We start from the raw sequence: 115,343 nt of genomic DNA, 5'->3' as shown, positions 1-115,343 counted from the left end.
CTACCAAAAAGACGTTTACTAGCTTTTTTGCAGATGACAAAGAACGCATTAATGAGTCGCTGGCAAAACCCAAGTCAGCGCTAAATATAAAAGAATAATAGAGAGTATCTTGCTATGAGTGAGAAAAAGTTAGCTATAAATGAGTATTTAAAGACCGACAGTGATTACCTGCGTGGCACCATTCAAGAAGGTTTGGATACCCTTGTCACCGGTGCTTTTAGTGAAGGCGACCAACAGCTAATTAAATTTCATGGCTTTTATCAGCAAGATGACCGCGATCAGCGTAACGAACGTAAAGAGCAAAAATTAGAGCCGCTTTATAGCTTTATGTTACGTGCACGTGTTGCGGGGGGCGTTTGTTCACCGCAGCAGTGGTTAGCGGTCGATGAGATAGCGTCTAACTTGACCAGCTCTAACAGTATCCGTCTCACTACGCGTCAGACGTTTCAATACCATGGTATTCCAAAGCGTAATTTGAAAACCATCATTCAAGATCTTGATCGAGAAGCATTAGATTCTATCGCTGCTTGTGGTGATGTGAACCGTAATGTGATGTGTAATCCCAATCCGGTGCAGTCTAAGTTACATCAACAAGCTTATGCTTACGCCAAGCAGTTGTCAGATAACATGCTGCCACACACCAAAGCTTACGCAGAGATCTGGTTGGACGATGAAAAGCTAGTGACAACCGAGGGTGAAGTGGTTGAGCCTGTTTACGGTAAAACGTATCTACCGCGTAAGTTTAAAATGGCAGTGGCAGTGCCACCAGATAACGACGTTGATGTGTACACCAATGACCTAGGGTTTATTGCAGTGGCCGAAGATGGCGATCTCGTTGGCTTTAATTTGGTTGCGGGTGGCGGTATGGGAACGACCCACGGTGAAGTGGCGACTTTCCCGCGTTTGGCCGATGACTTTGGTTATATTAAAGCGGAAGATACGCTTAAATTTGCCGAAGCGATAATGACGGTGCAACGTGATTGGGGTAACCGAGAAAATCGTAAGTTGTCGCGCCTTAAATACACCATTGTTAAGCATGGCTACGACACTTTTAAAGCCGAAGTCGAAAAGCGTACTGGCATTAAGTTTCAACCAAAGCGTGATGTTGTTATTGGTGACCGTGGCGACCGATATGGTTGGAAGCAGGGCGTTGATGACAACTGGCATTTAACCCTATTTATTGAAGGTGGCCGTGTTAAAGACTTGCCTGGTCAACCTCTGCAAACTGGGCTTAGAGAGATAGCGAAAATTCACCAAGGTGACTTCCGCATGACGTCTAATCAGAATATTATTATTGCTGGCGTGCCAGCAGCAGATAAAGACAAAGTCGAAGCGTTGGCAAGACAACACGGGTTAATGGGTAAGCTTATTACCGAAACGCGTGGCCGCTCTATTGCGTGTGTCGCGTTACCAACGTGTGCCCTAGCAATGGCTGAGGCTGAGCGATATTTTCCTAGTTTCTTAACCAAAGTTGAAGCGCTGCAAGATAAGCATGGCTTCTTAGATCAAGGCATTGTTATTCGCATGACAGGTTGCCCTAATGGTTGTGCTCGCCCATTTGCAGCAGAAATTGGCTTAGTCGGTAAAGCCCCAGGTCGTTACAACCTCTATCTTGGCGCGAGCTTCGAAGGCACACGACTTAATAAACTCTATCGTGAGAATATTCAGGAAGCTGAAATTCTTGCTGAACTTGATGACTTGTTTGCTCGTTATGTATCAGAGCGAGAAGCAGGTGAAACGTTTGGTAATTATACCGTTCGCAGCGGCGTAGTGGCCGCAGTGCTTGATGCTGCTAAGGATTTCCATGGCTGATCTACAGATTAAATCGGTTATCTCTAAAGAGGCGCTAGCCGCTTTGCTGACCGCGCCAAAAATTGAACAGCAGATTGAGCTTGAAATAGTGAACCGTTTTCTAGATGAGCTAACGCCTGAGCAGCGAGTACGTTGGGCGCTGGAATATCTGCCGGGTAATGCTGCATTATCGTCGAGCTTTGGTATTCAAGCGGCGGTGATGTTGCATATGCTGAGCGCTGAAAAGTCCGATATTCCGGTCATTTTGACTGATACTGGTTACTTATTTACCCAAACGTATCAGTTTATTGATGAATTGACTGAACGGTTGAAGCTCAACCTTAAAGTATATGCTTCGCCGCTAAGTGCTGCTTGGCAAGAAGCCAAGTTTGGTTTTCTTTGGTTGCAAGGCATTGATGGGTTAGATCGCTATAACCAAATCAATAAAGTGGAGCCGATGCAGCGAGCATTGAAGGAGCTTGAAGTGGGAACCTGGTTTGCCGGACTTAGACGTTCGCAATCGAGTACTCGCGAAGCGCTACAAGTGCTAGCGATTCATGGTAAGCGTTATAAAGTGCTGCCGATTATTGAATGGGACAATAAACAGGTACATGAATACTTAACCGCTTTTGACCTGCCTTACCACCCGTTATGGGACCAAGGTTATGTTTCCGTTGGTGATACTCACTCAAGTAAACCGCTTGAAGTGGGAATGACCGAAGAGGAGACCCGATTCAACGGTATTAAACGTGAATGTGGCTTACATTACGATATATAACCCCTAGGCGCGTATGTCGATATTTAGCAGCGCGCCAATGTTCATTTAAGGGGGGCGAAGGGAGAGGTTAAACGCTATTTTTAGCTCTATTTATAAATATTTAATAATATAAATATTAATGCTTTAGGTTATCTTTTACTGCGTTGGATAATAAATTGTACATTTTTATTAACAAGGTTATGCACAGCGGTTTTTTTTAGACTATAGTTCAACGTTCCCGTAGATGGTTTTAGGTAACTGTTCTGTATCAAGCCTATTTAGGCTTAGCAATATTTAGTCTTCCAATGGCTTAGTTTGTAGTTGAGATATTTGTTAATTCTCCTATAAATGAAGCTTCGCTAAATACTGCAGACAGAGCCGTCAGTAACCAAACAAACCAAGCTCAGTTTCGCTCACCATTAGGTGGCTTTATTGAGTGCTTAGGTTGACTTGCTAGCGCCTGTTTATCCAAGCAAACAGCCCCCAGGTAGTCTGTTTAGGCTGCCTGGGGTTTATCACTTATTTTGTGCTGTTAATGTCTCTTTTAATGTGTCCCCCCTTACTGCAAGGGCCTCATTTGCCCTGCCGACTTACCTCCTTCCCTCTATCTCCCCTTTAGTCATTGGGCTATTTATCAGTAAAAAGGTCGTAATAGGGCTATCGATGCTTGCCAAATGTCTCGATATTAAATCAATCGTTTAAGTTGCCTGCTCTGCGTTAGTGATATTGAAAAAAGGGAGCAAGCATTATCGCAATCACAGCCTTGTTCAGCGCCGATCTTACAGGAACTCTGAAACAAGCATGTTGAAGTGGCTTGGGTATATAACTCAGTCAATAATGATGTAATATACCCCGCGAAGTTATTAATATAATGAGTAAGTTATTGCTTGCTAGGCTTAGCTTGCAGTGACAGAGTTAAAACAAAAGCGTCAATGACTGGATTGATGGAATTATTAAATGGAGTTTTTAAATGAATAAGATGCTAGTTGCTGCCTTAGTGGCGGTTGGTGCTGGTGGGTATTGGTACAGTCAGCAAGATGCTGAAGTATCGGCGAGTGATAACGCTGTAATGGCTTATATTCCGGCTGATACGCCTATATTTTCTGGACAGTTGCAGCCATTTCCGATCAAGTCATATATCGATTCTCTTTCTGATGCCTACAAGCAATCAGGTGCAAACTCGCTGGGCGAGTGGGAAACGGAAGAAGATCCACGTGCGCAGTTTTTTCTCAGTCTAACGAAGTCGTATTTAGCTGCAATGAAAGATGGTGATACTTTCATTAGTACATTTGGTCTTGCTGAAAATATCCGTAGTTACTTTTATACCCTAGGCGTAATGCCTGTACTTAAGATTGAAGTGGCCAACGAAGATGCGATTTGGACATTGCTGGATAAAGCAGAAGCCGAGAGTGGCTTAACGCATGTGCCCGCTCAATTAAAAGGGGTTAATTACCGTAGCTATCCGCTGCTTGATGGCACTGAAGATGAACAGATAAATCTGGTTATAGCGGTACATGACTCAATGTTAACGATGACACTAGACGCCTCGTTTAGTGAGCCCGTATTACTGGAAACTGCACTGGCAGTTACGCCCGTTGAACGCTCGATTGTCGACGCTAAGATTATTGAAGATATCATTGCTAAACATGGTTTTACCAATGAAGGTATCAGTTATATTAATCATCAAGAGATAGTCAAAGCATTCACTAGCACTGATGGTAATCAACTGGCGCGTCAGCTAACTAAGTTATTTGCAATGGCTGAAGAAGACCCTTTTGCAGAGCTTAGATCGCCAGCGTGTGACCAAGAGTTGTCGGCAATAGCCGCAAATTGGCCGCGCACGGTTGCCGGTTATGATCAAATAGATATCACCAGTAGTGAAAGCTCACTGAGTTATAGAGTGGTTTTTGAAAGTAAGAACCAGATTATGCTCAATGCATATCAACAGATGCGCGGTTATATTCCTGCATATGTACAAGATATTGATAACAGCGTTGCGACTCTTGGGCTTGGCATAGATATTAACCAAATGGTGCCATCTTTACAGGCCATTTGGGACGAAATGTTAACGCCAGAGTATCAGTGTGGTCCATTGCAAGAGATGCAAGCGGAAATGAGTCAACAAAGCCCAGGTATGCTTGGCATGTTTACTGGAATGGCTAATGGAGTCAAAGGTGTCGGTGTGTCAGTGATTGACTATAAAATCAATGATGATATTGACTCTCCTGAACTCGAAAGCTTAGATGCCGTGATGACCTTGTCTGCCGAAAACCCAGAAATGTTGTTTAATATGGTTAAGCCATTTGCTCCAGAACTCGCTAATATTCAACTGCCGACAGATGGCAGTGCGATTATTTTGAACGATGTATTGCCCATGCCACCAGAGATGAAAGTCACCGCCAAGTTGGCAGTGAAGGGCAACCATTTGGTGTTGTTCTTCGGTGATAAGGGTGAAGCCGTTGCTAATACGCTGAGCTCTGAAGCTTTGGCCAGCAATGGTCTGCTGACAATGTCTGCAGACTATATGAAAATGTTTGCGCCCTTGCTTAAGTTTATTGAGCTCACTGGAGAGCCTATTCCAGAGGAGTTCAAGGCGATGAAAGATTATGACATGCGCGTTAAAGTTGAGCTTGATGTGGATGATAAAGGTATCGTTATTGATTCATCGGTGAATTCACGTGCGAGCAAGTAACCTTTAAAATAGCGTTTAACGCACTGATAAAACGCCAGTTTATAAAAACTGGCGTTTTTATTTCCATCTTAAAGATAATGTCGATTCAGGAGAATTAGTTTGATTATTGCAGGACTCTTTTTAAAAGCTAATGAGGTCAGAGTAGTGACTCTCACTGGTGAGCGTATAAGCCATAGTGTGATCGCGCCTAAAGTGACTAAATTTGCTTTGTTGAAAAACCCGACTCAAGCAGATGTGGTTGCATTTATAGCGCAGATTAATGGTCATGTTAGTGAGCATGCTATTGATAAGTTGGTGCTAAATAGACGTGCGACCACAGGGCAAGGTGCGGGAGGTGCGGGAACATTTTTGATGGAAGGGGCGATTCTGGCAACATGTGCTTGTGAGGTGGAGTTTATTCACCCCGCGACATTACGTGCGTCAGACAAGAAGCATAATGAGCTTAAAAACTGTCGTCCTAAGACGGTTGATTTGGGTAAGGCCTACGATTTAGCATTTGAATGTTTAAGCTAAAGCTTGCTGGTCACTTAAGGTGATCTATTTAGTTCTACGCACGTATTAGTGGTATAACAGTGAAAGGCGACACAGGGAAACTTAGGTGAAAACAATGATTAAAACAGTGATTAAGAAAACGTCAAAGATGCTTTTAGCTGCAGCGTTACTTTTACCATTGAGTGCAATGGCAACCGATTTGAAGGTGGGTGATACCGCACCAAACTTTAAGTTACAAGCCACAGATGGACACTTCTATCAGCTGAGTGATTATAAAGGTAAGCAAACGTTAGTATTGGCATGGTATCCAATGGCTAACACCCATGGTTGCACACTAGAATGTAAATCGTTGGTGCAAAAAGGACATCTTATTCGCGAGTACAAAGCGGTATACATGATGGCCAGCGTTGACGACCTTGAAGATAACCAAGCGTTTGCTAAAGAACAGAAAGCAGACTTTCCAATGTTAAGCGATCCGACCAAAGAAACCGCTAAAGCTTACGATGTGCTTAATTTTGTGCGCGTTGCCAGCCGGGTGACTTTTTATATCGGTGAAGATGGCAAAATCTTAAAAATTGATGATGATATCAATGCTGAAACTGCCGCTGAAGATATTGCTGCAACGTTAAAGGCACTTGAGATTGACAAGGTAGTTGAAGATGAGTCTGTTAGCGATGGCGAAACAGCTCAAGTAGAGTGATCTGCAAATAGCTAATACTGAATCAAAAAAGCCACAATACAAATAATGTATTGTGGCTTTTTTAGCGGTGCAAAATAGTGCTTAGTGACAGCAAAAGACAGTCGCCAATCTATTTGATGGTTTTAACCCCTTCAGGGGTACCGACTAACAGCACATCAGCGCCGCGCATGGCGAATAAACCATTAGTCACAACACCCACAATAGCGTTGATATTAGTTTCAAGCTCTTTTGGATTGATGATCTTCATATTGTAGACATCTAAGATAATGTTACCGTTATCAGTGACTACGCCTTCACGATAAACAGGATCGCCACCAAGCTTCACCAGCTGACGTGCTACGTATGAACGTGCCATTGGGATAACTTCAATAGGCAATGGGAATTCACCTAAGATATCAACTTGCTTAGTATTATCGACAATACAGATGAACTTTTCAGCCACTGCCGCAACAATCTTCTCGCGAGTCAATGCCGCACCACCGCCCTTAATCATGTCCATATGGGCGTTGATTTCATCGGCGCCGTCGACGTAAACGGAGAGTTCATCGACACTGTTTAGATCATATACTGGAATACCAAGTGCTTTCATTTTTTCAGTAGAGGCTTCAGAGCTTGATGTAGCGCCGTCGATCTCTGCTTTCATTGTCGCGAGTGCGTCAATAAAGTGATTCACGGTAGAGCCAGTGCCTACACCCACAATGCTATCTTTCTCTACATACTTAAGTGCTGCCCAAGCGGCGGCTTTTTTCATTTCATCTTGAGTCATAACGAAATCCTATTTAAAAGCAAAGGTTAAAAATATTGGCGATAGTATACGCTTTAAACTAAAGCGTGTCTGAAATTTGCTTTTAAAGTGACAAGCTGGCGATATCATGATTAGCTTGGCTCAACAGATAAAAATTAGATTAAAAAGCGCTTAGGCTAATTTACCGTTGGCAGGCAATGAGCATTGATAAGCACTCATCTACATCGGTTTTTCGTTCAGGTAACGCTATTAAAAGGAGTTTGTATGGCTGGGGCAAGTTTATTAACCTTATTAGATGATATCGCCACTATTTTGGATGATGTTGCCTTAATGAGTAAGGTGGCGGCGCGTAAAACTGCCGGGGTGCTCGGGGATGATTTAGCCTTAAATGCGCAGCAAGTCACTGGTGTTTCAGCGGATAGAGAGTTGCCAGTAGTATGGGCTGTAGCCGTAGGGTCTTTTAAAAATAAATGCATTTTGGTTCCTGCTGCAATGCTCATTAGCGCTTTTATTCCTTGGGCGGTAACCCCTTTATTGATGTTCGGTGGTTTGTTTTTATGCTTTGAAGGTTTTGAGAAAATTTACCATAGTTACCAAGTGAAGAAGCAGCCTAACGTCATCAATGAACAACCAGACGAAGTGATTGGCGATCTCAAAGCGTACGAAAAGAAAAAAGTGAAAGGCGCCATTAGGACTGATTTTGTGCTTTCTGCGGAGATTATCGCTATTACGCTTGGTATTGTTGCTGAAAAAGGCTTAATAACTCAGTTTTTCACCTTGAGTGTCATCGCGATTGTGATGACCATCGGTGTTTATGGGTTAGTTGCCGGTATTGTCAAAATTGATGATGCGGGCTTGTATTTAAGTCAACGCCAAGGAGAGAGCTTAGCGGCTCGAGTTAAACGCCGTTTAGGGCATATATTGCTGAGCTCTGCGCCTTATTTAATGAAAACCCTGTCCGTTGTCGGCACCATCGCCATGTTTATGGTCGGTGGCGGTATATTAACTCACGGGCTGCACTGGGTAAGCGATAAGATCAGCCACGTAGCGACCTGGGTTGAGGGTCTGTCTGTGGTCGGCCCAACGCTATCATTTATCACGCCGAGTATTTTAAATTCTATTTTTGGTGTGGTTGCAGGTGCCATCGCCGTTATGTTGCTGCAACTGGTCCTCAAATTGAAAAGCGATAAACCGGTTAATCATTAAAGACGGTTATTTAAGGAATGATCTTGTTGGAAACAAACATAGAGCAAGTCGCGCTAACGCCTTTTAAAGTAAAGGTCGCGAGTTTCAATCTGTTTAATTACGTTGAACCTCCACTGGCTTATTATGATTTTGAAAATATCTACACCAGTGAGCAATGGGTAAAGAAACAGCGCTGGTTGCATGATTTTTTGTCTGAGCAGCAACCCGACATTATTGGGTTTCAAGAGGTCTTTTCAGCATCTGCACTTGCAGAACAAGTTCGTGATGCTGGCTTAAGCCATTTTGCAGTAATGGACAAGCCTAGCGTTGTTGATGATTTTATCTGCCGCGACCCGGTTGTCGCAATCGCCTCTAAATTCGCTTTTGAAGAGGTAGTTTCGATTGAGGTCGATAAACCTTATGCTGAAGGGCTTGGACTCGAAAGTGAGTTTAACTACAGCCGTAAGCCACTGCGAGTGACTGTGGTGCTGCCTGATATCGGTCACTGCGACATTTACGTGGTACATTTTAAATCTAAACGGCCATCGGTGGATGAACTTCCCCCGCCTAAAACCGCTACTGAAGGTCAAGCAACTCAAACAAATCGAGCTAATCGAGCCAATTATGGCGAGTTACTGGGGCGTAATGTGTTGGGGCAGTGGGCGTCAAGTATCCAACGAGGTAGTGAAGCGGCATTACTGTTTCATAGCATGATGCAGCGTCGAGTAGAGACTCAGAATGCGATGATGTTAATGGGAGACTTTAATGACGACCTTAACAATCAGGTACTTTCCTTTTTAACCACCAAAGAGTTAAGGTTTGAGAAAGATGGCTTGGGTGAGCTTGCAAGTTACCCGCTAACCGATGCTTATCAGTTGTATTGCCAAAGTGTATCAGCCGCGATTGATAAGCAAACTCCTGACGAGGAAATGCCCCTCAGCCAAAGACAACCGACGCACTATTACGGTGCTCAAGGCAATGTGCTCGACTACATCTTACTGTCACAAGACTTCAATCCCGCTTTTCACACTAGCACTGCTGAGGTGAGCCATTACCATACTGAAGATCGTCATTTAATCAATCCTCAATATGATCGAGATAGCCACAGTACCGATCATGCTCCAGTGGTATGTACTCTCTGTTCACGTCGATAACCTATTATTATCAATTATATAGCGGTAACACCTTCGCTATCTCTTCTTTCTGAGTTTGCTGTTTGATTGAGTTCTACAGCAATGAAGACCTGTTTAAGAATCTCCTTAACAAATACTTTACCAAATTGTCACGTATGTGTAATAGTAGCGGTTTACCATCTCGACTCATTAGACCTCGTACCACTAAAATAGAATAATATTAAGGGAATAATAATAATGAAACGACCTTTTTCACGAAGAGATTTTTTAGCCATATCAGCCAAAGGCGTTGGCGCTGCCGTAGTTTCTTATGGCTTGATGGGCTGTAGTAGCGACGATGATGAATATGTGATCCCAGCAGAATTTTTACACGGTGTGGCCAGTGGCGATCCAAGCCACGATGCTGTCATTCTATGGAGCAGAGTGACGCCTCTGTCTGCGGGCGACATTAAGGTGACTTGGGAGGTCGCGACCGATAGTGCCTTTACTCAAGTGATCACTAACGGTGAAATGATCACCAATAGCGACAGAGACTACACCGTTAAAATTGATGCCATGGGGCTTGAAGCGGGAACTCAATATTACTATCGCTTCAAGGCTGGCAAAAATATGTCACCGCCAGGAATGGCTAAAACTTTGCCACAAGGTGCGTTAGCGCAAGCCAAGTTTGCGGTGCTTTCTTGTGCTAACTTCCCAGCGGGCTATTTCAACGTCTATGAGATGGCGTCGAGAATGGATGACTTAGATGCGGTTATTCATCTGGGGGATTATATTTATGAGTATGCGCGTGGTGAGTATGCCAGTGAGCGTGCTGCTGAATTTGGCCGCGAAGTGCTACCAGAAGGAGAGCTGTTTAGCTTATCGGACTACCGCATTCGCTATAGCCAATATCGCAGTGATTTGAGTTTGCAAAAGCTGCATGCCAAAACGGCCTTTATTACTGTTTGGGATGACCACGAAGTTGCCAATGATAGCTGGCGTGAAGGCGCAGAAAACCATAACGACAATGAAGGTGATTTTGATGCGCGTAAAGAAGGGGCCTTGCAAGCCTACTTTGAATGGTTGCCAATCCGCCCTTGGCGCGAAGGCAATCATGAAGAGATCTATCGCAGCTTTCAGTTTGGCGATCTCGTAGACTTACATATGCTCGACACTCGTCTATTAGGGCGAGATAAGCCGCTTGAATATCCGGACTATATGGATCCTGCTACCGGCGGACTCGACGGCGCACGTTTTATGGCTGATGTCACCGACACTAACCGCACGATGTTGGGACAAGAGCAGCAAACATGGTTGCAATCAACACTACTAACCTCAACGGCTAAATGGCAAGTGCTTGGGCAGCAAGTGTTAATGGGGCAGATGATGTTACCTGCTGCTATCGCCACGCAGCAATTGTCTATTCCAGAGTTTGGTCAACTGGCAGCGCTAGCAAAAATAGCCGCCAGAGCACAGGCAGGCGATCCAACCTTGTCTGCAGATGAACTTAAATATCTACAGTTTTATGGACACAAGTTGACGCCAGAGGCGATGGCGTTACTGCAACTACCCGCAATACCTTATAACCTAGATGCATGGGATGGCTATGCCTATGAGCGAGAGGTCATACTGGCGACGGCAAAATCGCTGGCTAAAAACCTCGTCGTGATTGCCGGTGATACTCATAATGCTTGGGCAAATGAACTTAAAGATGCAGCGGGCGATGCGGTCGGTGTTGAATTTGCAACAAGCTCAGTATCATCGCCAGGATTGGAGTATTACTTGGGTATTGATGCTAAGGATATTCCCGCGACTGAAGAGGCGATTATCGGTTTAGTTGATAACTTGAAGTATGCCAACTTAATGAATCGCGGCTTACTCACGCTAACCTTCACTCATGAAGAAGTACGTAGTGATTGGCGTTATGTCGATACCATTGTTAGTCGTGGTTTTGTTGAAGATACTGAGCGTAACCATTCTATGGTGACCAAAGCGGGGACACCAAGCTTAACAGCCGTATAGATCGGCTTTTAACAAGGTTAAACTCAACGGCTACCCATTGGTAGCCGTTTTTGTTTTTGTGTTCAAGCCACAAGTTTGCTGCATTTTTGCAGCATTAATCCTGATTTTAGTATAAAATTTGCCTCCAAAATCGGGTGGGTGCCTACACTTTAAACAGTTGAGCGGCGAGATCGCTAGCAAGGTGCTATTTCAGAGTTTGGAATAGTGATCATCAGCTGCATTTTGAGACCCAAAATAAGATAACTATACCAAGATGGGGACGGTCAGATGTCAGAGAAATGCTTTATTACGGCGCAAGAATTACTAGAAGATTCTTTTCGTTTAGCGGCACAAGTTTATGAAAGTGGATTTCGCCCGCAGTTTATTGTGGGTATTTGGCGTGGTGGCGCGCCAATCGGTATCGCCGTGCAAGAGTTTTTTGACTTTAAAAAAGTAGAAACTGACCATATTGCAGTGCGTACGTCCTCTTACTACGGAATTAACCAACAAAGTAAGCAGATTAAAGTACACGGTTTGCACTATATTGTTGAAAATGCCAATGCTGGCGACGGTCTGTTAATTGTTGACGACGTGTTTGATTCAGGCCGCAGTATCCATGCACTTAAAGAGAAGTTAAGTGAATTGATGCGTTTCAATATGCCTAAAGATGTGCGCATTGCTTGCCCATATTTCAAGCCTAAAAACACTACGGTGCCGTTAAAGCCTGACTACTATATTCATGAATCTGAAGAGTGGTTGGTTTTCCCTCATGAAGTTTCTGGCCTTTCAGCACAAGAGATTGCAGAAGGTAAAGGCGACTTAAAGAACATTAGAGAGTTGTTTATTTAAGCCTTTCACTAACTCACTTAATCAATTAAATATGATTAAGTGAGTCGATGTAACGTAAAAGCCACCGCGAAGGTGGCTTTTTTGTGATTCGAGATAATTGTTTCTTTACTATTATCGGCTCATTTTAGAGGTTATCAACAGGCACTTTTCCTCCTGTTGAATGGCTTCTTTTAGTGCCCGCAGGGTGCCGTCAGACAGCTGTTCACTGTTGCTCTGCAAGTGTTGTAATGCACTGACATTGCCATAGCTGCAATCCGTTGGGATTAAGTCTTTTGCGTAACTGCGCATAAATACTGGGCCTTTGTCTTGGTCCAACTGCGCCAGTGTGGTTAGTCGCTGCTCTGCAGTGACGGCGCTGAGAGACTTTTGTTCACTGGGATACAGGTTATCCATAATGGTACGTTGCTTGGAGAAGGGGAGATTGGTGTCTTGCTGAATGCGGGTTAACCACTGACGCTTTTTGAGTGCATCTGGGCGGGATACTTCAGCGGCAAGTGCTGATTTCTGGCCCGAATCACTGCTATCCAGTTCACGTTCCTTACGTAGCCAGTACATCGCACTCGGGTGGTCATAGCGGTTTAAATGGCTAATCATCATCCAACGAAGATCTTGATCCAAGGTTAAGCCTTTAATACTGGCTTTATTATTCAGCAAGGCATCAATGTTATTGAGCGCATCTTGGCTTCGTGCAAACGCGATATAATTGGCAAACCAACGTCGCTGAAAATCACGATTTTGACTATTTATCATCACCTTTCTAAGGCTCATTTGCTCAATAGCTCGGATAGCTTTTTGTGCATAACGTTGGTTTATTGGAGCCATCTTGTCGAGATAGATGCGCGTCTTAGATAAGCTTGAAAGCACCTGACCTACAATGGTGTAATCAATTTCCCCCGGTAAATTTACCAGTACTGTGCCGATATAATCGTTCAGTGAAAGGCTGCCATCTTCCACGCTATCCCACAAGCTTTGCCAAAGCATAGAGCGTAATAGTGGATCTTTTACTAAGCGTAAACTTTGTTTTGCGGTGTTGAATGATACTGGGTCTAAATTAACTTTTACAAAGCCCCAATCTTGATAATTGGGATAGACCAGATCAGGGCAATAAAGGCCCACAAGACTGGTGACATTGGTGGTGCTGCCACTATAAGTCACTGGCATACTGATATTGTGATGCAGTCGGTTACGGCCTTTAGTAAATAAGCCTATTTGAACGTGCTGCTCACGTAATGTCGGTAGCGCGTCGCTTGCAGCTGTCTGATTAAGACTAAACTGTGTGATGCGACCATTTTCACAACTAAAGCTGGCTTGGATACTGTTAACCCCGGCTTCATAAAGCCATTGCTGACTCCAAGTGGTGAGATTTTTATTGGCCGCCTTGCCTAAGCTTTTAATAAAATCATTTAGCTCAGCATTCTGATAACTGTATTGAGTGAGGTAATTTCGCACTCCAGTTTGAAAGGCTTTTTCACCCAATAGATGATTCAGTTGTTTGAGGGCTGAAGCGCCTTTCGAATAGGTAATTGCGTCGATATTATCAAAAGCATTTTGTGTGGTGGCGACGGGGACTTCAATAGGGTGAGTGCTAGCTTGGCTATCTAAATGATAAGCACTCTGTTTATTGTTGGCATAAAAGCTGCGCCAAGCATGGGTGAATTCAGTGGCTTCTGCGGTGGCAATAGTGCCCATAAAGGAGGCGAAACTTTCATTTAGCCACAAACCATTCCACCATTTCATGGTGACGAGATTACCAAACCACTGATGTGCCATCTCATGCATAATCACGCCTGCTAGACGTTGCTTTTGCGTTGCGGTCATTTCGGTATTAAACAGAAAACGACTTTCGCTGAAGGTAATTGCTGCGGCATTCTCCATCGCGCCATAGAGAAAGTCGGGCACCAGCACTTGGTCATACTTTTTAAACGGGTAGGGGATCCCAAAGTACTCATCAAAAAATGTAAGTCCCTGCTGAGTATAAGTAAACCAGTCTTGTGGTGTGACTTGGTCTACAACAGATTGCCGCGCAAATAAACGGAGCGGGTACTTGCCACTGTTATCTGTCCACTGATGATATGGGCCGGCATGCATTGAGAAGTTATAAGGGCTCAACTTAGGGGATTGAGGAAAGCGCCATTGGCGGGTATCGCCCTGTTCTGTTGTTGAAGATTCTCGCATCGCACTGATGACCGTCCACTCTTTTGGCGCGGTGACCGACAAAGTGTAGGTCGCTTTAAGATCTGGCTGGTCAAAGACGGCAAACATCTGTTGGGCTGCGGCGGGTTCAAAGTGGGAGTAAAGATAGACTTTGTCGTCAACCGGATCGACAAAGCGATGCAGCCCCTCGCCGTTGGTGCTATGCGCACGGGTGAATTGAACTTCAACGGTGTTGCGGCCACTGACTAACAATCCTGGATTAAGGGTTATATAACGGTTGTTATAGTTTGGATAAACCTTTTTGCCATTAATACTAAAGTGGCTAATGGTTGCTTGATTGAGATCGAGTGTGAGCGCTTTATTGGTATCACTGAGGTTAAAGTTAACGTTAGTGGTTGCAGAGAATGTCGTGCCCCCCGTTAAAGTAAAGTCCAAATCATAATGCACATCAGACACTCTAGCGGAGCGCTGTGCTGCAGATTGTTGACTAATGTAGGCAGAAGCATCTCGCGTCGATATTGGCTCTCGAGGCGTTGAATTACATGCAGCAAGTACAACAGATATTACAATAACGACAGCAGTATGAAGCAGGTTCAAAACAGCATCCTTTTAATAAGCGATTTAGTGCCAATAGCAACAAGCTGCATACGGTACCTTATTTCAGCGATACGCTGAAGTTAAAATCACCTTGTTGAGCCATTAAAAAAGCCAGCGAGATGCTGGCTTTATTCGGTTGTGCAGTGCTAACTAAGCATTACATGCCTAGGAAAGACTTAGACTTAACTTTGCGGATCTCTTTTTCATCAGACCATTCAATAAGGCCTGTTTCCAAATCCATTAAACGCATGGTCATCTTGTAGTAAACATCTTTAGTGCTGCCATCTTCTTTTACGATGCTAGATAGGTTGCCGTAAAGCATGTACTGCGCGCCAATTTGACGGCCAAAGCTAATGGCTGTTGATGGGTCAACCATACCTGAATTATTTTGATAATCTAGTTGCTTACGTACCGAGTCAACTTTAGTCATATCGATAAAGCGGAACTTGCCAGAGCGTAATAGTTTATTGCTAATGGAGTCAGTAACCGATTCCGTATCAATATGCTCAGAGGTTTTGTTCTTAATTTTATCAACAAACATAATCGGACGGTCGTTAGCGGTCATCGCAACAACAGGTGGGAAGGTCAACATGCTATCAACCATTTTAGCGGCAATAGCCTGTAGATCGGTTGAGCCAAAGTTTTCGTTGACGGTTTCCACTTCCGTGGCATCACCGTATTCAACTTTTGATTGGCACGCCGACAAGCCGATGACTGCCGCGAGAATAAAAATAACTTTTAAATGTTTCATAGTGAGTTCCATACAAGTGATTGCTAAATTATTATTGAATAAAAACGGGTGTAATTGCCAGTATCAATGACCCAAATGAGTGTGGTTCGGCCACTTTTTACCTCAATAGAGCTCGGTGCTGCATTATCGAGCTTAACGGAGTAGTTACCTGCCTTTATGTAAGTGCGGGCAATTTGTGCTTGTTCTGGCAAGGTTAGCCAGCTACGTCTGTCGGCTTGCTCGGTGACGACGTTAAATATTTGCATTGCAATTGAAGCATAATCCGTTTGATTGTTGCGTCGTTTGCTACTGCTTTCTACGCTTTGTGCCATCTCTGATTTTGCATAAACTCGTGCGGCTTGTCTTATCAGTGCGGCAGGTAAGTCTTCTTTTAGTGCTGTAATCGCTAATGCATCAATATTGGCAATAGGCGCTGCAACTAGAACGGTTCCCAGACCTTGTATACGACCCGCTCTTACCGTTTGCTTCGTTGGGAAGTAGGTGGCGAGTGAAGCGGTTTGCCAGTTACCATGTATCGTAAAAGGCACGGTTAGGCTTTTCTTTTCAGGTACAAAGCCACGCTCCAACATCACGATAACTTGTCCTTCTTCCTTTTTTTGCGATATGGCGTCGCCCCAGCGTTTTTTAAACTCGTCGTACTGTGGCATCGACAATTGCTTAGCGAGTCTGACTAAATCTTTTTGTAAGTATGGGTTGTTTGGCGATATTTGCGCTGCTTTACGGTAGTCGATATAAGCGTCATTAGGTTCACCTAAGATCTCATGCAACATACCAGTGGTGTAGTAGCTATAGGCATTTAAAAATGAGCTAGTGGTACTTCCCGCTGCTTTACCGAGTTTATTGACTTCGGCGTCTATGGTGCCATTAGCCATTGCTTGCACTGACTTGTTGGACTTTTGATAGCGTGCTTGCTCTGAACTTTGCAGCTCGTTACTGCGACGAACTTCCACTAATGCACCTTCAGCGTCACCACTGAATAGATAGTTAAGCGCTTGATACTGGTGGAGCATGACTCGCTCATAACCCGGACCTCGGTAGGGGATCACGTTGTCATTAATAAAGAGGCTGGTGGCGGTGGCTCCCGCATCGCTTAAGCTGAGCTTAGCCTTATCATCAAACACTCGATAAGCATTGGCCGCTTGTTGATAGAATGTTTTACTGCCTTCAAAATCGCCCGCTATTTGTGCCGAGCGTCCAGCTTCTTGTGCGTACAGTAAGCCATCGGCACTGGTCACTTCTGATTCCACAATCTTTGCCGCTTGCTGAGGCATTGCAGAATTGAGCTGCGCTTTTACGGGGGCTATCTGAGAAGGGTAGTTAATGAATACGCTGTTAAATGCACATCCACTTAGACTTAGCATCATGGTTGTCAGTAAGAATAAACGTCTCATGCTAACGTCTCGATATAGTGTGCTATTTGCATTGGCTTCCTTGTTTGCTCTGGAGAATGGACCGAGCACTAAAATGCAGTATAAATGATAAAATCAATCTGATAAGAGAATGTATATATATTTACAAAGTTTCATTTATAGCAGCGCACTTTTAACATATCGAATCTGAACGTAACATGAATGCATAACGACTATTACCGTTTAAATATAGCAAGAATTTAAGCTGTTAATCTAGTCGTTGTCGTTATCCATTTGTCACTAGAAGTGTGGCGGTGGTGTTTCGTCTGCTTGGGATGCCATATTACTCGGTTCAGCTGATTGTAATTTATTGAGTAATAAACGTAACTGCTCCTGCTGTATTGCAACCACATCATTTAGCTTGATGAGTTGTTGATTGAGCTCCTCGATGGTGCCGTCTTGGAATGCCAATTTCATCTCTAACTCTTCAATTCTGTGTTCTATATTATCCACGTTTACCTCTGATGGATGGGCAAATGCTCATTGCACTTACTGTTGATTATCGTTAGTTGAAGCAGAGTATACAACGGCTCCGTATATTTGGGGATAGTCGTATTAACAACTTGTCCAACATGTTAGGTGGATTGTCAGTAAACAGTAAGCGAAAAAGAAGTTAATAAGTGGTTTATTAACCAATGTCATCATTCAGCTTTGAACTTGCTCTATTCTGTGTTGTCTTTTAAGTGAATCTTTGTTCATACAAGTGCAATAGTCGTTCAGGCTAGTGACAGGCAATGTATGTAATATATTAATCTGTATTGGAAAAGTGGCTAAATCACGGTGACGTCGTTTTTATCTAATCAGATTGGAATAACCTATTTAACTAGTATAAAGTGGTTCGCTTAATAAAAGTAAAGGTTATAGTAACCACGTGTAGATGCTGAGGAAGCTTTAAATGAAATCTATTTATAAATATTCACTAGTGGCTTTGGCCGTTGTTGGTCTTAGTGCTTGTAATCAAGCACAAGAAGCAGTTGCTGCGCCGGTAGAATTGAAAACTGATGCGCAAAAAGAAGCCTACAGCGTTGGCGCGTCAATTGGTACTTATATGGCTGGCCATATCAAGGAACAAGAGGAACTAGGTTTAACTGTAGACAGGGACCTAGTCGTGACTGGTTTCAGCGAAGGCTTGAACAGCGAGCTAAAGCTAACGCAAGAAGAGATGCAAACAGTATTGCAAACCCTTGATGAAAAGCTAAATGAAAAGCGCCAAACACAAGCGGCAGCATTAGCAGAGAAAAGCTTGGCTAGCAGCACCGCATACCTTGAAACAAACAAAGCAAAAGAGGGTGTTGTAACGACCGAGTCTGGCTTACAGTACGAAGTATTAACCGAAGGTACTGGTGAGAAGCCTGTTGCTGCTGACACTGTTAAAGTTCATTATGTTGGTACATTAACTGATGGTACTGAGTTCGACAGCTCAGTAGCTCGTGGCGAGCCTGCAACGTTCCCATTGAACCGTGTTATTCCTGGTTGGACTGAAGGCGTACAGCTAATGTCTGTGGGTTCTAAGTTTAAGTTCGTTATCCCTTCAGAACTAGCTTATGGTGATCGCGATACAGCCACTATTCCTGCTAACTCTACTTTAGTATTTGAAGTTGAATTGTTGGATATCCAAAAAGCGGATGCACCTGCTGCAGAAGCAAGTGCTGCACACGCACACTAATCCCGAATAATATTGGGAACAAAAAAGGACGCTATGCGTCCTTTTTTAATATCTTCAATTTGATGTTATGGCTTTTTCTGCGGTGGAAATAGCGCTAATATTTTGCTGACAGTCGCGTTGGTCTCTTGCGCCTTTTCTTCGCCGCCATCATCAAAAGTAAATTTGTCACTGCCGCGCCAAATGAGTTTTTGTGTTTGTGGATCCAACACATCAATCTGTATGGTCTGGATTTTTGCGGTATCACTCCCCACGGGAACATCAACACTGGTGCCGATTGATGCGCCGCTAGAGCTACCCCATGAGCCTGCACCGAGTCCAATAGAAAAGCCTGAATCTTTGGGTTTATCATCGACTCTAAAACCATAAGTCACCAAAAAATCAGCAGCTTCATCCTGTTGGATAAATCCTTGAGCGATAAGCGCAGCTGCAATAGATTGCTGAATTCTTGCTGCACTGAGCGGATCGGTTGTTTGCGCTGGCTCTACTTGTGAAAATGTCTTTAGCGGAGAGAAGTTGTAATCAAGGTCGTAATCATTCTTTGGAGGGGAACTGCACCCGAGTAGGGAAAGTAGCGGTAGTGATAGCAAGCAAATTAATAAGGTTCGTTTTAGTGTATTCATTATTTAGCCTCTTTAATTTAAGGCGTTAAGCCCCATTATTCTTTTGGTTCACTCGCTGATATGAAGACAATAACTTCAATGAGCGTGCTCAACGTTACGCTAATTCAACGTCATTAAGTATGCTGTCTTCTGCTGTTTTGAATCGATAGCATAGTTAATGAAATTGGTATTACCTCTTACATAGTATATGTTTAGAGTATGGAGCAGTTAGAGTTTTTTGAGATCCCCAGCCCATGCATCGGTATTTGCCAAAGTGATGCGAGGGGATATTGCAAAGGGTGTTTACGTAATCGAGACGAACGTTTCAAGTGGCTCGAGTTTTCTGATGTGCAAAAATTTGATGTCATCAGGCTGTGTAAGCAGCGTAAACGCCGTCGTCAGCTTGCGATACTAAAAGCAAAGAAGGCGCAACTTATCGAAGAAAGAGCCACAGTCAATCCGAGTTTAGATTTTAAGGATCAAGCGCCAGACTCACTCGATGTGAGTGATTTTAAATTAGACTAAACGCGTTACCATTAACACTATTAAACGCTTTAGCAGCTCAATTATGGGTGATGCCAAGTTAAGGTGAATTGGGTAAAGCCGGGGTGACTTTTTAGCGATACATCCCCTTGATGACGCTCCATGATCCGCTTGATGATTGCCAAGCCTAAACCATGGCCTTTATTACCATTACAACGGGTATCACTGCGATAAAAGGGTTCGAAAATTTTCAGCTGGTCCTGCGCTAATATCCCTTCGCCATCATCCGTCACACTGAGACATATCTGTTTACCTTTACGGCTAATTTCGACAGTGATCTTTTCGACACCGAAACGTTGAGCGTTGGTGATTAAGTTCTGAAGTGCCCGTTCAATTAACGACGGATCGGCCTTCAGTTGTACTATCTGTTGAGGCTCAATTAACTCAATAGGGGTTGAGTGGTGCGACTGCAACCGTTTAATGGTTTGCTTTGTTAAGCTGTTTAAGTCGCAGAGTTCAAATTGTAGTCCTTCTCGTTGTGTCTCTAAACTGGCATAGGTCAACAGTTCTTGCAGCAAGTCTTCCATCTCTTTTATATCGAGTAACATCTCATCCAAAAATGCTTGGCGCCGCTGCTCATCAGACTCTGGCAAACAATATTGTGGGATCAATGCCAGGGCGAATTTGAGCCGAGCTAGTGGGGTTCTTATCTCATGAGAGACGGCATTTGAAAGGTGTTTTTGATTTTCGATGAGTGCACTAATGTGCGCCGCCATATCATTAAAGGTGGTGGCTAATGGCAACACTTGTGAGCGTTTAGCGAGTTTGATACGGGTATTCCACTTTGCTTGGCCAAACTCTTTTGTCGCGTTACGCAGTGTTTTTAAATCTTTAGAGAGTGGCCACACCCAAATGAGCGTGACAAACGCTAATGAGAGATAAAAGAAGACATTATAAAGGCCACGCAAGCTAGCATCAGGATCAAGTGCAATGGGGCCAGCCATTAAGATTTGTTCGCCTACAGCAACGAATTGAAGTTCATGATTGATATCATACGGCGTAGCGATAACTGCGTGGCTCTGTACCATCTGTTCTTCTGAGAACGCGACTTGGTCGGCATCGAGCAGTGCTAACGGAAAGTCAGGATTGCTGTTAATGCTGTTGAGCATCTCTTGTCGCTGCAGCGCGGGTAATTTTGTTAATACCTGCGCCAAAGCGATTAAAGGTGCATCGAGTGCACCCTCTTGATCGGCATTCTGTTTCCAAAAACTATCGAGTGTCCAACCTATACCGAGAAAGCCAAGGCTTAACAGTAAATATAAGCTTAAAAATAGACGCTTCATTTTAGACTAGCTTGAAGATTAGTTATTCCAGGCTTCTGGTGCGAATAGATATCCCTGTCCCCAAACTGTTTTAATTCTGAAAGGTGTTTCAATATTATCACCAAGTTTCTTTCTCAAGCGCGAAATACGCACATCAATTTTTCTATCTTTACCGTCAAAGTCGATATTCAGTAAATATTGATAAATATACTGGCGGCTCATGACTTGTCCTGCTTGAGAAGCAAGTAACCATAATAGTTCAAACTCATGGCTAGTAAGGTCAACTTCTATTTGACCCAGACGAATGGCTTGAGTGTGAGGATCGATACTTAACTTACCAAAGCTTAGACAATGAGACTCAACTTGTGGTGGCTTTGCTTGACGACGTAGTAAGTTATTAATTCTTGCAACGAGTAACGCTGGGTCGACAGGCTTAACTACGTAGTCATCAGCCCCTAGCTCTAAGCCTTTAATTTGATCTTCATTTGAGCTCAATGCGCTCATTAATAAGATCGGCCCGGCAAAATAATCAGGTAGCTTCTCACACAGCGTTAAACCGTCCATGCCTGGTAGCATAATGTCCAGCAAAATGATGTCAGGTTTATAGTTGATTAGTCGGGTTAATACGGTATCCCCGCGACGCTCCACTTCAACGTGCATTCCATGCGATTTTAAGTAGTCTACGATCAAGTTGGCCAGACGAATGTCATCTTCTACGAGTAGGACTCTATGCGTAGATTGAGAGTTGGTCATTAAAATAAACTCCATGGGTTGCGGTAACGACGCCTTACTTGAGGCGAAGAAGCTTGAGTAACTTTTAATTTTACACCCGCAAGAGTCTCGTGGGTATCTTTGTCTATCATGACAAACTGAATATCTTTGTCTGCACTGACATTGATCGCTAAAGAGTTAACGGCAGGTGAACTATTGCACCACTTCTTAAGTTCTTTGTAGTCAGATATGATGCATATTGAGCGATTTTTTAACAGCTCCCACGTCAGTACAACTTCAGTATTACAAGTTTCTTCATCTTCACTGGTAATACAAATGGTGGGGGATAAGCTCAGACTGGCAGTAAGAGGTTCAAGCTCTTCAGCGACAGCGTAGCCACTGAACGCCGAGTAAAAAAGGAACCACAACCATGATTTTTTTGCTATTGATAACACTGGCGTTAAAACCTATACGCTGCGCCTACAAAATAGGTAGTCGTATAATCTTTGTCGAGCAGAGGGCTATCAACAATTTCATCGGCAAGGTCGGTATAACGTGCTACCAGCAAAATATTCCAATTTTCAGTTAACACATATTGTCCTGTGAATTCGATACTTTGATTCAAAGCTGACTCCGCTTGGTACTTCTCGCTCCAATAGAGGCTCTCACTCGGTCTAATACCATAGTAATAATCAACGACTTGTTCGCTTTTCCAGTCTAACACAGCTGCGAACTCAAAATTCCAACTATCAAGTGGAATATTGTACAACCATTTTAACTGCGCTTCTGTTCCATTATGCACATTAAAAAGATCATGTGTAACAGAGGCTTTGACTATACCAATTCTAGTGTAAAGAAACGCTTCTACTCCGCCAAGATATGTAAAGTTTCTATTTTCGAGTTCATTAGTATCGATCTCTGGCTCTGCCTTGGTTCTCATGGTTGAGATACCTGCAGGCGTTGTCGCTCGCTCAACACTGCTACTTTTGAGAAGGAAAATATTAGAGGGATCCCAGCGATAGAAGAAAGCGCGGTCGGTACTAAACGTGCTCACTACGTTGACGGTATAATTTTCACCTTCAGTAATAGTGTAACCAATACTGCCGTTATCAAAAAACCAACTGTCACCATAGTAGGCAATGGTTGGTGCGGCATAGAGAGGGATATCATCAAAATCTTTAAGCGGGTTTGATTTAACGCCGTAACCGAGTGCAATACCTATATCCCAACGACCAACTTCAATACAGTCGGTGTCGTTGCTGCAAGCATCGTTATTACTAGCGTGCGCAGAAGTTGCAAAAAAGCTAATGCTTAGGATTAGCGCCAATAGATAATGCATAGATTGATATCGACTTATGATTACAAAATTAACAAAAGAGAATATAGAGTATCACTAATCGTTAATCGCATCATGGGGATGAGTGGATTTGTTGCAAAGTGATACAGGTCATAAAGTCATCAACAGGCTAGTCAGATTTGAGCTCCCGCTAAATCTGCAACGACTGACGCAGAATGGGATAAATTTGACGCATTCTAATTAGAGCACTGAATAAAAAGGGTTTATGAATGCAGTTATCGGTACATGCATAGAGCCTAGCTCGATTTTTTAGCTGAATTTAAAGACGTTAACCTCTTAGTGGAGGGATGTGCTTATTGATGTCTGCAACTTACGTTAGCATGAATTTTAAGAGCTTATTCAATTACCTAGACGTAGTTAATATTTTTGGCTGAACGATGTGGCAGCCTAGCATCGTCAAAACGGTACTAGGGCTCAACGATCGCTTTTAAACGTTATTCATCTTACTGCAGACAAATGCAATGGCCTCTTCATCTAGGCTACGTTTGGATAAGTAATTAACGGTGTTAGCTTGTTTGATTAAAAAGCCTTGTTCTGATTCAGAAATAGACACAACATCTTGCCAAAGAATACTTCCTTTGACATAAAACGAGTCATTAGAGATCCCTTGTTCGTCGATTGTTAGTGTCACTTCATTGCTGGCCGCTTTACTGACCATTTGACGCATAAGCCACCAAGGTTTTTTGTAACGTATGTTTAATGCTTCTAATACGCCGAGTACGATTAAAAACCACGAAGCATAAGCATTGATCCCAGTCAGCAGTAATACAATGCCAATAAGTATAAAGATGATGGCCTTTTTATGAGCGCGTATTGAGGTATCAATGACAACTGACTCATCAAAGCACTCGCTAAAGTGGCTTTTATCTAAAGTATATTGAGTGGTATAGCTGTATTCAGATTTCATTTGGGCTCATTAGTTTAATGCGAAGATAATGCTTAAGGCGCTAATTGGCTATTATACCCTTAAGTTTGCATTTAGTTGATTAACTCAGGCTTAATCAAGCTATATTGAAGCAAGGTTTGGCAATGATAAAGGGGTTAAAAGAGATTATGGCAACGATACCAACAGATTTTGTAAATTATAAATCAACACCATTGTTTGATAAAGACACTGTGCCAAAGATGTTTTTGCATCTGCATAACACTAAAGCAGGCGTGTATGGGCAAATTCATGTATTAAGTGGCACGCTGAAGTTTTATGGTTTTAAAGATAGGCGAGCAGAGGTGGAACAAGAGATTGTTATTGAGGTCGGCCAGACCGCTATTTCGCCACCGCAATATTGGCATAAAGTAGAGTTATTAACCGAAGAAACCCAATTTAGGGTCGATTTTTGGGCGCAAGCGGGCTCAGACATCGTTATTGAAAACCAAAGTGAAAGAGACGCCAGCTAGATCATCAAAGCGTCAATACAGGTTATTTATAATCGTAGGTGTTTGCGCTGATACGTTAGAGTAATTAGTGCTGCGTTGGCTTAATGGCAAGGATGTCACACTTTAATTGGTCAATGATCACCGATGAAGTGTGTCCTTTTAGGTCGTTAATAAAGCCATGATGTTCACCTGCGCCAATCACTAACAGATTTGCATTACACTTATGTGCAATTTCGGGAATAATATGGTCCGGCAGCCCTTGCTCAAGATGCAGATGATCATCTCGCAAATGATACTCTTTAGCCGAATCGATTAGGTGATCCCAGTGATGACTCCTTTGCTCCTCATCAGTAAATAAGCCATGATCTTTATTGACTGACATACTCCAGTTTTTCAGTTGATAACAGTTAAGCAGGTGGATGTCATTTTCCAGTAAGTCTGCTAGTTGCTGTGTATCATCTAACAAATGTTGATTAAGTTCTTTATGGGCAATCGTCGATCCCGCCGTTTCTAGCGCAGTTAAAATGTGCCCCTGTCGTTGCCAACATTTATTGCCAACAATTAAAATAGGCAAATTGCTTTCGCGTAACAGATGCGCTTCGCAACTGGGGATAAGTTCGTTGATAATGGTATTGTGGTGCTGATTATTCATAACCACTAAGTCATAATCACTGGCGTTTGTTTCATTGAGAATAGCCTGATGGTCTTTGACATTCTTGATCACTTTAACGTCTATTTCGACTCCCTGACGTTGGTATTTACTCATTAGTTTATTGACAAATAGCATTGGGTCCAGCGCATTGTTGGGGATCAAACCTAAGCGGCTGAGAAAGTTATTATAGGGTCTATCGACTTTCAATATGGTGACTTTCGCTTTAGTTTTACAGGCGAGCTGTAGGGCTTTATTTAGGGCGAATTGCGTAGCTGAATGATTGTCTATTAGCGCTAACGTATGGTGGTAAGAGATCATCTGAAGTACTCCGTTTTCTTTCACTCCATTTTGAACAACTGTAGACGAAAACCCCATGAACACACGGTTTTCTTCATAACGAATAGCGCTTAAAGTCCGTTTATACAGCGCAATTCAATATACTCAATATTAACTAACTGATTTGTTTCAAAAGCACCACGACTGCAATTACTAAATTCACATAATTTCAAGAATTAGCTGGCGTAAATTCTGCGGTTTCTCCTGTTAACAATGTTTAACATGACTTATTTTTAACGGTTCGTTAACCTAGTTGAACGTTGAGATAAACGCCAATTTTCACTGCTGTGTTAACGAAAAAAGCAATCGTTAATTACTCGCTAAAGGCAAAGGTATTGCCGCTAACTCGCTAAGGAGAGGCTATGTTTGTATTTGCTATGGAGTTGGTGTTTTGGGTGCTGTGGGATTATGTGTTGTCATTTGTATTTTGTCTCACCGGGGCATTACTGATCCGTATTTTTAGCTTTGGCAAAACCCGCTACCCTCTAACACCCGTTAGCTATTTTCACCGTCGCAAGTACAAAGAGAAAGACCCATTTAATATAACCTTTATCATTGGATTCTCTTTCTACCTGTTGTTTTTCATACTGGCTATTTGGCTGGGTTAGTGATGATTTTGAGGCATTTCTGTAGTCATTCAAAGTTAAAACAACTGTTTACATTTTATCCATTCAACAGTAGCTTAGCTAAAAATTGCTGCAAAGTTGCTAGATGATATGAAAATAAGAAAAACTATCCTTATCACGGGCGCGAGTTCAGGGCTTGGTCGTGGAATGGCATTAGAGTTTGCCAAGATGGGACGAGATCTAGCGCTGTGCGCACGGCGTATCGATAGGTTAGAAGCCCTAAAGTGTGAGCTTGAAGTGCTCAATCCTAATATCCGTGTCTCTATTAAATCTTTAGATGTAACCGAGCATCAACAAGTATTCGATGTGTTTGATGAATTTAATCAAGAGTTGGGCAGCATTGACCGGATCATTATTAATGCAGGTATGGGCAAAGGTGCCTCAATCGGTACTGGTCATTTTGAAGCTAACAAGCAAACGGCAGAGACTAATTTTATTGGTTTACTGGCACAAGCAGAAGCTGCGATGCAGATTTTTAGAAAGCAAAATGCGGGTCACTTAGTCACTATATCATCGGTTAGTGCAGTTCGAGGCTTCAGGCGAGCGATGACAGTGTATGCGGCCACAAAGGCGGCTGTGACCTCGTTGACCGAAGGGATCCGCATTGATGTGATGAACACCCCAATTAGTGTGAGTTGTATTCATCCTGGTTTTATTCGAAGTGAAATTAACGACCAGGTCGAAAAGGTCCCCTTTATCGTCGATACTGACGTTGGGTGCCGTGCAATGGTCAAAGCGATAGAGGCTGAAAAAGCCAATAGTTTTGTCCCTACATGGCCTTGGGCACTGTTGCATTGGGCACTGCGAGTAGTACCAGATTCGTGGGTCAGAAAAATGAGTTGATCACGTTCACGCAAGTCATCATTAAAGACGTACCACTAAATTTGCAGCACTAATGTGACTCGCCAGTGCGATGATTCACGGTTATAACGGTTAATCATTATAACGATCAATAACGGTTACGTTCACTGGGAATATCGCTAAGGTATTGAACAAACTCAACCTCGTAACCGTCTGGGTCAATGTAGTATACATTGCGTCGATAAGGGTCCTCTGCACCCGCTTTATCGACAGGATGGCCTATCGCCGCTAGGCGCGTTATTACAGCGTCTATATCATCGACGACAAAAGCAAAATGAGCCAAGCCGACTTGATGGCCACTCAGATCGCGATTATTGTCGACACCATCATCATTAAACGTCAGATATTGATAATCATCGCCAAAATGGATCCAGTTGCGATCAACCCCATGCCACTGACTCACCCCACCGCCACGTGTCTTCCAATGGGGAAAAATAGCTTGGTAAAAAGCCAGAGTGGTCGGGATGTCTTTTACCACCAAATTTAAGTGTTCTAAATGCATCATAATTTGCTCCTTGCAGCCTGTTTAGTGATTAAGTTTTTACATGCCATAACTGTACTCCTGTTGTTTAGGGTAGGGCATGGCTTCATGGTTAACACGAATTGTTGTTAATGCTTCACTGTATTGCAACAACATGTGTAAGCAGTAATTGATACGCTCACGTAAGTGCTGATCGCGCTCGCTCATGGGTTCTTCTTGGTTGAGCACCTCTTCAACCTGACGAATAATCAGATGGTCAGGTGTCGCCACCAGTTTATTGTTCTTTAATGCATTCATCCTCAACTCCGCAATCGGGTATGCACCGCTAATGCCACTCACCACCGACACTAATAACGCCGGTTTATGGGCTGTCTCTTGCTTATCACACATCAACAAGAAATTCTTAATGAGCGGTGAGGCCATACCGCCCCATTCTGGTGTTATTAAAACAAGTGCATCTGCGCGTTTAATTTGTTGAGAGATAAAAGGCCAGCGACTACCGTCAACATTTTTGCTCTCGGGCTCACCGTCCCAAAATGGCAACTGATACTGACAAAGCTCAATGTGTTTTACATTATGCGTCGGTAGCATTTGTTGCATTAAGTATTGGGCAACTTTTGCACTTTGCGAGTCCTTACGTTGGCTGCCGCTAACAATCACTAATTCCATTTAAGTAAACCTTTTTGTTTATTAATTTTTATGTAAAGTAATATCTTTACATAATAAAGTAAAGATAAAAGTTTACTTAAGTATGGATTCAGTAATAATGTGCCTTAAGCGTTATAGAGGTGTATACAGAATACCGCCTCTGAAACGAGCACCTTCAAGTAGAATGGGTATATATGAAAACCAGTGACAAAATATTGCAGATGTTAAAGACCCAAGGCGAGCTGACAGCCAAAGTCATCGCAACAGAACTTGAATTGACCACTATGGGCGTGCGTCAACATCTACAAAGTCTAGAACACAGTAGCGATGTGATTTTTGCAGATAGAAAAGCGACTCGTGGCAGACCGACTCGTTACTGGTCCCTGACGCCTAAAAGCAACAGCCACTTTTCAGATCGCCATGAAGAGCTCACGGTGCAATTAATTGATTCAGTGAAAACTATTTTTGGTGATCAAGGTTTAGAGCAGCTCATCGCCCATCGTGAAGAGGCGTCTTTTACGCTATATCAAGCGGCATTAACTGACGCGACAGATCTATCCGCCAAGTTAGCCGTACTGGCTAGATTGCGAACGGAAGAGGGTTATATGGCCAGCGTTGAAGTGAGTGATGATGTTTATTGGCTGCTTGAAAATCACTGTCCAATATGTGCAGCAGCTGCCTCATGCCTCAATTTTTGCCGCTCAGAACTGCAACTGTTTCAGTCGCTGCTAAAAGATGACGCCAGTGTTAGCCGTGAAGAGCATATTATTGAGGGGGCACGTCGCTGCGCTTATAAGATTGTCCCGGTTGACGGGTAGGGGGAAAAAGGTGGAATCTAAACGAGCACGCCTAGATCGATTTATTAGTGTAAAAACCTCCATTAATCGCAAACATGTTCGACTACTACTGGCTAAAGGATTAGTTGAAGTTGATGGTAAAGTCGCACGAGATATTGATCAAATCATCGATGAATTCTCTCATGTTTGTCTAGAGGGCGAAGTATTACAAGCCAACACACCAAGCTATGTGATGCTGCATAAACCGATAGGGGTGGTCAGTGCCACTGTTGACGATAAGCATAAAACGGTGATCGATCTACTGACTCAAAAAGATAAACATAGTCTGCATATTGTCGGCCGTTTAGATCTTAATACATCAGGATTACTGCTATTAACTAACGATGGTCGCTGGTCAAAGCGGTTAATGTCACCAGAGCATAAAGTGGCCAAACTGTATCGGGTGACACTAGAGAACCCACTTGATGTGTCCTACATTAACGCGTTTGCAGCGGGAATGTACTTTGAATTTGAAGATATTACTACCTTGCCAGCTAAGCTTGAAATTATTGATGAATATACTGCATTAGTGAGTCTGATGGAGGGGCGTTATCACCAAATAAAGCGTATGTTTGGCCGTTTTCGTAACCCCGTAGTGGGTCTACATCGAATATCCGTGGGCAACATTGTACTCGATTCCAATTTAGTGCCAGGACAGAGCCGATTATTAACCGCAGAAGAAGTATCTGAATAGCCTCAATAGCGCTTTTTGATAGTATGTTATTCAGTCGCTATCGAAATTCCACCGTCACATTGTTGCGGATCGGTATGATGTGTACCCTATATTTGATTATTATGTTGCAGCTATTAGCAATGATCACTATTTGAGATGCAAGAGTATGCTATATCTATAGCTAAGTATTCAAATAATGACTAAAAATAATGCTTAATGAATCACTGAAAAAGTTGTCTGAATTAGATGTTTTTTGTCTTATCGTGTTTAAGACTCTTTACGAGAATGGCCATGCGAACTCGACGGCAATTGAGTTACAAGTGTCTGCTCCAAAAATTAGCCGTTGCCTTACGTTGTTACGCACAACGTTCAATGACGAACTATTCTACCGTAGACTGCAGGGGCTAAAACCTACGCCCTTGGCTGAACTGTTATATGATCCTATTTGTGATTTTTATCATGCTGTGACGCATATTGAACAGGTCGCATTTGACGAAACTGAATCAGAACTTACTTCAACGCTAAACATTGCTGTTACCCAAGGCATTATGAGGAGTTTAGCGATAGCCATTAGCAGTCATGCCCAGCAAGAGGTTATTGGTAAGATCCGCCTGCAAAGTTGGGAAGCCAATTCTGCTGAATCTATTCATAATGGCGAGCTTGATTTTGGTATTGGATTTGATATTTCGCACACCACTGAACTTGAATACGAATTATTAGGCACACTTGAAAGTGTTTATTTAGCCGCTAAAGAACAACACCCTATCTGGCAAAACATTCCAAATATTACCTTAGAACATATTGCGATCCATCCATTTTTATACCTAGAAAGTAAAGGGTTTAATGACAAGATTGATCCGCTGGAAATGTATTGTCGTAATGCGCAAATAGAGCTTGAAAGTGTTGAAAAAGTCACGAGTCGTGAGGCATGGTTTTGTCATTTGATGACGATGGGAAGCTTAGCTTTCCTGCCTGCGGTAGAAGCTGATGAGTGTAATCACATTCCGTCTTTAAGAACCGAAGCTTTACCTCGTGAACAAGTCGCGCTGTTGCATGGCGATATGTTATCTCCAAAATACTATCTTATTGAAAAAGAACTTAAAAATAGAAGGTATACGCAAGAGAGAAGAACATTGGTCGTTGAGTTGGTACAGGGTTTACTCCAATCTAATTAATTTATTTCCCGCCTCTAATTTCAATTACTGGTATTACCAATTTCAGTAATTGAAATTCCATTAACTGAATCTTTAATTTTTAGTCACATCTTTGATACAAATTGGTGTCGAAATAGTCGGTTTCTTTTATATTTGATTTACTGCGTATGCAGCAAAATAATACCTATAAAGGGATAAGATGATGAGAACACATAAGAAGTCTTTATTGGCGATGGCATTGATAGCTGCCATCGGCTTGACTGGTTGTGGAGATGGTGATGATGGCCAAGACGGTGCACCAGGCGCACCGGGCACTCCTGGTACCCCAGGCACACCAGCAGGCATAACGGTTGATACCGTTAGTAGTGCCGCTGATTTCGTACTTACAGTAGCACCAGCAGATATCGTAGTCGTGGGTACTGACGCCTTCACTATTAAATTTACCGCAACAGGTAAAAACAGCAAAGGCGAAGCGGTTCCCTTTACTGGGCTAGAAAAAGTTGCGCTATATGTAATGAACCAGGCTGCTAACACCACTGATACTGGCGCACCGGTATTGTGGCAAAACAATGCACTGGCTAACGAGTTTGGCTCAAGTATGTATTGTACGCTAACGGGTAAAGCAACGGCTCGCGGTGGCGCAGAAGTAGATGCCTGTACTTTGGTTGAAGATGAAGCTAACCCTGGCACTTATACCGGAACGTGGGAGCATGATGGTAATGCGCCAGTCGTACTCGCCGAAGGCGATGCTAATAACCTATTCCGCGTTATGGTGCGTACCTATAATGTCTCTGATAGCTCAGGGGCCGGCATCTCTGACAAACTACTGTCTACGCCTGTCGATTTTATTCCTGCAACGGGTGAGCTCGCGGTATCAGTAAAAGATTCAGTCTCTAATGCCGCTTGTATCAAGTGTCATAGTAGCAAAGTTGGTTACGCCGTTACTGACATCCGTATTGATAATATCGGTGCTCACCACAACTATCAAAAAGTAGAAAATTGCGTTGCTTGTCATAATCCGGCTTATGCTGGTGGTGAAGCAGATCCAGAGAAAGGCTGGAATGCAAACTGGAATGCAATGATCCATACGTTACATAGTGGGCATAAGAGTTTTGTTCCATTAACAGGCGAAGCTGAAGAGGAGTTTGGTGAGATTGGCTTCCCGTCAGAGCTAAACGAATGTACCACTTGTCATGACAACGGTACTCAGTGGAACGACAATGTTTATGCTGAAGCTTGCGTGTCTTGTCATGCTGATATTGACTTCACCACCGGTGACGGTCACTTAGGTATTGTGCCAGAGAGTGATGCCGCCTGTTCAGGTTGTCATGGTTCAGGTAGCTTAAGTCCTATGCAAGCGCATAACGTTGGCGTTCGTGCAATGGCGACAGATTCAATTGAGATAGCCGTTTCGCAAGTCACCTATGCAGAAGATGTTGAAACCGTCGCGATTCCTGAGAGTGAAGGTTGGGATGGCGCAGTAATTCCAGCGCGTAATGAAATACAAGATAAAATCATAGTGACATTTGATGTGACTGTTAATGGTGTAGCCGTTGCCGATGGCTTCGAGTTTACTAAGTTTACTAAGTACGACGAAATGAAGACCGGTTGGGTAAATGCTGACGGTACTTATTACGGCAGTGCATCAGTCAATCTAAATGGTACCGTCGCAGCAGGTGGCAAGTTAGTTGTTACCCAAGTAGACAACTATGACCTCGATGGTAAGAGCATTGCGATTACTCCGCGTTTCTCAGTTTGTACTGACTCAAAAGGCATGTTAATTGAATGTCTAGATGCAAACGGTGAGGCACAATACGATGTTGGATATGTTGCAATTACTATGGCTCCAACGTATTGGAACCTTGCCAATGCTGATGGTAGCGGTGCAATAATTTCTCGCTTAAGTGACCCGCTACGTGTTACTGCCGATGAAGCCAAGTGTAATACTTGTCATACATCGCTAGGTATCGCTAAGCATTACGGTAATGAACGTTTTGACCAATGTGTTGGTTGTCATAATGATACTTGGGGCGGTTCTTATCACCCACAACCAGAGTACAAAACTGACGAAGTTGATGCCGACGGCCATCCAATCTTTAAAGCGATTGACGGTCTAAACTACAACACTCGCGACCTCTTTGCGGTAGCTCACCGTTTCCATAGTGGCTTATGGGACGACAACCGTGGTTTCCCTGCAATCCATCTTGATGCTGATATGGAAACTCAAGGTTACCCAGCGGTAGCAACTCAATGTGCAGCTTGTCATAAAGACGGTGTGAACTTGTTCGCTGCCGATGGTGGATTAGCATCAGGTAAGCGCGCGATTGCAGTTGATGGTGGTGCAACTCAGTTCATTAGCCCAACAGCTGAGGCGTGTCGTACTTGTCACGCTCACTCAGATGCTGCAGCGATGGCACATTTTAAGAGCAATGGTGCAATAGTCGATGGTGCTCCATCAGCTACAGCTAACCTCCCTGTTGAATCTTGTGCAACGTGTCACGCTGAAGGTAAGACTTATGGTATCGACAAGATGCATATGGGAGGTGCTCACTAACTTAAAATTATAAAAGTTTCACCTGCTATGGGATCCCTGCTTCTCATAGTCATTGAACCTCTTGGGAGCCTTCGGGCTCCCCTTTTTTTGCGATGATTTTGGGGTTTATTTTTTTGTTTAGCGTGTAATGACCCTGTTGGTTGGTTATTTTTAATAAAAATGAACCAATGTCCGAGTTTGTGACCGAGTGCAATTATTCAACAGTATCGCTTAGCCGTTTTAGCAATTGCTAAAGTGATAATGCTGAATAAGCGTGAGGAGCAGCAAGTAATGGCAGGAAGTGTGATCTTGATGCTGGTTGCGGATGGTGGTTATTACAATCTTTAGTTTTTTAGGTTAAGTGTTTGATAATAATATTTAATCGCTATTTTTTGAACCATTCTCTTATCGTGATTATCAACACCACTCATTTGCTTGCTGCGTGTGCTTTAACTAAAATCCGCGGCGCTAAGATTAACCATTGTTAATCTAGTGCGGTAGAGCGTAACCGCTACACATCTAATTGATCACTTCCTGTAGGGGAACTCAATGTCTACACAGCTTACAAATTCTTTGGCAAATCCTGCTCCACTTGGCTTAGTGGGCTTCGGTATGACCACCATTTTGCTTAATATTCACAACGCAGGCTTCTTTCCGATGGATTCAATGATCCTAGCGATGGGCATATTTTATGGCGGTATTGGGCAAGTACTCGTAGGCATGATGTGTTTCAAACGGGGTGACACCTTTGGTACCACGGCATTTACCTCTTATGGTTTGTTCTGGTTAACCTTGGTTGGGCTTATCGTGATGCCTAAAATGGGCTTCGCGGCGAGTCCAGCAGGATTTATGGGTTGGTACTTAGCGTTGTGGGGCACGTTCACTGGCTTTATGTTTATCGGTTCAATGCGTTACCCGCTGGCCAAACAGATTGTATTTGGTTCACTGACGATATTATTCTTCTTATTAGCAGCGCGTGACTTTACTGGCAACGCACTTATCGGCACGATTGCAGGCTTTGAAGGTATTTTCTGTGGTCTAAGCGCGATCTACTTTGGTATGGCTCAAGTGCTTAACGCAGAGTATAACCGCGTGATTTTACCAGTCGGTAAGGCCAGATTTTCAGCAAGCGTACAGACGGTTGTTGATGCAAAACCTGTTTTAAAAGCCGCATAACCGTTCGCGTTTTACGGCTGTAGATAACAAAAAAGCTGACAAGTATGTCAGCTTTTTTTCGTTATGAAACGGGGTTAGCGTTGTTGAAGCTTAAACAACCACTTACCGTAAAGATAAATACCAATGGCTGAAATAGACCCGATGGCGGCGATGATGTACCACGCCATGCCGATGTTATGGGTGTTATAAAGCAATGTCGTTAGCTGCTGCGCCGGCTCACCAGTATAAGTGACTAAGGTTGAAAATGCCTCGCCCAGAGGTATAGCACTAACATCACTGGCACTCATGCCACGATCTACCAATAACTCCCGCGAGAAGATCTCTTTCGAGGCATACATCTCATAGAGCTTAGGGCCAAAGAAACCTTCAAGCGTCCAACCAATGCCTTGCGGCAGCATCACAAAACCAAGATACATGGCTTTTTTGCCTTCAGGGGCAATGTTGCCCATAAACTCATTTTTCTTCGGGCTAATCATCATTTCGCCGAAGGAGAACATCGCGATAGCGAATACGATCATCCAAGCGGCATTGGTAGCACCAACGAGAACGAAGGCCAAAATACTCAGTAAACACCCGCCTAACATCGCCGAGGTGATCCGGTACTTTGCGGTTAACGCCGCCACTAAGAAGCAGGTGGTCATGATCATACCCGCGTTAAGGTTAAGCATGCCTTCAGGCATCACCTTAGTACCGGTATTATCTAGGCCAAGCCAGAACTGGAAAAACCCATTAGTGGTGCCTTCTGGACCAAATAGTGAGGTCACAATCACACTGGTATCGACCCATTCAGCAATGTGAATAGGTAATACATCAAACAAGGAGTTAAACAGGAACCAAAAGCCTGCAAACACTAACATGTAGTAGATTACGATTGGCTTTTTCAGCTCGTGTAGCGCATCACGCCACAGTGCTACTTGTTTAATTTCACCAGATTTAATCTTACGATTACGCTCTAAACGCTCCTCTTTACCAGGCTCTTTATAGGCGAGTAAAAATAGAAAGTTAAAAGAAATAATCGCGGCGCAGGCAAAGAATACATAGTCCCAAGAGAGTTGACGCATATGCACTGCAACTAACGGTCCTAAGAAACCACCGATATTAACGACTTGGTAGAAAATACCCCAAGCCATCGAGGTGTTCTGTCGCCCAGTGGAGAGCACGAGTGTGCCTTGAATACCGGGCTTAAATACCCCGGTTCCAGCGGCCAGGAGAATGGCGCCAAAAAGGAAACCATAGAAACTCGGGAAAAACGCCATCACCAAGTAGCCAGAGATCTTGATTAGCGTTGAAGCGAAGATCGTTTCTTTGTAACCAACACGGTCTGAAATGCCGCCAGTGAATACTGGAACGAAGGTCTGCATCATCGCCCAGATACCGATAATAATACCGTAGTCACTTAAGCTAATGCCTAGGCCGCCATTCGATACTGGTGCTTTAGCGTAAAGGCCTGCACTGGCTTTTACGCCGTAATAGGCAATACGCTCGACCAGTTCCATGCCGCCGACAATCCAAAATATATAACTTAAGCTGGCAATCGAGGCCCACATTCCCAGCTGTTTTACTTCCCGTAGGTCGTTATCTGCGTAAGCATCTTTTGACTCGCTCATAACTTTCCTTTAATTGTTTTAATTATTTATATTTATTATTGCTTTCGTATTTAAGAAGCATTTTTATGTTGGTTTTGGGTGAGATGAAGGTAATGTTCTTTGCCAAAACGCTGCAAGCTTGTGATTGCGGTAAACACTTTACCTAATTTGATGACAAACACCAATGCGTTAATGGAAGTTTGAGAATAACTCAGGGCTTTGGCATCAAGTTCAGACTGGGCTTGATTAAGAGGAGGTCACTATTCGAACGGTTTTGCGTGCAGGCTCAATAGTATTGGCACAAAACCTTGCTATGGAAAAGCGGTTTAATTGATGATGTAAGCAAATGCAGGCGCCATAATCACCATCGCAATACCGGTGAAAATCATGGTTAAACTGGCGATGACGCCTTCTTGTCTGCCTATCTCACTGGCTTTTGCTGCGCCGGCACCATGAGCGGAAGCCCCTAGCGCAACTCCCTTTGCCACGGAACTACGGATCTTAGCGACTTTAAACAAAGGTTCACAAATAAGCATTCCCATTACTCCCGTGATTAACACTAGCATCGCAGTGAGTTCAGGTACGCCGCCAAAGGAGGAGGTTGCAACAATGGCAAAAGGTGTTGAAACCGAACGCACCATTAGGCTATTAGATAATTCAGCGGGCATTGATGTGAAGTAGCCAACCAACCAAGAGGACCCAATACCGAGGAGCAGTCCAACTAACACGCCGACACTTAAGGTAATTGGGTATTGTTTTATCAATGCGCGTTCACGATAAATGGGCACTGCAAAGGCAATCGTTGCAGGGGCTAATAGTGCAGCTAGCCAATGGGTGTATTTAAAATAGTCCGCCAACGGGATGTTCAAGGTAATGACCACAAATAAGATGATAAGTGGTGCGATAACAATGGGCGCAAACCACACTTTTTTATGACGGCGATAGAGTGCTTTACTGCTGTAGTAACCGAATAGCGTTAGCACAAAACAGAAGACTCCCCAGAGTGATGGAGTCACTGGTTGCCCCCTTGGCTTAATAGCACCTTTAATCTATGCTTTCGTTCGAACTTAAACAATCGGTCAACCGTAAAGGCAGTGCCGAGCAATACGATGGTGCTAGCCACTAGCATGGAGCTGATTAATACCATCCCAAAATGTTCAAGTAACGCTTGATACTTGATCACCGCGACGACTGGAGGGATAAAAAACAGCAGCAGATCACCTATCAACCAAGCCGCTCCCATACTCACCGTTTGCTCTGGCACCCATTTTAATGACAGTAGCGCGAGTAACACTCCAAGCCCAATGACGCTGCCAGGTAAGGGGGAATTAATATCCTTGGCAATAACTTGGCAGGCCCAAGCGAAAGCGCAAAACAGCACTATCTGTAAAAAACGTTGCAAAAATAGCGGCATTTTCTGGCTTTGTTTACTGAGCATATATAGAGCCATTGAGCCTTCCTTCGCCGCCATGTTGATTCCTATAGGGGTCGCTTTACTTCGATAACGTCAGTTTACGCTTGCTTAATGAATAGAAAAAATGAATATTATGAATGGAATCTATAACTATTGGTTATCTAAATGGATCTGAAAACGCTGTACTACTTTGTTGAAGTCGTTAACGCTGGTGGTTTTTCTAAGGCCAGTAAAACCGTATTTTTGACACAACCGGCACTATCAAAGGCGATAAGGTTGCTCGAAGAAGAGTTGCAAATGGTGTTGTTGGAACGAGGCAAGCGTGGCACTCAAGTTAAGCTTACCGCCGCAGGGCAAGTGGTTTACCGTCATGCTGAGCAGCTTCTCAGTGGTCGGCAACGTATGCTGGCGGAGCTTGATGGTTTGCGTAATCTGACGGGAGGCACATTAAGATTAGGCTTAGCCCCATTGGGCAGCGCAGAGCTGTTCGCACCAGCAATCGCTAAATTTAGACAAGACTACCCCAAAATAGAGATGCAGTTGCTGGTTCGCGGCGGCATCGAGCAAACCGCCGCACTCAAAAAAGATGACATTGAGCTAGCGACAGGGATCATTGATTTTGACGATGAGTTTGACGGGCTACGCATTCGCAACGAGCCAATGGTGGTGGTAGTACCAAAGAGCCACCCTTTGGCTTCAAAAAAACAGCTACAGCTTAACGATCTACGCGATCAAGCCCAAGTGATGTTTGAGCGTGAATACACACTCTATGAATTTGTGTTAAGTGCTTGCGAAAAAGTGGGCTTTGCTCCGACTGAAATAACCCGGGTCAGTCATGCTGATTTTGGCATTGCGCTGGTGGCGGCAGGGACGGGAGTGATGTTGCTACCACAGATCATTGCTGAGCGTTATCGAGTCGATGCGGTCGTTAACGTGCCACTGGCCAGTCGTGATCTCCGCTGGGAGTTATCACTATTTTGGCGTAAACAGCAGACGCTCTCTTTTGCAGCAAAAGCGATGATTGAAATAGTAAAGTTGCAACTTATTGCAGACAATAAAAAAGCTTAATACTATTCGTCGTTGAACGTCATCGCTGAGCACCATAATAGTGCATCATTAATGACGCTATTTGGTGACAACCCACAGCGCGTGTAGCACGCCAGGGATGAAGAACAGTAAACACAGAATGATATTGATCACTAAGTCTTTGCCTACGCCATTTTTTAGAAATACGGCAACTGGCGGTAATAAAATTGCAAGAATAATAAGTAACAGCTTGTTGGCATCCATAGCGTATTTTCCTTAAAAGTATTAGCTCGTTGTATTAGCTCGATAATGACGACATTCGGCTCTTCATAACTACTACTATAAACTTAATCTAAATTAGTGATTATGTAAACGTCATGCCAGCGCTTAACCAATAAGCCACTGGCAACAGTCTAGAATTTAGCTCATTCTCAAATCTAGCAACTTCCCCAACCTACAATGGCCAAGCTTGCTGGCCATCGACTGGAATTGATTGCAGATCTAAGCTCAAGCAGTAGTCACCTGGTGCATAAACATATACTTGCTTCTCAATCATAGGATAACCGAGCAGCGCCAGTTGGTCTTTAGCAGCCTGAGTGGTTGCCAGTCCCCACATTTGATACATATCACGATAGTCGAGTTTGGTTGAATAGCTCATAGCGATCATCAAAAAATCATTATTAGTGATCGTTTTTGCCGCTTCGAGGCTAAATTGACTAAAGCCAAGTTGACTGCGCTTTTGCTGCCAAAGTTCATCTGAGCCTTTAGCGCGCTCAAATTCCCTGAGTAATATGTGTAATCTTGCTAATAGGTGCCAGCCATTTTCAAGCGCCGCATGCTTTTGTGCTGCGACCATCATTTGTAACATGGTCGCCATGCCGTTTGACCAACTAGTGAGCTTGGCATCTTGCATGTATACGAATGGATCGGGTTGATTAACACTTGCCTGTAATACCGCAAACTCGTCATCGATGTTGAGACCTTGGCAAGAGGGGAGTTTGCCAAGCTCAGTATAAGCGCGAGACTTACTGTAGTAAGAGTAAGGGTTAGTGGATGCATGACCTTCATGGCCATCAAAACGTAAACGTCCTTTTTCAAGTCCATGGCCAAGTTCATGAATATCACCATGTCCCGTTGGACTAAACGACCAACTGGCATCATAGGGGTTACCTGAGCAACCTGAGCCGCAGGTGGGTTGGTCGGCATTCATGTGTTTCACCGTATCAATACTATCAATCTCCCAGCCTTGGCTGGCGGCAAAATTGCTGATCTCTGCCACTTCATCAATGAATGGCCCTTTAAAGCCTGCGAGTAGATGTGGGTAGTTGTGTACCTGCGTCATGATGGCGGTTTCCATCTTTTCAGGTGTATCCCACAGCGGCTCGTGACTCATGGTTTTTTGCATCTTGTCGAGGCGTGAATGCACTTCAAAATGTTCCGTTGCAAGCTCCGCCCAATCATATTGTTCAGCGGCTAAGTCCTGCATAAACTTTTCGCTGTTTTTGCCTTTACGCCAATAGGGATGTTGGCCAATGTGCTCAAATGCCAAAGTAACCGCTAGGTCAGTTTGATCAAACTGCACCTGTAGCGGACCACCATAGGGGCTAGTGAGTTTAATGGTTTCGCCGGCTTTGACTTCTATACGACTCGATTGCAGATATTTAGGGCGGTTATAACCATTAACGGCAAATTCATGGGTCGAACCTGAGCGCTGAGTATTGATAAATACCCAGGTGCGAACCTTACTGTTATCAGTACGAGTGACCTTAACGGTTTGCCCTGGCAGCGCATACACGCCCGCGGAGCGGAAGCCTTTTTTACTGTTAATGGCGACGTTCATATCGACGGCAGTGATATGGCTAAAGTCGGTGCGACTAAAATTGCCTAAGTCATTAGGCAATAGATTGAACTCTCTGAAATGATAAACACTATGGTCTGCATAATAAGCTTTAAGGTAATTTAAGTTATCAGTGCTACTGACATCCATCGGGTACTGAATAGAGTGACGATAACCATCGCCTAATAGGGTTAATAATTTATATAGCTTATGATCTGACAGACCAAAAATATCCTGCTTAGCGCTATCGAAGGCCTGAATTTTTTGCTTAATTTGCTTAAGTGCACTTTGGTAATCGTTACTAAAGTTGTCATCGCAGCTGCTGGCGCAATTCGCTAGGGTAAAGTCGATATTACCGCTATCAAATAAGCTTAACCAAAGCTGCTCGCTTTGCAGTGCACTATGGTCTTTCAGCATGGCAGTGGCTGACGACCAATCCGCTTTATCTTGGGCAAAGTAGTTACCAGGGCCACCCGGTCCCTGCATCGAGAATCCCATAGGGTTTAACACCGTTTGCGTTAACGGCACACTATTCCAGCTATGAAGGTGCATATACAGCAGAGGTTGCTTCGTGCTTTGGATCTGCGCGATGAGTGGCGCTACAGTATCTATCGAGAATAGCTCCGCAGATCCGCTGATCACTAATTGCGCCTCGCTTAAACAGCTGCCCAGTGTGGCTTCGTCACTGCAGGTACTGACTTGCCAATCGGGATATTGGTTTGATACCCAATCGGTAATACGGTTAACCGTACTGCCATTCATTAAAAACAGTCGTACCTGTTTTGCGGTGGCTAATTGGGTTTGATCTTGAGCTAGCATCCAGCCTAAAAGACGTTTAAAGCTGGGCTCAAATTGGGCGTTATTGCCTTGCTGCAAACTCGAGATAATATCGGTGCCGAAGGCGGCGTTACGTTGGCCCGCTTTGTCGCTAGTGGCAGCAAAGGTTAAGCCTTTATTACCTGTTACCAACGCGAAAGCTTTTGTTTGTGGATAAGCATGTTCAGCACCAGAGAGTTGGAGCATCTGTGAATGACGACCTTGGTCATACAGCACCGCGTCATTAAGATAAATGCTCTGCAAAAGCTCAGCACCCTCTTGGCGATAGTGCGTAATATGCTCAAGACCACGCTTGACGATTTCAGGCTCTAACCCTACCGAGATGCTGGCATCGCCTGTTTGCATTGCAGCGCTAATTTTATCGTTTAATAGAATATCGACCGTATCGATTGTGGTTTGATGACTGCTGTCTGTCACACTGAGTGATAAGGTGATTTTGCCGTCTTGGCTAAGATTGCTGGCATCAAGCACCACACCATTAATTTCGCCATTGATCAGTTGGATCTCTGGGCCAGCGGTTTGCGACCAAACAAATGAAGCATTGCCCGTTGCATGAACGGTCACATCCGCAGTCACCGACAGGTGTTTGTCATTCCAAGCGGTGATCGGGTCACCTAACTCAACCTCTGGAGCTAGCACGGTTGGCGGGGGAGTCGTACCGCCGCCATTATCTATTGGGTCTGAATCTTCAGAACCACCACAAGCGGACAAGCCCAGTACTATGCAACTAGATAACAGCCAATACTTCATTTATTTAACACTCCATAACCATTTTGCTACATTGTCTATTAAAATGATTTTCAATGCAAAATAATCAATAAAAACAATAGTTAAGTCAATTTTTTGGCTGGTGGTGGAATATTGGCAAAGTGCAATGGGTATATGTACCGGCTAGCGCGGTTTTATGGCTGGAAATAAATAAGGCAACCCGAAGGTTGCCTTATTTTTGCTCGCGTTAGCAATTAGCTAAAACGTTAGCGTAACGATGTAAGCTTAACCTTCTAGCTTAGCCAGTTCGGCTTTCTGCTCGGTTAGCTTTTCAATATCACGTTGATATTCAGCTTGCTTGGCACGCTCTTTTTCAATCACGGCAGCAGGGGCTTTAGCCACAAAACCTTGGTTCGATAGCTTGCCTTCAATGCGTTTGAATTCGCCAGCGGCTTTTTCAAGTAACTTATCGATACGTGCCACTTCTTTAGCCACATCGATTAAGCCAGCCATTGGGATCAACAGCTCCATGTTACCCACAAGCTGAGTGGTCGACATTGGCGCAGTTTCACCGTCCGCTAGAATCGTCATAGACTCAAGCTTAGCTAGGGTCTTGAAGAAGGTTTGGTTGGCCTCTAAACGCGCCTTATCTTGCTCACTCACACCGCGAAGTAGGGCATTAAGTGGCTTTGATGGGGCAATGTTTAGCTCGGCGCGAATGTTACGCACTGCGGTAATCACTTGCTTAACCCACTCAAGATCTTCCATCGCCACGGCGTCAACTTTGTCTGCCTGATATTCAGGGAACGCAGCCAACATCAAGGTGTCGCCTTCAACACCGGCTAGCGGCTTAACGCGCAGCCAGATAGTCTCGGTAATGTAAGGCATCATAGGGTGCATTAGGCGCTGCATCTGCTCAAGTACCGTCACAAGCGTGTGGCGAGTACCACGAAGCTGCGCGTCAGTACCACTTTGCATAACAGGCTTAGTCAGTTCCAAGTACCAATCACAGAACTGGTTCCAAGTGAACTCATAGATAGTGTTAGCCGCAAGGTCGAAACGGTAGTTAGCCATGTGCTCGTGGTAAGCCTTAACGGTTTCATTGAACAAACCGATAATCCAGCGATCAGCAATCGACAGTTCCATTTCACCCGGCTTGCCATCAACCAGCAGTTGACCACAATCTAACGCTTCACCAATAGCATCGTCATCAGCATCTTCTGTTTGTACTTCAGTGTTCATCAGTACGTAGCGTGATGCGTTCCAGATCTTGTTACAGAAGCTGCGGTAACCGTCTAGGCGCTTCATATCCCAGCTAATATCACGGCCGGTTGACGCCATAGACGCTAAGGTAAAGCGCAGTGCATCAGTACCATGTGCTTCGATACCTTCGCTAAATTCTTTGCGGGTACTTTTCTCAATTTTAGCGGCCATTTTAGGCTGCATCATATTGCCAGTACGTTTTGTCACTAACGATTCAAGATCGATACCGTCAATCATGTCTAATGGGTCAAGTACGTTACCCTTAGATTTAGACATCTTATTACCGACTTCATCACGGATAAGTCCGGTCACGTAAACGGTTTTAAAAGGCACCTGTGGCTTACCGTTTTCATCTTTGATGAAATGCATGGTCATCATGATCATACGGGCAACCCAGAAGAAGATGATGTCAAAACCCGTCACCAACACATCTGTGGGGTGGAAGGCTTTAAGTTCAGCGGTATCTTTTGGCCAACCCAAAGTAGAGAAGGTCCACAATGCCGAGCTAAACCAAGTATCAAGTACATCATTGTCTTGGCGCAGTACCATTGCATCGTCAAGTTTGTATTTAGTGCGTACTTCGGCTTCGTCACGGCCAACGTAGACTTTGCCCGCTTCGTCATACCAAGCTGGAATTCTGTGTCCCCACCAAAGCTGACGTGAAATACACCAGTCGTTAAGGTCACGCATCCACGAGTTGTACATATTCTCGTATTGCTGTGGCACAAACTTAATGTCGCCGTTATCAACTGCTTCCATCGCTGTTTTAGCCATAGGCGCAACAGACACATACCATTGGTCTGTTAATAGTGGCTCAATAACAACGCCAGAACGGTCGCCATAAGGCACTTTTAATGCGTGTGGATCAATCTTGCCCAATAGACCCAAGGTATCAAGCTCAGCCACAACCGCTTTACGTGCTTCAAAACGGTCAAGACCGGCATAACGCTCAGGCAGACTATTGTCTAATTCAGTGTTAGCCGTACCGTCAGTGTTAACAATTTCAGCGCTTGAGCGGATAGCCGCGTCAAAGGTCAAAATGTTGTACATTGGCAGTTCGTGACGCTTACCGACTTCATAATCGTTAAAGTCATGTGCAGGGGTGATTTTCACACAGCCGGTACCGAATTCCATATCGACATAATCGTCAGCAACGATTGGGATAAGACGGTTAACAATCGGCAGGTGAATAAACTTACCGACTAAAGAGGCATAACGTTCATCATCTGGGTGCACGGCAACGGCACTATCACCTAGCATGGTCTCAGGACGCGTCGTGGCGATCTCTAAGTAATCTTTGCCATCGCTAGTTAATGCGCCTTGGGCGAGCGGGTAGCGGAAATGCCACATGCTGCCTTGTTTTTCTTTGTTCTCAACTTCTAAATCTGAAATCGCAGTGTGCAGGGTTGGATCCCAGTTGACCAAACGCTTACCACGATAAATCATGTCATCTTCAAACAGGCGGACAAACACTTCTTGTACCGCTTCAGACATACCGTCATCCATGGTGAAACGCTCGCGTTCCCAATCAACAGACGCGCCAAGACGACGTAGCTGTTTAGTGATGGTGCCACCAGACTCTTTCTTCCAGTCCCAGATACGATCGATAAAGTTTTCGCGACCTAAATCATGACGATTTAGCCCTTCTTCAGAAGCAATTTTACGCTCAACCAACATCTGCGTTGCAATACCAGCATGGTCAGTACCGACCTGCCAAAGGGTATTTTTGCCCTTCATACGTTGATAACGAGTCAAGGTATCCATAATGGTATCTTGGAAAGCATGGCCCATATGCAAGCTACCCGTCACGTTTGGTGGCGGGATCATGATGCAATAGTTGCCTTGAGACTCGTCGCCGTGTGGCTTGAAGTAACCTTTCTCTTCCCAGTTTTGGTAAAGAGATTGTTCGATAGACTGCGGGTTATATGTTTTTTCCATGGGAGCGTACTTATCTCAAACTAAAATTAATTGGTTGTATTGCTCAAGTCTTGGGTCGTTAGTGCTATCCCAAGAGTGCGATATTGCCGATAGCGATCGCGTGCGATCGCTTTATGGCTATCATCGTTGGCAACGAAGTCGATAATCTGACCAAAGTTTACTGCAAATTGCGGTACTTGGTCTGCAAGATTAATCAGAACATGGCGATTTTTATTGGCCCCAAGCCTATCAAAGCCGATTTCAACTGGGGCGCCACCTGCCGGCCCTTCACCTTTAAGGTTATGCGGCACGAAAGATTGCGGTTCAAACTGCCATAAAAGTTCATCAATGGCATAAGCCTGATCTTTGTCAGTGCAATGAATGTAGACCCACTGTTGGTTTACAAACGCCTGTTGAGCCAACTCACACGCAAAAATATGCACCTGCTCTAACGCTGAAAATTGAGCATGGCGCTGCGTATGACTGCCTTTAGGCATGAGATAAAACAGAGTCTGTGACATCGTTTATTCTTAGGGTCAAATTCTTAAGGTCTAAGCAACTTGGCTTTTGGACTGACGAAAGAGAGGATTTTACACTAAAACTAGGTTAGAGATCAGCCCCTTTTTACAGGGACTGAGGTTTTAAGTGTGGCTATTATTTCTTAAGGATTACTTGAGCTCTGAATTAGGAGCAGTGTCTAAAAACGATTAAAGCGTTTATATAAAGAAAAGCTGAATTTTTTAGTGCTAAATATCAAGTTTTTCTTTCTTAGGTTTGAACACTTTGGAGGCTTTTAGTCTTGATTTCTTTTTATGAATGGCGAGTGTGGGTAAGTTAAACCTTCTACGCTCGTTGTTCACTAGAACATCAGGCATGTTTTCTTCACAATAATGAGCAAACTGCTCTAAGTAAATACGTGAATATGCACCACTCTCTATAGTTAAAGGTTCATCCAAATCAAGCCTTTTGTGTTTAACCCATGCTTCTAAAGAGTACCAAGTGGATAGATACATTGGCCCCCAAATATTCATAAAGTGGTTTCTTGAAATCAAATTATGTAAGGCCATATATCCTATACGTTGCAGCTTTACACTGACCTCTTGTGCTGCTGCCAACTCTTCAGTATTCCAGCTACAGTCGTAGTGCCTTATGTGCTCCCCGGGGCAATTACAATAGGGGCGACTTTTGTGTGCATTTGTTAAAACACGGATTGCTGGTTTTAGCAGATCCATTTCAGCCATCGCCCAGCGAAGAATATCAGCATCTCGTGATAACGAAGATTCCTTGATATTGTTAGAACCTTGCTTCAGGCCGTAAAGTAGTAGACCTGTCAGAATAACCATTAAAATATTGGTTAAGCCAGAAACACCATTCCAGTCGAAAGTCGTTAGTTGAACTTTAAATTCGTCAAACATAAGCCGTTGCTGTAAATGAAAAAACAAAAAGTAACATAGGTAGGGGATTATTCAAGTTGTAAGTCTTTGATAGGGCGATCTAGCTGTGGATTTAGTTGCACTGCTCAAACATTAATAAAAAGTGGCTTGATGATGTTTAGCTCTTCCTGCTCTTCCTGCTCTTCCTGCTCTTCCTGCTCTTCCTGCTCTTCCTGCTCTTCCTGCTCTTCCTGCTCTTCCTGCTTTTTCTGCTTGTCCGGCTTTACCCAGCTTTCCACCGTCTTCGTATTCCCGTTCTGTACCGTCTCTGCACTATCCGGCTTTTCACCGTCTCAGCTTTATCCGACTTAGATCCACAGATACAAAAAAACCACTCTTAATAAAAAGAGTGGTTTTCAGTAAATTTAAATTGCTCCCCGGAACACCGACCGCTTGACGTAGCCCTTGAACCGTAGTTCAAGGCGGGTAAACGCATACTTCCTAAGGCTTCTCGATACGAGCCGAGCTTGCACAATGTCAGTAAAACGTTCACCCTGGGTTTTGTAAATATCGGCACAGGGACATTGCCAGCTAGCGCGAATCCCAGGGAGCAAAACTTTTATTCGTAAGCAGGTCAATTGACCTCTAAATGGCTTACGACACTAATTAGGTACAGCTTCAGTAAAACAGATTATAACCTTTTTAGGCCTCTTTAGTAGAACGTTCTACTAATGCATGCTCTAAAGTTGACTGCAGCAAACCGATTTTTTCATCCATCTGCTTGTTATAATCTTGATTCTTCTGTTGTTCTTCCAACAGCTCATAGCCGGTATTTAATGCGGCCATAATGGCAATTTCTTCACGACTAATGTTATTGGTGCGTGCTTTTAACGACAATAACTGATTTTCAAGATTATGAGCAACGTGCCTAAGTGCTGTCTCTTGTCCATCTGGACAAGCGATAGAGTAGGTGCGCCCCATAAGGGTAATTTCAATTGCCTTGTTACCCATTCCTAAAGGAATCCTTTAACCGTGTACTTGAGCGGACTATATCGGTCTAAAAAGCAAAGTGCAACAGCATCACCTCCTAAACTTAGATAGTTTAGATTAATTGTTGTTTAGATAGCCATTGGCGTACAAACATAGAGCGGTTTTGGCGATGGCTATGGTTGCTCGCCGATTTAAGTATGGCTTTATTGGCAGCCGTTTTCAGGTATCGATAGCCATTACCATTGCCCTTGGCATTCTTGATTATTGCTTTTGTGGTGGTGCCCGCAAACTTTTAACCACTTTATGGTGGCAACTCTTGGTCGAATCCATCAGTTCTGCTAGCATGAAGCTAGTAAATTTTGCGACTGGAAATGACTTTATGGCGACCCTCCCAACGCTCCGCATGGATAACTTACTTGCGGCACTCAACGAAGCTGAAATTGCTCAGCACCCTGTCGAAGTTCACGGCGCTTTAGTCGGCTTGATCTGTGGCGGTGTTGAACAATCATCTAAAGGTTGGACATCACCTTTATTAGAGCTGATGAATGACGGCCAAGCACTACCTCCAAAATTACAGCTGTTAATCGAAGAGCTCTATCAAGATGCGGTCACGCGTCTGTCCGATACTGACTTTGGTTTTAACCCTATGCTGCCAGAGGAAGAGGAGCCAATATCAAAGCGTGTTGAAGCGCTATCGTTATGGGTACAGAGCTTCCTGACTGGGATTGCAATTATTCAACCTAAATTGAATAAAGCCTCGAAAGAGGTGCGCGAAGTGATCCAAGACCTATCCGAAATTGCCCAGGTAGAATTTGATGTAGCTGAAGACGATGAGTCAGAAGCGGCACTTATCGAGCTGATGGAGTTCACTCGCATGGCTGCATTGCTATGTTACTCAGAGTTTGGGCCAGCAATCGAAGACGACAAACCAATAGACCTTGGTGTGTTGCACTAAACGTCCGTTGCTTAAGCCGCCATCGCACTCGTGTTATGGCGGTTTTGGTTTCTAAGAGACTAAGATAAGTAACAGCAATAACATCAGTTATCGGGTTAAAAATTCCATGGCTAATACACATGCGGTCGAACAGGTTGATATTGCAATCGTCGGCGGCGCAATGGCAGGGGCGATATTAGCTCTTGGACTCGCGCAGATTGCCAAGCAAACTGAACGACCTCTTAAAATCGCCTTGATTGAAGCGCATCGCCCTAATGAGCAACACCCGGGATTCGATGCTCGCTCTATTGCCATCTCTCATGGTTCTATCTTCGAGTTAAAAAAACTACAGATATGGCCACACATTGCGGCGCTCGCCAGCGAAATCAAAAATATCCATATCTCTGATCGCGGCAATTTCGGCATGACCGAGCTCAATAGCGACGATCTTCACCTGCCTTATTTAGGGCAAGTGGTTGAACTCGAAGCAGTAGGGCAACAGCTGTTCCGTCAACTAGAAAAAAGTGACATCCAGTTATATTGCCCTGCCAGTTTGACTGACGTTGAGGCACAAGCCGAACAACAGTTGCTGACTTTAGACAGCGGTCAACAGATCGCCGCCAAACTCTTGGTCGCCGCCGATGGTCTTAACTCTAAAGTGCGCCATGCTTTTAAACAGCCATTAGAGCAGGTCGATTTTCAGCAAACGGCGATCATTACTAATATTAGAACCGAGCAGCCGCATCAAAGTTGGGCGTTTGAGCGATTCACCCAAACGGGGCCATTAGCCTTGTTGCCGATGTCTAAACGTAATGGCGAACATCGACTTTCTATGGTGTGGGCGTTGTCATCCGCAGAGGCGGAGCAACTGCTTAAGGCGCCCAAAGCGGAGTTTATCGAAAAACTGCAAAGCACATTTGGTTACCGAGCAGGGCGCTTTATCGATATCGGTGAGCGCTTTAGTTATCCGTTAATGCTGTCGTATATGCCAAGGCCTATCTATCATCGCACCGTCTTTCTAGGTAACGCCGCGCAAACATTGCACCCTATCGCAGGGCAAGGCTTTAACCTTGGGCTGCGCGACGTGGTCAGTTTACTTGAAGTGGTAAAGCAATCGCTCACTCACAGTGTAAACAGTGAGTTAGATATCGGTCTAAGCCAAGTGACGCACGACTATCTAGCGCGTCGCAATGTCGACCGAGAAAGCACCATGAACAATATTGAGTTCTTAGTGCGCGGCTTTTCTAATGATCACTGGCCGTTAGTCATTGGCCGAAACCTAGGCTTACGCCTATTATCTTGGTTTCCGCCGCTGAAAGCGCCCGTTGCGCGAAAAGCCATGGGCTGGACAAAAAGTTGAGCCAAGCTGACTGATTTAGTCAGCACCGTTGATATTCAATTTAGTTAAATGAGTAAGGGTTAAAAATGTTAAGCACACAAACTTATGATGTCGCGATTGTTGGCGGTGGGATGGTGGGTTTAGCGACCGCCATTGGCTTGGCAATGGAAGGCATTAACGTTGTGGTGATTGATGCCGGCCAAACCCACGCCGTATCTGGCCCGCCTAAACTCAGAGTGAGTGCCATTAATAAAGCAAGTCAGCACTTACTAACCAATCTAGGTGCATGGCCATATTTGGCGGCAAACCGCATTAGTCCTTACCAAAAAATGCAAGTGTGGGACAAAGACAGCCTTGGCAAAATTGACTTCGATGCACATTCCCTTAGCGAAACTCATCTTGGCGCCATCATTGAAAACGACTCTATCGCGTTTGCACTAGCTGAACGCGCAACAGAGTTTAGCGAACTGACCTACATCGAAAACCAGCGTCTTGAGCGTATCGCCTTTGGTGAACGTGAAGCATGGTTAACCTTAGATAATGGCGACAACATCAGCGCTGCATTAGTGGTGGCCGCAGACGGCGCCAACTCTTGGGTGCGCGAACAGTGCAAAATCCCGATGACTTTTTGGGATTATAACCACCACGCCATTGTCGCTACGATCCGCACCGAACTGCCCCATGGCGACACGGCAAGGCAGGTATTTGATAGTGAAGGCCCACTGGCTTTCCTGCCTTTGTACGAAAAAAACCTCTGCTCAATTGTATGGTCGGTGTCACCCGATAAAGCCGAGGCACTACTGGCACTCGACAAGCAGCAGTTCGAACGTGCATTGACCGCCGCATACGATGGCCGTTTAGGCATGTGCTCACTGGAAAGTGATCGCCAAGCATTTCCACTGCGTATGCGTTATGCGCGCCACTTTGCTCGTCACCGTTTGGTATTGGCTGGCGACGCCGCACATACCATTCATCCATTAGCAGGTCAGGGCGTTAACTTAGGTTTCTTAGATGCCGCCAGCATTATAGAAACCATCAGTGAGCTAAAAGAGCAGGGTAAAGACATTGGTGATTACCGTCACCTGCGCAGTCTTGAGCGCTGGCGTAAAGCCGAAGCGTTAGAGATGATAACCTCAATGGAAGGCTTTAAAAGACTGTTTGAGGGCACCAATCCTCTCAAGAAAGTCATCCGCGATCTTGGCTTAAATATCGTTGATAATTTTGCGCCATTGAAAACACTGTTTATTCAGCAGGCGCTCGGCAACAAAAAAAGCTTACCCAAGCTGTGTAAAAGTGAACAAGATTAACATTCTTCTGTTTTAGCTAAAGCTGAATAAGCTTGTTATTTCATGTACTTGTTGTTTTATCTTTGGAAAACAGCATTTTGGTATGAAATTATTACCATTACAGCATGAGAAAAACTAATGACTAAACTGTTCGGATTAGAAAATTCTTTTGTATACAAAAGCAATACTCAAGGTATAATTTCGCCGCATTTTAATACGACCAAATTGATCTGGTGACAAGCACCCTACACCAGTTGCAGACTCGAATACCCCAAAGAAGGGAAAGAAATGGCTAACAAAACTGTACTTTTTAACAAGCACCTAGAATCGAATGGCAAGATGGTAGATTTCCACGGTTGGGATATGCCACTTAACTATGGTTCACAAATCGAAGAGCACCACGCAGTACGTCAAGACGCGGGTATGTTCGATGTATCACACATGACAGTCGTGGATGTGATTGGTGACGACGCTTGTGCCTTCTTACGTAAATTGCTAGCCAATGACGTAGCCAAGCTAAAAGTACCTGGTAAAGCGCTTTACGGCGGAATGCTGGACCATAATGGCGGCGTTATCGACGACCTCATTACTTATTACCTGTCAGACACTGAATATCGCATCGTGGTTAACTCAGCGACTCGCGAAAAAGATCTTGCTTGGATAAACGAACAAGTTAAAGGTTTCAACGTCGAAGTGACTGAGCGTCCAGAGCTAGCAATGATTGCCGTTCAAGGCCCTAACGCCAAAGCAAAAGCGGCTACGGTATTTAACGCCACGCAAAACACCGCGATTGAAGGCATGAAGCCATTCTTTGGTGTGCAAGCAGACTCTCTCTTTATTGCCACTACCGGTTACACCGGCGAAACAGGTTACGAAGTTATCGTTCCTGAAGCTGAGGCCGAAGCATTATGGCAAGCCTTTTTAGACGCTGGCATTAAGCCATGTGGACTTGGCGCGCGTGACACGCTGCGCCTTGAAGCGGGCATGAACCTTTACGGCCTAGACATGGACGAAAGTGTTAACCCACTGGCGGCTAACATGGGCTGGACAGTGGCATGGGCACCGGAAGATCGCGATTTCAACGGCCGTAAAGCCCTTGAAGCGATTAAAGCAGCGGGCACCGACAAGTTAGTCGGCCTTGTTATGGACGCTAAAGGCGTTATCCGTCACGGCATGTCAGTATTCTTTACCGACAGCGACGGTGTTGAGCAACAAGGCACTATTACCAGTGGCACCTTCTCGCCAACGCTAGGTTACTCTATCGCCATGGCGCGTGTACCTAATACTATTGGTGATGTTGCTGAAGTAGAGATGCGTAAAAAGCGCGTCGCTGTTAAAGTAATCAAACCATCGTTTGTACGTAATGGTAAGCAAGCGTTTTAATAGATATATGACTATTGGCTAAGTACGTTGATGGACTTGGCCAGTAGGGTAAAATAGCAGTTCAGGTCACTTTAAAAATCATTTTTCATTAGCGTTTAGCTTAGCGGTGAATATAATGATGAGTAATAGCCTTATCCTATTGAAGTGTATTGAAACAATATCCAATAGGTTAATGGCAAAAGAGTGCTGAAACCGCTGCGAAAACACGCAAAAAACTGATATAAGCCTAAATAGGCAAATCAGTAAACGTCTTATTAAATTACAAAATTAGAACAATCGAATAAGGATTAAGACCAATGAGCAATATCCCAGCTGAACTTAAATATGCTTCTTCTCACGAATGGATCCGTAAAGAAGAAGACGGTAGCTACACAGTAGGTATCAGTGAGCACGCTCAAGAGCTATTGGGTGACATGGTGTTTATTGAGCTGCCAGATGTTGGCGACGAGCTAAACGCCGGTGAAGATTGTGCCGTAGCTGAATCTGTAAAAGCCGCGTCAGACATCTACTCACCACTTACGGGCGAAGTTCTTGCCGTTAACGAAGCGCTAGAAGATTCACCTGAGCTTGTTAACAGTGATGCATTTGGTGATGGCTGGTTCTTCCGCGTCATGCCTACTGACCTCGCTGAGCTAGAAAATTTGCTTGATGCCGAAGGCTATCAAGCGGTTATCGACGACGAATAAGTTGTGATAATCAACAAAGCCCCACTCTGCTAAAGACTGGGGCTTTGTCCGTTATATGGCAATGCCCGATAACGTGAACAGTTGAAATAGAGACCATACCAATGCCATTCATTAAATGAGCAAATATGCTCGATAGTGACATTGGTCTAAAACAACGAGACCAGTAAATCCGCTCCCCTACAGGTTGGATACTGGCAAATATGGAACCAGGTTACTCATGACCAAAGAAACCCTTACGCAGTTAGAGCAGCACGAATTATTTCTTCGCCGTCATATCGGTCCAGGTGCCGAACAGCAGCAAGAGATGCTGAATTTTGTGGGTGCTGAATCGTTAGAAGACTTGACCGAACAAATCGTGCCAGGATCAATTCTTCTTAATCGTGATCTCGCCGTTGGCGATTCATGTGGTGAAGCTGAAGGCTTAGCTTATATTCGTCAAATTGCGGATAAAAATAAAGTCTTTAAAAGCTACATAGGTATGGGTTACTACGGTACTGAAGTACCGAGCGTTATCCAACGTAACGTGCTTGAAAATCCAGGTTGGTACACGGCATATACGCCATACCAGCCAGAGATCGCTCAAGGTCGTCTTGAAGCGATTCTTAACTTCCAGCAGCTATCAATGGACCTCACCGGTCTTGATCTTGCTTCTTCATCACTGCTTGATGAAGCCACCGCTGCCGCGGAAGCAATGGCGCTGGCTAAGCGTGTTTCTAAAGCGAAAAAAGCCAACATCTTCTTTGTGGCAGATGACGTATTCCCACAGACACTCGACGTGGTAAAAACCCGTGCCGAATGCTTTGGTTTTGAAGTTGTTGTTGGCCCTGCAGCTGACGCCGTTAACTACGAGCTGTTTGGTGCACTGTTCCAGTACACTAACCGCTACGGTCAAATCTGCGATTACACAGAACTCTTTACCCAGTTGCATGAGAAAAAGGCCATCGTTTCAGTCGCGGCCGACATCATGTCACTGGTGATGCTTAAATCTCCAGGTTCTATGGGCGCCGATGTCGTATTGGGTAACTCACAGCGCTTTGGTGTGCCAATGGGCTTTGGTGGTCCACACGCTGCATTCTTCGTGACCCGTGACGCCTTTAAACGTTCACTGCCCGGTCGTATTATCGGAGTATCACAAGATACTCGCGGTAACCGTGCACTGCGTATGGCAATGCAAACTCGCGAGCAACATATTCGCCGCGAAAAAGCGAACTCCAATATCTGTACCGCACAGGTATTACTGGCCAACATGGCGTCGTTCTACGCAGTATTCCACGGCCCACAAGGCCTTAAGGTGATTGCAGAGCGTATCCATCGCTTAACCGATATCTTGGCAGCTGGCCTAAGCGCCAAAGGCGTTGAGCTGGTTAACAACACTTGGTTCGATACCTTGTCACTTAAAGGCTTAGACGTTGCCGCAGTGACTGCACGTTCAGCTGTTGCAGGCCTTAACCTGCGCATCGACGCTGACGGCATGCTGGGTGTCAGCTTGGCTGAAACTACCACCCGCAGTGACGTAGCTGAGCTATTCGACGTTATCTTGGGCGCAGATCATGGTCTAGACGTCGCTAAGCTTGATGATGCTATTGTGGCTAACGGCAGCACATCAATTCCAGCTGAGCTAGTGCGCACCGATGCAATCTTGACGCACCCAACGTTTAATCGCTACCAGAGCGAAACCGAGATGATGCGTTACATCAAGCGTCTCGAGAATAAAGATCTGGCCTTGAACCACTCAATGATCTCGCTCGGTTCATGCACCATGAAGCTAAACGCAGCCACCGAGATGATGCCTATCACTTGGCCTGAGTTTGGTAGCATGCACCCATTCTGCCCGCTAGACCAAGCGGAAGGTTATGCACAGTTACTCGAAGAGCTATCAACGTGGTTGGTGGAAATTACCGGGTACGACGCGGTATCACTGCAGCCAAATTCGGGTGCACAAGGTGAATACGCTGGTCTACTCACGATTAAGCAATACCATGAGTCACGTGGCGACGCGCACAGAAATATCTGTCTTATCCCACAATCAGCTCACGGTACCAACCCAGCGTCTGCCCAGCTTGCTGGCATGAAAATCGTAGTTACCGCCTGTGATAAAGCCGGTAACATCGACATGGATGACTTAAGAGCCAAAGCCGCAGAAGTGGCTGACAACTTATCTTGCATCATGGTGACTTACCCATCGACTCACGGTGTGTATGAAGAAAGCATCGGCGAAATTTGTGAAGTTATTCACGAGTTCGGCGGTCAGGTTTACCTTGATGGCGCCAACATGAACGCACAGGTTGGCCTTACATCACCGGGCTTTATCGGCGCGGATGTATCACACCTTAACTTACACAAAACCTTCGCTATTCCCCATGGCGGCGGCGGACCAGGCATGGGCCCAATCGGTGTTAAAAAGCACCTTGCGCCATTCTTATCGGGTCACACAGTGATTAAGCACGGTCTTGAGTCTGACAATAATGGTGCGGTATCTGCAGCGCCATACGGCAGCGCAAGCATCTTGCCTATCACTTGGATGTACATCAAGTTGTTAGGTAAGAAGGGGCTGCGTCAGTCAACGCAAGTGGCATTGCTTAACGCTAACTACATCATGAAGAAACTGTCTGAGCATTACCCGATTCTTTATTCTGGCCGAAATGACCGTGTTGCCCATGAGTGCATCATCGATTTGCGTCCGCTTAAAGAGACATCGGGTGTGACAGAGATGGATATCGCTAAGCGTTTGAACGATTACGGTTTCCACTCGCCAACCATGAGCTTCCCAGTGGCGGGAACCTTGATGATTGAGCCGACAGAATCAGAATCTAAAGTTGAGCTAGACAGATTTATCGAAGCAATGGTGTCTATCCGCGGTGAAGTTGCCAAGGTAGAAGCAGGCGAGTGGCCAGCGGACAACAACCCGCTGCACAATGCGCCGCATACCTTAGCCGATATCATGGACTCAGAATTTGATTCACGTCCATATACGCGTGAAGAGGCTGTGTTCCCAACTAAAGCGGTTAAGCTAAACAAGTTCTGGCCTACGGTTAACCGTATTGATGATGTGTTTGGCGACAGGAACCTCATGTGTGCTTGTGTGCCTGTTAGCGAGTATGAGTAATAATTGCTGCTTAGGCTCGGTGCTGCTAGCTTTCATAAAGAGTTAGCATCGCCAGCGACGCAATTATGGAAACTGTGAGTTTGGTAGTTTCTGCTAGTTAAAGAATTGAAAAAGCGACCTTTTGGGTCGCTTTTTTTGTGGACAGTGTTTCAGCTTTCTCTGATTCTGTTTATCTTTAAAAAGCTTACTTTAATCAATGTATGATTGTTGTTCTAGGATTTCACATAAAAAACGAAAAAATATGGTGGTTGTATCTATTTTGTAATAATATCCAGTACTTATACAATATCATGTGTTTGATGATGTAGTTTCTACTGTTAAATAGTTAAGAAACGTATCTTGTACATCATTAATTATTTGGACTTTTTATTAAGCTGAATAGGACTTGCATTGAAATATCCCGAATATTTATCATCAGCTAGAAGACACAAACAAGCTTGCAGAGTATTAAAAGAAAAACTCGATACTTATGCAGAAGAGCGAGAAAATGATGAAAATTATAAACATTTAGTTATAAGCCTTTATTATTTGTCAGGGTATATAATTGAATGCTCCTTAAAATTTAAAATATTTGAGGTTTGTGGTTATAGCACTGAAGTTGAAATAGATGAAGATGAATGCAAAAATTTTGGAATTAACTATAGGAAAAAAATTAGAGTGCATTGTTTTCATAAGTTGCAAAACTTTTTGGATTCTAAAGTACCTGATATATCCCATAAAAGCGAAATCATTGAAATAGATGGTTTATTAGATAAATGGGATCCAATAGTAAGGTATGAAGATGTTTCTCTTAATTATCAAGATGTTAGCTCTTTGTATGATCATGCTGCTAGCTTTATGAGAAAAATGTAAGGGTTATACAAATGTTAAAGTCAATAAGTTTTATGAAACGGCTAGAAAGTGATCTAACTGCAAACGCCAAGTTAAAAAAAATCAATGATTTTTTTATTGAATTAAGAATAAATCAAACTGTAGATATCTATATAGTTAGCGACCTAGTAGATAGTAAAGGTATGTTATTGCTATCTAGTATTGATAGTTCTGAATTAGAAAATAATAATTTAGCATTTACATTCTTAACTAGTGAACAATCCCAAGATGATGATTATAAATATTTGTTCGAGAATGATAAAGTATCTTTCGGGTTGAGAAGATCGCTTAGCGCTTTACTCGACAAAAAAACCGTCGAAAGTCAAAGAAAAGATAATGTTGTAACATTTTTTAGTTATAAAGGCGGAGTTGGTAGAACAACATCTCTGGCTCTTACTGCTACTCATTTATCACGGAAAGGTAAAAAGGTTTTTGCTTTGGATTGTGATTTTGAAGCACCGGGCTTAATAAACTTCTTTAACAGTGCTCAATCTGAAAAACAAAAAAATGGGCTTGTTGAATATTTAAATGATCAGTTGTTTTCAAAAACGAATGATATTAAAGATTATGTATACAATGTTGAAAAAAGCTACTCCGGTACAGGCGTTATAAACTTCATGGCTGCCGGAAATATTTTGTCAAATGATAATGATGATGATGACTTAGGTAGTTATTTAGAAGGTTTAGCTAAAATTGATCTACAAGGTCTCCGTTTAGTAAATATCTTTAGTTCACTAATTGATGAAATACAATTAATGTATAATCCAGATATTATACTGATAGATTCTAGAACTGGATTTAATAATGTCTTTGGTACTCTGGCGAAGCTATCTAAACACATTGTTGTGTTGGCTGGTGATGATATTCAAAATCAACCTGGTATTGAATATGTTAGTAAACTATTGCGTGATACTAAAGTCAATACTACCTTCGCGCTGTCTATTTTGAGCAGTAACTTCAGTAGGCGATATAAGAATTTCTCCCAACAAATACACAATAGTTATGGATATGATGCTGAAATATTCTATTTTGATCGTCAACCTGTATTAGAGTTTATTGGGACTCCATTGGGGGACGATGATGATTTAGATGATTTCATTAATGGTGATGTAGGTTCTACACAATATCACAAATTCTTTAGCTACATCGAAGAGTCAACCTCATATTTCAATGAAGCTGCTCTGTCTGGAAATATTGTATTTGAAGATGTAGATGAACCTGAAGCACTGCAGTCGGTGAGCGTAGATTCGCTACCTAACACTACAGAAACTAGCTCTGAAACTAGCTCTGAAACTAGCTCTGAAACTAGCTCTGAAACTAGCTCTGAAACTAAACCTGAAACTAGTAGCTCTGAAACTAAACCTGAAACTAGCTCTGAAACTAGCTCTGAAACTAAACCTGAAACTAAACCTGAAACTAAACCTGAAACTAAACCTGAAACTCTGGAAGTAAAGGAATCAGATGATATTGGGTTTGATAGTGTTAGTTTACAAGATAAAATTCTTGATAAAATAACTGAAAAATTGCCTAAGTTATACGCTGAGAGTATCGAGTATGACCAAGATTATATAGAAAATAATTTTTACGTTAGACCTTGTATGGAGGATTTTTTCATTCCAGAAAAAAGCATTCTACTTGGTGATAAAGGTACAGGTAAAACAGCATTTTACAAAGCGTTACAAATAGAAAGCTTTTATGAAATGTTAATAGAAAAATCACAAAAAAAGCATATGCATTACAAAGTTTTGAATGTAACTAACTTCGAAAAAGATAGTTTTGAAATGCTTAATTTTGATGAATACCTTAATGAAGAACTATTTTTTAAGAAGTTTTGGATGTTTTTTATTTGGCAAGCTATTTGTGAACGTAGTGATTTTACAAGTGCTCGTAAAGAGCTCTTTATAGACTTAAGTAAAACCAATGCCACGATAAAAATTATTGAGTTAATTAATGATGATAGTAAATTCTCACTTATTGAAGATGAGTTATATCAAGTAAACTCTGAACTCAAGTCCTCTGATGAAAGGCTAATAATTACTTTCGATAGATTAGACAACATAGTGAAGCCTTATTTGTGGAACAATATCATTTCACCATTAGTTAAACTTTGCATGACATTCCCATGGGATCATATTTTCCCTAAACTTTTCTTACGTCGTGATTTATATGGGCGACTTGGTAATTTAACTAATAAAAATTCCTTTATAGCAAGATCAATTAGTTTAGAGTGGACTCAGAATGAAATGTTTTCATACTTTTTGAAAATAGTATTCGTTTCATGTAAAGAAGACTTCTTTCAGTTTTTGAATGAACACTCCTCTGCTACAGGAATTAATATTCAACAGATAAAAATGAAATTGAAGACCAAGAGTTATGTGCACAATCAATTACCATTAGATACTTATTTAATCCAACCCATTATCAACCTTTTTTTCGGGGCACCAAAATCTCGTAAAAATGGCAAAATACGAGTTGCGTATGAAGACCTTTATCGGAATATTCAAAGCGCTGATAAAACGGTCAATTTACGCCCGTTTATTGATTTAATCTCATATGCGATAAAAGAGCAAAAAGAACAAGATGAGCAAAAAGGGTTTAGAAAAGACTCTATTTTGAGTTTAGTTTACTGTACTAGCAGTCAAGTACGTAAGAATGCAGTGGTTAAATATTTGGACGATTTATGGAATGAACAGGGTAATGAATTTGTAAAGTACTTTTGTCATGACCTTTCAAATAATAAAGTAAGTACTATATATAAAAAGAACATGTTGTATGAGGATGCATTTGAAAAGCTATTAGCTGAGATTAGGTTTAATCATAAAGAGAAAGAAGTCATAAAAAACTCTACTATGGAAGAGTGTAAAGAAGTTTTATTAGCTAATAAAATCGTTACATCTTATATGGTTGGAAATAAAACTCGATATGGATTTGCATATTTATATACTAACTTTTTTGGTTTTTAAAATGGTGTGATCATAGACACCCATCATTAATCGCATGTTTTTGTGCCTCTTACTAAGCTTTAGGTATTGCTTAAGTAAGAGGTTGTTATGCCTAGAACAATTGAGAATAAGTGGGGTCAGAGTCTGAGGGATCCCCACGAATTTAATAGCAAAAATAAGTGGGGTCAGAGTAAACTTTATTCTGTTGCCTTAGAAGGTCGCCCTAGTTTCTTTGGTCTCATGCTTTTGCCTGTCAGTTTTTCTATCTCATCTTTAAACTTATCATTTCCGATAGCCATGCCTTTGTGGGTTGCTTGTCGAATATCGTCAATGATCTTAGTGTCTAGATGATATTTAAACAGGGGAACCAATCATAGACACCCATCATTAATTACAAGCTTTTGTGCCTCTTACTAAGCTTTAGTTATGATTTAACATGGGTGGCTATAGGTCGTGCTGCTTTGGTGTTAGGTTGGGATTAGAAGCTATAGATATTGAAAAAGCGACCTTTTGGGTTAATGCCAGTAAGCTTAACTTACTGGCATTACAGATTATGCTGTCTTTTTTAGTTTTATCTGCAGTGATAAAAACCTTATATAAAACTAATCTTCAATAAAAACAGTCAGCTCCATATAGTTGGTTTGATAATCAAGCACACTGATTTCATCATCTGTCATGTGATTTCTGTCGGCTAATAACCTACGCCATTCATTTAATGGTTTAACTGAGTCGTATCCTCTAATACCAATTCGTAAATTAGGTAAATTAAGAGAGTCAAACTTTGCATCTAAAGCTGTTGGCAGTTTTAGATCTGGCATGCTACCCGATGCCCCGCCCCAAATAGCCCACTCGGCATGACCATCATCGGTAGATCCCGATAGAGTCATATGAGTCAATGCAACATCCCCAACACTCGTAAAATCATATTGATAAGGGGCTTGCCCAGTAGATATTTCTGCTAATAATGCATTAACAGAATCAGCGAAGCCGTTTGCTGGATCCCAGAGCATAACCGGAGAAGTGGTGCCTTCGGATGTAACAAGGTGTCGCGCTGAGCTATAACTTTCAGCGAGCTTATTACGCACGTACTCTTGACCATATACCGCCGGCCAAACATAACTTTTAATCGTTAATGTCGGATAAACAAATACCAAATCATTTTGGCTAAAATTACGCCAACCATCAAACGATAAAGCATATAAGTATCTTGCGTTATTAGGGTTAACGTAATCAACTGCTACACCTTCGTGAGTAAAGTCGCTCAAGCCCAATGTATATTGGGTTTGATTGCTCAAATCAATACTGCCAGCGAGACTGCTATGACCATCAGCTGCAACCAATTGCACATCGATTGGACCTGTACCATCACACCATTCTACTTTGGGATTACTGGCAAATGGCATTAATTCGAAGCTATTGCCCCCCAGGTACAACATACTGTCAGGTGCATCGGCTATAAGTGACTGCACTGGAAATTCGACTTGTTTACAGTTACAACCTTCTTCGTTGTTATCATCCCTAAAATAGGTAACACCTAAATCACCTGCCTCAACATCAACAGTAGACATAACCTTGAGTTCAGGCTGGTCTTTATAATAGATATGGTTTTCAGCGGTTAAGGTGATATGTTTAGCGTTACTCGGCCAGTCAGCCGTGAGAGCACCAGCGCTATTTGTTACGTACTCAGCAATAATGTCACCGGCATTATTGTGAACAAATACGTTAACACCTGACTTAGGTGTTTCGATTCCACATTTATTATTAACCACTGTATTTAAAGTGATTTGTGGCTCATTACCGCCCGATGCTCCGCCATTTTCAGCAGAGCCTGATGAGTCATCTCCGCCGCCACAAGCTGTTAAAATCAATGCAGATATTGCAGTTAACGTCCATTTTTTTGCCGTCATATTTTCTTCCTGAATATGTTGAAATACACTAAATAGTCAATTATTTAGCTTGGTAAAATGCATTCCTTTAACGATCCTTGGGACTAACTTGAATCAAGGTGATAGAGGTAAAACTCAGATATAAGAACACTTATAAATGATTAAAGTTATATCGAACCTCTATGGTAATAGCATTGATTTAGGTCTGAAATTCGCAAAAATCAAACTAAGACCACTGTTAATGGTATGTAAATGAATACGGTCACAACCGTACAATTTTATCGAAAAAAAGTCTATTACTTAAAACAATTGGGTCAAAAACAATTGGGGTCAGAGTAAACTTTATTCAAAACAATTGGGGTCAGAGTAAACTTTATTCTGTTGCCTTAGAAGGTCGCCCTAGTTTCTTTGGTCTCATGCTTTTGCCTGTTATTTTTTCTATCTCATCTTTAAACTTATCATTTCCGATAGCCATGCCTTTGTGGGTTGCTTGTCGAATATCGTCAATGATCTTAGTGTCTAGATGATATTTAAACAGTGCTCGATAACATGTTTGTCGTGCTTTTTCTTTGGGGTTAATCGCAAGGTAAGCCGGGTGAGGTGTACAAAGTTGCGAGGCTTTCCCTAGGGCATTGACTTGATAACTCGACCATTCATATTCACAAGGGTCATTGACCATATCGGCTCTAACTGGATTAAGCTCTATATAGCGATAGAGTTGAATTAAGTAGTCTTCTGTTTGTACAAGGCAAGACTTAAATCGTCCCTCCCATAGTGTTCCTGAGCGTTTATAGGTGTAATTGAAATACCTTACATATTGTCGACCAAGGGATTGCATCATTTGACTAATAGCATTCGCTCTACGTGGTGTGCAAAGTAGATGAACGTGGTTTGTCATGAAGACCCAAGCATGGATTTCAACATGAAATTTCTTGCTGTAATCTTTTAACCATCCTGCATAGGCAATAAAGTCTTGTTGTGAAGTAAAGCAGGCTTGGCGATTATTACCGCGTTGAATGATATGTTGAGGCACACCTATAGGGTTGGCTCTAGCCTTTCTTGGCATGTGCAAGTTCCTTTTGCAAAGCTCATTATGCTAAGGAGTATAGGTGAATAATTTTAGTTTACTCTGACCCCACTTGTTCACTACCACTGGCGGAAGCCGCAGGTGTCGATATGAAACCGAATACCGCCATAGATACCCAAACCGGCCTGATATTTCTGCCCTACCTTACGATGTATCTCCTTCAGCTTTGACATTAATTCCTCGCGGGAGTAGCTCTTAACCGGCACCATGTCCAAGGCGCAGAACTGCATGTGCTTACTCTGTCCGGCACCGCCAGCGAGGCGATTATACTCATCGGAACGGTCACCAGAGACCGGAATCACATCGCCGATAATCGGCACTATTTCCTGCTGTAAAAAGATCAGCGTATTAGCCATGCTCTGCCATTGGTCGACCTCGGGAAAGGTAAAAACGGAGGTGCCTTTCATCTCCCAACTAGTGCCTTGCAACATCGCTAAGTAAATAGGAATAACTTTCTCGACGCCCTGTTTAGCAAAGAATGCTGTTATCTCATCGTAGCGATCTTCGACGTCGTTAATAATCAACCAACCATGAAAGGCGTCGTAGGTTGGCACCGGATAGCCCTGCACCTTAACGAGCAAGTCTTCTTCGGTGAGCTTAATATCTAGCTGATAGATTTTATCGAGGGTTTGCTTATCGACATCGGCGACCGTGGTGATAGGCATCACCACCAGTAATAACAGTACTATTCGTAATACATTCATATCCATCCCCTAGGCCGTCAATAGCAATCAAAGGCCGATCGCCTTTGATTGAGTATAGGATGGATATCAGCACATTCTTAGATCTCTTCGCGAGCTGCTTTCGCTCGGGTAAAAGGTACCAGCCGTAGTTAATGGCATAAATAACGACCACCTACTAAGCTTTTGAAAGAGGAATTGCATAGGCACACATCATTGATTGTTACGCATGTTCCTTAATATTTACACCACGTTTGAAGTTACCATTCTTATCAAACATCTCAGGGAACATAACCACAGCTTGAAACTTTAAAAACGTATATTTCATTAACTCGTAGCCGATCACTAAGCCGCAAGGCGGTGATGTTCTACCTGCCTTGTAATAATCGTGTGTTAATTCTAAACGTTCAACACAATATGTTACTGCTACTACACTGTCCCTGCTGTTGATGTCAGCGTAAGACAGAACTACAACTTCATCTCCCTTCATAATGCTGCTGAACAAGTGGTTGTTATTCGCGCCTATGCTGAAATCATATACAACATTTTCAAGGTTGTAGTGTTCGCTATAGACCCTGTTGCCACAATTATTAAGAATGAAATTCATAAAATATTTACTCAAAAACCACAAATTTGGCTTTACATTACCATGCTGAATACTTATGTGCATACAGCTGTGTATTTGAGCCAGTTATAGACACCCATCATTAATTACATGTTTTAGTGCCTCTCATTAGGCTTTAGGCATTGCTTAAGTAGGAAGTTGTTATGCCTTGCCTTAGAAGTACGCTCATTAGTCTAGAATTTTCGACTGATTAATAATGGGAGTCTATCGATCGTCGCTATCAACCTTTGGTTTTTACTGAGCTAGAGGCGCTTAAAGGAAGGTTACCTGAAGATAGTGGAATATAAGGATGCTTCACTATTCTCCATCTAAAAAACAATCTGTAATTTACGCTTTAAATCAATAACCTTAACGGTATTCTGGCTCTAGATTTATATTAAAACGGAACAGGGAAGCGGCGTAAGAAGGTTATCAGAAGGAGATTTCAGTCAACGCTAGCTAAAGTTATAGCTCGAAATCATTGGCTAAGGATATAGGCCAATTATCTTGCATACTCTAAATGGATAAATACTATGAATGCTCAAGAATCTTTCGTACATCATATGAATGCTATGCGTGAACACCATAAGTCAGGTGCAACTCATACTTATTCTGTTCCGGTTGATTTACTTTACGCTAGCGCAACAAATGACTCAGGGTTAATGGCTTTTAAAGCAACAGATGTCGCTGGTAATTCGGAAGTTACAGCTGACTTAGAGGCGTATAAAAACGATACAAACTCATTTGTTGAAGGCCAAAGGAGTGGCGCCACAGCATCAGTTACTATATTGAAAGACAATAAAAAACCTAATGATGCAACAACCAATTCATTTGTAGAAGCGATGGAGAATCAGAAAGCTGAAGCAAAAAAAGCGTCTGATGCACTAATTAATAAAAACTACGATAAGTTGATTAAAGCAGGGATTGATCATCCAGGGCAGCAAAAGCGCATTTTATCAGCGACTGAAGCAATTGGTGCATTTTTTACTACTTTGCTTATTTCTGTAGGGAAGTTTTTTGCAAATCTAGCAAGCTCGATTGTTAACTTCTTCAATGATATCGGGGAATGGTTCAGTAATGCTGGAAAATCAATTGCAAATTGGACTTCTGGGGCAATTTCTTCAGTAGGTAAATTCTTCTCCAGTATTTTCTAGTAAATGGATTAATAGGCAGCTTAATTTATTTCCAACGGAGTAGAGCTTAGATATTATATTTAGGCTCTATTTAATGTCCTAGCAGGGCAACCGCATGAGTGTGCGTATTGCGGTGATTGCGAACGGTCATTGCAGTTTAAACCGATCACCTACATCAATTTTTCTCTCTCAATCCTCTTTTTACCCAACAGCTAACCATAGACACTCATCATTAAAGCCATGTGTTGAACGCGGCCACAAAAACCAAAATAACATTGCCCCCATAATTATTCTTTCGCGAAAAATATTCTCAAGTAACACTTCCTATTCGCGCGAATGATAACTATTATCATATGCGATATGTTAGTTGCACTAATACCATTGACGACTCAATCATTGCTAAAGGCAAGTTTAACTGCGACAGAATTAAGGAGGACTGCATGTGTGATATCTCAGCCACTGGAACACAGGCATTTAATTGCTTTAAAGGTAAACGTAAATTGTGGGAGCTAAGCGCTAAACTGCTATGTCCTGTCATAGGTACCTGTTTGACGACATCTGAGATCCGTAAGCTGGCAGAGAAAATTGTCGACAAAGAACAGGCTCGGAAAAGTGATTACTGGCTACACACTTGGATCGTTTCCAACTGTGACGTTAAACATCACCTGTCTTTGACGGTACAAAAGCACCTAGATAAAAAGTTTACTGCCGCTATAAAGCGTTTTGGTCTGATTAAATGTCGCGATGAGCTCAAACCAGTCTGGCAGCAGCATATAGATCGAGGAGCCAGCGCCGAAGCCCTATGGGCACTGTTAACGCACCCTTTGTGTGATCTGACTATTGAAGAAATGGCTTATGAAACCATTCATATGTTGTCTCATCAGATTGGGGCTGGCCAGGGAGCGGATCTTAAACGCCTACACACTGTTGAAAAGGAGTTGTTAGAACTGAAAAAATCGTTAGATAAAAGTCAGCAAAAAGCCCATCAGACTATCTCTAGTAAAGAGCGACAGCTAGGTGAACTACAACAACAGCTGGCTGAAATTAAGGCGGACAATTTGCAACTCAAAGAGCACTGCCAGCGCCTAGAACGAGAAGGAAATAATAATGCAGCGGCGCTTGAACTAAAGCAGCTACATAACGAACTGGCGAGTAAAAATATCTCGCTTGAGATTTTAGATAAACAGAAACTGCAGTGGCAGCAAAAACTGCAACACAGTGAAGAGAATATTTTGGGTTTAACTCAAAAATTGCAACTACAGAAGCAAGAATCCCGATCTCTAGAAGGGTTAGTAAAGCAGAGTCTGTCTCCCTGTAATAGATGCAGTGCCGCTTCTTGCACCGATTGTCCAGACCTTAAGGGGCTGAAAATTTTATGTGTTGGTGGCCTGCAGCGCATGACTGAACAATATAGGGAGCTGGTGTCTCGTTGTAATGGCGAATTCAGCCATCATGATGGCGGTGTCCAAGACCGTAGCAAGCGCTTAGATGCCATGTTGTGGTCTGCCGATGCGGTTATTTGCGCCTCCGATTGCATCAGCCACGACGCCTACTACAGATTGAAGCGATTCTGTAAGCAACATAATAAGCGTCACTTGTTCATCCCCTCTTCTGGCATATCAAGCTTTGCTAAAGCGATGGATGACGTGGCCAATGAAATAAGCTGCGTCAACTTATAAAAAATAACCTGGCTACCCATAATGGTTCTCTATCTTGAGTATTAACAATAGCGAGCGACTCTAGCTTCAGTTCGTTTATTTATTTCTGGGACTAAGGGCTGAAATTCGACTAGGGATTGTAAATGCTGATCCATAAATTTATTTCCAGCTTGTTTACCCTGTTGATAATCGAGGTGGATGTCGGACTCTTTACTGCCTAATAGTCTGCTCTTTAATCCTTTATCTGGAAAAATTTGGATAACTTCAACACCGGGAGGAGGGGACTCAATAAATTTAAGTGATTCACGGTAGGCATGTTCATGATGCACAAAGTAGTCTATAGCTTTTGGGCATTGGTTTGATGAACATATCCAAGATTTTAAACGATAAATCCAAGGAGTATGAGCTGAATACTCTTTTGGTAAAGTACGTATTACAACTATTTTATGAGCGCCACGTTTATAGGCTTCTTCAACAGGAAGAGGTGCGGATAGTCCTCCGTCAACATGAAACTCATCCCCAAGTTTCACTCCTTTTCTGTACAAAAACGGAAGAGCACTTGAAGCTTTTAAGAGAGTGAGCCAATTATCTTGATTAGGACTAAAAAATTGAGCCTGATAATTAGAACTATTGGTGGTTGAAATAAGTAGTTCACGCTGCTTCAAACGTTTAAAACCACACTCGGTATTTAATTTATGCGTGAGTAATCCGTTTCCTTTTTCGTTTACCACTCCTACTCGATTAAAATACCAGTCGAGGTCGATTGTACTTCTTCCTATTAGCGGTCTCCCTAGGTTAAAAAAGTGGGGGTCTCGTGACAAGCTCGCAATAGATGTCTGGGCAAAACCAGGTTGATTGGTAATATAACTTGATAGATTTTGTGCTCCAGCAGAGGTTCCTATGAGTAATTTAAAAGGGTTAAAGCCTTTCTCAAGCCAACTATCGAGAACACCAGCTGTAAATATTCCTCTTTGTCCTCCCCCTTCAGCAACCAGCGCCGTGTGAGCTATGGGGAATGAAACTGAGTTGAATTTATTATCAATGTGAGGGCAGTTATCCTCTAGTTTAATAGGTAAATAAGGATTTAATGACATAAATTGACCTTAATAAAAACAAGTGCTGCATAGGCTAGGTAGTTGTTCTTAATATTAAATAATGCATGAGTGAATATTAATAAAAGAGTTAATCTTTAAATAAGAGAATTAACAGATTAAATTTAATTAGTGGATGCATTTTATCTTTGTTAACTGCTTTTGTAACTAGGATGATACTTGATTAATAATCAAAAAACATTTGGTAATCAATGTATAGGGAGAAGATAAAAACCCATCATAGACACCTATTTATTCTATGGTCTACGGCCACTATGGTCGTGGTGCTTCTCTGACTCCTGAGCAAGAATGACCCCCCGTCCTTATCCTCCTTGCAACCGCTATGACGCGCCAATGTTGTGGCTCATTCGTTAATCACAGCTTTCGATGAGCCCCAGTGACTGCTTTGGTTCACACTCCTCTCTTTCGGTATTTAATCGGCAATTTCCAGTCCCTTACTGACCTACTTTGACATGGGCATTAGCATTAATTTAACAAATGAACAAATTAATGCGCTCCGGGCTAAATCCCATACCTAGGGGCCGTTGTATCAACTAATAAAGGGAAATGATGATGATGAAATTTAACGGGCGCAGTGCCCCACGCAAGACGCTCATTGCAGCCATGCTTCTCAGCCTTCTGAGTGCATGTGGCAGCGATGATGATAATGATGAGTCAACTCCTCCTCCAGCTGAAAATAATCCACCGATTGCTAATCCAAGCAATGCTGAAGCGATTGTCGGTACCAGTATTCTGATCGACGCCTTGGCCAACGATACCGATGCCGATGGTGACCCATTGACTATCGAAACCGTGACCGTGACATCAGGCGCAGGAACGGCATTGATTAAAGAAAATAAAATCTTGTTCGTGTCAGATAAAGTCGGTGCCACAACACTCAATTACACTATCTCAGATGGTAATGGTGGCGAGGCAGAGTCGATAGTCACTGTCGTGGTGCTATCAGATGAAGTGGCTCTGGCCTATGTCGGTTCCAATACCTGTATTACCTGTCATACAGATAAGAAAACCTTTTTCGAGACCGGCCATAACTTCAAGCTGACTAAGGTTAATGGAGAGAAACCTATCTACCCGTTTTCCTCTATTCCTAATGGAATCCTGGAGTTTTTCGATGTAAACAACACGCTGGGTAACCCTTCCAGCTGGGCCGATATCAGTTACGTTATCGGTGGTTACAAAAGCAGTACCATGTTCATCGACCAGAATGGCTACATCATGACCGGGAATGCGGTTGGTACATTCCCTGTTCCAGAGGGGACTGAAGCGAATGCCCACATGGCGTGGCCCTGGAACCCGAATGATGCACCGGATTCACATGGCTATGATTACTGCGGCAGATGTCACACTACCGGTTGGCAAGATTACACCGAAGGCACCGGTGATTATCGAAACCTAAACAGACAAGATGATATGCCGGGAATGGGCGGTACGTTCGCTATGACCGGGGTTCAGTGTGAAAGTTGTCATGGCGGCGGTAGTGAACACGTTAAGGGCCCGTCAAAACATAATATTGTTAAACTAGCTGAAGCACGTGTTACCGGAGATTACACTTCAGAGGATATGGGATATGCTAAGGCGGCTACCTGTCAGGAGTGTCATACCACCGATGATGCCGTCAGACGCTACCCGGACTATCAGTCTCCCTTTGAGCAGGAATTTGGTGGCGTAACCCTGAATGCACGCTTGTTGCGGACCTCCGGCTTTGGTCCCGAAGGGCGCCGAGATGGCCGTGGTGGCCGTCATGCTGCGACAACCTTGATAGGAACCGATCCGGATACTGGCGAGGCTATGGGTAAGAAGAAGGACTTCACCTGCTCAACTTGTCATAACCCTCACCGCTCTGAACTCAATCAGGATCAGCCGGGTCATGAAGACGCGATGGTAAGACAGTGTACCGATTGTCATACCAAGGAATTTGCCGACGTCCCTGATAGCGAAATAGCTGCTGCCGCTCACGAGTTCATCGCCAAGTGTACTGACTGTCATATGCCAAGTTCATCTCACTTGCTCAAGATCGATCTCGAGGGGGCAAAGGAAGACCCAAGACACTTCTCGGCAGATGGTGACTACATGAAGCCCTGGCTTCGTGCTTTTGATAGCTGTTCAGGTTGTCATGAGGATGACTATGATGAGCGAGCCAGTCGTATAGGGAAAATACACTTATAGTACTCTCTTGCTAGTCATCTTTTGCTAGTACTCTTTGGCCAGCGGCGACTTGTCGCTGGCTAACCCGTCCCTACACAGGCACTCTTTTAAGGAGGTGTTATAGTGGCATGCATGAACAATTGTGATTCAATTCCCAACATTCACTACCGAGCTCCCTCTATAGAGAACTCTGGTATCGAAGTTATGGATCTTGAGTGCTTCCGCGAAAGGCTCAGTCGCTACGACTTCGATCCCTACCAACCCCACCGAGTGAATTATTTCTGTTTCCTGTTCATTACCAAAGGGCAAGGGCAACATCTAATCGACTTCAAACACTATCCCTACCAGTCGGGCAGTGTTATTTTTGTTAATCGCAATCAAGTACACGCCTTCGATTCAGAGGATTTACCACAAGGTACTATGGTCAACATTAGCACGGACTTCTTCTCCGATAGCGCTTCCAATATACGCACTTCTTACTTTGCTCCGTTTCATCAAAGCATGGCGTCATCGCCCGTTCTAACGACACTACCTGCGGATTTAAACGAGAGCTGCACCGTGCTGTTAAGAGAGGTGAAAAAGGCCATTTATGAGGGAGCTGACGATGATGTGGTGGTGCAGTTACTGATCTCCAGCTTATTGATCAAATTAGGCCGGCAGAGAAAGAGTCATCTTAGCCACTTGAGTGAGCATCAAAAAGATCGCTTCGACCAGTTTATCAGTCTAGTGGAACAACATTTCTTCGAGGCTAGGGAAGCCCTTCAATATGCACAGTGGATGCACACAAGCTACAAGAACTTAAACCTACTATGCAAATCATGCTGTGGCCGCACAACCAAGCAATTAATCGATTTCAGAATCACGCTTGAGATCAAGCGCAAGCTCGTTATGGACGGTCTATCAGTACAACAAACTGCTGATGATCTAGGTTTCGAAGATATTACCCACTTTAATAAATATTTCAAACGGTTAACAGGTTTCACTCCGGCAGCCTTTAAGCGGAAAAAGAGTGCTGAAGAGCCAATGCAATAAATAGGATCAGACTCTGACCCTATTTATCCCAGAGTTAATAATTCTGCAGAGAGAGCATCTGTTTCATCTGGGCTTTTTCAGCATCGGTAAGCATAGTCTCGTGGGCGACCTGCATGTTAGTTGGGCAGGCATACTCATTGTCCAAAACCTTATCAAACACCTGAAAATGGCTACCTGTTACTGTCTGATATTGGCAAATTAACAAGTTATTATCAGTTTTAGAGTTCACTAAATTTGCTGTTACAGCAGTATTTAAGGAAGCATGAGCGCTGCCAATTGAGATAAACAAGGTCAGGGCGATAGTGGTTACCGTTTTTACTGCTGTTGCTAACATCTTCGTTAATTGCTTCATCTGTCGCCTCTGCTTAATCATCTACTTTGATAATTAATATAGCGGCAGAATGCTGTACCATAACTGAACGATTTATCGACGCTTTTACTGGCTGACGGTTGCATCAGGGATCGTTAGATAGCAAAATCTAACGTTATAACCAGAATGACTGATGGCTCATGATTAAAGTGAATGAAAATATGCAGCAAGAACTCCCAATTACGATAGTGGCCGAGGGTAAATTTTCGAATTCGCTTAAGCCGTTGTTAATCCAGCTCGAGTTATGGATTAATTTTCAGGCGGTAAAAGCGGATTGGTACGGTAATGAAGATTGTATCTTGTCTTTTGACTTTACTCTGGTCAGGACATTGGAAGAAAAAACACCACTGCTGACGGCTGTGAGCGCAGAAGGTGCAGAAGGTTGGATTGTAGAGCTGGGTTACGCTTATCACTATGACAGCAGTAGTCTGAAGACTATCGCCTTTATTGCCGTTAATGACTTGATTCAGAACGGTACTGGTATTGAACAGGCGATAAAGGACAGATTGACAAGTGTAGCCAATGCTATTGGACTACAACATGGTTTGTTGGCGTTGGTTTAGGAAGCTTTTCTCTGATAGGAATAACATGAATAAGTGGGAAAATAACATGGCCACCATGACTATTTATTGCCGTTATGCTATTTCAGATAGTTGGCGATATTGGTTGGTTTTCCCTATCAATATCGCCAGCGGTATTGACCTTATCGGTAAATCTTTGCAGTGCCTTCCGCTGCCGATGCGACATCGATGGCAAACATGGTATTTACACCCTGCACAAGTGCAGCCTGAGCCGTAACGCTGTTGTTTTGCTGGCCAGTTGTTGCGTTGTGAGCCGCATTCGACAACGCCTGACTGGTTGCTAGCATGAAGTTACCGGTTGCTACAGCGGGCGCATCACCAAGAACTTTAGTGTTTACCTGGGATACCGAGTCGGTGATTTGACTATTTACTGCTGTTGGAAATGCCATCGTTTATTCCTTTAAACTCGTTAAGTAGAGCGGCTTTAATGACCGCGATTTTATCCGTTTATCGAGATGTTCCTCTAAGATTAAGAAACTGCCTCAAGCCTCTAATGCAAAGTACTTACTCATTGCAATAGTCGTGGAGGTGATATCTAAATAACATGGCTATCCTATCTAGCCGTCTAACAAATAGTGCCAAATTATTTCGAGTTATGACTGTAACTAGACTCGCTTAGAATTACCTTCTGATAGCCTTCCCAAGTTAATAACTTGGCCACCCATAATTATTTATCATGTCAATATTTTGAAAATCTTGTATAAAACCAGAGATCTAGAGATAGGACTTAGATTCTTAAGCATCCAAAGGAACAGTCAACCGAACGATAAATCACTAAAGGATCGGCATTAAAGCTTATGGCTGCCTTTTTTAGTTCTTTATGTTGGATCCATCCCGATCCACATCTCCTTTCTTTCCTACAGTTCGCATCAGTTCTGCGTTGTTACGCAGGCTCGTAAAAGTCTCAATGTGATCAAGTTATAACTATTGAGATGCGTGTTATTTATTTGTATTAATTTGGTTGGGTAAATGATAGATCTTGCTCGTTATATACCGACTAAAAGTTATTCTTGGAGAATAAAAATAATGATAAATATGAGTCTGAAGAATAAATTATTGCTATTTGCTCTTTTACCTGTGGTGGTGATCTTTTTTAGCTTAATGGCTATTACCTACAATATCGAGTCGAATAACCTTGAAAGAAATATTACTTCTTTCAAAGATAAATTAATTCTAGATCGCAAGACGATGCTAAAAGAAGAGATTGAAATTGGCGTTCAAATCGTTGTTTACCAGCGATCCCTGGGCGAACAAGGAGATGTTAAAGCTGCATTGCGTAACGTGCATTTCGGTAAGTCGGGTTATTTCTTCATCTATGATGAACAGGGCATTAGTATTTTTCATGGTGCTAGCGCTGATAGAGAAGGAAATAATTATCTTGGAATGACAGATGCCAACGGCAAAAAAGTTGTTGTCGGTTTACTTAGGGCTGCCAGAAGCGGTGATGGTATTTTTAGTTATCACAATGATAAACCTGGTGGGAATGGCTTAGTTGAGAAAATTGGTTACGGTGAGATGATCCCTGGTACCGATTGGTTAATTGGGACCGGTGCTTATGTTGATGATATCGAAGCAGAGGTTCGTGAGTATCGGGATGTTATTACACAGAATATGCAAGATAAGGCGATAACCATCTTGATTATCGTCCTTATTATTGTGTTATTGATAACGGTTGCAGTGTTATTTATTGCTCAGCGAATGGTTCATCCGATTAGAAATATGGTGACTAATTTAGAAGATATTGCCAAAGGAGAAGGGGATCTGACTAAGCGACTCCACATTGAGGGGCATGATGAGATAGCCCAGCTTGGGCGAGCTTTTAACCTGTTTGTTGATAAGCTGCAGGGGATTATCAAAGACGTCGCTAATGTCACCCAAGAGGTAAAGAGTGGCGCAGACAATATTAATAGTCAGACACAAGTGATGGCTGAGCAATTAGCTAGTCATAACAATGAGACAGATCAGGTTGTCACCGCAATCACTGAGATGTCGGCTACCGCGAATGAGGTCGCACTCAATACTTCGCAAGTGGCGGAGGCAACGCTCGCGGCGACTGGAGATGTGACCAAGGCTCAAAATTGTGTCGACACTTCATTAACCGAAGTCTCATCATTAATGTCTGAAATCGACACGGCTGCAGCGCATATTAACTCCCTGCGTGAACAATCTCAGAAAATTAACAGTGTATTGACTGTGATTGGTGGTATTGCCGAGCAAACGAATCTATTGGCGTTAAATGCAGCCATTGAGGCGGCGAGGGCCGGTGAGCAGGGTCGAGGATTTGCCGTGGTTGCCGATGAAGTGCGCAGCTTAGCCAGCAGGACTCAGACCAGTACCTTGGAAATTAACGAAATGCTGAGTGAGCTTCACAATTTAGTGTCATTGGCTGTAAGTACCATGGATGCAAGTCAGCAGAGCTGTTTACGTTCGGTTGAGTCGTCCAGAGCCATCTCTGAGAGCCTTGGCGCGGTGACATCGGCCGTAACATCGATTAATGATATGAGTACTCAGATAGCAACCGCAGCAACGGAGCAAAGCTCAGTGACCGAAGAGATTAACCGTAACGTGTTTACGATTCAGGATATCGTCAACGAGTTAATGAGTTCGAGCCAAAGTACTTCTGGAGTGAGCCACAAGCTGACTCAAGAAGGCGATACTCTCGGGCGTTTGGTTGGACAGTTTAAGGTATAGAGGCTAAGAGCCGGCGCAATAAAAAGGGAAGCTTATCGCTTCCCTTTTTATTGGTGGGTAACGAGAGTAGATACCATGGCCAGCCATTATCATTGTATCTCTCGTGTTGTCCGTAAAGCCTTTTGGTGTCTGCGCCTATGCTGTGATGAGTAACCACTTGTAGTAAGTGTTAAAAGTAGCTGCTGATAGAACCAAAAATATAGTCAGATAAAGAGGGGATTATTCAACGGCACAAAGGTTTTAATGGGATGTTATTGACTCAACAGTTTGTTCACGGAATATGTTTGGTAAAAATTTTGAGGTTCTAGTTATAGTCAGTGAATTATAAGTAAATATGCCCGTCAGGATCCTGAAAGGCATATTTTCAGCCGTTTTTTAAGCGCTGTGTTAGCTCTGTTTTAACCCACGAGTCTAAAAAGTACGGTTATATTGTAATCCGACCATCATGGCATTGGCATGACTCGTTGCCGTAAGGTTTGTGGCCAAATAGGTACCGCTGGCGATATCTATCGGGATCATAGGTTTTGATTCCACCACACTCACATCTTGGCCTAATACATAAGTAAACCCAAAATCCATATTGGAGTTTTGCGTTAACTGATATGTAAAACCAGTTGAGAAAAATTGTCTATCTGAATCCGGCACCGAAATAGAGGTAAATTGATCTTGTGCGCTGACATCGTATAGATAACCTGCTCTAAGGGTCCAAGTATTATTCAGGTAGTAAGTCGCACCAATAGCGTAGTGCCAACCATCTTTCCACTCATAATTATTCAGTGTGCCACTGGTCTCGGCATCCAGATTTTCAAACACGCTCCAACCTATCCATTGAATACTATAATGTAGCGCGATATTAGTGTTTTCGAGGTGATGGAAACCAGAAAATTCAACCATGCTCGGCAGCGGGATCGGTAGCGTATCGTCGATAGGGCCGGACTCGGCCATATAACCCGCGTAATCGACATCGCCCTCAGTTTCAATTGTAGGGCTATAACGATAAGACAAACCAAAGCGGTTATTATCATCTAGCTCATACACAGCCCCCAGATTAAACCCCAGCCCCCAACCTTTAGCATCGACTGTCAGTAGATTAGTGTCTGTTGGCTGTAAACTCCTTTTGAGCTTACCCGTACTGGCAATGATATCCAGTCCAGCCCCAAGGCTAACATGCTCATTAATCCGATAAGAGGCGGATAAACCAAGATTGTAACTCTTAACTTCACTCTGGCCACCAAACTCACCAGCAATGTAATCATCACTATATTCTGTTTTAGTACCAAAGTTGGAATACGCGTTAATGCCCCAAGCAAACCGGTCATTGACTGGCATGATAAAGTGAATGTTAGGAGCGATAGCCATGTCGCCAGCATCATCATAGTTTGCTGATTGAACCGAGCTATCGACGAGAGCCCCTTGGCTATATAACTCTCGGCTATAAAGCGCATCTTTGACTTCGATCATGGAAGTGATGCTGATGAAACCCACTGACAAAGCGGGCTCATTAAACAGTGCCATAGTGGCGGGATTACGCGACATAGAGGACGCGTTATCTGCAATGACCGCATCTCCGGCAAATGCGCGTCCCAGGCCTGCGTTTGATTGCGCATTTAGCTGAAAGCCAGCGCAATATGCCTGTTGTGAAAACAATATCGCTGCGCCAATAATAACCTTCTTATTCAATCGACTCATCTCCCTCATAGTTTACTATCCTTTGGATCCTGCTCTTTCCGAGCTTATCGAATTTGGTTTATCGTACTTGGCTTGACTGAATAAACGCAGCCATGCAGGCCGACGTTTAAATAGGACGCAGATAGTATGTGAATATAAGAGTAATTAATGAAATCAATGTCTTATTTTAGAAAACAAATACAATGGCAGCAAATAACCGCGGGTTGATATTTTGAGTCTTGTTTATACTTCAAATATTCAATTTTAGATGTTTGAGGAAACGAGGCTGAAGCTAGAATGACCTCTCTGAGTGAGAGATATAAATGCTGAACTGGACTTTCAAATAGATGTGATTGCCTAGACCATGTTGTACTGAAGTTAGCTTATTATGTCTAAATAACATGGTCACCCATGTTCAATATCGGGGTTATATATACAGCTACATTTTACTCTGACCCGGTTAACTGCGGAAACGGAATGAGTCCTTTTGTCGCTAATAAAAGGCCACTTTCTTCTGCAGCAAGAAAGTGGCCTATTTTATAGATACAATCTATGGATATTCAGCTGACGCTTTTTAAGCGAGCGGATTATTCTTCATTGCTGGAAATTAGATTGCTAACGGCTCTTGATACCAGATCTTTTTTCATCAGAGTTGGTGTAACAGGCTGTGTAAACCAGAAGCTCATCGGCTGTTCAAAGCCAATACCGTGCATATAATTATAGATCGCCTTACGCAGCCCTTCGCCAAGCATTTCATGATCTGTGCCGGTTGGATCGGTGAAGTCCACATCGTTTTCAGCGAATAAGATCTCAGGGCGCTCAGCTAGCGTAATGCCAAATTTCTCAGGGTTAATGCCAATAGGACTGTGGATCGTGGCCACAAAACGGTGCCAGTAGGCGGACTGGAAGCAACCTTGATTCATCATCTGACGTACCATTTCCAGCGAGTCGATGGTCTCTTGTTCGGTTTGTGTTGGAAAGCCATACATCAAATAGGCGTGAACCAATATACCTGCATCACTGAAGGCTTTGGTTACCTGGGCGACTCGCTCAACACTCACGCCTTTTTTCATCAGTTTCAATAGACGATCTGATGCTACCTCGAGACCGCCGCTAACAGCGATACAACCGGAATCCGCTAACAACTGACAACGCGCTTCGCTAAACGTCCTCTCAAAACGGATATTGCCCCACCAACTGATCACTACGCCACGTTCGATTAGCCGTTTTGCAAACGTAAACAAAAGCTTTGGCGGTAGGGCTTCATCGACGAAATGGAAACCTGTCTCTCCGGTTTCTTCAATGAGTTGTTCGATTCTATCCACCAACACGTCGGCCCCTGCGGCGTCAAAGCGGTCGATATAGTCCAGACTGACATCGCAGAAGCTACATTTACGCCAGTAACAGCCATGCGCTATGGTCAGTTTATTCCAGCGTCCATCGCTCCAAATGCGGTGCATAGGATTGAGCATTTCACATAAAGACAGGTAGTCTCCCAATGGTAGGCCATCGTATATTGGCGCACCGACTTCGGTTTGTGGAATATCCTGCAGCTCTGCATTTTCATTGAAGTGTACGTATGGCTGGCCATTTTCATCCTCTGCGAGGAAGTAAGTTCGCACCAGCTCGTCGACTTCACGCTTGCCTTCAAAGTATTCCAGCAGCGTTATAAAAGGGCGTTCGCCGTCATCCAGACAGATAAAATCGATAAACTCAAATACACGTGGGTCTTTCAGCGCACGCAGCTCGGTATTGATAAAACCACCACCGATGATGATGGGGATCTCAGGATTGATGGCTTTACAGGTTTGCGCAATACGTAAGGCGCCGAGCATATTGCCGGGGAAGGGCACGGTTAATGCGACCACGCTAGGCTGGGTTTCTTCTAGATACAGCTCAACCAATTGTTCTAAAATTTCCGAGCTGAAACTCGGTTCGCCCATCAAGGTATCGTAGAGATTGTCAAAGCTGGGGTTGGCCGCCGCTAATTTCTCGCCATAACGGCTCACTTCAAAGTAGGGATCAACCCCCTGAGTAATCACGTTCGACAGATCATTAATGAACAGCGTTGCTAGATATTTGGCTTTATCTTGTACACCTAGATTGCCAAAGGCCGCTTGCAACACATCGCCAGATACCGCTTCCATTTGAGCAATCGCGTCAAACGCTGGACCTTCTGGTAAAAAACGACGCGAGTTAATACGCAGTGCCAGGCTTGGATCTTTGCCCTGCAAAAAGCGAATAGCTGACTCAACTGTTAGGTGGTAGCGATCAAATTCAGCCAGAAAAGTAGAAATAACATCAGGCAGCTCATCTTCTTCAAAGTGGTCGAAGTTTTCTTCCACATGCTGACGAATAATCTCCAGCGCAGGCGCTGTCATCATTTCTAGAAAAAGCTCAATAGCAGGATCTCGCTGAACCGCTTCATAACCTCGAGAGCGTAAAAAACCCGTTAAATACGCAGTTGCCGGATAGGGCGTATTCAGCTGGGTCATCGGTGGAGTCATAAGAAGAACGGTCATAGCCTGCCTTTAAATAGTAAAACCTGAATACTCAGTGCGAAACTGATCCGTGACACCTGAGTGTGGCAGTAAATACAGTTGCCATAAAATAGGGGGGGATTCTAGCAAATGAACTATATAGGTTCTACTTCAAACTGCAGGTTTAATAGCTGCCTGAGCGAATCAACTTCAAAGCGGATGGTTGAAATAATGGCGATTCCTTTAAAAGCCACTGAGTTAAAAAGAGTGCAGCCTGCTCTAAGTTGTGAACATTTACTGCGTAAACGGCGACAAAGTGTGAGCCATTGCCAATGCTAGTTGTGCGGCTAAAGCTATAATGAGATATTTCCATTCATCAATTTAGCTTGTAGGAGCAAACATGTCTCAAACTGTCGTCATAACCGGTGCCAATCGCGGTATAGGTTTAGCGTTAGCAACCCTCTATGCCGCTCAAGGTCAAAGTGTTTTTGCTTTATGTCGTACATCATCAGCCGCGTTATCTGCTTTAAAGGTGAACGTGGTAACAGATATTGATGTGGCAACGGATGCTGGTATTGCCAATATGAAGCAAGCATTAACTCATATACAGATTGATGTGTTGGTGTGTAACGCTGGCATATTACGGGATGAGAATTTAGCAAACTTAAACCTTGATACCATTCGTGCCCAGTTTGAAGTCAATGCCATTGCACCTCTGCGTGTGGTTGAAGCGCTTCAGCAGCAGTTAACTCGTGGTGCTAAGGTGGCGATGATCACCTCGAGAATGGGGTCAATTGAAGATAATACTTCTGGTGGCCGTTATGGTTATCGTATGTCGAAAGCCGCTTTAAATGCGGCATCAATGTCGTTAAGCCATGACTTAGCCCCTAAAGAGGTGGCTGTTGGTATTTATCATCCTGGTTATGTGCAAACAGATATGGTTAATCACGGTGGAGATATCTCAGCAACAGATTCGGCCAGTCGGATTGTTGGCCTAATTGAGCAGCTTGATATGAGTCAGTCCGGTGTATTTAGGCATTCAAACGGCCAGATATTACCTTGGTAAGATTGATTATAAATGCGGGATAGCCGTTATTTTAGATTCAATAAGTGGGTCAGAAACTGACCCTGCTTATTATCCTACCTGCATCCAATCAACTTTAACGCCAGCTTGTTTGAACATATCTTCGCTTATCTTAATCTTCTCTCCCCAGCGTGACAGAAAGTCAGTGCTTGGTTGCGGGCTATGGACTGTGCTTAAGCCAGTTTGGATTATCTTTGCAGCGCAGTTAGGGCAGGGGAAGTGAGTCACCCAGATCTCGCAGCTGCTGAGATCACGCTTAGCAAAGAGAATGGCATTCTCTTCTGCATGAAGGGTTTTTAGGAGCTTCATCTCACGGTTGTCGGTTTCGGCACTATCGGAGATCCCATTAGGGTAGCCGTTGTAACCTAATGAGACAATCCGGTTCTCTTCGGTGATCACTGCCCCAACTTGAGTGGAGGGGTCTTTACTCCAAGATGCAACGAGCTCGGCCATCTGTAAAAAACGTGTAGCCCATTTTGTCATCATCTAACACTAACTCCTGATCTATACTGCAGAATAAACTACGAAAACGAGCTGCCATTCTCTATGGAGAACAATGATAAATCAACCTCTAGTCAATTAGCTTTAGGTAAACTTTAAATAAATAACTTGGGCTCCCATGATGACTAATCACTAAAAGCCAGCGAATCTAATACTCCCATACCGCTATGGACGCCACCTTCAGTTGCGCGTGCCGATTTACTTCGGATCAAATAGCCGGCATAACCTTGCTCAGTTGTAGCGGGTATACCATCTATATGCACAGTGAACATGCCAATCTCACTGATCAAATCATCGATCTGCAGCAACTCACCTTTACGTATCGTCAAAGCTGGAGCAGATCTTGGAGCTGGGTGTAGACGGCGCATTAATGACCAAGCCTGATACTCATTAGGTTGTAGCGTTAATAATTTTTGATGGATATCGTCGCCAAAAATACAGTGTCCGCCGCCTTCTCCTTGGTTTTTAAGGACCCATTCATCTGTCGGCCTTTGCTTTATCCAAGTGGCAGACTTCTCGGTGATAGGCACCATTTCTCCGAGTAGCTCACTGACAACCATGGCTTCATCAACGGATAAACCAAAGGCAGTGAGCTCTTTGGGCGTCATAGAGGACAGCAACATTTGTACACGCTTGCTGGTGGCGAGTTGCTGGCTTACGGTTGCGTTAACCGCTACGCGATGTTTTTCGATAAAGATACGAGTTTGCATTAGCGCATCACAACAAACCTTGCTGATTAAGTCATGTGCTTGATAGTCGCAATATTGGTAACCTGCTCGGAGATAAATGGTATCAATTGCCCCGACATCTTCTAAAATCAGCCGATCATTAACGCCCGTTGATAACTTACCGTGTAACTGTCGGAATGTTCTTCTTACGGTTCTAATGCCTTTGGCTTGTAAGGCGTGTTCAAGTAAATGCTGATCAAATACATTATCTTCATCTGCTTGTACCACCATTAAAAATACAGCGGGTCCAGCATCGTCAAACTCTGATTTTATCTTCTGCGCTGCGGTTGCTATCCCAAGTGAGAGTCTTTCAATTGCAGGGTTGTCGACGAGTTCAGCGTCTAAGCGTCCCCACTTTGAGTAGGCTTGTGCTGATTGCAGCTGCAAGTATTTATGTAGTTGATGTACTTTCTGACCAAAAGGGCCCATACCAGCAGCAATACCATTGAATTCAATGAGCCTAGGGCCATCAGTTGTATCGTCCATAAAATCACTGCGCATAAGCAACAGGGGTAATCTTTTTGCACTGCTTGGGGAGTCATGGATTTGCTTATGCATAAGAAGCAATGCATTGAAAAATGGATCACCGCTTGTTATTGGAGATATGGCTTGGTGTAAAAATGCATGATTTTCAGATGCAAAGTGCACCAACTTGCCCAGTAAGTTAACTGAAGCAGTCAAATGAGCATATCTCTCTCGGCTAATGCTTGTCGGTGTAAAGCTAAATGCCGTATGAGTCGCGGAATAAGGGGTGTTTTTTAGCACCATACCATGAGTTAGCGCCCACTCTATTGCATCTTGTGAGGCGTGTATTGAAATGCTGTCAATCATGATGCTTTCCTGTGCAGGTTTTATTAATTAAGTAAACTTAGTAGATAGAACAACGCGCCAAATCAATGATAGCCATATGGCTTCTCTTAGGCTTGAAATGTGAACCATAAAATATTTCTATTTAAATGGAAATATAAGATTGAATTTATAATCTGTCAACTTATTTCGGCAAAAGTCGAAATGAAATGCGAACGAGGTACCATAACAACTCATTGTCTCTTTTATGCTGGCTTGAGATGCTGAGTCATCGTTATATGCACAGCTTGCATATACGGGGTGGGAACCCACTATTGCGAATCCTGCTTGAGAAGCTCGAAGCTATCCGTAGTTTTTTTAAACGGGCGGCAAAGATAATCCTTTTCTAGCTAATGTCTAGATAAGTGAGGGGGAGTGCACTAACATTTATGACGGCCGCACTTGAGCATAAGGTCTGTATTGCCTACAATGGCGCACGATTTATTGATAACCACTTTTCATTACAGGCCAGACCATGACTGACACTACATCAAAACCAGCTTTACCTGATCGCCTTTCCGTTAATCCTCGTAGCCCACATCACGTGGCAGCAATTTTCGATCACGACATTGGCATTATGCTTAACGGCAAAGAGCGTTTTGATGTTGAAGAATATTGCATCAGTGAAGGTTGGGTTAAAGTGCCGACACACAAAGCATTAGACCGTCGTGGCCAACCGTTGATGGTGACGGCAAAAGGCACTGTTGAAGCCTTCTATAAGTAAGTAGCTGACATAGATGTCTCAGAGTAACCTTCATTGAGTAAAACTTAATGATCATTGGTCACTCATGTCTGCAAATGAAAAAGCGAATCTAAGGATTCGCTTTTTTTATACATGGATGTATTTATCCGTGATCGCCAAGGATGGTGAAAGAGGGGGGTTTATACATGGATGTATTTATCCGTGATCGCCAAGGATGGTGGTGAAAGTGATTATGGTATTAAAGTCGTGGCGCTTTACGCAGGCCCAAATATGAGAGCTACTCGTCTGATATAAAAAGATGCATCAATATCGCTTTGAACCATTAAAGGTTTTTATACGTATTAAACTAGCAATCAGCGAGTTTGGCTGTGGGTTGTACCTGTTACTAATCAAAGCGGGAATATACGTTTAAAGGAGGGATTTATGTCTTTATCGCAACACCTTTTCGTCTTTAATCATGTGCTTTCAAAGGGGAAGAAGCATGATGACAAATACCATTTAGATGGACTAACAGCTTGGCATGATATTGATGGCTATACCTGTTACTTGGGCTATCGCGATTTAGTGATGACGCTGATGTTTCACGGACGCTTTTCTTACGAGTACCAAGATCGTATTGTCTATAATGACTTTAATTCGTTAGTCGTAAATATTTTTAGGCGTTTAAATCTGAAGATTAAATAAGTAGATCAGAATCATTTTTACCCAAGAAACAACATGGCCACCCATCGTTAACAGTATCGGCGGTACATAGCCTTAACTGGCTCATATCGAGCTGTACATTTATCTATGAAGCCAAAATTGATTGCTATTTTCTCAATGAAAAAATAGCAAAATTATGGTGTGATGACAGTTAACAGAGCAAACATGGTGCTTTAACTAAGTTGGGTACTCGACTCCCAGTCGGTTAATAATCTCATGATATCTGCTGAACTTTCCGGCGTAGCTTTAGGCGCTTGCAGTGATTTATCCCCACGCTCAAACGCTTCACGTATCGCTCTAACTTGATAGAAGAAGGCATCGCCTGCGGCATCTACTGTCACGGTTTCTTTGTTCGCTTCGTAGGTTTCTACTTCAAATTCATTGCTCTGGCCTGGAAGCCACGGGTTGCTATTAAACGTTAAGCAGCCTTTGCTACCCAGCACCGTAAAACCATGTTTAAGCCCATAATCTTCCGCGGTATGGATCTGTACATTGGCCTTATTCGCAAAACGAAAAGTTGCACTGGATTCACTGATATTGTTGTCAGCCCCTTTTCTGCCGATGGCTGATACGCTGTAGTCCATCAGTTCGCCTGCTGGTAGCGACTGCTTTAGGATGAGATAAGCCAGTGACATTGGGTAACAACCCAGGTTATACAAGGCGCCCTTACTGTCGGCGTTTACAAACTGAGAAATTGCCGCGACGTAGGAGCCTTGTATGGCTTTTATCTCTCCAATGGCTCCCGAAGCTAATACGCTGAGTGCTTTTTCAATATAGGGATGGCACAGGTACATTAAGCCTTCGGCAAAAAAGACTTGGTGTTTCCGAACGGCGGCTAGGGCAATTTCGGTCTTTTCCATATCAATAGACAGTGACTTTTCACACAGTATCGCTTTACCCGCAGCGGCAGCTTTAACGACAAACTCATGATGAAGATGATTTGGCAGGGCGATATAAACGATGTCGACATTGCGATCGTTAATGAGTGCATCGTAGTCAGTATAGGACTTTTGCGCCGCGTAACTTTTGGCAAACTCATCTAATGTTGTCTGCGTTCTTCCTGCGACTGCGTATAGCTCACTTTTATCATCACCATTAATGGCTTCAGCCATGATGCCAGAAATAAAACTAGTGCCTATTATTCCCCATTTCATTGGTTAGCTCCTGTGAGTAGAGTCGCCATTGGTTGTGTTTGATAGGCGGTAATTAAGTCTGTTAGGCCTTCTTTGATAAAGGCTTGAGTATGCTCAGCCTTAAAATGTTCATCGAATGCTGTTTGATCTCGATATATTTCCCACAAAATGACTTTTCTTGGATCTTGATTATCTTGATGAGCAACGGCAAGGAAACAGCCTTGTTCGCTGTTCATATCGATACAAAATTTCTGAATGGCTAATAATCCGTCATTCAGTTCAACAGTGTCTTTTATCTTTAGCTCTGCTGTTATAGAAAGCTTTCCTGTTATTGCTATCGTCATTGCTTATTCACTTTGTAGGAAAAAACTCAATATAATTGAGTCTTCAAGTTTGATAAAGTGAGCTTTAATTGATTTTTAATAAACTGTGAGTGCGCAATGGATAAGCTGAAAAGCATGCAAGTGTTCGTTTCTGTAGTTGAGCATGGCAGTTTTTGCAGTGCCGCAAATTATTTTGATATGTCGGCAACCATGGTCGGTAAGCATATCCAGTTTCTTGAATCATCACTTGAAACACGCCTTTTGAATCGGACAACAAGGAAGCAGTCATTAACTGAAAGTGGCCAAATCTATTATGAAGAGTGTAAGAGAATCATTGAAGACATCGTCGATGCAGAAAATCGAATTCAAATGCTTGAAAATACGCCAATGGGAACCATCAAGGTAAATTGTCCGGTTACCCTTGGCAGTGAGCTGTTGGCGCCGATAGTCGCTGCCTTTCTGCAGGAGTACCCTTTGCTTGATGTTGAGATGACATTGGATAATTCGCTGATTGACCCTTTTCAATCCGATGCAGATATTTTGCTGAGAATAGGCGAGTTGAACGACTCGACATTAATTGCACGTAAGCTTGGGTATTACAATTTGTGCTTTTGTGCCTCTACAGCTTACTTAGCTAACCAGGGTAAGCCTGATGAACTCGAAGATTTGAAAGGGCATTCTTGCTTGGGTTTTGTCTATAGTCAGGGGCAAACAATGCAAAGCTTTAAGCTAAGCACGGATGCATTCAGTAAACGAAATAGTCGGCTGGCATCGAATAACGGGCATGCGCTTAGGGCTGCGGCATTGAATGGGGCGGGTATTATTCTTCAGCCCAGAATACTGGTTTGTAAGGATATAGAGTTCGGTGCATTAGAAGAGGTATTGGCAGAATTTACCCCAATAGCTAAACCTATACACCTTGTCTACAGAAGCAGAACGCTGTCGCTTAAAAATCGTACTTTTCTAGATTTTGTACTCAAAAACTTATCAACAAACAATCAGCTCGACTAATCAATAATATGACCTGCCATGCTTATTCTCAGTGGCACGCTTGGTTGGTAACAACAGGCTCCTCAATGACGATGGCTAAGCCTTAAAGTACAACCAAATTTAGATGAAACTCCGTCTACTCTTTGACATTTCAGCTCAATCATATCGACGACATTTTATATTTTTAAATGGGTGTCTTATAAAAAATGTTGGTTTGCATAACGGTGATAAGACTCGCTGTTCCACGTGGCAAATAGGCTGAACTAGCGCGATTTAACCTTTGATATGACTGTATTGCATTGGTTCATTAAATCAATAATAACAGCGTCTTAATCTAAATTATTTAAGCTGGTGACAGTACTGTATTCCAGTGTTTACTATGTCTGCTTAATTCCAGTGAATAATTCCCCATAGTCTATACTTAGCCAGCCTTCGACCAAAAGCTAAAGTAAATAAGTATAAGGGATAGCAATATGTCAGACACTTTTACAAAAGGTATGGCTCGAAATATATACTATGGCGGCAGTGTTTTTTTTCTACTGTTGTTTGCCGGCCTCGCTATGCATACCACCAGAGAAATGCCCAAATCTGATCACCGAGAGAATCTCACCGAAGCCGTTGCAAACGGCAAAGCCATATGGGAAGACAACAACTGTATTGGTTGCCACACGCTCCTTGGTGAAGGTGCTTATTATGCGCCGGAGTTGGGGAATGTTTATTATCGCCGCGGTGGCGGTGATCTCGATGCATTTAAAGGCTTTATGCAAAGTTGGATGCAAATTCAACCTCTTGGTGTCCCTGGACGCCGACAAATGCCTCAATTTAATTTAACGGAACAACAGGTTAACGATTTAGCAGAGTTCTTAAAATTTACCGCTGAAATAGATGTTAACAGCTGGCCACCGAACATTGAGGGTTAAGGCATGAGCACTTTAAAATATCAATCACAATCGGTTGCAACACCTTACTTTGTATTTGCGCTTATTCTGTTTACTGGACAAATCATATTTGGCTTGGTGATGGGCTTGCAATATGTGGTTGGAGATTTTCTCGCCGGGGTCATTCCCTTTAACGTTGCTCGAATGGTGCACACTAACTTGCTCATCGTTTGGCTATTATTTGGCTTTATGGGTGCCGCTTATTTCCTTGTGCCCGAAGAGTCTGAAACTGAATTGTATAGCCCTAAACTCGCTATCTTGCTCTTCTGGGTATTTGCCGTAGCTGCCACACTCACGGTGTTGGGGTATTTGTTGGTTCCCTATTCAAGGCTGGCTGAGATCACGGGCAATGAGTATTTTCCGACGATGGGGCGAGAGTTTTTAGAGCAACCCACCATTACTAAAATTGGTATTGTCGTCGTTTGCCTCGGGTTCCTGTTCAATATCGGTATGACGATGTTGCGCGGCCGAAAGACGGTGATCAATATGGTACTGATCACCGGTCTCATTGGACTGGCTGTGTTTTTCCTATTCTCTTTCTACAATCCGTCCAACATTGCGTTGGATAAATTCTATTGGTGGTTTGTTGTCCACCTCTGGGTTGAAGGCGTGTGGGAATTAATTATGGGTGCGATCCTCGCCTTTATACTGATCAAGATCACTGGCGTTGACCGAGAAATTATTGAGAAGTGGCTTTACGTGATTGTTGCAATGGCATTGATCTCCGGCTTGCTGGGGACAGGGCATCACTTTTTCTGGTTAGCCACGCCTGAATACTGGCAGTGGGTGGGTTCGGTATTCTCTGCGTTAGAGCCTCTACCTTTCTTTGCTATGGTGCTGTACGCATTCAACATGGTGAACAACCGCCGCCGAGAACATCCGAACAAAGCAGCCACGCTGTGGGCGTTAGGCACGGCAGTCATGGCATTCCTTGGCGCGGGTGTTTGGGGATTTTTACATACATTGGCACCGGTCAATTTCTACACTCACGGTACGCAAATCACCGCGGCACATGCCCATATGGCCTTTTACGGTGCCTATGCAATGATAGTGCTGACCATTATTTCCTATGCGATGCCGAAGTTACGCGGTATTGGCGAAGCATCGAGTAAAAAAGCACAAGTGCTGGAAATGTGGGGCTTCTGGTTAATGACGGTTGCCATGGTTTTCATTACGCTGTTCTTAACTGGAGCTGGGGTATTGCAGGTCTGGTTACAACGTCTACCCGAAGGCGGCGAAGCATTAAGCTTTATGGAAACCCAAGATAAATTATCGATTTTCTATTGGGCACGAGAAGCGACGGGGATTATATTCTTGATAGGCTTAATCACCTATATGTGCAACTTTCTGGTCGACAGAAAAGCTGCTAAATAGACTGAATTAATCAAATGGAGCTAGTGCTGAGTTGCTATCGACGCTAGTTCCACCTATTTTTTATCACCATGGTTAACCATATATGGAAGAATGGGTTGGGAGTATTTGGCATAAATTCATTGTGCAAAAGAGCAACACTGAATTTGATCATGCCCGAGTTCAATTTGATGATATCAATAAATCGGTTGGGGTGATTTTTCGTGCTCTCGGAGGCTCACCGACAAAACGCGTCGAAGCCGCTATACCGCGTGATTATTATGCCCATAGAAAGTTTATCGATAAAATTTCAGGAGCCAAGCAACAAGTCAGCCTTGCTTGGCAAGATGAAACCAGCCTGCGCTTGCCGCAATCCATCGCTATTTTTGATACGCCAGAACTGAATAAAGAACTCTACCTTTGGCTTGCAGCTCTTGCCCCGCATTACCCCGAACAGTTCACTCACTGGGCCAGAGACAATCAAACAGTCGTAGCAAAAGTACTCTGTAAATACCCCGCTATAAGGCCACGCTACCAACGGCTGGTGGCTGCAATACTCAAGCAACGAGTCCCTATTGAAGCATTGCCTAAATCCTTACAACCGCTCGAACGGGCAGTGATCCAAGCAATAACACATCCTGAATCTATTATTGAATTTCCGGTTGCCCACTACGCACCTCAAGCCATTTATATCTGGTTATATCCTAATGAGAACGTCAAAGCGAACCCCTTTAGCGCAGCAGATATTGATTGCGAAGAAGAGCAAGGTTCATCAGCGGCAAAGAAGCAGCAAAGCGTAAAGGCTAGAAAAAAATCAGAACGAATTGAGGAAGATGACACCAAAGATAGTCTGATGGTTTTTCGCTTAGAAAATTTGTTCTCATGGAGCGAGTTTTCACGAGTGAATCGGGCCGAGGACGATACCGAAGATGATGATGCCCAAAGAGTGGCAGAAGACCTTGATATTATTACAGTGGCAAAGGGCTCAAAGCAAAAAACTGCCAAGCTTAAAATAGATCTCGATTTACCGGCAGCCATTGAGGATGACTTACCCTTAGGGAAAGGCATTACACTGCCAGAGTGGAATTATAAATCTAACCTACTGGTTGCCGATCGCTGTCTATTGCAACCTATGTTACCCCGCGATAGCAAGCCACTGGCATTGCCGTCATCATTACACTCGGCCGCCAAAAAAATACGCCAACAATTCCAGCAACTGCAAAGTATTAAAAATTGGCAGAAATCTCAGCCGAGCGGAGATGAAATTGATTTAACCGCCTGGTTGGATTTTCATATTGAAAGTCAGACCTCAATGGCGCAAGACACCGGACTCTACCGTAGCTTTCAGCGCTGCCAGCGTGACATCAGCTGCTTGTTACTCTCAGATCTTTCGATGTCGACAGATGCCTACATCAATAATGAGCTTAGGGTTATTGATGTGATTAAGGACAGTATGCTGTTATTCAGTGAAGCTTTGGCTGCTGTGGGCGATCCATTTGCACTGTATGGTTTCTCATCGGTAAAGCGGCATCACGTTCGGTTTACACTGTTAAAGAACTTTTCCGAATCCTACAATGATCATATACGTGGCCGCATTCTGAGTTTGCGGCCAGGATTTTATACCCGCATGGGGGCAGCCATCCGCCAAGCGAGCAATATTTTGGCGGAACAAACACACCACCGAAAATTGCTGCTTATTTTGACTGATGGCAAGCCGAATGATATCGACAATTACGAAGGTCGATATGGCATTGAAGATACCAAGCAAGCGATTATTGCTGCCCGCCGCCTTGGGCTCATTCCATTTTGTATCACTATAGATCAAAAGGCTGATCAATATCTGCCTTACATTTTTGGTCATAATGGCTTCAGCGTTATCTTTGACCCGAGCCAGTTACCGACAAAGTTACCGCAGCTGTATCATCAACTGACTCAATCTTCTTACTAGATTTTATTGAGCAAAGGAGGCCTAAATGATTGAAAAAGTACCCTGTTTGTATTGTCAGACTGAAAATACACTTGATAGCGAAACGACGAGTTATTTGACCGACCCAGTGCCGGTCTGTTGCCACTGCGGCATGGCTTTACCAAAAGCTCACCCTAGTAGCCGTTTTTACAAAACCAGAGTGTTTTTATGGGCCTTTGTATTCATTGCGTTATTTTGCTTACTGATGATCATTTATTTACCCCGATAACGGATGTCAGCAGACAGGTATGTAAACATGAAAATAAATAAATACGATCAAAAAGAAATAAAACAAGCGTCTGCAATCGCCTTGTGGTCGCTACTCAATCTCACCTTTTTGCCGCTGCTATCGTTTATTGTGTTGCTCAGCAAAATCAATAATTTTGCGGCCAATTCCTTTGCCACTTATCACCTCAATTTTGCCATTAAGTTGAATTTAGCCGCCGCAACGGCATTAATACTCGTGAGTGCACTGATAATATTATTTGGGGGTTTAAATTCCGGAATGACTTGGGTATTTGTCATTACTTATTTTATCTCAGTGCACGCGGTATTTATTCTTATTTCCGTATGGATGTTAGTGCGAGCGTGGGCGGGTAATAAAATGGGCTACAAGCAAGTGTAGTTATTGATACCATAGCGAAAGCAGATATAGAGGCTAATACTTGGTGGATTAAGTCATATACTAAACCTTGTGCTTAATCAGTTGTTCAATTGTACGTAGGCGGCACAACACTTAAAATAAGAGGTATATCAAGCCAATCGTTATCGGCAGTAAGATGACATAGGCCCGCAGTAAGTTGCGCCACAATGGCGGCGCCTGTTTCAATTCCATATAGACATCAACGATCAGTAGTCCCTTTACCAATGTGAACAGCATGATGCTGGCTAAAATAACCTCTTCCATACCCTGCAACCAGGAATGACTTGAGTCCAGCGCGACACTGCCCATATAAGCAGAAGCGGATGTCAGGATAATCAGATAGAGATAAACTCGGAGAATGAGGCCTTGATGATGGGTCATATTTTGCAGCCTCGCATTAGCCTAGTGATCATTAGTTAATGACGTACAGCAGTGGGAAAATAATGATCCACACGAGGTCGACCATATGCCAGTAGCATGCACCTGACTCAAAACCGGAAAGGCTCTTGCCCTGATAGGCTCCTTTTGTGGTTTTGAATGCCATGGATCCTAAGATGATCATCCCGAGAATGACATGCATGAAATGAAACGCTGTGATAAAAAAATACAAGGTAAAATAGGTATTGGTCGACAAACCAAATCCTTGTTGGATTAACTCGTTATATTCCCATGATTTCACCGCTAAATAGACACTCGCTGTGAGTAACGCCCCGCCCAATAGCGCAGCAGCATAATTTTGGCGAGAATGCTTTACCGCATTTAAGCTTAAGGCGACCAAGCAACTGCTGGAGATTAATGCAACGGTGTTAATCCCCCCTGCGACGGGATGCAGGTAGGTTTGTCCCTGTTGAAACATATCTGGATACAACTGCCGTGTGACTGCAAATCCAATAATAAAAATAGCGAATACTGTCAGTTCCGCCAATATAAAAAACCACATGGCTAAATCACCTGGCAAATATGGCCGTGGGCTTGATACCACACTCGCGACATCAGCAGTCGGTACCTGATTGGATCCAGTATTGACCATGTTATGACTTTTCATCGCTAGAGGGCATTAACAGTCGAAGTACAGGCGCGCGACATCCATGAGCGCTTCGACAGTACTAATATCATCAGATAAGGGCTCCGCTAGGCAGCTGCGACATGCGGCTAACGGCGACATACCACTGGATATCATTCGCGCCGCATAAATTAACAAGCGGGTAGAAGCCACCTCATCTAAGTCACAGTCCAGTCTGCGCAGTGAGCCTGCTAATTCAATCAGCTTAACCGCTAAGTCTTGCTCTATTTGACATTCTGTCATCAATATTTGGCTCTCAAGCAAAGGATCGGGATAGCCAAGACGCAATGCGACAAACCGTTGCCGAGTACTCGCTTTCATTCCTTTTAGAATATTTTGGTAACCAGGATTATAAGACACCACCAGCATAAAACCTGGCGCTGCAGCGAGTTCTTCTCCGGTGCGTTCGATGGGTAATATGCGACGATCATCAGCCAGAGGATGCAGTACCACAGTGGTATCTTTACGCGCCTCGACGATTTCATCGAGATAACAAATACCGCCTTCTCTTACTGCCCTTGTTAGCGGTCCGTCCTGCCAATAAGTCCCATTTGGACCAATCAAATGGCGTCCAACTAAATCAGCGGCGGTTAAGTCATCATGACATGCCACAGTGTATAAAGGTCTGCCAAGTTTCTCCGCCATATGAGCGACAAAACGTGTTTTACCACAGCCAGTTGGCCCTTTAATGAGCAATGGCAGTTGATGAGAATACGCGTACTCGAAGAGCTGTATTTCCTTGTCTTGCTGCTGATAGAATATCGGGTCTTTAATAGCAATAGCTGTGGTAGTTGAAAAGGTCATATTGGTCCCTAACATTCGATACTACTCAAAAATAAATCTATTTAAATATAGCATTTATCAAATGTTTAGCAGAAAAACAGCTCGGCTGGTTCCTTAGAAAGCGAGTTTATAATTATTCCATAAGATAGGTGGCTCATAAAAAGGTCGTTACGACAATTAAGGATGGGAAAAAAATAAGGTAAACACGCATCATTAATCGCAAGTAACGATGGGCATGGCGTAACTCCATGAAATGATCGATGATCATTAACCCCTTACACATCACGGTTAATGCCACCAAGATGCTAACCAACGCTGAAGAACTGAATTGTTCACCCAAAAACGTATTGAATAGCGTTATTCCAATCAGGGTCCACCAGCAATACTCCATTTTTCCAAAAGATTTCATCATGGCCTACCTTAGAACATACAAGAGTGGAAAAATAAGGATCCACATCAAATCAATCATGTGCCAGTACATGGCTAATGCTTCTAGACCTGAATGCTGTTTCGCTGAGTAGGCCCCTCGACGCAAACGAAAAATAACCCACAACACTGCGCATGCCGCCCAACCCACATGGAGAAAATGATTAAAAGTCATATAGTAATAGACGGTAAAAAACTGACTGCTACTGGTGCGAAAGCCCTGTTGATGATTCCAATAGAATTCGCCCGTCTTCACCAATAGGTACAAACAACCACAAGCCAGAGTGAGCCACAGATAGACTTCACACTTGGCTCGATTGTCTAGCCTTATATTGATCATGGCTTTTGCGATAAAGTAACTACTGGAAAGTAGTATCAATGTGTTAGTCACCCCAGCGAGAGTACTTACACTTTGGGGACCTTGGGAAAAGGCTTCTGGGTAGTTGTATTTGGCAATAAAATAGGCGACAAAGAAAATGCCAAATTCGGTTAATTCAGACAGGATCCCCACCCATATCGGAATATGGCCCGGAATTCGACCCGCCCGTTGTTCACTCCATGAACTTGGAAAAATACCCAAAGGCGCTTTTGGGGGCTCACTATTCATCGGTACTGATCATCAAAAGCCCTTTTGACCAATTCTTATTTGTTTACCTTAGTTTAGTTGAATAATGCAAAACAGACTGGGGCGGTTCTGTTGATACACAGGCTTGCTAATGTGCGGCGAGTGAGTCGAATAACATGGATATAAATCGAGGTTCTAAAAACGACATGGCTAGCCATGATGGTTACTTTTATCCCTACATTGAGCATTTACATTTTGATTTTAAGAAATAAATCATATTCGACGGGTATTATGTTGCCAGCAGGTAAAAGCGTGTCTTACCGCAGGGTTATCGTCAGCGTTTATCGCTACCATTGGCGCCAAGCTAAACATGGTTAACTTATCAAAGGAGTATATATGTCCCTTAGCCATCAGCAAAAAGTGTACATACCCAAGGATGTTCGAAGCAATCAATACATCACTGCAGAAATCAAAGTAACGGATGCTTTGTTGGCCCATTACCCCGATTACAAAACGTGTTATAAGACGCTTAGTCGCGCCATTTTTAATCTTGCTGAGCAAGAAGAGTTATATAACATTCATGTGATCACTAATGATAAGTTACCCGTGGTGCGTTTTCACACCGAAGCGTATTGCTTTCCAACCGCAGAGCAGATCATATTTTTCTATAATCCTGAGTATCATGAAGCACAAAGTCTGCATAGTCAGGACGACTATCGCGCACGTAAAATCAGGATTGTATTTTTAGCGACGGGTGAAGATATTCGCAGTAATTCGGCTAACCTTCATCTAAAGGTGCAGTCTTTTATCGCAAAATTGATGCCTCAATTGCCAGAAAAAGATCTCACCATTAAAGTCCGCGATCATCAACATTTATCTTATGATCTGTTTGCCAAAGCTAAGGGCAGTAAAGAGAGTTATGGATATAAACTGCGCTCAATTAGCGACAGATATAAAGCCAGACACTGTCCGCTGCCTGCCGATCACGGTTCATTATGCTATGTCACGGTAAAACTACCTTTAAGCCGTATGCTTAAACAAGCTATGTTGCCAGCAGATGCAAATGACTTTACACCACTGTATCAAAAGCTAGAAGATGCCTTTATCCAAGCAACATCAGCCAAACAGCTCAATCGAATTGCGATGGTGGCTAATGGACTCACACCACTAGTACGCAACAGTAAATACGATCAAGTTGATGGTACCGACGAAGTACAAATGCTCGGCTTTGACCCCAATGTTGAAGAGCAACAATTTATTCGTCATTGGCAGGGTGACCACTTAGTTGAAATGGTTAGCTTTACTATTGCGGCAGGAGTGAAAGACTCTAAAGATGGTGGGCTTGGCCGTTATTTGAATCGGGTTGAAGAAGCGCTAAAGAACTTTGCGGCTGAATTGGCGTTAGATAAATCACGTCAAGAACTCATAGTACGGTTCCATCAACACATTAGTTATCAATGTCCTGAACAGTTAATCAGCTGATAAGCCTTTGTTAGAGTGGCTTGAATAACATAGCCACCCAAGATTGTTGTTTAAAGAGCGAACTGATAGGTTCGCTTTTTACTGGGCGCTAGAAAGTTAATTCATTGGCTATTTAAGCTAAATGAGTTTTACCGCTATGCTTTTGGCTATCATCGCGGCGTTCTTATTACCGCTAGTATGCGCCATCACAATAGCCCCTTCTGTTAGTAAACCTATTTGAATCGCCGTTTCCGCTTCATCTTCTGGCAAATTCGCGGCGATTAAGTCGACTATTCTCTGCTTATGCTTGGCGGAAAACAGGTGTATTAAATTATCCGCTTTAGCATATTCAGCACTGGCATTAATAAAATTACAGCCAAAGAATGTGTCGCTATTAAACCATTCATGTAGCGCATCAAATATGGCTAATACGCCAGACTTACCTGCGATTGTTGCTTGTTCAACCTTACTGTTAAGCATGGCTAATACCTGCTCATGACGCTGTTGCAACACGGTCAAAATCAACTCATCTTTGCTGCGAAAATGTTTATACAAGGTCGCTTTTGACACCCCTGATTGCGCCAAAATTAAATCAATGCCAGTAGCGTGATATCCGTGCTCATTAAATAGCGCTAATGCGGTGTCGATTAAGTGTTGTTTTCTTGGTTGCATTGTTGATTACCTTGGCTGCTGTTTTGACATTATAGCAACTTTCAACTTGACGTAAACAAGTCTGTTCACCTATAGTGGTGTACAGACTTGTTCACCCTTTGTTCCAACAATACAAAAAAAGGTAATTTACTATGTGCAGCACAACAACAGATACAGCCACCAAAGCAGAGTCCATTAGTACGTTAGGGATCCATCACCTCGGTCTCAGCGTGCCAGATATCAAGCAAACAGCAGCCTTTTTTATTGAGCAGTTGGGCTTTACTCAAATAGGCGGAAATGCTGACTATCCTTCCATTTTTATTTCTGACGGTACTGTTATGTTGACGCTGTGGCAGATTAGCTCGGTCGAAAATATGACGACCTTTGATCGTAAAAACAATGTTGGTCTGCATCACTTTGCCCTTAAGGTCGCTAATATCGAGGAGCTAGAACGCTTGCATCTGCAGCTAGCAGTTCTTGATGATGTGGAGATTGAGTTTGCGCCAGAGCCATTAGGGCAACTACCTTTTAAACACATGATGTGCCTGATCCCCGGTGGTATTAGACTTGAATTAATCAGTGCTTAAGGAGCTAATATGGATAACGAACTGGCGCCAAGTTGGCATAAAGGTGAGATCGCTGTGCAGCAGCGGGCAGGAACGGATAAACGTATGGCTGCTGTGGGACCTAAATTTATTCGGCAATTTATGCCGCAACAGCATCGAGATTTTTACCAATCTCAGTCGATGATTTTTATCGGCTATAGCGATCATCAATCAGACATTTGTGCCAGTGTGCTATTTGGTTCGCCAGGTTTTATCCAATCGCCCTCTGAAGTCGAGCTAGTGATCAACACTCAGCAGTCTCTAGGCGATGTTATCGGTGATAACTTGAGTGTGGGTGACCGTATTGGGTTACTTGGGATCCAGTTTGATACTAAAAGACGTAATCGTATCAACGGTATCATTACTGATGTCACTCAAAAATATATTCGAGTTGAGGTGCTACAAAGTTTCGGCAATTGCCCGAAATACATTCAACCAAAAAAATTCGCGGCCAACCGCCATTATGGTGAGTTTGCCGTTGACACCCGTGCCCAGCTTAGTGAAACAGATCGACAGCTCATTACGGGGGCAGACACCTTCTTTATTGCCAGCAGCTTTAACGATGGCGAACGGCTCAATAACCGCGGCGCCGATATCTCTCACCGTGGCGGCTCTGCAGGCTTTGTATCGATTAATGCGGCGGGACAATTACTGGTACCTGATTATGTGGGTAATGGCTTTTTTAACACGTTAGGTAATTTGCTTGAGAACCCCACTGCCAGTCTATTATTTTGCGATTGGCAACAAGGCGGTGTACTACAGATAACAGTAACCAGTGAGATTATTTGGCATGATGAGACTTCACCGGCGGAACGAACGCTTTGTTTTACGCCAATTAAAGTTGAACAAATCGCGAATGGCTTAGCTTATATTGAAGCTATTCCATTGTAAGGTTTGCGCTATGGCGTTGGGAGTTATCGGTCATATACCATTGCGGTTTTAATCGTTGGCTCTGGGGGGAGATTTATCGGTTTAAATCGCATCTCCGGCTCTAAAATAGGATGGCGTAGATTACTCGGCCAATCTTGATGACTTTTGCAGCTGACGCTAGGCCTAAATGAGCGATAAATGAATTTAACCTGAGATGATTAATGGTTGTTTATTGCACTGTCTTGATTCGTTATTGCACCAAATTGAAACAAAGTTCTATTTTTGGCTGTCAATAAAATACCCCTTACACGCTAATAAAGCGCACATCTTGCACCTTAATGGTTCACGGAACTGTCTGTTAGTACGCTACTTTTACCCTGTTGCACCAATAATGAAATTAATTGATGTCACGGTTTTGTAAAGTGGGAATAGTTTTTGCTCTCTTAAGTCTATGAAATTAAAAAGAGAATAGCTTTGGAGAGCAGCAATGGACAATATTAGTGATGCTATTGGGGTGATAGCGCAGGGCGCAGATACGCTATTTATCCTACTTGGTGCAATCATGGTGCTAGCCATGCACGCCGGTTTTGCTTTTTTAGAGGTCGGCACGGTTCGACATAAAAACCAAGTTAACGCCTTAGTGAAAATATTAACTGATTTCTCTTTTTCAGCCGTAGCCTACTTTGTGATTGGTTATCAAATCGCTTACGGTAGCCATTTCTTTGTGAGTGCTGATACCTTAGCGGCTAATAATGGCTATGATTTAGTGAAGTTTTTCTTCCTGCTAACCTTCGCCGCGGCCATTCCTGCCATTGTGTCAGGTGGTATTGCTGAACGTGGTAGCTTTCGTCCTTTCTTATTTGCTTCAGCGCTTATCGTCGCGTTCGTGTACCCGTTGTTTGAAGGTATGATTTGGAATGGTAATTTTGGCTACCAATCTTGGTTAGCGAGCACTTTCGGGGCTGAATTCCACGACTTTGCCGGTTCCGTTGTTGTCCATGCGATGGGTGGCTGGTTAGCACTGGTGGCGATTTACTTTTTAGGTGTTCGCGGCGGCCGCAAACCGGGCGTTGCCTTTGCACCTTCAAGTATTCCTTTTCTAGCATTAGGTTCATGGATATTAATCGTCGGCTGGTTTGGCTTTAACGTGATGTCAGCGCAAACCCTTGATGGTGTTAGCGGACTGGTGGCACTCAACAGCTTAATGGCGATGGTGGGCGGAACTATTATTGCGCTTATTGTCGGCAAGAATGACCCTGGATTTATTCATAACGGCCCATTAGCAGGCTTAGTCGCTGTGTGTGCAGGTTCAGACTTAATGCACCCTATCGGTGCATTTGTTGTGGGTGGTGTTGCCGGCGGCTTGTTTGTCATGGTGTTCACTAAATTGCAGCGTAGCACTAAAATTGATGATGTATTAGGCGTGTGGCCATTACACGGTTTATGCGGTGTTTGGGGCGGTATTGCTGCAGGTATATTTGGTCAACAAAGTTTTGGCGGTCTCGGTGGTGTTAGCTTTATGTCGCAGTTAGTGGGCACAGTGACCGGTATTGCTTTTGCCTTAATTGGCGGCGTGATTATTTATGGCATCATCAATAAGATATCAAGCTTACGTTTAAGCCAGGAAGATGAATATATCGGCGCCGATTTAGCCATTCATAAAATCGGTTCGACTAGCTTTGATAAGTAAAATCAACCTTAGCCAGCAATGCGTTTAGCTATCAGGTTATGGATTTAACGCTAAGGGACAGCAATGAACTGGCCAGCCATTAGTCGCTAAATGGGGGCTGACTCGATCTTTGCGGATCATCAAATTGCTTAACCACCTTGTATAGAGGGATTAAAATGGCGGGCCAATTAGACGGGAAAACGGATGTTTAAAGCGAACACGATGGGTCACTTGGCCCCTAAAACCCGACAACAGGTCACAGTTTTTTCTATAACAACTCACTAGGATGTTGCTTATCTATTTTTTATAACACGCCGATTAGCGGAGTCTAACGATGCCCCATATAGCTCATTCCCCAAAGCCTATTATTCTCGATTGCGATCCAGGGCATGACGATGCCATCTCACTTATTCTTGCGTTAAGCAGCAGTAAACTGCAGCCTTTGGCAGTGACCACCAGCGCCGGTAATCAAACGCCAGATAAAACCTTGAACAATGCTCTGCGGATCCTGACCTTGCTCGGTCGCAGTGATATTCCTGTTGCTGGTGGGGCTATCAAGCCATTATCCCGCGAGCTTATTATTGCTGATAATGTTCATGGTGAGAGCGGTCTCGATGGTCCTGAACTGCCTGAACCCAGCTTTATGCCACTAAATAAGTCTGCGATAGAATTGATAGCGGAAAAAGTCCGTGCTAGCAACGAGCCCGTCACCTTGGTCCCCTCTGGGCCGCTGACTAATATTGCGCTGTTCCTATCAACTTACCCAGAGCTGCATAGCAAAGTTGAACGTATCGTCTTGATGGGCGGGGCGGCAGCTGCCGGTAACTGGACTCCTGCGGCTGAATTTAATATTTTTGTTGATCCAGAAGCCGCTGATATGGTGTTTAAGGCGGGCATTCCCATCACCATGTGCGGATTAGACGTTACCCACCAAGCGCAAATCATGGATGAAGATATTGAGCGCATTAGAAAAATCCCCAATCATGTCGCCAAGTGCGTAGCAGAGTTGCTCGATTTCTTCATGATTTACCACAGAGACCCTAAGTGGGGCTTTGAAGGTGCACCATTGCATGATCCTTGTACCATCGCTTGGTTGCTTAAGCCTGAGTTATTTACCTCTTATGATTGCTGGGTTGGGATTGAAACTAAGGGCGAATACACCCAAGGCATGACGGTGGTTGACCGATATCAACTGACTGAACGTCCGCACAATACTCAGGTGCTGTGCGATATTGATAGAACAGGCTTTGTTGATCTGATTGTTGAATGCTTAACTGCTTACAATAACGAAAGCTAATATAAGCGCTAATACGAGAGCCAGACGCCAGCCATACTGTAAGAAGGCGGGTCTGCACAAAGAATGGTAATCGAAAAGGGGGCGCAATATTGCATGCGCTCCTTTAGATATTTATCCGTAATATAGTCAATCCTTATCTTGCCCTGTATCATACGTGCCAGACATTTATGATGAAGACTGACAAGATGAGCAATGCCAATAAACCCGCTACCAATGCGCTGCTAAAACAAGCCCACAAAAACATGCCTTTAGGTGTAGCAGATAGCTACCGCTACTGGGGTGAAGAAAATACCGTATTCGTTAAAAGCAGCCTGGGTTGCACCATTACCGATGCCGACGATCAGCAGTTTATCGATTTTCGTCTCGCTTATGGGCCTATCATCTTGGGTTATCGCGATTCTAGAGTCGATCAAGAAGTGGTCGCAGCGATCACTGAACGTGGCACTATTTCTGGCTTTTCAACCGATCTTGATTCCCAAGTCATCGAACTTATTAAGCAGATGTGTCCGAATATTGAAAAGATGCGCTTTGCCAATTCGGGTACCGAAGCGGTGATTGGCGCGGTACGTACCGCTCGTGGTTTTACTAATCGTAACAAAATTGTAGTGGTTGAGGGCGGTTTTCACGGCCTATACGACGAGATGATGTGGAAGTCTGATGTTGATAATTGGGACAACACCACTGAAGAGGCACCAAAGATCACCTCATTTGGTGGCGGTATTCCTGAAGCGAGTCGAGAGCATTTAGAAACAGTGCCTCTGAATGACTTTGCTGCCATTGATGAAGTCTTTGCACGTGTTGGTGATGATATCGCTGCTATCGTGATTGAGCCTATTTTAGGTAACTGCGGCAGCATTGCCTCTTCACAAGAGTACATGCAAAAGTTGCGTGATATTTGTGATGCTAATGGCACCTTGTTGATTATGGATGAGGTTAAAACAGGTTTCCGTGTCGCTAAAGGCGGCGCACAAGAGCTCTACGGTATCCATGCCGATTTAACCACTTATGCCAAAGCCATGGGCAATGGTTATCCGGTCGCCGCCTTTGGTGGTCGTAAAGATGTCATGGATGTGATCAGTTTCGGTAAGAATGGCGTCACCCACGGTGGCACGTATACCGCCAACATGATTGCACTTAGTGCCGCAAAAGCGACATTAACGATTTTGAACGAAACCGATGCCTATGACAGCATCAATAAAGCCGGTGCTGACATTCAACAGGTGTTATCGCGGGTATTTACTAAACACGGAATCGAGCATAAATTTGCTGGTCCTGATGCGATGTTTGGTATTCACTTTGGCAGCGAAGTGCCGCATAACTATCGTGACTGGAAGAAAACAGACAGCGACTTGTATACCGAGTTTGCCCATAACTTGATTAAGAGCGGCATCATGTTAGAACCTGATTCTCGCGAGCCGTGGTTTATCTGTGAATCCCATAAAGATATCGATCTGCTAAAGCTGGAAGAGATTGCCGATGCAGCTATGGCAAAAGCTATCGCTGACCGCAAATAAAGCAGCCCCTAAATCTAGGCTAATAGCTAATGGCTTAAGGTTTTTGATATAAAAAAAAGAGGTTAGCCCTAGGGTTAACCTCTTCTGTCTCAAAATACTAATACTAATACTAATACTAATACGGAGACACAGGATTGATGATTTTTATAAACGTTTCACACTAAATCTTTCGCAGTAAACTCTTTACTCTTATCTCTCCAAATTAAGCTCTGCGCATTAAGCTTGTTTACACTAGGCTGGCTAGCATCTCATCTGAATATGTCACGAGTTCCTTGCCTTCACGAACGCGGGCGACATAGTCAGGGTTAGCGATAAACGGCCTGCCGATCGCTAACAGATCAAATTTATTTTCGGCGATGGCGGTGCTGCCCGTCTCAGCGCTGTAACTGCCTACGCCCACGAGTGTTTTACTGTAAACACTGCGTACGTAACTTGATGCACTGCCATCGAGATAATCAAACTGCATGCTGTCGTCAAAAATACCGATATGTAGAAAAGCCAAATCACGCAGCTCAAGCTGAGCTAATAAGTAGTCAAATACGGCGCGGTCTTTATTGTCGCCGGCCATATTGAAATAAGCGCCCGGTGACACTCTCAGTGCGGTTCTATCACTGCCAATACGCTCGCTGATAGCATCGATTACTGCTAACGGAAAACGGGCCATGTTTTCGGCTGTTTGACCATATTCATCGGTGCGATGATTACTGGCGTGATGTAAAAACTGGTCGATAAGATAGCCGTTAGCGCCGTGGATCTCGACACCATCAAAACCTGCATCTATCGCGTTTGCCGCAGCCTGAGAGTAATCAGCGACTAACTGCACTATTTCGTCATGGCTAACAGCCTTAGGGACTTGATAGGTTAAATCACGCTTTCTGGGAACACTTCCCTCTAGGCCAACGGCAGAGGGCGCAACTACCTGAGTCGAGCCTGAGTTTTCAAAAAAGTGTGGGTGAGCCACTCGACCTGTATGCCATAACTGCGCAAATATTTTGCCACCAGCGTTATGTACTGCATCGGTCACTACTCGCCAACCATCTATCTGAGCTGGGGTAAATAAGCCGGGTGTATTGGGATAGCCTTGACCATCGGGACGGATAATTACCGCTTCAGAGATGATCAAACCCGCTTCGGCACGGCGGGCATAATAGTCTGCCATGGCTTGAGTTGGCACTAATTCATCATCTGCCATACAACGAGTCAATGGCGCCATCAGGATGCGATTTTGTAGGGTGATAGTCTCGTTGAGCGCAAAAGATTGAAATAGGTTATCCGTCATAACGACCTCGGTATCTTGAATGAACATTCAAGATATTCTTATTTGAATAATCATTCAAGTATTATTTTGAACAAACATTCAAAATTCAGTACAATCAGTTTATAGTCGATGAATGAGTCGAAGCCTGGAGCCAATCTCGCATGCGTAATGCCGAATTTGATAGAGAAAAAGTACTGAGATCTGCCATGACTGCTTTTATGGACAAAGGTTACGGTAAGACGAGTATGCAAGATCTCACTAAAGCCACAGGTCTACACCCAGGCTCTATCTACTGTGCGTTCGATAATAAACGCGGTCTTCTATTAGCGGCTTTAGAGCAATATAAAACCGATAGAAGTGCCGAGTTTCTGCGGTTTTTCTCTGGGAATAAACCGGTATTAGTCGAGCTAAAAGCGTATCTGGATAACATAGTGCAGGAGTGCATCAGTTGCGAAGCCGCTAAGGCTTGTTTGTTGACTAAAGCGCTTAATGAAATGGCGCAACAAGATGAAGAAGTGCAAACAATCATTACCGAGAATCTAGCCAACTGGCAACAGGGGATCGCCGATGTGTTGGCGTTAGCTCAATCTAAAGGTGAGCTCAGCGATAAACGTGATAGCCAGCATTTGGCGCGCTTTTTAGTCATGGGCATTTATGGTTTAAGAACCTTTGCCCACACGCATCCTAAGGGTGAAACACTGCAAGAACTTGCCGACCAACTCTTTTTCGATATCACCGCTTAGCGCTGCTGATTAAAAGGGCTAAAGCGAGGCCCTTTAAACTCAGACATCTCCACCTTTTACTCAGCCTCAAATTCTAAACCCAAGCCTACAATCGCATTTGCGTGTTTCATCGAGACGCACTATGCCTAATTATCGACTCTAATAAACTTACCTTGTAGCCTAGTCAAATATCGATACAAAAGCGTGCTTTTTGAAGTCCTCATTCTGGGTTTTTTCGCTCATAAAACTGGCTGGCTTAGTATTTTTTATGACTGCCAATTCTTTGAGTCACTGTTTATTAGCAAGCATGTATTTGTACCGTTATTTAAATCAAGACTATAGTAAGGAATAGAAAAGTGGCGTGGGGTTATTGGGTTTGTCGGTAAATGATGGCAGTAAGTTTTATTCACGGCGAATAATCACTTCTAACAACACTTTAATGGATTGATGATTGAATAGATCATTAGAATAAATGTTGATTAAAAATCAACTTTTACATAAATCAGCCTGCTATTGGAGACGATATGATATCAGTCAATAAAAGTACCCTATTTGCAATAACCTTACTATGTGTAAGTTCATTAGGTGCCGCTCAGGCCGAGCAGTATGTGTTTCCTGAGAAAGGACAAACCGCTGAACAACAAACAGCCGATGAAGCCAGTTGTGATGCATGGGCGGCAACAGAGTCAGGTTACAATCCAAGTCAACCGCAAGCGGCACCCGTTGCAGCAGCTCCTACTCAAGAGCAAGGTGCTGAACGCGGTTCAGGGATGCGTGGAGCAATCTCAGGCGCCGCTACCGGTGCTGTTGTTGCAGAGATAGGTGATGATGATAGAAGTGATGCTGCAGCCAATGGTGCCGCTGTAGGGGCTGTTGCAGCAAGACGACAAAGCCGTCGACAAAATGCTAATGAAGCTGATCAACAGGCGGCAACACAACAACAAGCGCAAGCCGAAGTGCAAAGCAGTAATACTCAAGGAACGGAAGAGTTTAATCGCGCCCGTTCAGCTTGTTTAGAAGGTAAGGGTTATAGCGTTAAATAATACTAACCTTGGTGCTAATATATGTAAGGGACGATGACTATCGTCCTTTTTTGATGCTAACCTCCCGCTCGAAACACTTATGACTACGCCAGATAAAATCCAATATCCCCACCATAATCACCAAGCAGCTGGCTATCAAACTCACTTTTGTATTTAGCCCGTTTGGGTCATTAGAGACAGAGCCCTCTTTGCCTGCATGGTTTATTTATAAGCGAATACTTAATCGTTAAAGTTGTTGTCGATTTGTAATTCTTAGTTAGATCATCTAACCTGTTTTTTCATTTAAAGGGAATTGCATCGCGGTTTAATCCGTAAAAATAAGGTCTATAGGGCTTAATGCAAACGGCCACAGGAGAAACATGTCAGACTCTGATATATCACCTCAATTCAGTTCAAAAATGGGCATTACTGATTATAAAAAAGTAATCCAAGATGCCGACAACTACTTTAATAAGCACTTTACTCACGTTGCTATCGACGAAATCGTAAAGTTACGCGCTGATTTTTTTGATTCCTTGCTGCTCCACCTCTGGGAATGCGCCGGTCTTGCGACCGAAAACCTATCTCTTAATGCGGTCGGCGGCTATGGCCGTCAAACGTTACACCTGCACTCCGACATTGATATTTGCGTATTATTTTCGCAAGAGCTGAGTCCCTATCAAGAGACACAAATAGGGCAGTTTTTTACCCAACTATGGGATATTGGTCTAGAGCTTGGCCATAGTGTTCTAGCTCTGAATGAAATAGATAAAGCGTGTGAAGACATCACCATTGCAACGTCACTGTTTGAAATTCGCCATTTAACAGGACCAAAGTCTCACGCTAAACAGGTGTTAGAGAGACTCTATGGTGATGATCTCTGGAGCAGTGAAGCTTTCTTTAAAGCCAAATTTAGTGAGCAAGATGAACGCCATAAAAAGGCACAAGGCAGTGCTTTTAGCCTTGAGCCTAACCTAAAAAATAGTCCCGGTGGAATGCGCGATATCCAAACGCTTATCTGGGTAACCCGCAAGTATTTTGCAGCAGAAGATATGGCCGCCTTAAGGCGATTCGGTTTCTTTACCGCCGACGAACATGCAGAATTATTAGAGTCACAACATTTTATCTGGCGTACACGTTGGGCATTACACGCTGCAGCACAACGTTCTGAAAACCGACTACTTATCTCTTTGCAAAGTGATGTTGCTAGGCTGATGGGCTTTGGCGACAACAGTCACCTTGCCATCGAAAAAATGATGCGTCAGCTATACCGTGCCATGAGGCGGATTAGCGAACTTAATCAAATGTTGTTGCAGTATTTTAAAGATGAAATACTGGTACAAACAGACAAGAAGTCGATAGTGTTAAATCAACACTTCGAAATAAATGGTCGACAGATAAATGCTCGCCATGATGATGTCTTTGTTGACCGTAAGCAGCTTATTGCTCTGTTTATCCATATTGCAGAAAACGCTAACGATATTGATGGTATTTCGCCGCAAACGATTCGACTAATACGCCAGGTTAGGCGACGACTACTGGGCGACCTGCAAGATTTTGATCGCTGCCGTAAAGAGTTCCTCGCGCTATTTCGTCACCCTCAAGGCATGGGGCTTGCGCTGACATTAATGCATAGACATGGCATTTTAGCGTCGTATCTTCCGCAGTGGCGTGAAATTGTCGGTCAGATGCAATTCGACCTCTACCATGTTTATCCCGTTGATGAGCATACTCATAAGTTACTCAAAAACTTATATTCACTCGGCGGCAAAGCTGAAATCCCCTCGCTTGCCCAGCCTAGCGCTGTTTACAAAGCGATAGAGAATAAAGAAGTATTGCTATTAGCGGCCTTATTCCATGATCTAGGCAAGGGACGTGGCGGTGATCACAGTGAATTAGGGGCTGTCGACGCGCTGCAATTTGCTAAGTTTCATGAGCTAAAACCTTCACAAGCTAAGGTGATAGCTTGGTTAGTTAAAAATCATCTATTGTTATCGTTATCCTCTCAACGGTTAGATATATATGACCCGTCGGAAGTTAAGAACCTTGCCAAAGCGATTGGCACTAAAGCCAGACTCGACGCTCTCTATTGTTTAACGGTTGCCGACATTAAGGCGACCAACGATGATCTGTGGACTAACTGGAAGGCAACGTTACTGCGAGATCTCTATTTGTCGATTAGTTATGCACTGCGTAATGGCTTAGAAAATGTTTTAGAGCAGCGAACTATCGTCCGTGAACATAAAAATGAAGCGCTAGAATTGATAGGCTTGAGTGAACATCCTGATGTGATTAAACAGCTTTGGAAACGCTTACCGTTATCCTTTTTCAGTAATGCTCAACCCAGTGAAATTGCTCGCTATTCTAAAGCCATGACACAACACCCTGCAGAGCATTCACTTATTTTGCTCGATGAAAGCAGCACTAAAGGTAGCAGCGATCTATTCGTTTATATGAAAGATAAGCCGGGCTTATTTGTGACACTATTTAATACCTTAGCCTCACTACAGATCTCGGTTCAGCAAGCTAATATTTCTAGGACTAAAGATGGTTATGTGGTGGAGTCTTTAAAAATACTCGATTACGATCAACATCCAATAAGAACCGCTGGGCGACGTGATCGTATCAAGCAAAGGCTTAAACAAGTGCTGTTTGAAAACAGAAAGCTGCCTAAAAAGCGCCTTAATAGCAACATTGACTCATTTGTCAGCGAAGCTAAAGTAGAATTTTTGCACTCTCGTAAAAAGGATAGAACGCTGATCAGTGTTACCGCGCTCGACAATCCACAATTTATGAGTCACTTCTGTAACGGTTTCAGGTTATTCGAACTCAATATTCACTCCGCAAAAATAACCACCGTGGGTGAGCAAGTTGATAATGTATTTTTGGTCTCTGATAAAGAGGGGCAATCATTAGACGATGAAAACAAACAAGCGCTTAAATCCTTCTTTGTCGATATGATTAACGAACAAACTCCTGCTTAATTCATTATGATTTCAGCTCCCTGCTTATTCATCGAATAGGCAGGGAGCTGTTAATTAAACTCCGTAAGTGCTTTACTGCAAGTCGATATTAGCGATTAACACTGGCTAAATTGGCAACCAACTTATCTTGTGTACTCTCACGTTTGTTAGCTTTAGCGATAAAGAATAACCCTATGATGGGCACAATAATGGCCGCGTAAGGGATCATGCCTGCTCCCATGTGACTATCAAGTACCATCCCACCAAGGAATCCACCAAATGCATTGGCTAAGTTAAATGCTGATATATTGGCTGTTGCCGCAAGTTCTTGGCCTTCACCACCGTGATTCATGACGCGAAGCTGCATAGCCGGTACATTGGCAAATGAGGCTATACCGAATACAAATAGGGCAATAACAAACAGAATTTGGTTATCAATAACCAGACCAACAATGATAAGGGAAACAATCATCGCGATTGCCCAGAACATTGACGCTTTTCTAAGATTCTTGTCTGAAGAGCGACCACCAAGTATGTTGCCAATAATGAGACCTAGACCAACAATAACCAGAATCCAAGTGACTGCCTCTGGGCTATAACCTGCAATGTGCGTTGCTATAGGTGCGATGTATCCATAGAGTGCCATGAAACCTGACCAAGCTAACGCTGTGATGGCTAAGCTCATTATGAGCATTGGATTTTTGAATGCTTGTAGCTGACTTTTTATATTTTTTGCTTCACCGTGACCCGTTGACTTGATAGACATTAGGATTGAAATCATGGCGATGGCGCCAAACGCAGCAACAATAAAGAAGGTGTTGTGCCAGCCAAATTTTAGGCTGATCCACGTGCCAGCAGGAACACCTAGTACATTAGCAAGTGTCAGACCCGCGAACATTTGACCTACTGCGCGACCGGCCATTTTCTCTGATACTAAGCCTGTCGCAACAACTGCACCTATTCCATAAAAGGGCCCTTGTACCAAGCCGGCAATTACTCGACTAAGAAGGAGTAAATTATAAGTGGGTGCTAGCGCTGACATTATATTGCCGATGATGAACAATGCCATTAAGCCAATGAGTACTTTTTTCTTATTAAAACGGGCTAGATAAATAGTTAAGATTGGGCCACCGATAACAATCGCTAATGCGTATGCACTAATTAAATATCCTGCCTGACCTTCTGTGATTGATAGTGATGTTGCAACTTGAGGAAGGATCCCCGCGATAACAAATTCTGCTGTGCCAATAGCGAAGGCTGCAAGTGTGAGGATCCATACTTGCAACGGCATTTTTTCTTTATTCATGATTAATGACCTTGGTTTACTTTATGATTTATTTGGCATGGCTTTGCACACCAGACAGGTTGTTTTTATCGACTAATTGATGAGAGCGCCACCGTCAACGTCAATGACAGAGCCCGTCATATACGGGTTGGTAATTGCCATGACATAAGCCATCGCTATATCTGCAGGCGTTGCTACTCTGCCTGCGGGTAAATTGCGTTCAGCGTTTTCATACATGGCTTCACGAGATGGGATATCCATATTTTTATATGCTGTAGTCATGGTTAAACCAGGGCTAACCGCATTAACTCGAATCGGCGCGAGCTCTTTAGCGAGCACTTTTGTTACCGCCTCTAACGCCGCATTAATGGCGCTTTTTACGTAAGTATTGGCAACAACTTTGCGAGAGAGCATGCCCGTTGTCAGTGTTATTGTTCCATTGGGTGTCAGGTAGCGGGCAGCATGCTTAGCAACATTGATGGCACCCCAAAACTTGATATCGAAGGCTTGTTTAGCATCATCAACGGCAACGTCAGTTACTTTTCCCGCAGGGGCATATGAGCCTGCGGTAACGATAAGATGATCGAAAGGGCCAATGGATTCGAAATAACGATGTACTGCTTTCTCGTCACTGATATCTAACCCGGTTGTACGGCTTGCTACATGAACAATGTTATTGCCATTATTGAAGTGTTTTGCCACGGCCTCACCTATCCCTGATGCACCGCCAATGATGACGTAGGTTATTTTTTTCTGGTCCATGGTTAGTTCCTTCAGTTGTTTTTGATGACAGTTGCTATTATATTCATTCGTATTAATTTGATAATTGGGCAAAATACGAAGTCATTATTCGTCTGAGCTGAATAATAGGAGGGGGAGTGGATAAATTCTCTGATATGGAAATGTTCGTCAGCATTGTGAAACATCAAGGACTCGCCGCCGCTGGGCGCGATATTGGCCTTTCTCCTGCCACAATGACGGCAAGGCTACAGGCGCTTGAAGAAAGATACGCGGTGAAACTGCTTAATCGAAGTACCCGACATATCTCTCTGACAGATTCGGGGGCTTTGTACTACAAGGCGTGTATTGAGATTTTAGATAATGTCAGTGAAACTGAAGCTCTGATCCAGAATGGCGTCAAGGAGGTAAAAGGTTCACTGAGAATAGCGGCGCCAAAGGATGTCGGTAAGCAATATATTCTTCCTATACTGTCTGACTTTTGTAAACAGTACCCTGATGTGGTGCCCTACCTATATTTGAACGATAACATCGCCAATATTGCTGAATCGAGTATGGATATTGTTATTCGGTATGGAGAGCTAGCTGACAGCAATTTAATATCACGACGTCTGTCGGCCAGTAGGCGAGTGTTATGTGCCTCGCCTGAGTACCTCAAAAAACATGGAGTACCATTAACACCACAGGATTTGGTGAGTCATCATTGCCTTGCCATGTTGCGCAGTAATGAGGAGTTAAAAACCTGGCATTTTCAAGATAAAGATAAGAGGAATTCAATCACTGTTGTCCCCAAGCGATTTTCTGATGATGGCGAGGTTATTCGATGCTGGGCATTAGAAGGGGCTGGAATAGCCCTTAAATCAGTGTTAGACATTCAAGATGATATTGATAACCTACGTCTGGTGACTGTACTCAATGGATACATGCAGAACTTCAATGCATCGACATCAGTATCGAGTGCAAATTTGAATGTGGTGTACATTAGTAAGCAGTATCAGCCGAAACGTATTAGATTATTCTTAGACTTTTTGATTGATAAATTCAGTTATCAATCAAAACAATAAGATTAAACTCACTCTATCTCCTGTTTGTTGTTGAACGAATGGGAGGCCTATTATTTAATGCAATAAAGCGAATAGACCACCCATAGTAGTGGGGTAATTTCTGAATCAGAAGTACGGTGCTAAACTCGTTTTTTAGGCCAGTCTAAACATGGGCTTAAAATATTTAGGTTATAGCGTAGAGGGACTCAGAGCGATTTGCCTTTTTTCGATACCGCATGAACTGGTGTTATTGGATTTTTAATAATATGTCCCTTTTTTATTCCTTTGATAGTGCCTACAGCGGCAACGATCCAAGAAATAAATAGACCTATAAATAAAATGACGGCAGCCCAGCGGAACACATCCAAATCGGTATGGATTGCCAGCTGAATCGTCCCAGTTACGCAAGTGCCGACGGGGAAGGTGAATGCCCACCACGTTAACGCAAAAGGCATCTTATTACGCAGTGCGCGTAAGGTGAGTAGGCTTACTAATATTGACCAAAAGAAGGCGAATCCCCAAACCGGCACACCATAAATAATCGCCATATTGTTCATGCTATCGCCAATAGGGCCTTCAACAACAAGTAATGCAGCAGTACCTAACGCACCCGCCGCAGTAATCGACTGCCCTAGCGGCCCTAATACTATCCAAAGTGTGGGTACTCGAGGGCCACCAGAAGTACCGGAATGCGCTAAGCGACTCCAGATCAGAGTGATGATAATGAATGCACTAAACAAACTCACCCCAAACATGGCATAGCAACCGTAAAGCATTAACTGCTGTATCTCAGGGTTGGCTATATAGGGGATAAGCATTGCGCCTATCGCTGCAGACACCATCGGTGGTACGACGGGCATCAGCCAGCCACCAAAAGCACCATCATCACGTACTTCATAGTGAGTGAATAAACGGTAGGGAATGGCAACGGAGACGATAAGGCCACTCAACGTGCCGAATACCCATAGTGCCCACGCTATCGTTAACGTCGTCGGCTCTGAAAAAAGATGGTTACCATATAAAATGGTGCCGCCAGCCACTGTTAATAATGCCATTGGTGGAGCCCCGAAAAACTGCGCCATGATGGGATCATTAAGCTGGCGTTTGATAATATGAGGTTTGACTATTGCTTGAAGTGTTTTCAGCCCCACCATGATAATTAGCATTAAAAATGCCAACAGCCAAATGGCTAATCCTACGTTTACTAATTGCTTACCGACATAAGGCAGGTTAGCAAGAGCATTTGCAATAATGCCGGTGCCCATAACTGCGGCAAACCAGTTGGGCCCAATTTCGGTGCTTAATTCTACTTGGTCATTTTTAGTCATAGTTAGGCTTTAGTCTTTGCTAATGTTATGAGGTCATAAATTTAACGTTAGTATATAAGGATAAGTTGTCATTCTGTTGTTTGAGACAATATTTATAATAATTAGGTGATTAAGAGTACTTATCAAATAGAAAAATTATTCTATTACTGCTGCTTTGTTACTATGTCATTAAGAAGCGAATAAACTTAAGCTGGATTCAAGTAATGATTAAATCGGTGCAGAGTAAACTTTTGAAATACAGTTATGAATGAAGCCATCACGATCTCACTTCCGTCTCTTATTCACCGAATAGGAAGGGATGCCGTCAATCGAGCCAAAGTTGTTGCTACCCAGTATCATTGCGAGCTTAAACGTGTGCGGCGTTCCAGAAACTGGGGGCTTTCTGGTGAGGCGATCAGTATTCAATCATTCGCAGGGCAGTTGAAAGCGGAGTCATTACAAGCGCTGGAGTTGAAGTCGATTGATGAGGGGGAATTTCGTTATCTTGTGCAAAAGATTGAAACTGCCTTGCTTGATCATGCTGATAAGTTAGAGCCTTTAGCGGAAAAGTTAGTTCGCCTAATTAACGAAAACCCTAATGTCACCTTGGCTGAATTGATACACGTCACCGATTGCACCATGAGTGAAGCCAGAACCGCTCGTTTTGATGCTGACTCTTGGTAGTGGCAGCTGTTCAAACGAGGCAGCGTTCAGGTGTGTATTTATTCGATTTAGCTGACATTTACTCGAAAAAAAACCAGAAGGTCGAGCCTTCTGGTTAAACAGGGAACTATTTTAGGTTATTGGTTTAACGCCATACTCCCCATTCGCCAGTGGTGCCGGGTTCTTCACCAAGTGTCCACCAATGAGCAGTCCAAGATTTACCTGCATGAGTCACAACATCGTTTTCGGTATAAGTGCTCGTTGCGCTCCAAGCTTTAGTCTCTGGGTCAACGGGAGGGTCTACAGGGTCTACAGGATCTACAGGATCTGTAGTAGAAGCCTCTACGACGAATGAATAGACCTCCTCATCACTAGCATCGTTATTACTGATCACTAGTTTAAAAGTTAATTCATGGCGAGTATTTGTGAGCTTAGCTGTATCAACAATTAATTCGTTGTTTGAACCAATATTGATTTCTACCGGTGTGCCGCTAACTTGTAACCATTGAATATTGCTTGCTGCACCCGTGCTTTCATCATGGGTCAGTACGACATAATCACCATGGGTAACAGTAGCGTTATTTAGTGTTTTCAGTACTTTTGGTGAAATCACTGCATCAACTGGGTTGGTATCTGTAGTAATGGAAAACTCACCTGACGCTCGTGAATCTTTTGAATTAAAGTCGTTTCCGTGTAAATCATTCTTGAAATACATGTAGTGGCGCATGTCTTCATGCCAGCGACCAATGAACACATTGCCTTGATGATTCGATTCGTACCAGCCATTGACCTTCGATGCTAGTAATCGGTCCCAATCATTGTTGTTCTCTTCTGTAATCACAACAGAGAATGAAGAGTGTTCTTCGCCGTTTTTATTAAATACTTTGTAGTTTACTGAATCGCCGATAGTCGCTGAACTTAGATTGACCGATTGCGGTATAAAAGCATCCCCTGCCACTAAATACGGTTCGGTAGGTGTTGGATCGGGATCAATGGGTGGTGGGGTTACGCCATCATTTACAATGACAATATCACTGCAATTGTAAAAGCCTTCACCTACTGGGTCTGCACGTTGCCAGCGTACAAATAGAGTTGCATTGCCGACACGATCTGCCGGAATGGTGACATCCATTCGGTATTTTCCACCGACGACGGGTACGTTGCCCTCTTCTTGAAATAGCTCTAGATCCCCCCATGCTAGCGCTTTAGATAAGTCTGCATCAGGTTTGGTGAGGTAGAACTGCCAAAATGATGGATTATGGGGTGCTGTTGCATTGAATACGTATTCGAATGTTCCCGCATTGACTTCCGATCGTGTCCAGCCACTGTGTGCTGCACCCATTCCCTTTTTTTGTGGGTCATTGGCATAACACAAGGTGCCATCAGGAATAGCATTTTTAACTGTTTGGATATTGTTGTAATCAGTAATATTAATCGAAAATTCGTTACGCTGTACAAATGGGTATGTGCCGGAAATTGCTTTGGCTTGAGCACATGCGGCGTTTGGTGGGCTTCCACTCCAAATACCACCTTCGTTATAACAGGTTTGCTGCCTAGCTTCTGGGTATTCCGACCACCCGTGAGCCTGTGCTTGTACACTGGATAACATCAAAAATACTGACGTCATTGTCATGCTGAAATGTTTTATCTTCATTATTTTTCATCCTTTGTTATATAATATTTTTTTATTTAAATTGTTGACGCATTTTGATGGTTTTAAATGCTAGGTTATTTAAGTTTGAACTCTGTTGTGTATTTCAGGTTTGATTGGAATCATCACTTTTATGGTCTGATTGTCCCTGCTTTACATTGTAAGTGTTACTTGTTGATACATGTTGGTGGGTATATTTACTTTAAATTATTTAAAGTGATTCAATATTTATATTATTTTTTAATAACTATATTTGTGTTGTTGGATGTTTATATAATATTGCATTGTGAAATGGTTGTTGTTGATTCTCAGTAATTTATGTGAATGTTATCACTTAGTCAATAGTCTTTTTATTGACACTTTTTAATTAATTGTCACGTGCTATTTTTTTGACTTTTAAAAGGTAAATGTTACGAGTCGACTAAAATCGAATTTTTGTATGTGTAAATTAATATCGTATTGTTTATTAGTGGTTTAGGGTTGTATTTTACTGTAGAGAGTAAACACTCTATTTTTGTGTAGGTTAATTGACA

Annotated in this window: 103 protein-coding genes and 1 other RNA gene (1 of these 104 only partly in view); 55 read left to right on the top strand and 49 right to left on the bottom strand. The window is 43.4% G+C overall.

The annotated features are described in order from the left end of the window. From CXF83_RS19475 to CXF83_RS19450, 6 genes are all read left to right on the top strand, one after another. On the top strand, positions 1–22 hold the 3' end of the coding sequence (locus CXF83_RS19475) for an assimilatory sulfite reductase (NADPH) flavoprotein subunit (protein WP_101091761.1). The gene continues 1,760 nt to the left of window position 1, outside the view; 22 of the gene's 1,782 nt are visible here — the last part of the coding sequence; its start codon lies beyond the left edge, outside the window; it ends in the stop codon at positions 20–22. 92 nt (positions 23–114) lie between these two features. Beyond that, positions 115–1,812 carry an assimilatory sulfite reductase (NADPH) hemoprotein subunit gene (cysI, locus tag CXF83_RS19470; protein ID WP_101091762.1) on the top strand — a complete coding sequence of 566 codons (1,698 nt, stop codon included), beginning with the start codon at positions 115–117 and terminating at the stop codon, positions 1,810–1,812. Beyond that, positions 1,805–2,569, top strand: coding sequence for a phosphoadenylyl-sulfate reductase (locus CXF83_RS19465; protein WP_101091763.1), 765 nt, complete (start codon positions 1,805–1,807; stop codon positions 2,567–2,569). The genes cysI and CXF83_RS19465 overlap by 8 nt, the downstream gene beginning before the upstream one ends. 949 nt (positions 2,570–3,518) lie before the next feature. Further along, on the top strand, positions 3,519–5,240 hold the full coding sequence (locus CXF83_RS19460; RefSeq protein WP_101091764.1) for a hypothetical protein: 1,722 nt from the start codon (positions 3,519–3,521) through the stop codon (positions 5,238–5,240). Positions 5,241–5,339: 99 nt separating this feature from the next. Next, positions 5,340–5,753: a DUF3010 family protein gene (locus CXF83_RS19455; RefSeq protein ID WP_101091765.1), complete on the top strand. Its 414-nt coding sequence runs from the start codon at positions 5,340–5,342 to the stop codon at positions 5,751–5,753. A 166-nt stretch (positions 5,754–5,919) separates the two neighbouring features. Further along, entirely contained in the window at positions 5,920–6,432 is a 513-nt protein-coding gene (locus tag CXF83_RS19450; protein ID WP_101091807.1) for a peroxiredoxin family protein, read from the top strand. A gap of 109 nt (positions 6,433–6,541) precedes the next feature. Here CXF83_RS19450 and rpiA read toward each other — a convergent pair whose 3' ends face one another. Next, complete coding sequence (gene rpiA / locus CXF83_RS19445; RefSeq protein ID WP_101091766.1) at positions 6,542–7,198, bottom strand: ribose-5-phosphate isomerase RpiA; 657 nt, start codon at positions 7,196–7,198, stop codon at positions 6,542–6,544. Positions 7,199–7,441: 243 nt separating this feature from the next. Here rpiA and CXF83_RS19440 point away from each other — a divergent pair, with 243 nt between their 5' ends. The 4 genes from CXF83_RS19440 to CXF83_RS19425 all read left to right on the top strand — a co-directional run bounded on the left by CXF83_RS19440 (position 7,442) and on the right by CXF83_RS19425 (position 12,324). Next, the gene (locus CXF83_RS19440) at positions 7,442–8,383 is read left to right on the top strand and encodes a DUF808 domain-containing protein (protein WP_101091767.1); all 942 of its coding nucleotides are present in this window, start codon (positions 7,442–7,444) and stop codon (positions 8,381–8,383) included. A gap of 17 nt (positions 8,384–8,400) precedes the next feature. Continuing rightward, on the top strand, positions 8,401–9,516 hold the full coding sequence (locus tag CXF83_RS19435; RefSeq protein ID WP_101091768.1) for an endonuclease/exonuclease/phosphatase family protein: 1,116 nt from the start codon (positions 8,401–8,403) through the stop codon (positions 9,514–9,516). Positions 9,517–9,732: 216 nt separating this feature from the next. After that, complete coding sequence (locus CXF83_RS19430) at positions 9,733–11,496, top strand: alkaline phosphatase D family protein (RefSeq protein ID WP_101091769.1); 1,764 nt, start codon at positions 9,733–9,735, stop codon at positions 11,494–11,496. Positions 11,497–11,763: 267 nt separating this feature from the next. Then, the gene (locus tag CXF83_RS19425; RefSeq protein ID WP_101091770.1) at positions 11,764–12,324 is read left to right on the top strand and encodes a phosphoribosyltransferase; all 561 of its coding nucleotides are present in this window, start codon (positions 11,764–11,766) and stop codon (positions 12,322–12,324) included. A gap of 111 nt (positions 12,325–12,435) precedes the next feature. Here the strand turns inward: CXF83_RS19425 and pepN are convergent, their stop codons facing one another. From pepN to CXF83_RS19405, 4 genes are all read right to left on the bottom strand, one after another. Further along, entirely contained in the window at positions 12,436–15,075 is a 2,640-nt protein-coding gene (gene pepN / locus CXF83_RS19420) for an aminopeptidase N (protein WP_101091771.1), read from the bottom strand. A gap of 157 nt (positions 15,076–15,232) precedes the next feature. Next, on the bottom strand, positions 15,233–15,826 hold the full coding sequence (gene lpoB, locus CXF83_RS19415) for a penicillin-binding protein activator LpoB (protein WP_180960974.1): 594 nt from the start codon (positions 15,824–15,826) through the stop codon (positions 15,233–15,235). Between the two features lie 23 nt (positions 15,827–15,849). Continuing rightward, positions 15,850–17,217, bottom strand: a complete 1,368-nt coding sequence (locus CXF83_RS19410) for a COG3014 family protein (RefSeq protein WP_101091773.1) — start codon at positions 17,215–17,217, stop codon at positions 15,850–15,852. Positions 17,218–17,475: 258 nt separating this feature from the next. After that, positions 17,476–17,688, bottom strand: a complete 213-nt coding sequence (locus CXF83_RS19405; protein WP_101091774.1) for a SlyX family protein — start codon at positions 17,686–17,688, stop codon at positions 17,476–17,478. A gap of 442 nt (positions 17,689–18,130) precedes the next feature. On the opposite strand from CXF83_RS19405, the gene fkpA reads away from it, so the two are divergent. After that, on the top strand, positions 18,131–18,901 hold the full coding sequence (gene fkpA / locus CXF83_RS19400) for an FKBP-type peptidyl-prolyl cis-trans isomerase (protein ID WP_101091775.1): 771 nt from the start codon (positions 18,131–18,133) through the stop codon (positions 18,899–18,901). Between the two features lie 65 nt (positions 18,902–18,966). Here the strand turns inward: fkpA and CXF83_RS19395 are convergent, their stop codons facing one another. Then, positions 18,967–19,521, bottom strand: a complete 555-nt coding sequence (locus tag CXF83_RS19395) for a DUF4136 domain-containing protein (RefSeq protein ID WP_101091776.1) — start codon at positions 19,519–19,521, stop codon at positions 18,967–18,969. Between the two features lie 198 nt (positions 19,522–19,719). Between CXF83_RS19395 and CXF83_RS19390 the strand changes: the two genes are divergently transcribed. Then, a complete protein-coding gene (locus CXF83_RS19390) occupies positions 19,720–20,025 on the top strand; it encodes a DUF1289 domain-containing protein (RefSeq protein ID WP_101091777.1) in 306 nt (101 codons plus the stop codon). Between the two features lie 41 nt (positions 20,026–20,066). Here CXF83_RS19390 and CXF83_RS19385 read toward each other — a convergent pair whose 3' ends face one another. The 5 genes from CXF83_RS19385 to CXF83_RS19365 form a co-directional block, all read right to left on the bottom strand. Then, complete coding sequence (locus CXF83_RS19385) at positions 20,067–21,326, bottom strand: sensor histidine kinase (protein ID WP_101091778.1); 1,260 nt, start codon at positions 21,324–21,326, stop codon at positions 20,067–20,069. Positions 21,327–21,344: 18 nt separating this feature from the next. Further along, entirely contained in the window at positions 21,345–22,058 is a 714-nt protein-coding gene (locus CXF83_RS19380) for a response regulator (protein WP_101091779.1), read from the bottom strand. After that, a complete protein-coding gene (locus CXF83_RS19375) occupies positions 22,058–22,471 on the bottom strand; it encodes a DUF3019 domain-containing protein (RefSeq protein WP_308303103.1) in 414 nt (137 codons plus the stop codon). The genes CXF83_RS19380 and CXF83_RS19375 overlap by 1 nt, the downstream gene beginning before the upstream one ends. 5 nt (positions 22,472–22,476) lie before the next feature. Next, positions 22,477–23,355, bottom strand: coding sequence for a MipA/OmpV family protein (locus tag CXF83_RS19370; protein WP_101091780.1), 879 nt, complete (start codon positions 23,353–23,355; stop codon positions 22,477–22,479). A 445-nt stretch (positions 23,356–23,800) separates the two neighbouring features. After that, positions 23,801–24,280 (bottom strand): YcxB family protein, encoded by a 480-nt coding sequence (locus tag CXF83_RS19365; protein WP_101091781.1) that lies wholly within the window; start codon positions 24,278–24,280, stop codon positions 23,801–23,803. Between the two features lie 146 nt (positions 24,281–24,426). Between CXF83_RS19365 and CXF83_RS19360 the strand changes: the two genes are divergently transcribed. Next, positions 24,427–24,768 carry a DUF1971 domain-containing protein gene (locus tag CXF83_RS19360; RefSeq protein ID WP_101091809.1) on the top strand — a complete coding sequence of 114 codons (342 nt, stop codon included), beginning with the start codon at positions 24,427–24,429 and terminating at the stop codon, positions 24,766–24,768. A 64-nt stretch (positions 24,769–24,832) separates the two neighbouring features. On the opposite strand, the gene CXF83_RS19355 is transcribed toward CXF83_RS19360, so the two are convergent. Further along, positions 24,833–25,717 carry a universal stress protein gene (locus CXF83_RS19355; protein WP_101091782.1) on the bottom strand — a complete coding sequence of 295 codons (885 nt, stop codon included), beginning with the start codon at positions 25,715–25,717 and terminating at the stop codon, positions 24,833–24,835. A 380-nt stretch (positions 25,718–26,097) separates the two neighbouring features. Here CXF83_RS19355 and CXF83_RS19350 point away from each other — a divergent pair, with 380 nt between their 5' ends. Both CXF83_RS19350 and CXF83_RS19345 read left to right on the top strand, forming a co-directional pair. After that, positions 26,098–26,343, top strand: a complete 246-nt coding sequence (locus CXF83_RS19350) for a hypothetical protein (RefSeq protein ID WP_101091783.1) — start codon at positions 26,098–26,100, stop codon at positions 26,341–26,343. A gap of 108 nt (positions 26,344–26,451) precedes the next feature. Then, entirely contained in the window at positions 26,452–27,204 is a 753-nt protein-coding gene (locus CXF83_RS19345; RefSeq protein WP_101091784.1) for an SDR family oxidoreductase, read from the top strand. A gap of 106 nt (positions 27,205–27,310) precedes the next feature. Here the strand turns inward: CXF83_RS19345 and CXF83_RS19340 are convergent, their stop codons facing one another. Together CXF83_RS19340 and CXF83_RS19335 are read right to left on the bottom strand one after the other, a co-directional pair. Further along, positions 27,311–27,727, bottom strand: coding sequence for a VOC family protein (locus tag CXF83_RS19340; RefSeq protein ID WP_101091785.1), 417 nt, complete (start codon positions 27,725–27,727; stop codon positions 27,311–27,313). A 36-nt stretch (positions 27,728–27,763) separates the two neighbouring features. Then, entirely contained in the window at positions 27,764–28,372 is a 609-nt protein-coding gene (locus CXF83_RS19335; protein ID WP_101091786.1) for an NAD(P)H-dependent oxidoreductase, read from the bottom strand. A gap of 173 nt (positions 28,373–28,545) precedes the next feature. On the opposite strand from CXF83_RS19335, the gene CXF83_RS19330 reads away from it, so the two are divergent. The 5 genes from CXF83_RS19330 to CXF83_RS19310 all read left to right on the top strand — a co-directional run bounded on the left by CXF83_RS19330 (position 28,546) and on the right by CXF83_RS19310 (position 34,723). Next, on the top strand, positions 28,546–29,169 hold the full coding sequence (locus CXF83_RS19330) for a helix-turn-helix transcriptional regulator (protein WP_101091787.1): 624 nt from the start codon (positions 28,546–28,548) through the stop codon (positions 29,167–29,169). A 10-nt stretch (positions 29,170–29,179) separates the two neighbouring features. After that, positions 29,180–29,881 carry a pseudouridine synthase gene (locus tag CXF83_RS19325; RefSeq protein WP_101091788.1) on the top strand — a complete coding sequence of 234 codons (702 nt, stop codon included), beginning with the start codon at positions 29,180–29,182 and terminating at the stop codon, positions 29,879–29,881. A 188-nt stretch (positions 29,882–30,069) separates the two neighbouring features. Then, positions 30,070–31,035: a LysR family transcriptional regulator gene (locus tag CXF83_RS19320; protein WP_101091789.1), complete on the top strand. Its 966-nt coding sequence runs from the start codon at positions 30,070–30,072 to the stop codon at positions 31,033–31,035. A gap of 178 nt (positions 31,036–31,213) precedes the next feature. Next, positions 31,214–33,568, top strand: coding sequence for an OmcA/MtrC family decaheme c-type cytochrome (locus tag CXF83_RS19315; protein ID WP_232775155.1), 2,355 nt, complete (start codon positions 31,214–31,216; stop codon positions 33,566–33,568). Positions 33,569–34,096: 528 nt separating this feature from the next. Further along, positions 34,097–34,723 (top strand): acetate uptake transporter, encoded by a 627-nt coding sequence (locus CXF83_RS19310; protein WP_101091791.1) that lies wholly within the window; start codon positions 34,097–34,099, stop codon positions 34,721–34,723. A gap of 74 nt (positions 34,724–34,797) precedes the next feature. On the opposite strand, the gene CXF83_RS19305 is transcribed toward CXF83_RS19310, so the two are convergent. The 3 genes from CXF83_RS19305 to CXF83_RS19295 all read right to left on the bottom strand — a co-directional run bounded on the left by CXF83_RS19305 (position 34,798) and on the right by CXF83_RS19295 (position 37,747). Beyond that, entirely contained in the window at positions 34,798–36,330 is a 1,533-nt protein-coding gene (locus tag CXF83_RS19305; RefSeq protein WP_101091792.1) for an MFS transporter, read from the bottom strand. Between the two features lie 305 nt (positions 36,331–36,635). Beyond that, entirely contained in the window at positions 36,636–37,325 is a 690-nt protein-coding gene (locus tag CXF83_RS19300; RefSeq protein WP_101091793.1) for an LrgB family protein, read from the bottom strand. After that, positions 37,322–37,747 (bottom strand): CidA/LrgA family protein, encoded by a 426-nt coding sequence (locus CXF83_RS19295; RefSeq protein WP_101091810.1) that lies wholly within the window; start codon positions 37,745–37,747, stop codon positions 37,322–37,324. The genes CXF83_RS19300 and CXF83_RS19295 overlap by 4 nt, the downstream gene beginning before the upstream one ends. Before the next feature lie 141 nt (positions 37,748–37,888). Between CXF83_RS19295 and CXF83_RS19290 the strand changes: the two genes are divergently transcribed. After that, positions 37,889–38,791, top strand: coding sequence for a LysR family transcriptional regulator (locus CXF83_RS19290; RefSeq protein ID WP_101091794.1), 903 nt, complete (start codon positions 37,889–37,891; stop codon positions 38,789–38,791). 57 nt (positions 38,792–38,848) lie between these two features. On the opposite strand, the gene CXF83_RS19285 is transcribed toward CXF83_RS19290, so the two are convergent. The 8 genes from CXF83_RS19285 to CXF83_RS19250 form a co-directional block, all read right to left on the bottom strand. Beyond that, on the bottom strand, positions 38,849–39,013 hold the full coding sequence (locus CXF83_RS19285) for a YqaE/Pmp3 family membrane protein (RefSeq protein WP_101091795.1): 165 nt from the start codon (positions 39,011–39,013) through the stop codon (positions 38,849–38,851). 190 nt (positions 39,014–39,203) lie between these two features. Beyond that, on the bottom strand, positions 39,204–42,173 hold the full coding sequence (locus CXF83_RS19280) for an ImpA family metalloprotease (RefSeq protein WP_101091796.1): 2,970 nt from the start codon (positions 42,171–42,173) through the stop codon (positions 39,204–39,206). A gap of 243 nt (positions 42,174–42,416) precedes the next feature. Further along, positions 42,417–45,332 carry a valine--tRNA ligase gene (locus CXF83_RS19275; RefSeq protein WP_101091797.1) on the bottom strand — a complete coding sequence of 972 codons (2,916 nt, stop codon included), beginning with the start codon at positions 45,330–45,332 and terminating at the stop codon, positions 42,417–42,419. A gap of 26 nt (positions 45,333–45,358) precedes the next feature. Continuing rightward, a complete protein-coding gene (locus CXF83_RS19270) occupies positions 45,359–45,832 on the bottom strand; it encodes a DNA polymerase III subunit chi (RefSeq protein WP_101091798.1) in 474 nt (157 codons plus the stop codon). A gap of 225 nt (positions 45,833–46,057) precedes the next feature. Continuing rightward, complete coding sequence (locus CXF83_RS19265; protein WP_232775154.1) at positions 46,058–46,726, bottom strand: hypothetical protein; 669 nt, start codon at positions 46,724–46,726, stop codon at positions 46,058–46,060. Positions 46,727–46,830: 104 nt separating this feature from the next. Next, on the bottom strand, positions 46,831–46,983 hold the full coding sequence (locus CXF83_RS22720) for a hypothetical protein (RefSeq protein ID WP_198553557.1): 153 nt from the start codon (positions 46,981–46,983) through the stop codon (positions 46,831–46,833). Between the two features lie 131 nt (positions 46,984–47,114). Then, positions 47,115–47,297, bottom strand: a non-coding RNA gene (gene ssrS, locus CXF83_RS19255) — 6S RNA. An 89-nt stretch (positions 47,298–47,386) separates the two neighbouring features. After that, positions 47,387–47,695: a cell division protein ZapA gene (locus CXF83_RS19250; RefSeq protein WP_101091800.1), complete on the bottom strand. Its 309-nt coding sequence runs from the start codon at positions 47,693–47,695 to the stop codon at positions 47,387–47,389. Positions 47,696–48,053: 358 nt separating this feature from the next. Between CXF83_RS19250 and CXF83_RS19245 the strand changes: the two genes are divergently transcribed. The 8 genes from CXF83_RS19245 to CXF83_RS19210 all read left to right on the top strand — a co-directional run bounded on the left by CXF83_RS19245 (position 48,054) and on the right by CXF83_RS19210 (position 60,241). Continuing rightward, the gene (locus CXF83_RS19245) at positions 48,054–48,629 is read left to right on the top strand and encodes a UPF0149 family protein (RefSeq protein ID WP_101091811.1); all 576 of its coding nucleotides are present in this window, start codon (positions 48,054–48,056) and stop codon (positions 48,627–48,629) included. Between the two features lie 106 nt (positions 48,630–48,735). After that, positions 48,736–49,968: a 2-octaprenyl-6-methoxyphenyl hydroxylase gene (gene ubiH / locus CXF83_RS19240; protein WP_101091801.1), complete on the top strand. Its 1,233-nt coding sequence runs from the start codon at positions 48,736–48,738 to the stop codon at positions 49,966–49,968. Positions 49,969–50,033: 65 nt separating this feature from the next. After that, positions 50,034–51,254 carry an FAD-dependent monooxygenase gene (locus tag CXF83_RS19235; RefSeq protein ID WP_101091802.1) on the top strand — a complete coding sequence of 407 codons (1,221 nt, stop codon included), beginning with the start codon at positions 50,034–50,036 and terminating at the stop codon, positions 51,252–51,254. A gap of 267 nt (positions 51,255–51,521) precedes the next feature. Next, a complete protein-coding gene (gcvT, locus tag CXF83_RS19230; RefSeq protein WP_101091803.1) occupies positions 51,522–52,616 on the top strand; it encodes a glycine cleavage system aminomethyltransferase GcvT in 1,095 nt (364 codons plus the stop codon). Between the two features lie 296 nt (positions 52,617–52,912). Continuing rightward, a complete protein-coding gene (gcvH, locus tag CXF83_RS19225) occupies positions 52,913–53,302 on the top strand; it encodes a glycine cleavage system protein GcvH (RefSeq protein ID WP_101091804.1) in 390 nt (129 codons plus the stop codon). Between the two features lie 217 nt (positions 53,303–53,519). Beyond that, positions 53,520–56,408 carry an aminomethyl-transferring glycine dehydrogenase gene (gene gcvP, locus CXF83_RS19220; RefSeq protein WP_101091805.1) on the top strand — a complete coding sequence of 963 codons (2,889 nt, stop codon included), beginning with the start codon at positions 53,520–53,522 and terminating at the stop codon, positions 56,406–56,408. A 390-nt stretch (positions 56,409–56,798) separates the two neighbouring features. Next, a complete protein-coding gene (locus tag CXF83_RS19215) occupies positions 56,799–57,260 on the top strand; it encodes a hypothetical protein (protein WP_101098037.1) in 462 nt (153 codons plus the stop codon). Positions 57,261–57,271: 11 nt separating this feature from the next. Next, complete coding sequence (locus CXF83_RS19210; protein WP_157822860.1) at positions 57,272–60,241, top strand: KGGVGR-motif variant AAA ATPase; 2,970 nt, start codon at positions 57,272–57,274, stop codon at positions 60,239–60,241. Positions 60,242–60,822: 581 nt separating this feature from the next. On the opposite strand, the gene CXF83_RS19200 is transcribed toward CXF83_RS19210, so the two are convergent. The 4 genes from CXF83_RS19200 to CXF83_RS19185 form a co-directional block, all read right to left on the bottom strand. After that, entirely contained in the window at positions 60,823–62,127 is a 1,305-nt protein-coding gene (locus CXF83_RS19200) for a hypothetical protein (RefSeq protein ID WP_101089176.1), read from the bottom strand. Positions 62,128–62,479: 352 nt separating this feature from the next. After that, a complete protein-coding gene (locus CXF83_RS19195; RefSeq protein ID WP_101089177.1) occupies positions 62,480–63,172 on the bottom strand; it encodes a transposase in 693 nt (230 codons plus the stop codon). Between the two features lie 80 nt (positions 63,173–63,252). After that, the gene (locus CXF83_RS19190; protein WP_232775153.1) at positions 63,253–63,897 is read right to left on the bottom strand and encodes a D-Ala-D-Ala carboxypeptidase family metallohydrolase; all 645 of its coding nucleotides are present in this window, start codon (positions 63,895–63,897) and stop codon (positions 63,253–63,255) included. Positions 63,898–64,096: 199 nt separating this feature from the next. Then, a complete protein-coding gene (locus CXF83_RS19185) occupies positions 64,097–64,480 on the bottom strand; it encodes a hypothetical protein (RefSeq protein ID WP_157822861.1) in 384 nt (127 codons plus the stop codon). A gap of 530 nt (positions 64,481–65,010) precedes the next feature. Between CXF83_RS19185 and CXF83_RS19180 the strand changes: the two genes are divergently transcribed. Together CXF83_RS19180 and CXF83_RS19175 are read left to right on the top strand one after the other, a co-directional pair. Continuing rightward, on the top strand, positions 65,011–65,631 hold the full coding sequence (locus CXF83_RS19180; RefSeq protein ID WP_101089179.1) for a hypothetical protein: 621 nt from the start codon (positions 65,011–65,013) through the stop codon (positions 65,629–65,631). A 419-nt stretch (positions 65,632–66,050) separates the two neighbouring features. Next, positions 66,051–67,289: a DUF2325 domain-containing protein gene (locus CXF83_RS19175; RefSeq protein ID WP_157822862.1), complete on the top strand. Its 1,239-nt coding sequence runs from the start codon at positions 66,051–66,053 to the stop codon at positions 67,287–67,289. Positions 67,290–67,330: 41 nt separating this feature from the next. Here the strand turns inward: CXF83_RS19175 and CXF83_RS19170 are convergent, their stop codons facing one another. Next, complete coding sequence (locus CXF83_RS19170; RefSeq protein ID WP_101098036.1) at positions 67,331–68,362, bottom strand: patatin-like phospholipase family protein; 1,032 nt, start codon at positions 68,360–68,362, stop codon at positions 67,331–67,333. A gap of 570 nt (positions 68,363–68,932) precedes the next feature. Here CXF83_RS19170 and CXF83_RS19165 point away from each other — a divergent pair. Together CXF83_RS19165 and CXF83_RS19160 are read left to right on the top strand one after the other, a co-directional pair. Further along, positions 68,933–70,546 carry an Ig-like domain-containing protein gene (locus tag CXF83_RS19165; protein WP_101093245.1) on the top strand — a complete coding sequence of 538 codons (1,614 nt, stop codon included), beginning with the start codon at positions 68,933–68,935 and terminating at the stop codon, positions 70,544–70,546. 111 nt (positions 70,547–70,657) lie between these two features. Continuing rightward, positions 70,658–71,557 carry an AraC family transcriptional regulator gene (locus CXF83_RS19160; RefSeq protein ID WP_101093223.1) on the top strand — a complete coding sequence of 300 codons (900 nt, stop codon included), beginning with the start codon at positions 70,658–70,660 and terminating at the stop codon, positions 71,555–71,557. A 34-nt stretch (positions 71,558–71,591) separates the two neighbouring features. Here CXF83_RS19160 and CXF83_RS19155 read toward each other — a convergent pair whose 3' ends face one another. Then, positions 71,592–71,909, bottom strand: a complete 318-nt coding sequence (locus tag CXF83_RS19155; protein WP_101093221.1) for a hypothetical protein — start codon at positions 71,907–71,909, stop codon at positions 71,592–71,594. Positions 71,910–72,088: 179 nt separating this feature from the next. Here CXF83_RS19155 and CXF83_RS19150 point away from each other — a divergent pair, with 179 nt between their 5' ends. After that, on the top strand, positions 72,089–72,490 hold the full coding sequence (locus tag CXF83_RS19150; RefSeq protein ID WP_101093243.1) for a hypothetical protein: 402 nt from the start codon (positions 72,089–72,091) through the stop codon (positions 72,488–72,490). A 140-nt stretch (positions 72,491–72,630) separates the two neighbouring features. Here CXF83_RS19150 and CXF83_RS19145 read toward each other — a convergent pair whose 3' ends face one another. Beyond that, positions 72,631–72,897, bottom strand: a complete 267-nt coding sequence (locus CXF83_RS19145; RefSeq protein ID WP_101093219.1) for a RebB family R body protein — start codon at positions 72,895–72,897, stop codon at positions 72,631–72,633. 637 nt (positions 72,898–73,534) lie between these two features. On the opposite strand from CXF83_RS19145, the gene CXF83_RS19140 reads away from it, so the two are divergent. Continuing rightward, positions 73,535–75,199, top strand: a complete 1,665-nt coding sequence (locus CXF83_RS19140; RefSeq protein WP_101093217.1) for a methyl-accepting chemotaxis protein — start codon at positions 73,535–73,537, stop codon at positions 75,197–75,199. Between the two features lie 411 nt (positions 75,200–75,610). Here the strand turns inward: CXF83_RS19140 and CXF83_RS19135 are convergent, their stop codons facing one another. Together CXF83_RS19135 and CXF83_RS19130 are read right to left on the bottom strand one after the other, a co-directional pair. Further along, complete coding sequence (locus tag CXF83_RS19135; protein WP_232775152.1) at positions 75,611–76,888, bottom strand: outer membrane protein transport protein; 1,278 nt, start codon at positions 76,886–76,888, stop codon at positions 75,611–75,613. Between the two features lie 566 nt (positions 76,889–77,454). After that, positions 77,455–79,389 carry a B12-binding domain-containing radical SAM protein gene (locus CXF83_RS19130; protein ID WP_101093213.1) on the bottom strand — a complete coding sequence of 645 codons (1,935 nt, stop codon included), beginning with the start codon at positions 79,387–79,389 and terminating at the stop codon, positions 77,455–77,457. Positions 79,390–79,747: 358 nt separating this feature from the next. Here CXF83_RS19130 and CXF83_RS19120 point away from each other — a divergent pair, with 358 nt between their 5' ends. Then, the gene (locus CXF83_RS19120; protein ID WP_101093209.1) at positions 79,748–80,413 is read left to right on the top strand and encodes an SDR family oxidoreductase; all 666 of its coding nucleotides are present in this window, start codon (positions 79,748–79,750) and stop codon (positions 80,411–80,413) included. 69 nt (positions 80,414–80,482) lie between these two features. On the opposite strand, the gene CXF83_RS19115 is transcribed toward CXF83_RS19120, so the two are convergent. Together CXF83_RS19115 and CXF83_RS19110 are read right to left on the bottom strand one after the other, a co-directional pair. Further along, positions 80,483–80,917 carry a deoxycytidylate deaminase gene (locus tag CXF83_RS19115; protein ID WP_101093206.1) on the bottom strand — a complete coding sequence of 145 codons (435 nt, stop codon included), beginning with the start codon at positions 80,915–80,917 and terminating at the stop codon, positions 80,483–80,485. A 140-nt stretch (positions 80,918–81,057) separates the two neighbouring features. Next, positions 81,058–82,491, bottom strand: coding sequence for a glutathione synthase (locus tag CXF83_RS19110; RefSeq protein ID WP_101093204.1), 1,434 nt, complete (start codon positions 82,489–82,491; stop codon positions 81,058–81,060). Between the two features lie 490 nt (positions 82,492–82,981). Between CXF83_RS19110 and CXF83_RS19105 the strand changes: the two genes are divergently transcribed. Beyond that, positions 82,982–83,230 (top strand): DUF3297 family protein, encoded by a 249-nt coding sequence (locus tag CXF83_RS19105; RefSeq protein WP_101093202.1) that lies wholly within the window; start codon positions 82,982–82,984, stop codon positions 83,228–83,230. Between the two features lie 402 nt (positions 83,231–83,632). Then, the gene (locus tag CXF83_RS19100; RefSeq protein WP_101093200.1) at positions 83,633–83,893 is read left to right on the top strand and encodes a DUF3081 family protein; all 261 of its coding nucleotides are present in this window, start codon (positions 83,633–83,635) and stop codon (positions 83,891–83,893) included. 191 nt (positions 83,894–84,084) lie between these two features. On the opposite strand, the gene CXF83_RS19095 is transcribed toward CXF83_RS19100, so the two are convergent. Then, entirely contained in the window at positions 84,085–85,065 is a 981-nt protein-coding gene (locus tag CXF83_RS19095) for a Gfo/Idh/MocA family protein (RefSeq protein WP_101093198.1), read from the bottom strand. Then, positions 85,062–85,388 (bottom strand): putative quinol monooxygenase, encoded by a 327-nt coding sequence (locus CXF83_RS19090; protein ID WP_101093197.1) that lies wholly within the window; start codon positions 85,386–85,388, stop codon positions 85,062–85,064. Before CXF83_RS19090 ends, CXF83_RS19095 begins: the two co-directional genes overlap by 4 nt. Positions 85,389–85,484: 96 nt before the next feature. On the opposite strand from CXF83_RS19090, the gene CXF83_RS19085 reads away from it, so the two are divergent. The 6 genes from CXF83_RS19085 to CXF83_RS19060 all read left to right on the top strand — a co-directional run bounded on the left by CXF83_RS19085 (position 85,485) and on the right by CXF83_RS19060 (position 91,236). Then, positions 85,485–86,378, top strand: a complete 894-nt coding sequence (locus CXF83_RS19085; RefSeq protein ID WP_101093195.1) for a LysR family transcriptional regulator — start codon at positions 85,485–85,487, stop codon at positions 86,376–86,378. Positions 86,379–86,830: 452 nt separating this feature from the next. Continuing rightward, positions 86,831–87,277 (top strand): c-type cytochrome, encoded by a 447-nt coding sequence (locus tag CXF83_RS19080; protein ID WP_101093193.1) that lies wholly within the window; start codon positions 86,831–86,833, stop codon positions 87,275–87,277. Positions 87,278–87,280: 3 nt separating this feature from the next. Then, entirely contained in the window at positions 87,281–88,669 is a 1,389-nt protein-coding gene (locus CXF83_RS19075; RefSeq protein ID WP_101093191.1) for a cbb3-type cytochrome c oxidase subunit I, read from the top strand. An 82-nt stretch (positions 88,670–88,751) separates the two neighbouring features. Beyond that, on the top strand, positions 88,752–90,593 hold the full coding sequence (locus CXF83_RS19070) for a nitric oxide reductase activation protein NorD (RefSeq protein WP_101093189.1): 1,842 nt from the start codon (positions 88,752–88,754) through the stop codon (positions 90,591–90,593). 25 nt (positions 90,594–90,618) lie between these two features. Next, a complete protein-coding gene (locus CXF83_RS19065) occupies positions 90,619–90,840 on the top strand; it encodes a DnrP protein (RefSeq protein WP_101093187.1) in 222 nt (73 codons plus the stop codon). A gap of 27 nt (positions 90,841–90,867) precedes the next feature. Next, on the top strand, positions 90,868–91,236 hold the full coding sequence (locus CXF83_RS19060) for a hypothetical protein (protein WP_101093185.1): 369 nt from the start codon (positions 90,868–90,870) through the stop codon (positions 91,234–91,236). Positions 91,237–91,347: 111 nt separating this feature from the next. Here the strand turns inward: CXF83_RS19060 and CXF83_RS19055 are convergent, their stop codons facing one another. From CXF83_RS19055 to CXF83_RS19035, 5 genes are all read right to left on the bottom strand, one after another. Beyond that, the gene (locus CXF83_RS19055) at positions 91,348–91,635 is read right to left on the bottom strand and encodes a cytochrome C oxidase subunit IV family protein (protein WP_101093183.1); all 288 of its coding nucleotides are present in this window, start codon (positions 91,633–91,635) and stop codon (positions 91,348–91,350) included. 31 nt (positions 91,636–91,666) lie between these two features. After that, positions 91,667–92,299: a cytochrome c oxidase subunit 3 family protein gene (locus CXF83_RS19050; RefSeq protein ID WP_232775151.1), complete on the bottom strand. Its 633-nt coding sequence runs from the start codon at positions 92,297–92,299 to the stop codon at positions 91,667–91,669. 12 nt (positions 92,300–92,311) lie between these two features. Then, positions 92,312–93,121 (bottom strand): CbbQ/NirQ/NorQ/GpvN family protein, encoded by an 810-nt coding sequence (locus CXF83_RS19045; protein ID WP_101093181.1) that lies wholly within the window; start codon positions 93,119–93,121, stop codon positions 92,312–92,314. A gap of 133 nt (positions 93,122–93,254) precedes the next feature. Then, on the bottom strand, positions 93,255–93,512 hold the full coding sequence (locus CXF83_RS19040; RefSeq protein WP_232775150.1) for a cytochrome C oxidase subunit IV family protein: 258 nt from the start codon (positions 93,510–93,512) through the stop codon (positions 93,255–93,257). Positions 93,513–93,515: 3 nt separating this feature from the next. Next, positions 93,516–94,133, bottom strand: coding sequence for a cytochrome c oxidase subunit 3 family protein (locus CXF83_RS19035; protein WP_101093177.1), 618 nt, complete (start codon positions 94,131–94,133; stop codon positions 93,516–93,518). A 354-nt stretch (positions 94,134–94,487) separates the two neighbouring features. Here CXF83_RS19035 and CXF83_RS19030 point away from each other — a divergent pair, with 354 nt between their 5' ends. Then, positions 94,488–95,573: a DUF3083 family protein gene (locus tag CXF83_RS19030; protein WP_101093175.1), complete on the top strand. Its 1,086-nt coding sequence runs from the start codon at positions 94,488–94,490 to the stop codon at positions 95,571–95,573. Positions 95,574–95,690: 117 nt separating this feature from the next. On the opposite strand, the gene CXF83_RS19025 is transcribed toward CXF83_RS19030, so the two are convergent. Next, positions 95,691–96,224, bottom strand: coding sequence for a TetR/AcrR family transcriptional regulator (locus tag CXF83_RS19025; protein WP_101093173.1), 534 nt, complete (start codon positions 96,222–96,224; stop codon positions 95,691–95,693). 131 nt (positions 96,225–96,355) lie between these two features. Between CXF83_RS19025 and CXF83_RS19020 the strand changes: the two genes are divergently transcribed. The 5 genes from CXF83_RS19020 to CXF83_RS19000 all read left to right on the top strand — a co-directional run bounded on the left by CXF83_RS19020 (position 96,356) and on the right by CXF83_RS19000 (position 102,158). Next, positions 96,356–96,790, top strand: coding sequence for a VOC family protein (locus CXF83_RS19020; RefSeq protein ID WP_101093171.1), 435 nt, complete (start codon positions 96,356–96,358; stop codon positions 96,788–96,790). A gap of 9 nt (positions 96,791–96,799) precedes the next feature. Further along, on the top strand, positions 96,800–97,699 hold the full coding sequence (locus tag CXF83_RS19015) for a pyridoxamine 5'-phosphate oxidase family protein (protein WP_101093169.1): 900 nt from the start codon (positions 96,800–96,802) through the stop codon (positions 97,697–97,699). 466 nt (positions 97,700–98,165) lie between these two features. Beyond that, a complete protein-coding gene (locus CXF83_RS19010) occupies positions 98,166–99,368 on the top strand; it encodes an ammonium transporter (RefSeq protein WP_101093167.1) in 1,203 nt (400 codons plus the stop codon). A 313-nt stretch (positions 99,369–99,681) separates the two neighbouring features. Continuing rightward, complete coding sequence (gene rihA, locus CXF83_RS19005) at positions 99,682–100,644, top strand: pyrimidine-specific ribonucleoside hydrolase RihA (protein WP_101093165.1); 963 nt, start codon at positions 99,682–99,684, stop codon at positions 100,642–100,644. A 167-nt stretch (positions 100,645–100,811) separates the two neighbouring features. Further along, positions 100,812–102,158: an aspartate aminotransferase family protein gene (locus CXF83_RS19000; RefSeq protein ID WP_232775149.1), complete on the top strand. Its 1,347-nt coding sequence runs from the start codon at positions 100,812–100,814 to the stop codon at positions 102,156–102,158. Positions 102,159–102,384: 226 nt separating this feature from the next. On the opposite strand, the gene CXF83_RS18995 is transcribed toward CXF83_RS19000, so the two are convergent. Continuing rightward, on the bottom strand, positions 102,385–103,437 hold the full coding sequence (locus CXF83_RS18995; RefSeq protein ID WP_101093239.1) for an alkene reductase: 1,053 nt from the start codon (positions 103,435–103,437) through the stop codon (positions 102,385–102,387). Between the two features lie 140 nt (positions 103,438–103,577). Here CXF83_RS18995 and CXF83_RS18990 point away from each other — a divergent pair, with 140 nt between their 5' ends. From CXF83_RS18990 to glnD, 3 genes are all read left to right on the top strand, one after another. Beyond that, on the top strand, positions 103,578–104,159 hold the full coding sequence (locus CXF83_RS18990; RefSeq protein WP_101093161.1) for a TetR/AcrR family transcriptional regulator: 582 nt from the start codon (positions 103,578–103,580) through the stop codon (positions 104,157–104,159). A gap of 503 nt (positions 104,160–104,662) precedes the next feature. Continuing rightward, on the top strand, positions 104,663–105,181 hold the full coding sequence (locus CXF83_RS18985) for a hypothetical protein (RefSeq protein WP_101093159.1): 519 nt from the start codon (positions 104,663–104,665) through the stop codon (positions 105,179–105,181). 359 nt (positions 105,182–105,540) lie between these two features. Further along, entirely contained in the window at positions 105,541–108,144 is a 2,604-nt protein-coding gene (gene glnD, locus CXF83_RS18980; RefSeq protein ID WP_101093157.1) for a [protein-PII] uridylyltransferase, read from the top strand. Positions 108,145–108,232: 88 nt separating this feature from the next. On the opposite strand, the gene CXF83_RS18975 is transcribed toward glnD, so the two are convergent. Beyond that, positions 108,233–109,429, bottom strand: a complete 1,197-nt coding sequence (locus tag CXF83_RS18975; protein ID WP_101093155.1) for an MFS transporter — start codon at positions 109,427–109,429, stop codon at positions 108,233–108,235. Between the two features lie 72 nt (positions 109,430–109,501). After that, positions 109,502–110,170: an SDR family oxidoreductase gene (locus CXF83_RS18970; RefSeq protein ID WP_101093153.1), complete on the bottom strand. Its 669-nt coding sequence runs from the start codon at positions 110,168–110,170 to the stop codon at positions 109,502–109,504. A 116-nt stretch (positions 110,171–110,286) separates the two neighbouring features. Between CXF83_RS18970 and CXF83_RS18965 the strand changes: the two genes are divergently transcribed. Further along, positions 110,287–111,210: a LysR family transcriptional regulator gene (locus CXF83_RS18965; protein ID WP_101093151.1), complete on the top strand. Its 924-nt coding sequence runs from the start codon at positions 110,287–110,289 to the stop codon at positions 111,208–111,210. A gap of 185 nt (positions 111,211–111,395) precedes the next feature. Here CXF83_RS18965 and CXF83_RS18960 read toward each other — a convergent pair whose 3' ends face one another. After that, complete coding sequence (locus CXF83_RS18960) at positions 111,396–112,517, bottom strand: TDT family transporter (protein ID WP_101093149.1); 1,122 nt, start codon at positions 112,515–112,517, stop codon at positions 111,396–111,398. 243 nt (positions 112,518–112,760) lie between these two features. On the opposite strand from CXF83_RS18960, the gene CXF83_RS18955 reads away from it, so the two are divergent. Then, positions 112,761–113,180 carry a ribosome recycling factor family protein gene (locus tag CXF83_RS18955; RefSeq protein WP_101093147.1) on the top strand — a complete coding sequence of 140 codons (420 nt, stop codon included), beginning with the start codon at positions 112,761–112,763 and terminating at the stop codon, positions 113,178–113,180. Between the two features lie 124 nt (positions 113,181–113,304). Here the strand turns inward: CXF83_RS18955 and CXF83_RS18950 are convergent, their stop codons facing one another. Then, positions 113,305–114,813 carry a lytic polysaccharide monooxygenase gene (locus CXF83_RS18950; protein WP_198553556.1) on the bottom strand — a complete coding sequence of 503 codons (1,509 nt, stop codon included), beginning with the start codon at positions 114,811–114,813 and terminating at the stop codon, positions 113,305–113,307. Positions 114,814–115,343 lie beyond the last annotated feature (530 nt).

The organism is Shewanella sp. Choline-02u-19 (assembly GCF_002836205.1).
Classification (GTDB): Bacteria; Pseudomonadota; Gammaproteobacteria; order Enterobacterales; family Shewanellaceae; genus Shewanella.
This window is presented reverse-complemented; position numbering and strand designations above follow the sequence as displayed.

What these genes read in the sequence shown, in the direction of transcription:
- cysI (WP_101091762.1), top strand. Translation starts at nt 115, where the DNA reads ATGAGTGAGAAAAAGTTAGCTATAAATGAGTATTTAAAGACCGACAGT.
- CXF83_RS19465 (WP_101091763.1), top strand. Translation starts at nt 1,805, where the DNA reads ATGGCTGATCTACAGATTAAATCGGTTATCTCTAAAGAGGCGCTAGCC.
- CXF83_RS19460 (WP_101091764.1), top strand. Translation starts at nt 3,519, where the DNA reads ATGAATAAGATGCTAGTTGCTGCCTTAGTGGCGGTTGGTGCTGGTGGG.
- CXF83_RS19450 (WP_101091807.1), top strand. Translation starts at nt 5,920, where the DNA reads ATGGCAACCGATTTGAAGGTGGGTGATACCGCACCAAACTTTAAGTTA.
- rpiA (WP_101091766.1), bottom strand. Translation starts at nt 7,198, where the DNA reads ATGACTCAAGATGAAATGAAAAAAGCCGCCGCTTGGGCAGCACTTAAG.
- CXF83_RS19440 (WP_101091767.1), top strand. Translation starts at nt 7,442, where the DNA reads ATGGCTGGGGCAAGTTTATTAACCTTATTAGATGATATCGCCACTATT.
- CXF83_RS19435 (WP_101091768.1), top strand. Translation starts at nt 8,401, where the DNA reads ATGATCTTGTTGGAAACAAACATAGAGCAAGTCGCGCTAACGCCTTTT.
- CXF83_RS19430 (WP_101091769.1), top strand. Translation starts at nt 9,733, where the DNA reads ATGAAACGACCTTTTTCACGAAGAGATTTTTTAGCCATATCAGCCAAA.
- CXF83_RS19425 (WP_101091770.1), top strand. Translation starts at nt 11,764, where the DNA reads ATGTCAGAGAAATGCTTTATTACGGCGCAAGAATTACTAGAAGATTCT.
- lpoB (WP_180960974.1), bottom strand. Translation starts at nt 15,826, where the DNA reads ATGAAACATTTAAAAGTTATTTTTATTCTCGCGGCAGTCATCGGCTTG.
- CXF83_RS19410 (WP_101091773.1), bottom strand. Translation starts at nt 17,217, where the DNA reads ATGAGACGTTTATTCTTACTGACAACCATGATGCTAAGTCTAAGTGGA.
- fkpA (WP_101091775.1), top strand. Translation starts at nt 18,131, where the DNA reads ATGAAATCTATTTATAAATATTCACTAGTGGCTTTGGCCGTTGTTGGT.
- CXF83_RS19395 (WP_101091776.1), bottom strand. Translation starts at nt 19,521, where the DNA reads ATGAATACACTAAAACGAACCTTATTAATTTGCTTGCTATCACTACCG.
- CXF83_RS19390 (WP_101091777.1), top strand. Translation starts at nt 19,720, where the DNA reads ATGGAGCAGTTAGAGTTTTTTGAGATCCCCAGCCCATGCATCGGTATT.
- CXF83_RS19385 (WP_101091778.1), bottom strand. Translation starts at nt 21,326, where the DNA reads ATGAAGCGTCTATTTTTAAGCTTATATTTACTGTTAAGCCTTGGCTTT.
- CXF83_RS19380 (WP_101091779.1), bottom strand. Translation starts at nt 22,058, where the DNA reads ATGACCAACTCTCAATCTACGCATAGAGTCCTACTCGTAGAAGATGAC.
- CXF83_RS19370 (WP_101091780.1), bottom strand. Translation starts at nt 23,355, where the DNA reads ATGCATTATCTATTGGCGCTAATCCTAAGCATTAGCTTTTTTGCAACT.
- CXF83_RS19365 (WP_101091781.1), bottom strand. Translation starts at nt 24,280, where the DNA reads ATGAAATCTGAATACAGCTATACCACTCAATATACTTTAGATAAAAGC.
- CXF83_RS19360 (WP_101091809.1), top strand. Translation starts at nt 24,427, where the DNA reads ATGGCAACGATACCAACAGATTTTGTAAATTATAAATCAACACCATTG.
- CXF83_RS19355 (WP_101091782.1), bottom strand. Translation starts at nt 25,717, where the DNA reads ATGATCTCTTACCACCATACGTTAGCGCTAATAGACAATCATTCAGCT.
- CXF83_RS19350 (WP_101091783.1), top strand. Translation starts at nt 26,098, where the DNA reads ATGTTTGTATTTGCTATGGAGTTGGTGTTTTGGGTGCTGTGGGATTAT.
- CXF83_RS19345 (WP_101091784.1), top strand. Translation starts at nt 26,452, where the DNA reads ATGAAAATAAGAAAAACTATCCTTATCACGGGCGCGAGTTCAGGGCTT.
- CXF83_RS19340 (WP_101091785.1), bottom strand. Translation starts at nt 27,727, where the DNA reads ATGATGCATTTAGAACACTTAAATTTGGTGGTAAAAGACATCCCGACC.
- CXF83_RS19335 (WP_101091786.1), bottom strand. Translation starts at nt 28,372, where the DNA reads ATGGAATTAGTGATTGTTAGCGGCAGCCAACGTAAGGACTCGCAAAGT.
- CXF83_RS19330 (WP_101091787.1), top strand. Translation starts at nt 28,546, where the DNA reads ATGAAAACCAGTGACAAAATATTGCAGATGTTAAAGACCCAAGGCGAG.
- CXF83_RS19320 (WP_101091789.1), top strand. Translation starts at nt 30,070, where the DNA reads ATGCTTAATGAATCACTGAAAAAGTTGTCTGAATTAGATGTTTTTTGT.
- CXF83_RS19315 (WP_232775155.1), top strand. Translation starts at nt 31,214, where the DNA reads ATGATGAGAACACATAAGAAGTCTTTATTGGCGATGGCATTGATAGCT.
- CXF83_RS19310 (WP_101091791.1), top strand. Translation starts at nt 34,097, where the DNA reads ATGTCTACACAGCTTACAAATTCTTTGGCAAATCCTGCTCCACTTGGC.
- CXF83_RS19305 (WP_101091792.1), bottom strand. Translation starts at nt 36,330, where the DNA reads ATGAGCGAGTCAAAAGATGCTTACGCAGATAACGACCTACGGGAAGTA.
- CXF83_RS19295 (WP_101091810.1), bottom strand. Translation starts at nt 37,747, where the DNA reads ATGCTCAGTAAACAAAGCCAGAAAATGCCGCTATTTTTGCAACGTTTT.
- CXF83_RS19290 (WP_101091794.1), top strand. Translation starts at nt 37,889, where the DNA reads ATGGATCTGAAAACGCTGTACTACTTTGTTGAAGTCGTTAACGCTGGT.
- CXF83_RS19285 (WP_101091795.1), bottom strand. Translation starts at nt 39,013, where the DNA reads ATGGATGCCAACAAGCTGTTACTTATTATTCTTGCAATTTTATTACCG.
- CXF83_RS19280 (WP_101091796.1), bottom strand. Translation starts at nt 42,173, where the DNA reads ATGAAGTATTGGCTGTTATCTAGTTGCATAGTACTGGGCTTGTCCGCT.
- CXF83_RS19275 (WP_101091797.1), bottom strand. Translation starts at nt 45,332, where the DNA reads ATGGAAAAAACATATAACCCGCAGTCTATCGAACAATCTCTTTACCAA.
- CXF83_RS19270 (WP_101091798.1), bottom strand. Translation starts at nt 45,832, where the DNA reads ATGTCACAGACTCTGTTTTATCTCATGCCTAAAGGCAGTCATACGCAG.
- CXF83_RS19265 (WP_232775154.1), bottom strand. Translation starts at nt 46,726, where the DNA reads ATGTTTGACGAATTTAAAGTTCAACTAACGACTTTCGACTGGAATGGT.
- CXF83_RS19250 (WP_101091800.1), bottom strand. Translation starts at nt 47,695, where the DNA reads ATGGGTAACAAGGCAATTGAAATTACCCTTATGGGGCGCACCTACTCT.
- CXF83_RS19245 (WP_101091811.1), top strand. Translation starts at nt 48,054, where the DNA reads ATGGCGACCCTCCCAACGCTCCGCATGGATAACTTACTTGCGGCACTC.
- ubiH (WP_101091801.1), top strand. Translation starts at nt 48,736, where the DNA reads ATGGCTAATACACATGCGGTCGAACAGGTTGATATTGCAATCGTCGGC.
- CXF83_RS19235 (WP_101091802.1), top strand. Translation starts at nt 50,034, where the DNA reads ATGTTAAGCACACAAACTTATGATGTCGCGATTGTTGGCGGTGGGATG.
- gcvT (WP_101091803.1), top strand. Translation starts at nt 51,522, where the DNA reads ATGGCTAACAAAACTGTACTTTTTAACAAGCACCTAGAATCGAATGGC.
- gcvH (WP_101091804.1), top strand. Translation starts at nt 52,913, where the DNA reads ATGAGCAATATCCCAGCTGAACTTAAATATGCTTCTTCTCACGAATGG.
- gcvP (WP_101091805.1), top strand. Translation starts at nt 53,520, where the DNA reads ATGACCAAAGAAACCCTTACGCAGTTAGAGCAGCACGAATTATTTCTT.
- CXF83_RS19210 (WP_157822860.1), top strand. Translation starts at nt 57,272, where the DNA reads ATGTTAAAGTCAATAAGTTTTATGAAACGGCTAGAAAGTGATCTAACT.
- CXF83_RS19200 (WP_101089176.1), bottom strand. Translation starts at nt 62,127, where the DNA reads ATGACGGCAAAAAAATGGACGTTAACTGCAATATCTGCATTGATTTTA.
- CXF83_RS19195 (WP_101089177.1), bottom strand. Translation starts at nt 63,172, where the DNA reads ATGCCAAGAAAGGCTAGAGCCAACCCTATAGGTGTGCCTCAACATATC.
- CXF83_RS19190 (WP_232775153.1), bottom strand. Translation starts at nt 63,897, where the DNA reads ATGAATGTATTACGAATAGTACTGTTATTACTGGTGGTGATGCCTATC.
- CXF83_RS19185 (WP_157822861.1), bottom strand. Translation starts at nt 64,480, where the DNA reads ATGAATTTCATTCTTAATAATTGTGGCAACAGGGTCTATAGCGAACAC.
- CXF83_RS19180 (WP_101089179.1), top strand. Translation starts at nt 65,011, where the DNA reads ATGAATGCTCAAGAATCTTTCGTACATCATATGAATGCTATGCGTGAA.
- CXF83_RS19175 (WP_157822862.1), top strand. Translation starts at nt 66,051, where the DNA reads ATGTGTGATATCTCAGCCACTGGAACACAGGCATTTAATTGCTTTAAA.
- CXF83_RS19170 (WP_101098036.1), bottom strand. Translation starts at nt 68,362, where the DNA reads ATGTCATTAAATCCTTATTTACCTATTAAACTAGAGGATAACTGCCCT.
- CXF83_RS19165 (WP_101093245.1), top strand. Translation starts at nt 68,933, where the DNA reads ATGATGAAATTTAACGGGCGCAGTGCCCCACGCAAGACGCTCATTGCA.
- CXF83_RS19160 (WP_101093223.1), top strand. Translation starts at nt 70,658, where the DNA reads ATGAACAATTGTGATTCAATTCCCAACATTCACTACCGAGCTCCCTCT.
- CXF83_RS19155 (WP_101093221.1), bottom strand. Translation starts at nt 71,909, where the DNA reads ATGAAGCAATTAACGAAGATGTTAGCAACAGCAGTAAAAACGGTAACC.
- CXF83_RS19150 (WP_101093243.1), top strand. Translation starts at nt 72,089, where the DNA reads ATGCAGCAAGAACTCCCAATTACGATAGTGGCCGAGGGTAAATTTTCG.
- CXF83_RS19145 (WP_101093219.1), bottom strand. Translation starts at nt 72,897, where the DNA reads ATGGCATTTCCAACAGCAGTAAATAGTCAAATCACCGACTCGGTATCC.
- CXF83_RS19140 (WP_101093217.1), top strand. Translation starts at nt 73,535, where the DNA reads ATGATAAATATGAGTCTGAAGAATAAATTATTGCTATTTGCTCTTTTA.
- CXF83_RS19135 (WP_232775152.1), bottom strand. Translation starts at nt 76,888, where the DNA reads ATGAGTCGATTGAATAAGAAGGTTATTATTGGCGCAGCGATATTGTTT.
- CXF83_RS19130 (WP_101093213.1), bottom strand. Translation starts at nt 79,389, where the DNA reads ATGACCGTTCTTCTTATGACTCCACCGATGACCCAGCTGAATACGCCC.
- CXF83_RS19120 (WP_101093209.1), top strand. Translation starts at nt 79,748, where the DNA reads ATGTCTCAAACTGTCGTCATAACCGGTGCCAATCGCGGTATAGGTTTA.
- CXF83_RS19115 (WP_101093206.1), bottom strand. Translation starts at nt 80,917, where the DNA reads ATGATGACAAAATGGGCTACACGTTTTTTACAGATGGCCGAGCTCGTT.
- CXF83_RS19110 (WP_101093204.1), bottom strand. Translation starts at nt 82,491, where the DNA reads ATGATTGACAGCATTTCAATACACGCCTCACAAGATGCAATAGAGTGG.
- CXF83_RS19105 (WP_101093202.1), top strand. Translation starts at nt 82,982, where the DNA reads ATGACTGACACTACATCAAAACCAGCTTTACCTGATCGCCTTTCCGTT.
- CXF83_RS19100 (WP_101093200.1), top strand. Translation starts at nt 83,633, where the DNA reads ATGTCTTTATCGCAACACCTTTTCGTCTTTAATCATGTGCTTTCAAAG.
- CXF83_RS19095 (WP_101093198.1), bottom strand. Translation starts at nt 85,065, where the DNA reads ATGAAATGGGGAATAATAGGCACTAGTTTTATTTCTGGCATCATGGCT.
- CXF83_RS19090 (WP_101093197.1), bottom strand. Translation starts at nt 85,388, where the DNA reads ATGACGATAGCAATAACAGGAAAGCTTTCTATAACAGCAGAGCTAAAG.
- CXF83_RS19085 (WP_101093195.1), top strand. Translation starts at nt 85,485, where the DNA reads ATGGATAAGCTGAAAAGCATGCAAGTGTTCGTTTCTGTAGTTGAGCAT.
- CXF83_RS19080 (WP_101093193.1), top strand. Translation starts at nt 86,831, where the DNA reads ATGTCAGACACTTTTACAAAAGGTATGGCTCGAAATATATACTATGGC.
- CXF83_RS19075 (WP_101093191.1), top strand. Translation starts at nt 87,281, where the DNA reads ATGAGCACTTTAAAATATCAATCACAATCGGTTGCAACACCTTACTTT.
- CXF83_RS19070 (WP_101093189.1), top strand. Translation starts at nt 88,752, where the DNA reads ATGGAAGAATGGGTTGGGAGTATTTGGCATAAATTCATTGTGCAAAAG.
- CXF83_RS19065 (WP_101093187.1), top strand. Translation starts at nt 90,619, where the DNA reads ATGATTGAAAAAGTACCCTGTTTGTATTGTCAGACTGAAAATACACTT.
- CXF83_RS19060 (WP_101093185.1), top strand. Translation starts at nt 90,868, where the DNA reads ATGAAAATAAATAAATACGATCAAAAAGAAATAAAACAAGCGTCTGCA.
- CXF83_RS19055 (WP_101093183.1), bottom strand. Translation starts at nt 91,635, where the DNA reads ATGACCCATCATCAAGGCCTCATTCTCCGAGTTTATCTCTATCTGATT.
- CXF83_RS19050 (WP_232775151.1), bottom strand. Translation starts at nt 92,299, where the DNA reads ATGAAAAGTCATAACATGGTCAATACTGGATCCAATCAGGTACCGACT.
- CXF83_RS19045 (WP_101093181.1), bottom strand. Translation starts at nt 93,121, where the DNA reads ATGACCTTTTCAACTACCACAGCTATTGCTATTAAAGACCCGATATTC.
- CXF83_RS19040 (WP_232775150.1), bottom strand. Translation starts at nt 93,512, where the DNA reads ATGATGAAATCTTTTGGAAAAATGGAGTATTGCTGGTGGACCCTGATT.
- CXF83_RS19035 (WP_101093177.1), bottom strand. Translation starts at nt 94,133, where the DNA reads ATGAATAGTGAGCCCCCAAAAGCGCCTTTGGGTATTTTTCCAAGTTCA.
- CXF83_RS19030 (WP_101093175.1), top strand. Translation starts at nt 94,488, where the DNA reads ATGTCCCTTAGCCATCAGCAAAAAGTGTACATACCCAAGGATGTTCGA.
- CXF83_RS19025 (WP_101093173.1), bottom strand. Translation starts at nt 96,224, where the DNA reads ATGCAACCAAGAAAACAACACTTAATCGACACCGCATTAGCGCTATTT.
- CXF83_RS19020 (WP_101093171.1), top strand. Translation starts at nt 96,356, where the DNA reads ATGTGCAGCACAACAACAGATACAGCCACCAAAGCAGAGTCCATTAGT.
- CXF83_RS19015 (WP_101093169.1), top strand. Translation starts at nt 96,800, where the DNA reads ATGGATAACGAACTGGCGCCAAGTTGGCATAAAGGTGAGATCGCTGTG.
- CXF83_RS19010 (WP_101093167.1), top strand. Translation starts at nt 98,166, where the DNA reads ATGGACAATATTAGTGATGCTATTGGGGTGATAGCGCAGGGCGCAGAT.
- rihA (WP_101093165.1), top strand. Translation starts at nt 99,682, where the DNA reads ATGCCCCATATAGCTCATTCCCCAAAGCCTATTATTCTCGATTGCGAT.
- CXF83_RS19000 (WP_232775149.1), top strand. Translation starts at nt 100,812, where the DNA reads ATGATGAAGACTGACAAGATGAGCAATGCCAATAAACCCGCTACCAAT.
- CXF83_RS18995 (WP_101093239.1), bottom strand. Translation starts at nt 103,437, where the DNA reads ATGACGGATAACCTATTTCAATCTTTTGCGCTCAACGAGACTATCACC.
- CXF83_RS18990 (WP_101093161.1), top strand. Translation starts at nt 103,578, where the DNA reads ATGCGTAATGCCGAATTTGATAGAGAAAAAGTACTGAGATCTGCCATG.
- CXF83_RS18985 (WP_101093159.1), top strand. Translation starts at nt 104,663, where the DNA reads ATGATATCAGTCAATAAAAGTACCCTATTTGCAATAACCTTACTATGT.
- glnD (WP_101093157.1), top strand. Translation starts at nt 105,541, where the DNA reads ATGTCAGACTCTGATATATCACCTCAATTCAGTTCAAAAATGGGCATT.
- CXF83_RS18975 (WP_101093155.1), bottom strand. Translation starts at nt 109,429, where the DNA reads ATGAATAAAGAAAAAATGCCGTTGCAAGTATGGATCCTCACACTTGCA.
- CXF83_RS18970 (WP_101093153.1), bottom strand. Translation starts at nt 110,170, where the DNA reads ATGGACCAGAAAAAAATAACCTACGTCATCATTGGCGGTGCATCAGGG.
- CXF83_RS18960 (WP_101093149.1), bottom strand. Translation starts at nt 112,517, where the DNA reads ATGACTAAAAATGACCAAGTAGAATTAAGCACCGAAATTGGGCCCAAC.
- CXF83_RS18955 (WP_101093147.1), top strand. Translation starts at nt 112,761, where the DNA reads ATGAATGAAGCCATCACGATCTCACTTCCGTCTCTTATTCACCGAATA.
- CXF83_RS18950 (WP_198553556.1), bottom strand. Translation starts at nt 114,813, where the DNA reads ATGAAGATAAAACATTTCAGCATGACAATGACGTCAGTATTTTTGATG.